This is a genomic window from Millisia brevis NBRC 105863, assembly GCF_001552615.1.
Lineage (GTDB): Bacteria > Actinomycetota > Actinomycetes > Mycobacteriales > Mycobacteriaceae > Millisia > Millisia brevis.
On sequence record NZ_BCRN01000005.1, the window covers coordinates 173,015 to 287,561 of the forward strand.

At 69.4% G+C, this 114,547-nt stretch carries 106 protein-coding genes (2 of these 106 cut by a window edge); 45 read left to right on the forward strand and 61 right to left on the reverse strand.

Going from position 1 to position 114,547, the window contains the following annotated elements; genetic code table 11:
• Both MB1_RS09080 and MB1_RS09085 read right to left on the reverse strand, forming a co-directional pair.
• Positions 1-880, reverse strand: the 5' portion of a protein-coding gene (locus MB1_RS09080) for a DNA polymerase domain-containing protein (protein WP_066905945.1). Its footprint begins 92 nt before the window's first position; the window shows 880 of its 972 coding nt (coding positions 1-880); it begins with the start codon at positions 878-880; the stop codon falls past the left edge of the window.
• Between the two features lie 9 nt (positions 881-889).
• Positions 890-1,411: a DUF6328 family protein gene (locus MB1_RS09085; RefSeq protein ID WP_066906279.1), complete on the reverse strand. Its 522-nt coding sequence runs from the start codon at positions 1,409-1,411 to the stop codon at positions 890-892.
• Between the two features lie 155 nt (positions 1,412-1,566).
• Between MB1_RS09085 and MB1_RS09090 the strand changes: the two genes are divergently transcribed.
• On the forward strand, positions 1,567-1,965 hold the full coding sequence (locus tag MB1_RS09090) for a PPOX class F420-dependent oxidoreductase (RefSeq protein ID WP_066905947.1): 399 nt from the start codon (positions 1,567-1,569) through the stop codon (positions 1,963-1,965).
• 9 nt (positions 1,966-1,974) lie between these two features.
• Here MB1_RS09090 and MB1_RS09095 read toward each other — a convergent pair whose 3' ends face one another.
• Positions 1,975-3,498, reverse strand: coding sequence for a DEAD/DEAH box helicase (locus tag MB1_RS09095; protein ID WP_245650112.1), 1,524 nt, complete (start codon positions 3,496-3,498; stop codon positions 1,975-1,977).
• A gap of 260 nt (positions 3,499-3,758) precedes the next feature.
• Between MB1_RS09095 and MB1_RS09100 the strand changes: the two genes are divergently transcribed.
• Positions 3,759-4,493, forward strand: a complete 735-nt coding sequence (locus tag MB1_RS09100) for an AAA family ATPase (RefSeq protein WP_245650113.1) — start codon at positions 3,759-3,761, stop codon at positions 4,491-4,493.
• A gap of 91 nt (positions 4,494-4,584) precedes the next feature.
• On the forward strand, positions 4,585-5,427 hold the full coding sequence (locus tag MB1_RS09105; protein ID WP_066905949.1) for an oxidoreductase: 843 nt from the start codon (positions 4,585-4,587) through the stop codon (positions 5,425-5,427).
• A gap of 37 nt (positions 5,428-5,464) precedes the next feature.
• Here MB1_RS09105 and MB1_RS09110 read toward each other — a convergent pair whose 3' ends face one another.
• The 4 genes from MB1_RS09110 to betT all read right to left on the reverse strand — a co-directional run bounded on the left by MB1_RS09110 (position 5,465) and on the right by betT (position 11,283).
• Positions 5,465-7,036 (reverse strand): AMP-binding protein, encoded by a 1,572-nt coding sequence (locus MB1_RS09110; protein WP_066905953.1) that lies wholly within the window; start codon positions 7,034-7,036, stop codon positions 5,465-5,467.
• A 16-nt stretch (positions 7,037-7,052) separates the two neighbouring features.
• Positions 7,053-8,180: a DUF5938 domain-containing protein gene (locus MB1_RS09115; protein ID WP_066905955.1), complete on the reverse strand. Its 1,128-nt coding sequence runs from the start codon at positions 8,178-8,180 to the stop codon at positions 7,053-7,055.
• 8 nt (positions 8,181-8,188) lie between these two features.
• Positions 8,189-8,992 carry an SDR family NAD(P)-dependent oxidoreductase gene (locus tag MB1_RS09120; RefSeq protein ID WP_066905957.1) on the reverse strand — a complete coding sequence of 268 codons (804 nt, stop codon included), beginning with the start codon at positions 8,990-8,992 and terminating at the stop codon, positions 8,189-8,191.
• A gap of 239 nt (positions 8,993-9,231) precedes the next feature.
• On the reverse strand, positions 9,232-11,283 hold the full coding sequence (gene betT / locus MB1_RS09125; RefSeq protein ID WP_066905959.1) for a choline BCCT transporter BetT: 2,052 nt from the start codon (positions 11,281-11,283) through the stop codon (positions 9,232-9,234).
• A 244-nt stretch (positions 11,284-11,527) separates the two neighbouring features.
• Here betT and MB1_RS09130 point away from each other — a divergent pair, with 244 nt between their 5' ends.
• Positions 11,528-13,057 carry a fused MFS/spermidine synthase gene (locus MB1_RS09130; protein WP_066905962.1) on the forward strand — a complete coding sequence of 510 codons (1,530 nt, stop codon included), beginning with the start codon at positions 11,528-11,530 and terminating at the stop codon, positions 13,055-13,057.
• A gap of 82 nt (positions 13,058-13,139) precedes the next feature.
• Here the strand turns inward: MB1_RS09130 and MB1_RS09135 are convergent, their stop codons facing one another.
• Complete coding sequence (locus tag MB1_RS09135; RefSeq protein WP_066905964.1) at positions 13,140-14,438, reverse strand: TrpB-like pyridoxal phosphate-dependent enzyme; 1,299 nt, start codon at positions 14,436-14,438, stop codon at positions 13,140-13,142.
• Between the two features lie 91 nt (positions 14,439-14,529).
• On the opposite strand from MB1_RS09135, the gene MB1_RS09140 reads away from it, so the two are divergent.
• The 4 genes from MB1_RS09140 (at position 14,530) to MB1_RS09155 (ending at position 19,044) form a co-directional block, all read left to right on the forward strand.
• Positions 14,530-15,237 carry a polysaccharide deacetylase family protein gene (locus MB1_RS09140; RefSeq protein ID WP_157083975.1) on the forward strand — a complete coding sequence of 236 codons (708 nt, stop codon included), beginning with the start codon at positions 14,530-14,532 and terminating at the stop codon, positions 15,235-15,237.
• A 91-nt stretch (positions 15,238-15,328) separates the two neighbouring features.
• Positions 15,329-16,423: a homoserine O-acetyltransferase MetX gene (gene metX, locus MB1_RS09145; RefSeq protein WP_066905966.1), complete on the forward strand. Its 1,095-nt coding sequence runs from the start codon at positions 15,329-15,331 to the stop codon at positions 16,421-16,423.
• A 162-nt stretch (positions 16,424-16,585) separates the two neighbouring features.
• Positions 16,586-17,785: an FAD-dependent oxidoreductase gene (locus tag MB1_RS09150; protein ID WP_066905967.1), complete on the forward strand. Its 1,200-nt coding sequence runs from the start codon at positions 16,586-16,588 to the stop codon at positions 17,783-17,785.
• A 68-nt stretch (positions 17,786-17,853) separates the two neighbouring features.
• Positions 17,854-19,044, forward strand: a complete 1,191-nt coding sequence (locus MB1_RS09155; RefSeq protein ID WP_066905969.1) for an aromatic ring-hydroxylating oxygenase subunit alpha — start codon at positions 17,854-17,856, stop codon at positions 19,042-19,044.
• Here MB1_RS09155 and MB1_RS09160 read toward each other — a convergent pair.
• From MB1_RS09160 to MB1_RS09185, 7 genes are all read right to left on the reverse strand, one after another.
• Positions 19,024-20,217 (reverse strand): PucR family transcriptional regulator, encoded by a 1,194-nt coding sequence (locus MB1_RS09160; RefSeq protein ID WP_066905971.1) that lies wholly within the window; start codon positions 20,215-20,217, stop codon positions 19,024-19,026. The genes MB1_RS09155 and MB1_RS09160 overlap by 21 nt on opposite strands.
• A gap of 88 nt (positions 20,218-20,305) precedes the next feature.
• Entirely contained in the window at positions 20,306-21,499 is a 1,194-nt protein-coding gene (locus MB1_RS09165) for a trans-sulfuration enzyme family protein (RefSeq protein WP_084351281.1), read from the reverse strand.
• A gap of 169 nt (positions 21,500-21,668) precedes the next feature.
• Positions 21,669-22,349 carry a hypothetical protein gene (locus MB1_RS25605; RefSeq protein WP_157083976.1) on the reverse strand — a complete coding sequence of 227 codons (681 nt, stop codon included), beginning with the start codon at positions 22,347-22,349 and terminating at the stop codon, positions 21,669-21,671.
• Between the two features lie 122 nt (positions 22,350-22,471).
• Positions 22,472-22,951 (reverse strand): hypothetical protein, encoded by a 480-nt coding sequence (locus MB1_RS09170; protein ID WP_066905973.1) that lies wholly within the window; start codon positions 22,949-22,951, stop codon positions 22,472-22,474.
• Positions 22,948-23,751: a hypothetical protein gene (locus MB1_RS09175; protein ID WP_157083977.1), complete on the reverse strand. Its 804-nt coding sequence runs from the start codon at positions 23,749-23,751 to the stop codon at positions 22,948-22,950. The genes MB1_RS09170 and MB1_RS09175 overlap by 4 nt, the downstream gene beginning before the upstream one ends.
• Complete coding sequence (locus tag MB1_RS09180; RefSeq protein WP_066905977.1) at positions 23,748-24,056, reverse strand: hypothetical protein; 309 nt, start codon at positions 24,054-24,056, stop codon at positions 23,748-23,750. The genes MB1_RS09175 and MB1_RS09180 overlap by 4 nt, the downstream gene beginning before the upstream one ends.
• 348 nt (positions 24,057-24,404) lie before the next feature.
• Positions 24,405-25,016, reverse strand: a complete 612-nt coding sequence (locus tag MB1_RS09185) for a TetR/AcrR family transcriptional regulator (protein ID WP_066905979.1) — start codon at positions 25,014-25,016, stop codon at positions 24,405-24,407.
• 247 nt (positions 25,017-25,263) lie between these two features.
• Here MB1_RS09185 and MB1_RS09190 point away from each other — a divergent pair, with 247 nt between their 5' ends.
• Complete coding sequence (locus MB1_RS09190; RefSeq protein WP_066905981.1) at positions 25,264-26,706, forward strand: MFS transporter; 1,443 nt, start codon at positions 25,264-25,266, stop codon at positions 26,704-26,706.
• Between the two features lie 32 nt (positions 26,707-26,738).
• Here the strand turns inward: MB1_RS09190 and MB1_RS09195 are convergent, their stop codons facing one another.
• Positions 26,739-27,116, reverse strand: a complete 378-nt coding sequence (locus tag MB1_RS09195) for a winged helix-turn-helix transcriptional regulator (RefSeq protein WP_066905983.1) — start codon at positions 27,114-27,116, stop codon at positions 26,739-26,741.
• Positions 27,117-27,222: 106 nt separating this feature from the next.
• Between MB1_RS09195 and MB1_RS09200 the strand changes: the two genes are divergently transcribed.
• A complete protein-coding gene (locus MB1_RS09200; protein ID WP_066905985.1) occupies positions 27,223-27,864 on the forward strand; it encodes an NAD(P)-dependent oxidoreductase in 642 nt (213 codons plus the stop codon).
• A 72-nt stretch (positions 27,865-27,936) separates the two neighbouring features.
• On the opposite strand, the gene MB1_RS09205 is transcribed toward MB1_RS09200, so the two are convergent.
• The 5 genes from MB1_RS09205 to MB1_RS09225 all read right to left on the reverse strand — a co-directional run bounded on the left by MB1_RS09205 (position 27,937) and on the right by MB1_RS09225 (position 32,788).
• Positions 27,937-28,845 carry an aldo/keto reductase gene (locus MB1_RS09205; protein WP_066905987.1) on the reverse strand — a complete coding sequence of 303 codons (909 nt, stop codon included), beginning with the start codon at positions 28,843-28,845 and terminating at the stop codon, positions 27,937-27,939.
• Between the two features lie 22 nt (positions 28,846-28,867).
• On the reverse strand, positions 28,868-29,695 hold the full coding sequence (locus tag MB1_RS09210) for a carbohydrate ABC transporter permease (protein WP_169801630.1): 828 nt from the start codon (positions 29,693-29,695) through the stop codon (positions 28,868-28,870).
• Positions 29,692-30,768, reverse strand: a complete 1,077-nt coding sequence (locus MB1_RS09215; protein WP_439646930.1) for a carbohydrate ABC transporter permease — start codon at positions 30,766-30,768, stop codon at positions 29,692-29,694. Before MB1_RS09215 ends, MB1_RS09210 begins: the two co-directional genes overlap by 4 nt.
• The gene (locus tag MB1_RS09220) at positions 30,746-32,044 is read right to left on the reverse strand and encodes an ABC transporter substrate-binding protein (protein WP_066905991.1); all 1,299 of its coding nucleotides are present in this window, start codon (positions 32,042-32,044) and stop codon (positions 30,746-30,748) included. Before MB1_RS09220 ends, MB1_RS09215 begins: the two co-directional genes overlap by 23 nt.
• Positions 32,045-32,218: 174 nt before the next feature.
• Positions 32,219-32,788 carry a nucleoside/nucleotide kinase family protein gene (locus MB1_RS09225; protein ID WP_066905992.1) on the reverse strand — a complete coding sequence of 190 codons (570 nt, stop codon included), beginning with the start codon at positions 32,786-32,788 and terminating at the stop codon, positions 32,219-32,221.
• Between the two features lie 507 nt (positions 32,789-33,295).
• Between MB1_RS09225 and MB1_RS09230 the strand changes: the two genes are divergently transcribed.
• Both MB1_RS09230 and MB1_RS09235 read left to right on the forward strand, forming a co-directional pair.
• Complete coding sequence (locus MB1_RS09230) at positions 33,296-35,578, forward strand: serine/threonine-protein kinase (RefSeq protein WP_169801631.1); 2,283 nt, start codon at positions 33,296-33,298, stop codon at positions 35,576-35,578.
• Positions 35,575-36,432, forward strand: a complete 858-nt coding sequence (locus MB1_RS09235; protein WP_066905996.1) for a PP2C family protein-serine/threonine phosphatase — start codon at positions 35,575-35,577, stop codon at positions 36,430-36,432. Before MB1_RS09230 ends, MB1_RS09235 begins: the two co-directional genes overlap by 4 nt.
• Here the strand turns inward: MB1_RS09235 and MB1_RS09240 are convergent.
• The 3 genes from MB1_RS09240 to MB1_RS09250 all read right to left on the reverse strand — a co-directional run bounded on the left by MB1_RS09240 (position 36,420) and on the right by MB1_RS09250 (position 40,168).
• Positions 36,420-37,397 (reverse strand): glutamate ABC transporter substrate-binding protein, encoded by a 978-nt coding sequence (locus tag MB1_RS09240; protein ID WP_066905998.1) that lies wholly within the window; start codon positions 37,395-37,397, stop codon positions 36,420-36,422. The genes MB1_RS09235 and MB1_RS09240 overlap by 13 nt on opposite strands.
• Positions 37,394-38,710 (reverse strand): GlnX family signal transduction membrane protein, encoded by a 1,317-nt coding sequence (locus MB1_RS09245; protein ID WP_066906000.1) that lies wholly within the window; start codon positions 38,708-38,710, stop codon positions 37,394-37,396. The genes MB1_RS09240 and MB1_RS09245 overlap by 4 nt, the downstream gene beginning before the upstream one ends.
• 144 nt (positions 38,711-38,854) lie before the next feature.
• On the reverse strand, positions 38,855-40,168 hold the full coding sequence (locus tag MB1_RS09250; protein ID WP_066906002.1) for an alpha/beta hydrolase: 1,314 nt from the start codon (positions 40,166-40,168) through the stop codon (positions 38,855-38,857).
• A 116-nt stretch (positions 40,169-40,284) separates the two neighbouring features.
• Between MB1_RS09250 and MB1_RS09255 the strand changes: the two genes are divergently transcribed.
• Entirely contained in the window at positions 40,285-41,664 is a 1,380-nt protein-coding gene (locus tag MB1_RS09255; protein WP_157083978.1) for a WS/DGAT domain-containing protein, read from the forward strand.
• 9 nt (positions 41,665-41,673) lie between these two features.
• Here the strand turns inward: MB1_RS09255 and MB1_RS09260 are convergent, their stop codons facing one another.
• The 3 genes from MB1_RS09260 to MB1_RS09270 form a co-directional block, all read right to left on the reverse strand.
• The gene (locus MB1_RS09260) at positions 41,674-43,683 is read right to left on the reverse strand and encodes an iron ABC transporter permease (RefSeq protein WP_218000215.1); all 2,010 of its coding nucleotides are present in this window, start codon (positions 43,681-43,683) and stop codon (positions 41,674-41,676) included.
• Between the two features lie 148 nt (positions 43,684-43,831).
• Positions 43,832-44,821 (reverse strand): ABC transporter substrate-binding protein, encoded by a 990-nt coding sequence (locus tag MB1_RS09265; RefSeq protein WP_066906006.1) that lies wholly within the window; start codon positions 44,819-44,821, stop codon positions 43,832-43,834.
• 68 nt (positions 44,822-44,889) lie between these two features.
• Entirely contained in the window at positions 44,890-45,726 is an 837-nt protein-coding gene (locus MB1_RS09270) for an ABC transporter ATP-binding protein (protein ID WP_066906008.1), read from the reverse strand.
• A gap of 111 nt (positions 45,727-45,837) precedes the next feature.
• Here MB1_RS09270 and MB1_RS09275 point away from each other — a divergent pair, with 111 nt between their 5' ends.
• From MB1_RS09275 to MB1_RS09285, 3 genes are all read left to right on the forward strand, one after another.
• Positions 45,838-47,109, forward strand: a complete 1,272-nt coding sequence (locus MB1_RS09275; RefSeq protein WP_066906010.1) for a glutaminase — start codon at positions 45,838-45,840, stop codon at positions 47,107-47,109.
• Position 47,110: 1 nt separating this feature from the next.
• On the forward strand, positions 47,111-49,468 hold the full coding sequence (locus MB1_RS09280) for a serine/threonine-protein kinase (protein ID WP_066906012.1): 2,358 nt from the start codon (positions 47,111-47,113) through the stop codon (positions 49,466-49,468).
• Between the two features lie 359 nt (positions 49,469-49,827).
• Positions 49,828-52,296, forward strand: a complete 2,469-nt coding sequence (locus MB1_RS09285) for a beta-propeller fold lactonase family protein (protein WP_066906014.1) — start codon at positions 49,828-49,830, stop codon at positions 52,294-52,296.
• Between the two features lie 39 nt (positions 52,297-52,335).
• Here MB1_RS09285 and MB1_RS09290 read toward each other — a convergent pair whose 3' ends face one another.
• From MB1_RS09290 to MB1_RS09305, 4 genes are all read right to left on the reverse strand, one after another.
• Complete coding sequence (locus MB1_RS09290) at positions 52,336-53,334, reverse strand: glutamate ABC transporter substrate-binding protein (protein WP_066906016.1); 999 nt, start codon at positions 53,332-53,334, stop codon at positions 52,336-52,338.
• Positions 53,331-54,644, reverse strand: coding sequence for a GlnX family signal transduction membrane protein (locus MB1_RS26015; RefSeq protein ID WP_066906018.1), 1,314 nt, complete (start codon positions 54,642-54,644; stop codon positions 53,331-53,333). The genes MB1_RS09290 and MB1_RS26015 overlap by 4 nt, the downstream gene beginning before the upstream one ends.
• Positions 54,645-54,677: 33 nt before the next feature.
• Positions 54,678-55,634, reverse strand: a complete 957-nt coding sequence (locus MB1_RS09300) for a hypothetical protein (RefSeq protein WP_157083980.1) — start codon at positions 55,632-55,634, stop codon at positions 54,678-54,680.
• A 133-nt stretch (positions 55,635-55,767) separates the two neighbouring features.
• Positions 55,768-57,762, reverse strand: coding sequence for a PTS mannitol transporter subunit IICBA (locus MB1_RS09305; RefSeq protein WP_066906022.1), 1,995 nt, complete (start codon positions 57,760-57,762; stop codon positions 55,768-55,770).
• A gap of 230 nt (positions 57,763-57,992) precedes the next feature.
• Here MB1_RS09305 and MB1_RS09310 point away from each other — a divergent pair, with 230 nt between their 5' ends.
• The 4 genes from MB1_RS09310 to MB1_RS09325 all read left to right on the forward strand — a co-directional run bounded on the left by MB1_RS09310 (position 57,993) and on the right by MB1_RS09325 (position 62,255).
• Complete coding sequence (locus MB1_RS09310) at positions 57,993-59,051, forward strand: zinc-dependent dehydrogenase (RefSeq protein ID WP_066906024.1); 1,059 nt, start codon at positions 57,993-57,995, stop codon at positions 59,049-59,051.
• Between the two features lie 432 nt (positions 59,052-59,483).
• Complete coding sequence (locus tag MB1_RS09315; RefSeq protein WP_066906026.1) at positions 59,484-60,914, forward strand: APC family permease; 1,431 nt, start codon at positions 59,484-59,486, stop codon at positions 60,912-60,914.
• A 26-nt stretch (positions 60,915-60,940) separates the two neighbouring features.
• Entirely contained in the window at positions 60,941-61,354 is a 414-nt protein-coding gene (locus MB1_RS25005) for a nitroreductase family deazaflavin-dependent oxidoreductase (protein WP_281189950.1), read from the forward strand.
• 112 nt (positions 61,355-61,466) lie between these two features.
• Positions 61,467-62,255, forward strand: coding sequence for a hypothetical protein (locus MB1_RS09325; protein WP_066906296.1), 789 nt, complete (start codon positions 61,467-61,469; stop codon positions 62,253-62,255).
• A gap of 76 nt (positions 62,256-62,331) precedes the next feature.
• Here MB1_RS09325 and ptsP read toward each other — a convergent pair whose 3' ends face one another.
• A complete protein-coding gene (ptsP, locus tag MB1_RS09330) occupies positions 62,332-64,035 on the reverse strand; it encodes a phosphoenolpyruvate--protein phosphotransferase (protein WP_066906030.1) in 1,704 nt (567 codons plus the stop codon).
• Positions 64,036-64,129: 94 nt separating this feature from the next.
• Positions 64,130-66,514, reverse strand: a complete 2,385-nt coding sequence (locus tag MB1_RS09335; protein ID WP_066906032.1) for an FdhF/YdeP family oxidoreductase — start codon at positions 66,512-66,514, stop codon at positions 64,130-64,132.
• Positions 66,515-66,900: 386 nt separating this feature from the next.
• Here MB1_RS09335 and MB1_RS09340 point away from each other — a divergent pair, with 386 nt between their 5' ends.
• The 3 genes from MB1_RS09340 to MB1_RS09350 all read left to right on the forward strand — a co-directional run bounded on the left by MB1_RS09340 (position 66,901) and on the right by MB1_RS09350 (position 69,424).
• On the forward strand, positions 66,901-67,662 hold the full coding sequence (locus tag MB1_RS09340; protein WP_066906034.1) for a DeoR/GlpR family DNA-binding transcription regulator: 762 nt from the start codon (positions 66,901-66,903) through the stop codon (positions 67,660-67,662).
• A complete protein-coding gene (locus MB1_RS09345) occupies positions 67,659-68,618 on the forward strand; it encodes a 1-phosphofructokinase family hexose kinase (RefSeq protein WP_066906036.1) in 960 nt (319 codons plus the stop codon). The genes MB1_RS09340 and MB1_RS09345 overlap by 4 nt, the downstream gene beginning before the upstream one ends.
• A 101-nt stretch (positions 68,619-68,719) precedes the next feature.
• Positions 68,720-69,424, forward strand: coding sequence for a helix-turn-helix domain-containing protein (locus tag MB1_RS09350; RefSeq protein WP_066906038.1), 705 nt, complete (start codon positions 68,720-68,722; stop codon positions 69,422-69,424).
• 174 nt (positions 69,425-69,598) lie between these two features.
• On the opposite strand, the gene MB1_RS09360 is transcribed toward MB1_RS09350, so the two are convergent.
• Genes MB1_RS09360 through MB1_RS09375 form a run of 4 tightly spaced genes read right to left on the reverse strand, consistent with a single transcriptional unit; the run spans position 69,599 to position 74,762 of the window.
• Positions 69,599-70,861, reverse strand: a complete 1,263-nt coding sequence (locus MB1_RS09360; RefSeq protein WP_084351289.1) for a Zn-dependent hydrolase — start codon at positions 70,859-70,861, stop codon at positions 69,599-69,601.
• A complete protein-coding gene (locus tag MB1_RS09365; RefSeq protein WP_066906042.1) occupies positions 70,858-72,087 on the reverse strand; it encodes a pyridoxal-phosphate-dependent aminotransferase family protein in 1,230 nt (409 codons plus the stop codon). Before MB1_RS09365 ends, MB1_RS09360 begins: the two co-directional genes overlap by 4 nt.
• A 9-nt stretch (positions 72,088-72,096) precedes the next feature.
• Positions 72,097-73,680: an AtzH-like domain-containing protein gene (locus MB1_RS09370; RefSeq protein ID WP_218000216.1), complete on the reverse strand. Its 1,584-nt coding sequence runs from the start codon at positions 73,678-73,680 to the stop codon at positions 72,097-72,099.
• Positions 73,677-74,762: an acetamidase/formamidase family protein gene (locus MB1_RS09375; protein ID WP_066906044.1), complete on the reverse strand. Its 1,086-nt coding sequence runs from the start codon at positions 74,760-74,762 to the stop codon at positions 73,677-73,679. Before MB1_RS09375 ends, MB1_RS09370 begins: the two co-directional genes overlap by 4 nt.
• Positions 74,763-75,035: 273 nt before the next feature.
• Between MB1_RS09375 and MB1_RS09380 the strand changes: the two genes are divergently transcribed.
• A complete protein-coding gene (locus MB1_RS09380; protein ID WP_245650114.1) occupies positions 75,036-75,749 on the forward strand; it encodes a YoaK family protein in 714 nt (237 codons plus the stop codon).
• Between the two features lie 46 nt (positions 75,750-75,795).
• On the opposite strand, the gene allB is transcribed toward MB1_RS09380, so the two are convergent.
• Positions 75,796-77,220: an allantoinase AllB gene (gene allB / locus MB1_RS09385; RefSeq protein WP_245650115.1), complete on the reverse strand. Its 1,425-nt coding sequence runs from the start codon at positions 77,218-77,220 to the stop codon at positions 75,796-75,798.
• A 133-nt stretch (positions 77,221-77,353) separates the two neighbouring features.
• On the opposite strand from allB, the gene uraD reads away from it, so the two are divergent.
• The 3 genes from uraD to pucL are packed head-to-tail and all read left to right on the forward strand — an operon-like array spanning position 77,354 to position 79,168.
• Positions 77,354-77,848 carry a 2-oxo-4-hydroxy-4-carboxy-5-ureidoimidazoline decarboxylase gene (uraD, locus tag MB1_RS09390; RefSeq protein ID WP_066906048.1) on the forward strand — a complete coding sequence of 165 codons (495 nt, stop codon included), beginning with the start codon at positions 77,354-77,356 and terminating at the stop codon, positions 77,846-77,848.
• Between the two features lie 52 nt (positions 77,849-77,900).
• Complete coding sequence (gene uraH / locus MB1_RS09395; RefSeq protein ID WP_066906050.1) at positions 77,901-78,233, forward strand: hydroxyisourate hydrolase; 333 nt, start codon at positions 77,901-77,903, stop codon at positions 78,231-78,233.
• Positions 78,234-78,262: 29 nt separating this feature from the next.
• Entirely contained in the window at positions 78,263-79,168 is a 906-nt protein-coding gene (pucL, locus tag MB1_RS09400; RefSeq protein ID WP_439646933.1) for a factor-independent urate hydroxylase, read from the forward strand.
• 46 nt (positions 79,169-79,214) lie between these two features.
• On the opposite strand, the gene MB1_RS09405 is transcribed toward pucL, so the two are convergent.
• The 4 genes from MB1_RS09405 to MB1_RS09420 form a co-directional block, all read right to left on the reverse strand.
• The gene (locus MB1_RS09405; RefSeq protein WP_066906054.1) at positions 79,215-80,876 is read right to left on the reverse strand and encodes an HNH endonuclease signature motif containing protein; all 1,662 of its coding nucleotides are present in this window, start codon (positions 80,874-80,876) and stop codon (positions 79,215-79,217) included.
• A 65-nt stretch (positions 80,877-80,941) separates the two neighbouring features.
• Complete coding sequence (locus tag MB1_RS09410) at positions 80,942-81,412, reverse strand: hemerythrin domain-containing protein (protein WP_066906056.1); 471 nt, start codon at positions 81,410-81,412, stop codon at positions 80,942-80,944.
• Positions 81,413-81,560: 148 nt separating this feature from the next.
• Entirely contained in the window at positions 81,561-83,294 is a 1,734-nt protein-coding gene (poxB, locus tag MB1_RS09415; RefSeq protein WP_066906058.1) for a ubiquinone-dependent pyruvate dehydrogenase, read from the reverse strand.
• Between the two features lie 14 nt (positions 83,295-83,308).
• Positions 83,309-84,163, reverse strand: a complete 855-nt coding sequence (locus MB1_RS09420; protein WP_066906060.1) for an aldo/keto reductase — start codon at positions 84,161-84,163, stop codon at positions 83,309-83,311.
• Positions 84,164-84,368: 205 nt separating this feature from the next.
• Here MB1_RS09420 and MB1_RS25610 point away from each other — a divergent pair, with 205 nt between their 5' ends.
• Positions 84,369-84,794: a hypothetical protein gene (locus MB1_RS25610; protein WP_157083981.1), complete on the forward strand. Its 426-nt coding sequence runs from the start codon at positions 84,369-84,371 to the stop codon at positions 84,792-84,794.
• A gap of 19 nt (positions 84,795-84,813) precedes the next feature.
• On the opposite strand, the gene MB1_RS09430 is transcribed toward MB1_RS25610, so the two are convergent.
• The gene (locus MB1_RS09430) at positions 84,814-85,194 is read right to left on the reverse strand and encodes an ArsR/SmtB family transcription factor (RefSeq protein WP_066906062.1); all 381 of its coding nucleotides are present in this window, start codon (positions 85,192-85,194) and stop codon (positions 84,814-84,816) included.
• Positions 85,195-85,198: 4 nt separating this feature from the next.
• Positions 85,199-85,807 carry an SRPBCC family protein gene (locus MB1_RS09435; RefSeq protein WP_066906064.1) on the reverse strand — a complete coding sequence of 203 codons (609 nt, stop codon included), beginning with the start codon at positions 85,805-85,807 and terminating at the stop codon, positions 85,199-85,201.
• A gap of 171 nt (positions 85,808-85,978) precedes the next feature.
• On the opposite strand from MB1_RS09435, the gene MB1_RS09440 reads away from it, so the two are divergent.
• The gene (locus MB1_RS09440; RefSeq protein ID WP_174531944.1) at positions 85,979-86,785 is read left to right on the forward strand and encodes a DUF2786 domain-containing protein; all 807 of its coding nucleotides are present in this window, start codon (positions 85,979-85,981) and stop codon (positions 86,783-86,785) included.
• A gap of 140 nt (positions 86,786-86,925) precedes the next feature.
• Positions 86,926-87,444, forward strand: coding sequence for a TIGR04338 family metallohydrolase (locus MB1_RS09445; protein WP_084351295.1), 519 nt, complete (start codon positions 86,926-86,928; stop codon positions 87,442-87,444).
• A gap of 61 nt (positions 87,445-87,505) precedes the next feature.
• Here MB1_RS09445 and MB1_RS09450 read toward each other — a convergent pair whose 3' ends face one another.
• Entirely contained in the window at positions 87,506-88,891 is a 1,386-nt protein-coding gene (locus tag MB1_RS09450) for a dihydrolipoyl dehydrogenase family protein (RefSeq protein ID WP_066906304.1), read from the reverse strand.
• A 68-nt stretch (positions 88,892-88,959) separates the two neighbouring features.
• Between MB1_RS09450 and MB1_RS09455 the strand changes: the two genes are divergently transcribed.
• From MB1_RS09455 to MB1_RS09465, 3 genes are all read left to right on the forward strand, one after another.
• Positions 88,960-89,532 carry a putative glycolipid-binding domain-containing protein gene (locus tag MB1_RS09455; RefSeq protein ID WP_066906066.1) on the forward strand — a complete coding sequence of 191 codons (573 nt, stop codon included), beginning with the start codon at positions 88,960-88,962 and terminating at the stop codon, positions 89,530-89,532.
• 52 nt (positions 89,533-89,584) lie between these two features.
• Positions 89,585-90,205, forward strand: a complete 621-nt coding sequence (locus tag MB1_RS09460) for a hypothetical protein (protein WP_157083982.1) — start codon at positions 89,585-89,587, stop codon at positions 90,203-90,205.
• 85 nt (positions 90,206-90,290) lie between these two features.
• The gene (locus tag MB1_RS09465; RefSeq protein ID WP_066906070.1) at positions 90,291-92,066 is read left to right on the forward strand and encodes an acyl-CoA dehydrogenase; all 1,776 of its coding nucleotides are present in this window, start codon (positions 90,291-90,293) and stop codon (positions 92,064-92,066) included.
• Between the two features lie 10 nt (positions 92,067-92,076).
• Here the strand turns inward: MB1_RS09465 and MB1_RS09470 are convergent, their stop codons facing one another.
• A complete protein-coding gene (locus MB1_RS09470; RefSeq protein WP_066906071.1) occupies positions 92,077-92,466 on the reverse strand; it encodes a PPOX class F420-dependent oxidoreductase in 390 nt (129 codons plus the stop codon).
• Positions 92,467-92,529: 63 nt separating this feature from the next.
• Between MB1_RS09470 and MB1_RS09475 the strand changes: the two genes are divergently transcribed.
• Positions 92,530-92,976 (forward strand): MarR family winged helix-turn-helix transcriptional regulator, encoded by a 447-nt coding sequence (locus MB1_RS09475; protein WP_157083983.1) that lies wholly within the window; start codon positions 92,530-92,532, stop codon positions 92,974-92,976.
• Positions 92,977-92,994: 18 nt separating this feature from the next.
• Here MB1_RS09475 and MB1_RS09480 read toward each other — a convergent pair whose 3' ends face one another.
• The 3 genes from MB1_RS09480 to MB1_RS09490 form a co-directional block, all read right to left on the reverse strand.
• The gene (locus tag MB1_RS09480) at positions 92,995-93,516 is read right to left on the reverse strand and encodes an SRPBCC family protein (protein ID WP_066906075.1); all 522 of its coding nucleotides are present in this window, start codon (positions 93,514-93,516) and stop codon (positions 92,995-92,997) included.
• A gap of 31 nt (positions 93,517-93,547) precedes the next feature.
• Complete coding sequence (locus MB1_RS09485; RefSeq protein WP_066906077.1) at positions 93,548-94,651, reverse strand: DNA alkylation repair protein; 1,104 nt, start codon at positions 94,649-94,651, stop codon at positions 93,548-93,550.
• Positions 94,652-94,719: 68 nt separating this feature from the next.
• Positions 94,720-95,439 (reverse strand): LysR family transcriptional regulator substrate-binding protein, encoded by a 720-nt coding sequence (locus tag MB1_RS09490; protein WP_066906080.1) that lies wholly within the window; start codon positions 95,437-95,439, stop codon positions 94,720-94,722.
• A 274-nt stretch (positions 95,440-95,713) separates the two neighbouring features.
• Here MB1_RS09490 and MB1_RS09495 point away from each other — a divergent pair, with 274 nt between their 5' ends.
• Entirely contained in the window at positions 95,714-97,213 is a 1,500-nt protein-coding gene (locus tag MB1_RS09495; RefSeq protein ID WP_084351299.1) for an alpha/beta hydrolase, read from the forward strand.
• Positions 97,214-97,254: 41 nt separating this feature from the next.
• Here the strand turns inward: MB1_RS09495 and MB1_RS09500 are convergent, their stop codons facing one another.
• From MB1_RS09500 to MB1_RS09510, 3 genes are read right to left on the reverse strand one after another with little or no spacing between them, the layout of a single operon-like run.
• Positions 97,255-98,577: an MFS transporter gene (locus MB1_RS09500; protein ID WP_084351301.1), complete on the reverse strand. Its 1,323-nt coding sequence runs from the start codon at positions 98,575-98,577 to the stop codon at positions 97,255-97,257.
• Positions 98,574-99,224, reverse strand: coding sequence for a GntR family transcriptional regulator (locus MB1_RS09505; RefSeq protein WP_066906082.1), 651 nt, complete (start codon positions 99,222-99,224; stop codon positions 98,574-98,576). The genes MB1_RS09500 and MB1_RS09505 overlap by 4 nt, the downstream gene beginning before the upstream one ends.
• Before the next feature lie 16 nt (positions 99,225-99,240).
• Positions 99,241-99,603, reverse strand: coding sequence for a hypothetical protein (locus MB1_RS09510; RefSeq protein ID WP_066906084.1), 363 nt, complete (start codon positions 99,601-99,603; stop codon positions 99,241-99,243).
• 84 nt (positions 99,604-99,687) lie between these two features.
• Here MB1_RS09510 and MB1_RS09520 point away from each other — a divergent pair, with 84 nt between their 5' ends.
• On the forward strand, positions 99,688-100,440 hold the full coding sequence (locus MB1_RS09520; protein WP_157083984.1) for a TetR/AcrR family transcriptional regulator: 753 nt from the start codon (positions 99,688-99,690) through the stop codon (positions 100,438-100,440).
• A 16-nt stretch (positions 100,441-100,456) separates the two neighbouring features.
• Here MB1_RS09520 and MB1_RS09525 read toward each other — a convergent pair whose 3' ends face one another.
• From MB1_RS09525 to mrf, 3 genes are read right to left on the reverse strand one after another with little or no spacing between them, the layout of a single operon-like run.
• Positions 100,457-101,671: an MFS transporter gene (locus MB1_RS09525; protein ID WP_066906091.1), complete on the reverse strand. Its 1,215-nt coding sequence runs from the start codon at positions 101,669-101,671 to the stop codon at positions 100,457-100,459.
• 10 nt (positions 101,672-101,681) lie between these two features.
• A complete protein-coding gene (locus MB1_RS09530; protein WP_066906093.1) occupies positions 101,682-101,963 on the reverse strand; it encodes a type B 50S ribosomal protein L31 in 282 nt (93 codons plus the stop codon).
• Positions 101,960-103,228 carry a ribosome hibernation factor-recruiting GTPase MRF gene (gene mrf / locus MB1_RS09535; protein WP_066906094.1) on the reverse strand — a complete coding sequence of 423 codons (1,269 nt, stop codon included), beginning with the start codon at positions 103,226-103,228 and terminating at the stop codon, positions 101,960-101,962. Before mrf ends, MB1_RS09530 begins: the two co-directional genes overlap by 4 nt.
• Before the next feature lie 66 nt (positions 103,229-103,294).
• On the opposite strand from mrf, the gene rpmB reads away from it, so the two are divergent.
• From rpmB to MB1_RS09555, 4 genes are read left to right on the forward strand one after another with little or no spacing between them, the layout of a single operon-like run.
• Positions 103,295-103,531 (forward strand): 50S ribosomal protein L28, encoded by a 237-nt coding sequence (rpmB, locus tag MB1_RS09540; protein WP_066906096.1) that lies wholly within the window; start codon positions 103,295-103,297, stop codon positions 103,529-103,531.
• Positions 103,531-103,695, forward strand: a complete 165-nt coding sequence (rpmG, locus tag MB1_RS09545) for a 50S ribosomal protein L33 (RefSeq protein WP_066906098.1) — start codon at positions 103,531-103,533, stop codon at positions 103,693-103,695. Before rpmB ends, rpmG begins: the two co-directional genes overlap by 1 nt.
• A gap of 1 nt (position 103,696) precedes the next feature.
• The gene (gene rpsR, locus MB1_RS09550; RefSeq protein ID WP_066906099.1) at positions 103,697-103,954 is read left to right on the forward strand and encodes a 30S ribosomal protein S18; all 258 of its coding nucleotides are present in this window, start codon (positions 103,697-103,699) and stop codon (positions 103,952-103,954) included.
• A gap of 46 nt (positions 103,955-104,000) precedes the next feature.
• The gene (locus MB1_RS09555; protein ID WP_066906101.1) at positions 104,001-105,245 is read left to right on the forward strand and encodes an esterase/lipase family protein; all 1,245 of its coding nucleotides are present in this window, start codon (positions 104,001-104,003) and stop codon (positions 105,243-105,245) included.
• A 19-nt stretch (positions 105,246-105,264) separates the two neighbouring features.
• Here MB1_RS09555 and MB1_RS09560 read toward each other — a convergent pair whose 3' ends face one another.
• From MB1_RS09560 to MB1_RS09575, 4 genes are read right to left on the reverse strand one after another with little or no spacing between them, the layout of a single operon-like run.
• On the reverse strand, positions 105,265-106,077 hold the full coding sequence (locus tag MB1_RS09560) for an enoyl-CoA hydratase/isomerase family protein (protein ID WP_066906103.1): 813 nt from the start codon (positions 106,075-106,077) through the stop codon (positions 105,265-105,267).
• A 4-nt stretch (positions 106,078-106,081) separates the two neighbouring features.
• Entirely contained in the window at positions 106,082-106,861 is a 780-nt protein-coding gene (locus MB1_RS09565) for an enoyl-CoA hydratase/isomerase family protein (protein WP_066906105.1), read from the reverse strand.
• Positions 106,858-108,180, reverse strand: a complete 1,323-nt coding sequence (locus tag MB1_RS09570; protein WP_066906108.1) for an MFS transporter — start codon at positions 108,178-108,180, stop codon at positions 106,858-106,860. Before MB1_RS09570 ends, MB1_RS09565 begins: the two co-directional genes overlap by 4 nt.
• Entirely contained in the window at positions 108,177-109,349 is a 1,173-nt protein-coding gene (locus tag MB1_RS09575; protein ID WP_066906110.1) for a CaiB/BaiF CoA transferase family protein, read from the reverse strand. The genes MB1_RS09570 and MB1_RS09575 overlap by 4 nt, the downstream gene beginning before the upstream one ends.
• Before the next feature lie 102 nt (positions 109,350-109,451).
• Between MB1_RS09575 and MB1_RS09580 the strand changes: the two genes are divergently transcribed.
• Entirely contained in the window at positions 109,452-110,342 is an 891-nt protein-coding gene (locus MB1_RS09580) for a LysR family transcriptional regulator (protein WP_066906112.1), read from the forward strand.
• Positions 110,343-110,346: 4 nt separating this feature from the next.
• Here MB1_RS09580 and MB1_RS09585 read toward each other — a convergent pair whose 3' ends face one another.
• Positions 110,347-111,120: a fructosamine kinase family protein gene (locus MB1_RS09585; protein ID WP_066906114.1), complete on the reverse strand. Its 774-nt coding sequence runs from the start codon at positions 111,118-111,120 to the stop codon at positions 110,347-110,349.
• Positions 111,121-111,201: 81 nt separating this feature from the next.
• Between MB1_RS09585 and MB1_RS09590 the strand changes: the two genes are divergently transcribed.
• The 3 genes from MB1_RS09590 to MB1_RS09600 all read left to right on the forward strand — a co-directional run bounded on the left by MB1_RS09590 (position 111,202) and on the right by MB1_RS09600 (position 113,640).
• On the forward strand, positions 111,202-112,020 hold the full coding sequence (locus MB1_RS09590) for a shikimate 5-dehydrogenase (RefSeq protein ID WP_066906116.1): 819 nt from the start codon (positions 111,202-111,204) through the stop codon (positions 112,018-112,020).
• 71 nt (positions 112,021-112,091) lie between these two features.
• The gene (locus MB1_RS09595; protein ID WP_066906118.1) at positions 112,092-112,451 is read left to right on the forward strand and encodes a hypothetical protein; all 360 of its coding nucleotides are present in this window, start codon (positions 112,092-112,094) and stop codon (positions 112,449-112,451) included.
• A 103-nt stretch (positions 112,452-112,554) separates the two neighbouring features.
• Positions 112,555-113,640, forward strand: a complete 1,086-nt coding sequence (locus MB1_RS09600) for a methyltransferase (RefSeq protein ID WP_066906120.1) — start codon at positions 112,555-112,557, stop codon at positions 113,638-113,640.
• A gap of 49 nt (positions 113,641-113,689) precedes the next feature.
• Here MB1_RS09600 and MB1_RS09605 read toward each other — a convergent pair whose 3' ends face one another.
• Entirely contained in the window at positions 113,690-114,346 is a 657-nt protein-coding gene (locus tag MB1_RS09605) for a TetR/AcrR family transcriptional regulator (protein WP_066906308.1), read from the reverse strand.
• Between the two features lie 66 nt (positions 114,347-114,412).
• On the opposite strand from MB1_RS09605, the gene MB1_RS09610 reads away from it, so the two are divergent.
• Positions 114,413-114,547, forward strand: partial view of an anthrone oxygenase family protein gene (locus tag MB1_RS09610; protein ID WP_084351310.1) — the 5' portion only. The gene runs 417 nt beyond the window's last position; the window shows 135 of its 552 coding nt (coding positions 1-135); it begins with the start codon at positions 114,413-114,415; its stop codon lies beyond the right edge, outside the window.

Genomic DNA, 114,547 nt, shown 5'->3' on the forward strand with positions numbered 1-114,547 from the left:
GATCATCCGGAAGTGGTTGCGGTGCAGGCATATTATCGCGCCACGGATCGGTATCCCCGAGCAGCCGTGCGGCGGTGGCAATCGTTGCCGAGCCCGGCGCGAAGGAGTCGAGGCCGTCCCAGGTCAGCGGGAAGGAGACCGGTAGACCGGGCCGCAGGCGCGGCGTATAGGCCGCGGCGATGGTGGCGCCACCGGCGCGGGTGGAGTCGATGAAGACCTTGCCCTCGCGCTCGTCCTTCACGTACGCAACGGTGGTGTGCGCGGGATCGGCCTGCGCGGCGCGATGCGCCAACGCGCGGGTGGCGGCGGCGACGTCGACGGGGTCGGCGGTATCGATCGGCACGACGATGTGGATCCCCTTCGATCCACTGGTCTTGACGGCGCCTCGCAGCCCGGAGGCATCGAGCGTCGCCCGCACGGCATGGGCGGCCGTGACCACGGCGGAGAATGCGGCACCCTCCGGCGGGTCGAGGTCGATGATCAGCCGATCCTGCCGACCGTGGATGTCGATCACCGCCGGGTGGTATTCGACGGCACGCTGATTGGCCAGCCACAGCAGCGTGCGACGGTCCCCGCAGATCGGGTACTGCACGGTGCGCCGCGACGCCGCCGCCTCCACCGCGATCCGCGGAATCCAGGCGGGCGCGTAGGCGGGCAGGTTCTTCTGCATGAACGGGTCACTGCCGGGCCGCACGCGGATCACCGACAGGGCGCGGTCGGCGAGGTTCGGCACGAGCCGATCGGCGAAGACGTCGAGGTAGTCGACCAGGTCGCGTTTGGTGATAGGTGGTGCACCCTCGGCCGTACCTCCGCCGAGCGGCTGGTCGAGATTGGTCAGTTCGACCCCGTCACGCTGTTCGACCTTCCGTTCGCGTGCCATATCCGCTCCTCACCGACCGCGCTCGACGCCGTGACGGCGCATGCGAAACGGCACGACCACCCAGACGACAAACCCGAAGACCACCAACCCGCCCGCGACGGCGAACGCGGTGGTCCGGGTGGTCAGGACGTCGACCACCAACAGCACGCCGCCGATGACGGTGATCGCCAGGAAGACCAGTCCGGCGACCGCGGCGCGGGTGCTGTACCGCACCAGGTAGTCCTTGACTCCCCGGCGGAACAGCACGCGGTGGGCGGCAACCGGTCCGGTGAAGCAGATCGCCGCGAGCGCGGCGCTGAGCAGCGTGGCCAGGTAGACGTTCATCTGAAAGGTATCGACCGTGGCGAAGCGCGCCTGGAAGGTGAGCGACAGCAGGAAGGCGAAGAGGATCTGGACGCCGGCCTGGGCGACCCGCAACTCCTGGAGCAGTTCGCCGAAATTGCGGTCGAGTCGCTGCGCCTTCGGTTCGTCGCGCAGATACCCGCCACCGGACGGCACGGGATCCGGGGCGGGTTGCTCGGCGCTTGCCATCACCACATTCTGGACCACCCGCACCGGAGCGGGGGTGCGATACCGCCGAGGACCGGACCGGCGGCGGTATTCGACGCCCTGCCGATCCGAACCATGGGCGACCGAACGAGCGTCGATTAGATTGATGCCGCAACTACTACACGCACAGGAGAAGCATGTCCGCCGTCGAGATTCCCGCCTCCCACCGCGATCTGGTCGACGCCGCCGGGGTGGCGTCGCTGAGCACGATCGGTGCCAACGGGTACCCGCAGGTCACCGCGATCTGGTACCTGGCCGAGGGCGACACCCTCGCCACCTCGCTCACACTCGGCCGGCAGAAGACCAAGAACCTGCTGCGCGATCCGCACGCCACCCTGTTCTTCATCGATCCGACCAACCCGTTCCGGACGCTCGAAATCCGCGGGGACGTGACGATCACCCACGACGACGCGGACCTGTCGTTCCTGCACAAGATCTTCGGCCACTACGGCGCGAATCCGGAAGCGGCCGGAGTGCCGCTCGCGGACCGGGTCGTCGCTCGACTGACCCCGGTCCGCGTGATCACCAACGGCTGAGCGGGACGCTCAGTTGGCCCGGCGGTTGCCCCGACCGGCGCCGGCGGAACGACCCGCCGACTGCGTCGATCCGGTGCGACCGCCGCGGCCGCCCGTGGAGCGGGCCTGGCGCTGCCCGCCGGCCTGCGGCTGACGGTTTCCGGCTGCCTGCGGCTGACGATTCCCGCCGGCCTGCGCCCGTGAACCACCGTTCGCCTGCGGCTGCCGCGACCGACCCGCCTGCTGACCACCGGAGTTCTCACCGCTTCCACCGCCGCGACGACCGCGTCCGGGACGCCGACGACGGCGACCCTCACCGGCCGCCTCGTCCTTCGGAGCCGGGTTCGCGGCGGCGGGCGGCGCCGGGACGTAGCCGCCCGGCACCAGGGTGCGCTCGCCGGGCACCAGTTCCTGCAGCACCGGATGGTCGGCGCCGGCGATGCGGGTCACCTTCGGCCGGATGCCGGCCGCCCGGGTCAACGAGTTGACGTCGCGGACCTGGTCCGGCAGGACGAGGGTCACGACGGTGCCCTCGGCACCGGCCCGCGCGGTACGCCCGGAACGGTGCAGGTAGGCCTTGTGCTCGGCCGGCGGATCGGCGTGGATGACCAGGGCGACGTCGTCGACGTGGATGCCGCGCGCGGCGACGTCGGTGGCCACCAGGGTCTGGGCCTCACCGGCGTGGAAGGCCGCGAGATTGCGGGTACGCGCGTTCTGTCCCAGGTTGCCGTGCAGCTCGACCGCGGGCACACCGGCCTTGTTGAGGCGCCGGGCGAGCGCCTTCGCGCCGTACTTGGTCCGGGTGAACACCACGGTGCGGCCGGGGCCGGCGGTCAGGTCGGCGAGGATCGCGAGGTGCTGATCCTTGGCGACGTGCAGCAGATGATGGGTCATCTGCACCGGCGTGCCCTCGACGCTGTCGGCCTCGTGGGTGGCGGGCCGATTGAGGAAGCGCCGCACCAGGGTGTCGATCGCCTTGTCGAGGGTGGCCGAGAAGAGCATCCGCTGGCCGCCGGTCGGGGTGGCCGACAGCAGCCGGGTCACGGCGGGCAGGAAGCCCAGGTCCGCCATGTGATCGGCCTCGTCGAGCACGGTGATCTCGATCGCGTCCAGGCTGACGTGGCCCTGCTTGATCAGGTCCTCGAGCCGGCCGGGGCACGCGACGACGATGTCGACACCGCCGCGCAGCGCCGAGACCTGCGGGTTCTGGCCGACGCCACCGAAGATGGTCGTCACCCGCAGCCCGGCCGCGTCGGTCATCGGGCGCAGGGTCTGCATGATCTGGGTGACCAGCTCACGGGTGGGCGCCAGGACCAGCCCGCGGGGGTGGCCCGGCCGGGCGGGGCGACCGGCCGCGAGCCGGGTGACCAGCGGAATGGAGAAGGCATAGGTCTTGCCGGAGCCGGTGCGGCCGCGACCGAGCAGGTCGCGTCCGGCCAGGGAGTCCGGGAGGGTCGCCAACTGAATCGGCGTGGGGGTGGTGATTCCCGCGTCGTCGAGGACACGGAGAATGGAGGTGGGCAGCCCAAACTGGGCAAAGCTGTCGTTCGACAAAACTGACTCGATCCTTGATTCGTCCCGCCCGTGCCGGCCCGACGGGGTGCGGGTGACATCGCCTGGAGCTGTGCATATGAGGAGCCGAGCTGCGACAGGCGGCCCGTCCGCGGCGGGTTGGCTACGTACGGATCTCCTCCACGCTAGCAGGTTCGGGCCGCAAACCGCGAAACAGTGACCCGGCGCACGACCTGCCCACCGGGGTGGTCGGTCCCACGGAACTACCGGTCGGTGTCGGGTTCTGCCGCTAGCCTGAGCCGGTGCCCCGCGACCTGCGCCGCCAACCGATCCGCGGTTTCTCGGTCCTCGCCGAATCGCTGCCCGCGGTTCCCGAAACATCCTGGCCACGAACGGTTCCCGCCGTCGAGCAGATCGTCTCCGCCGGCCTGAACCTGCCTCCCGGGGTCACGGTGCTGGTCGGCGAGAACGGCTCGGGCAAGTCGACCGTCATCGAAATGATCGCTCGCGCAGTCGGTGTGAACCCGGAGGGCGGTGGGTCGTCCGGGGCACGATTCGCCGGCCGCCCCAGCGAGCCGACCGGACTGGAATTGCAGGCGCATCGCAGCCCCGGCGCGCCGCGGTGGGCGTACTTCCTGCGCGACGAGACGCTGCACGGTCTCTACACCTACCTGGAGAACAACCCGGGCGGCGGCGACCCGGCCTATCACGAACTCTCGCACGGCGAGGGCCTCATGCGGATCCTGCAGAACAAGCTGTCGTCGCGCGGCTTCTTTCTGCTGGACGAGCCCGACGCGGCATTGTCGTTTCAGGCGAGCCTGGCCCTGATCGCGATATTGGTCGATCTGGCCGCGGCCGGCTCGCAGGTCGTGCTGGCCACCCATTCACCGCTGCTGGCCGCGATTCCCGGTGCGCACCTGCTCGAATTCGGCCCATGGGGCATTCGGGAGGAAAGGTGGGATTCGTTGAGCCTCACCGCAAATTGGCGCCGCTTCCTCGACAATCCGGACGGATACCTCAGGTACCTGCGGGGCTGAGGGCATCGCCGCCTCCGCGCGCTCGAACGGTCCTACACTCGAAGCCGGGATGCAGTCGCACCACACACCGACGTGATCGACGGGGGACGTTATGGCGCAGCAGGTGGCCCTGGTGACCGGGGCATCGTCGGGTATCGGCGAACAGACCGCGCGGACGCTGCAGAAGCACGGATTCAGCGTCTACGGCGCCGCCCGACGCGTCGACCGCATGCAGGCTCTGGCCGACAGCGGCATTCGCGTGCTGGCGCTCGACGTCACCGATCAGGACTCCTGCCGGGCGGCGGTCGACACGATCGTCACCGAGACCGGGCGCATCGACGTGTTGGTCAACAACGCCGGCTACGGCTCCTACGGTGCGATCGAGGACGTGCCGCCGCAGGAGGCGCAGGCCCAATTCGACGTCAACGTCTTCGGCGCGATGCAGTTGGTGCAGGCGGTGCTGCCGCATATGCGGGCTCAGCGGTCGGGCACGATCGTCAACGTCAGCTCGATGGGCGGCAAGATCTACACCCCCTTCGGCGGCTGGTACCACGCCACCAAGTTCGCGCTCGAGGCGCTCAGCGACTGTCTGCGGGTGGAGGTCAATCCCTTCGGTATCCGGGTGGTCGTGATCGAACCGGGTGGCATCCGCACCGAGTGGGGCGGCATCGCGGCCGAGAACCTGCGCAAGACCTCGGGGACCGGCCCCTACGCGGGCGCCGCGACCCGGCTGGCAAATGTGCTCGGCCGGGAGACCCGACTGGCCTCCCCGCCGTCGGTGGTCGCCAATGCCATCGCCAAGGCGGTCACCGCGAAGCGCCCGCGCACCCGCTATGCGATCGGCGCGGGCGCGAAGCCGGCCGTGATCGCCCGTCGGCTGCTGCCGGATCGCTTCTTCGACGCGGTGATCGGACTGGCTCTGCGCGAACGGAGCGGATCAGCCGCCGCCGGCTGATCCGCTCCGCCCTTCGCTCACCGGTTGCCCGGCGAGGTCAGACCCCGCCCAGCACCGACTCCCGAATGTCGCGCTTGAGCACCTTGCCGACCTTGGAGCGCGGCAGATCGCTCCACAGGAAGTACTCCTTCGGCGCCTTGACCCCGCCGACGCGGGCACGCACGAAGGTGTGCAACTCGGCGGTGTCGATCGTGGCACCGGCCCGCGGTTGGACCACCGCGGTGACCCGTTCACCCCACTTCTCATCGGGGACACCGAAGACCGCACAATCCTGGACGTCGGGGTGCTCCATCACCGCCTGCTCGACCTCGGTCGAATAGACGTTGAACCCGCCGGTGATGATCATGTCCTTGGCGCGGTCGACGATGAACAGGAAGCCGTCCTCGTCGAGGTACCCGATGTCACCGGTGTGGTGCCACCCGAAGGCCGACGCCTCCGCGGTCGCCGCAGGATTGTTGTGATAGCCCTCCATCACCAGGGAACTGCGCAGCACGATCTCCCCGCGTTCCCCCGAAGGTTGCTGTCGCCCTTCGTCGTCCATGATCGCCAGCGTCACCACCGGGGCCGCTCGGCCGGCGCTGGCCAGCCGCTCGGTCGCGATCGATCCGTCCGGCCGGTAATGGTCGGCCGGACCCATCGTGGTGGCGACCATCGGCGCCTCGGTCTGCCCGAAGTACTGGGCCATCACCGGGCCGAATCGCACCAGCGCCTGCTCGAGCTTCGCGGCGGACATCGGCGCCGATCCGTACCAGAAGCATTGCAGCGACGAGGTATCGACCGTGTCAATGTCCGGGTGAGCCAACGCCATGTACAGCAACGTCGGCGGCAGCATCGTATGGGTGACCCGATGCTCCTCGATCAGATGCAGGAACTCCCCGATGTCGGGATGCGCCATGATGACGATCTCGCCGCCGAGCGTCAGCACCGGGAAGGCGAGCACCCCGGCGGCGTGGGTGAGCGGGGCGAGCGCCAGGTAGACCGGCCGGCCGTGCCCGAAGGGGAACGGATAGCACATCAGGACGATCGAGCTCATCGTCTCCAGGTTGCGGCCGGACAGCCGCACCCCCTTCGGCACACCCGTTGTCCCGCCGGTGCCGACGATCATCGCGACGTCGTCGACCGGGTCGACCGTCACCCACCCACCGTCGGTGCGTTGCGCGGCCGGGGCGTCGGCCGTCCAGCGAGCGAAGTCGAGCGCCCCGGCCGGTGGATCGCCGTCGGCGTCGAGGCAGACCACCACCGTCAACTCCGGCAGGTCGGGCAGGATCTGCGCGACCAGGTCGGCGTACGCCCGCTGGAAGAGCAGCGCCCGGCAGCCCATCAATTCGAGCAGTTGCCGATTCTCCCGCGCCTCGTTGCGCGGATTGATCGGACACCACACCCCGCCGGCCCGCGAGATGCCGAAGACACAGGAGAAGGCCACCGGGTCGTTGGAGGACAGGATCGCCACCGAATCGCCCGGAGCGATCCCGCTACCGATCAGCGCCCGGGCGACCTCGTCCGAGAGCTGTTGTACCTGGCGGTAACTCATGACTCGATCGCCGGCCCGTAGGCACGCCGCGTCCGGGCCCAGACTCGCACCCTTGTCGAGGTAATCGACCAGTCTCATCGACGCGTGCCCCCGATCAGGCCTGCACGGTCAGCACCGGATCGGCCACCAGCCCGAAGGCCCGCAGCTGTCCGAGCAGTTCTCGATGCCCGAAGGCCTGACAGCCGGACGCGAATCCGGTGCGCAGCGGCGGCTGCTGGATCAGCCACTGGGCGGCGAAGGCCTGCAGCAGGCCGGTCTGCTTGTAGTTCTGGTTGCCGTGGATCACGCAATGTGCCCGCCCGAGCGGCCCGGAGGCGTGCACGGAATCGAGCGACTTGTTGATCCGGGCGTTCTCGCGCGGTGGCATGGTGTTCATCACCTGCGCCGCGGTCTGCTCGAGCGCGGCATCGCGATCCGCCTCGTTCATATCCTTGGTCGCCTCCAGGGCGCCGGCGACGATCTGCGGAACACCGTTCATCAGAGCGGCATTGAAGACGCCGCCCTGGGCCTTCACATTCGCCACCCGGGGATCGCGCTTGAACCACACCGGATGGCTGGTGCCGCCCCAGGGCAACGACTGCGCGAGCTCGTGCTGACCGGGGACCACCAGGGGAACGAGCCCCTGGGCGGGGTCGAACTCGACGTAGCGGTTCTGCTCGAGGTAGTGCGCCCGCGAGGTGGCGGCGTTGACCAGGATCGTCTGGGTCGAGGCGATCGTCGGGCTGCCGCCCCAGAAGACCGCAATGTCCAGGGTGTCCAAACCCGGTGTTTCCAAACAGATCTGAGCGGCGATCTCGCCGGTGGTGTACATCTGCGCGAGGCCGGGCGAGAGCAGCAGTCCCTTGGCGGCGAAGTCCGCGCCGTACTGTTCGTCGCAGGTGATCAACCAGTCCTGCTCGCCGGTGGTGTCGGTGTAGTGCACCCCGGAGGCCAGCGCCGCTTCGACGACGACCGGGCCCCACTTGCTGAACGGGCCGACGGTGTTGAGCACCACCGAAGCGCCGCTGAACAATTCGGTCAGCGAGTCGAGGGAGTGCTCGACCTCGTGGATGTCGAAATCGGCGGTCTCGACGCCGGCGACGTGCCGTTCGAGGGCCTCGGTGAGCTTGTCCTTGCTGCGTCCGGCGGCGATGAACGGGACGTTGTACTCGCGCAGGTATTCGCAGATCAGCCGGCCGGTATAGCCGGAGGCGCCGTAGACGATGACGGGCTTGGTGGTCACGGGTTTCCTCACATTCCCATTCCGCCGTCGACCGAAAGGCCGGCGCCGGTCATGAATCGGGCGGCATCGCTCGCCAGGAAGGCGACGACATCGGCGATGTCGTCGGGTTCGCCGAGACGGCCGAGCGGGGTCTGGTCGACCACCGCGGCAACCGCGTCCTCGGGGGAGGGGAACAGGCCCAATGCGGCTTCTTCGACGGCCAGCTTCTGCCCCATCGCGGTCGCGACCAGGCCGGGGTAGACACAATTGACCCGCACGCCGTAGCCGAGCTTGCCCGATTCCATCGCCGCCACCCGGGTGATCCGGTCGACGGCGGACTTCGTGCCCGAGTAGCCGGCGATGCCCGGGAAGGCGATCGTCGCGGCGACCGAGGCGATGTTGACGATCGATCCGCCGTTCCCGGCGGCGCCGCCGGGGCGCATGGCGCGCAGGCCGTGCTTGAGGCCGAGCATCGTGCCGACGATGTTGATGTCGAGCATCGTGCGCAGTTCCGCGACAGCGATGTCGACCAGCAACGCGGTCACCTCGACGCCGGCGTTGTTGACCAATATGTCCAAACGTCCGGTATCCCGGACGATCTCGTCGACCGCGCTTTCCCAGTGCGATTCGTCGGTGACGTCCAGATGGACGAATCGGGTCTGCGCGCCGGTGTCCGCGAGTTGCTTCGCGGCGGTGCGGCCCTTGTCCTCGGCAACGTCTCCGATCACGACGGTCGCGCCTGCCCGCGCCAGGGATTCGGCCATCGCCAGTCCCAGTCCGCGAGCGCCTCCGGTGACCAGCGCCGTGCGGCCGGTCAGATCATGTACAGACATGGAGCTCCTCATTGAGCGTCGCATTTGTGTGGTCCCGATCACATCTCTTCCGGGACGTCTCCACCGTGGCACCACTCTTGACAGTCGTCAAGAGATCCTTGGACACTTGTCAAGACGACGGCGAAAACCCTTCCCGCCGGGCCCCCACCTGCGCCGATGCGGACAAACGTCCCCGAAACGGCACGAACCCCCGACACCGGTCGGGGGTTCGTGGGAGTGGCGCCTCGGCAGGCGGTGAATCAGCTCAGCCGGAGGAACTCCAGGTGCCGCTCGTACTGGTCGAGGACGTCGTTGATGATCTGCGACGAGCTGTAGCCCATGATGTCGTAGCCCTGACCGCCGGTGCTCAGGTAGACCTCGAGCCGTCCGTAGTAGTCGTCGCCGCGCCGGGCGCGACCGGCATACGTCGGCATGGCCACGGCGGTGCGGTGCACCTGGTACTGGAAGGCCGGCACGTTCGGATCGTCGTCGGAGCCGATGGTCAGCGTCACGCAGGGCGCGCCGTCCTCCGGGTCGGATCCCTCGACCACCGAAACCGTCTCCGGCGCGTCCTCGACGTTGCCGGCCATCACCTCCGCGGCGACCTCCTCGAGGGAGCTCCGCACGGTCCCGTTCAGGTACTCGTCGGCCTGCGTCAACGTCGGGTACGCCAGCGCCCGACTCAACCGAGCCCGCCAGGTGCCGGGGGTGAGCGTCTCGCTGCGGCTGGACATCGTCGAGTGGATCGCCTGGGCGGCGCCGTCGCTGCGGGTGCCCTCCCGACGCAGGGAGCGCAGCAGTCCGAACATCACCGCGACCATGACGAAGGCGAACGGCAGACCCATGATCACCGTCGCGCTCTGCAACGCCGGGATGCCGCCGACACCCAGCACCGCGGCGGTGAGCACACCGGTGGCGATCGCCCAGAAGATGCGCGGGAAGGACGCGGCGTCCTGGCGGGGGTCCTTCAGTCGCGACGTCAGATTCGCCATCACCAGCGCCGCGGAGTCGGCCGAGGTGACGTAGAACAGCAGCGCGGTCACCGTCGCGAGGATCGCGATCAGGGTGAACGCCGGGTACTGCTCGAGCAGCGCGTAGAAGCCGCGTTCGGGGGCGTCCATCGTGTTGAGCCCGAATTCGGCGTCGCCGCTGCGAATGACGTCGAGGGCGGCGTTTCCGTAGATCGAGATCCACATCAGGATGTAGGTGAACGGGATGATCAGCACGCCGAGCGTGAATTCCCGCAGGGTCCGCCCCCGGGAGATGCGCGCGAGGAACATGCCGACAAACGACGCCCAGGCGATCCACCACGCCCAGAAGAAGAGCGTCCAGTCGCTCATCCAGGTGCCGGTGTCCTCGTAGGGGAACGTCTGCAACATCATGTCGGGGAACAGCCGCAGGAAGTCACCGATATTGGTGACCAGACCGTTCAGTAGGTATTCGGTCTTGCCGGCGATCAGGACCCAGATCGACAGCAGCACCGCCAGAACGACGTTCAACTCCGACAGCAGCTTGATGCCGCGATCGACACCGGAGACCGCGGAGACGGTCGCCACCCCGACGCCGAGCACGATCATCGCGATCTGCGCCGGCAACCCCTCATCGATGCCGAGGGTCACCTCGAGGCCGACGTTGATCATCACCACGCCGATGCCCAGGGACGTCGCGACACCGAAGATCGTGCCGAGCACCGCCGCGAGATCGACCGCGTCACCGATCGGCCCGTCGACCCGCTTGCCCAGCAACGGATACAGCGCCGACCGGATCGCCAACGGCAGTTTGAGTCGATAGGCGAAGTAGCCCAACGCCATTCCCATGAGGGCGTACATCGCCCAGCCGCTGATGCCGTAATGGAAGAGCGTCCACGCGACGGATTCGCGTGCCGCGTCGACCGTCTCGGGATCACCGCTCGGCGGCGCCAGGTACTGGGTCACCGGTTCGGCGACCGCGAAGAACATCAGGTCGGTGCCGATACCGGCAGCGAAGAGCATCGACGCCCAGGACAGCGTGCTGAATTCCGGTCGCGCATGGTCGGGTCCGATCCGGATGCGGCCGTATCGGGAGAGCGCGATGTAGACGACGAAGACCAGGATCGCCCAGGCCAACAGGACGTAGAACCAGCCGAACCACTCCGAGGTCCAGCCGACGACCGCACCCAGCACCGTGGAGGCATTGTCGGGAAAGACGATCGCCCACAGCGCCACCAGGACTGTACCGATGGCCGAACCGGCGAAGACCACCACGTTCAACTGGGGTTTTTCCGGCTCCGCCACCGCAAAATCGGAGACGGGCTCGTTGCGCGGTTGGGTCATCGATCCGACCTTCCTTCATCGGGAACACCGCCTCGCGGCGCTGCACACTCCGCCGCCGCACGGCACCGGAACAGACCGCTGCGTTGCGGGCGACATCCCCACGCCGCACCCCGTCGACGGGAACGCCGCGGCGCGGGCGATAATGGCGCAAATGATATAGCGAGGATGAAGTCCCGTCGCGCCGAACGGAAAACGTTCGTCCACTATCGACGGAGCGTGTTCGTCCCTCATCGGGAGGCTTTCTGTGAGCGTCGAACCAACCGATTCCGCCGATGCGCAGGCACCGACGCTCGGAGCGCGTTCGGCGGTCGTGCTGGTCTTCCTGTCCTCCGCAGCGGTTCTGGTCATCGAGTTGGTGGCGCTGCGCCTGCTCGCCCCCTACCTCGGGCTGACCCTGGAAACCAATACGTTGGTGATCGGTATCGCCCTCGCGGCGATCGCGCTCGGTTCGTGGGCGGGTGGCCGCATCGCCGACCGCACCGATCCGCGACGGCTGATCGGACCGGCGTTGGCGATCTCCGGGGCGGCGGCAGCGGCCACCCCGTTCCTGGTGCGCGCGGCGGGCGCGGCCGCCGACGGCGCGCTGCTGCTACCGGCCGCGGCGGCGAGCATCATCGTGCCCGGCGCCCTGCTGTCCGCGGTGACCCCGATGGTGACCAAGCTGCGGCTGACCGACCTGGCGGAGACCGGGACGGTCGTCGGTCGACTCTCGGGTATCGGCACCGTCGGATCGATCGTCGGCACGGTGATCACCGGCTTCGTGCTGATCTCCCGGGTGCCGGTCAGCGGCATTCTGGTCGGGCTCGGAGCGGCGCTGGTGATCGGGTCGATCATCGTGGAGATCATGTTGCGGCGGCCGGCGGGCATCGTCGCGCCGGTGCTGGCGGTGGTCGCGGGCGGCGTCGCGGCGGCGGTGGCACCGGGCGGATGCGACGCGGAGACGACGTACCACTGCGCGTCGGTGCAGACCGATCCCGATCGGGAGAACGGCCGCATCCTGATGCTCGACGGGCTGCGGCACTCCTACGTCGACCTCGCCGATCCGACCTATCTGCAGTTCGCCTACGTCACGGCGATGGCGTCGGTCATCGACACCGCGTTTCCGGAGGGCGCGCCGATCGACGCGTATCACCTGGGCGGGGGCGGGATGACGCTGCCGCGCTACCTCGAGCAGGTGCGTCCCGGCACCACCAGTCTGGTCTCCGAGATCGACGGTGGGGTGGTGCGGATCGACCGGGAACGGCTCGGGCTGGTCACGGGCGACGACCTGGAGGTGCGCGTCGAGGACGGGCGACTCGGCCTCGGGCGGCTGGCCTCGGACAGCCGTCATCTGGTGGTCGGCGACGCCTTCGGCGGGGTGAGCGTGCCCTGGCATCTGACCACCCGCGAGGCGTTGACCGAGGTCCACCGGGTGCTCGATGAGGACGGGATCTACGTGGCCAATCTGATCGACCACGGCCGCCAACAGTTCGCCCGGGCGGAGACCGCGACGATCGGGGAGGTCTTCGAACACGTCGCGGTGCTGGGTCCGCCCAACGATCTGGGCATCGGCGACGTCCCGGCGGACGGCGGCAATCTGGTGGTGGTCGCCTCGGATCGGCCGATCGACCTCGACGCGGTGCGCGCGTCGCTGACCGCGCGCGACTCGGACTGGGCGGTGATCTCCGACGACGCGCTCACCGAATGGATCGGCGACGCGATCGTGTTGACCGACAACTACGCGCCGGTCGACCAGATCCTCGAGCCCTACCCCGCCACCAGCCGATCGCGCTGACCCGGCCACAGCCATCCCCGCGGGGAGTTCTGCATCCTCGGCACGGATGCAGAACTCCCCAAACAGCCGGGTGCGGTGCGGACTACTGCTGCCGCTCGAGGTACTCGGCGTAGGCGGGCAGGTCCAACTGGCCGTGGCCGGACAGACCGATGACCACCACCTTGGGCTCGTCCGCCTCGGCGACCCATTGCATGGCGGCGGCGATCGCATGGGTGGACTCCGGCGCCGGCACGATGCCCTGGCTGCGGGCGAAGGTGACGCCGGCGGCGAACGCGGTGTCCTGATCGATCGCGGTGCCCTGGACGTAGCCCAGCTCGACCGTGTGGCTGAGCGCCGGCGACATGCCGTGATAGCGCAGCCCGCCCGCATGGATCGGGTCGGGCACGAAGTCCTTGCCGAGGGTGTGCATCTTGAGCAGCGGGGTCAGCCCGGCGACGTCGCCGTGGTCGTAGCGGTACTCGCCCTTGGTGATCGACGGGCAGGCCGTCGGCTCCGCGGCGACGATCAGCGGGTCGGAGCGGCCCTCGATCTTCTCGCGGATGAACGGGAAGGCCAGCCCGGCGAGGTTGGAACCGCCACCGGCGCAGCCGAAGACCGCGTCCGCTCCGCCGTCCTCGACCAGTGCAAGCTGCTCGACCGCTTCCTGGCCGATCACCGTCTGGTGCAGTACGACGTGGTTGAGCACGCTGCCGAGGGCGTAGCGGGCCTCCGGGTCGACCACCGCGGCCTCGACGGCTTCGCTGACGGCCATGCCGAGGCTGCCGGTGGTGTCCGGGGTCTCGGCGAGGATCTTGCGGCCGGCCTCGGTCAGGGTGGACGGGCTCGAGTGGATCGTGCCGCCGTAGGTGCGAATCAGGTAGCCGCGGTAGGGCTTCGACTCGTAGGAGGCGCGCACCTGCCAGACCTCGACGTCGATGCCGAACTGGGCGCCGGCGAAGGCCAGCGCGCTGCCCCACTGTCCGGCGCCGGTTTCGGTGGTCAGCTTGGTGACCCCGTCGAGGTGGTTGTAGTAGGCCTGGGCCACGGCGGAGTTGGTCTTGTGACTGCCGACCGGGCTGACACCCTCGTACTTCGCGTAGATGCGCGAGGTGGTGCCGATCGCCTTCTCGAACGCCTTGAGCCGGATCAGCGGCGACGGACGCCACCGCGCGTAGATCTCGCGGACCGGCTCGGGGATCTCGACGTACCGCTCGGTGGTGACTTCCTGGGCGATCAGGCCGGACGGGAACAGCGGCGCCAGATCGTCCGGTCCGACCGGCTCTCCGGTCCCCGGGTGCAGGTGCGGCGGAATCGGCTCCGGAAGGTCGGCCGCCAGGTTGTACCAGTGGGTGGGTACGGCGACGGTCGTGATATCGGGCGAAAGGTCGGCAGACGTGCTCACGCGGAAAGGGTAGTCGACGTGCGCCGACTCGACACATCCGAATGGCCCGTGAGCAGGCGCGCACCGGTGTTCGGGCCGTAGGGTGACCCGGATGCGACGACTCCCGATCGTGCTGCTGGCCGCCGTGCTGGTCGTTGCCGCATCGGCCGGCGCCGCGTGGAAAGTGTCCGGCTCCCGCACGATTCAGTTCTTCGGCGAGCATGTCGATCGGGTCGCGACCACCGAGAAGGTGATCGCGCTGACCTTCGACGACGGGCCGGACGAAGCGACCGACGAGATCCTGGCCCTGCTCGCCGAGCGGGACGTGGCCGCGACGTTCTACCTCAACGGCGCCGGTATGGCCGACCACCCGGAGTCGGGCCCGAAGATCGTGGCGGCCGGCCACGAGCTCGGCAATCACACCTGGTCCCACCGCCGGATGCTGCTGGTGTCGCCGTCCGCGGTGGCCGATCAGATCGAGCCGACCGACGAGCGGATCCGCGCGGCCGGGTGGGACGGCCCGATCACCTTCCGCCCGCCCTACGGCAAGAAGCTCTTCGTCCTGCCCTGGTACCTGGCCCGCCACGACCGCCTCACCGTGATGTGGGACGTATCGGTCGAGACCTTCGGCGATACCCCGCAGTCGGCCGCCGAGATCGCGGACGCCACCGTCGCGGCGGCTGAGCCGGGGTCGATCGTGCTGCTGCATCCCTGGAACGACCGCCGGCACGTGCGCGAGGCGACCGGAGTGGTCATCGATCGGCTGCGCGCCGACGGATACCGCTTCGTCACGGTGTCGGACCTGCTGTCCGGGACGTGACCCGTCCGGCTACCGCCGTGGCGCGGCCGACCGCAAGCGTCGTACACGGTGTCGGTTGCCGCGGGCGGTCGCCGCTTCGATACTGCCGACCATGGCCGCGCACCGCATCGATCCGACCTACGTCAGCGGCGCGTGGCGAGTCGGTGATCCGGTCGGCCGGCGGCGCTTCGTCGATGTGGGGCGGGTGCGCGACGTCCCGGTGACCGTCGCCTACGAGACATACGGCCGGCTCGCCCCCGCGCGGGACAATGCCGTGCTCATCCAGCACGCCTTCACCAGCGACAGCCACGTCGCCGGGGCCGCCGAACCCGGGCATCCGACACCGGGCTGGTGGGGCGACTTCGTCGGTCCCGGATCGGTCGTCGACACCGATACCTACTTCGTGATCTGCCCGAACGTCTTCGGCGGTTGTCAGGGCACCACCGGTCCCGCGTCCGAGCATCCCGACGGCGGTCGCTGGGGGTCACGGTTCCCGGAGATCACCGCCGCCGACCAGGCGGAGGTCGAACGTCGTCTCATCGATGCCCTCGGCATCACCCGACTGGCCGGTGCGATCGGACTGTCGATGGGCGGGCACCGCACCCTCGAATGGATGCGGCTGTATCCCGATGCGCTCGCCTCGGCGCTGCTCGTGGCCTGTTCGGCCCGCTCGACCGCCCTGCAGATCGCCTCCCGATCGGCGCAGATCGAGGCGATCACCGCCGACCCGAAGTGGCACGGCGGCGACTACTACGACGCCGGCGGCCCCGCGGGCGGGCTGGCGCTGGCCCGCCGCATCGCCTTTCTGAGCTACCGCAGCGAGGTCGGCCTCGACGACAAGTTCCCCGACACGGTGTCGGGTGGGCGCGGCTTCGTGGGCAGCTGGCTCGACCATCAGGCCGACACCCTGCTGCCGCGTTTCGACGCCGGCACCTATGTCACGTTGACCCGGGCGATGAGCAGCTACAACCGCGGGCGAAGCCGCGCCCGGATCGATGAGCTGCTCGGCGGGCTCGACGTCCCCGCCACGGTGATCGGTTTCAGTTCGGACCCGTTGTACCCCATTCGTTTACAACACGAGATCGCCGACCGGCTGCCGAACTGCGAGCCGGCGCGGATCGCGGATTCCCCGCACGGACACGACGGCTTCTTCATCGAACGCGAGGTGATGTTCGACGCGGTGCGCACCGCCCTCGCCCGCGGATAGCGGTCCCCGGGTCACGGGCCGGTCACGCACCGTATCCGACTCGACGGCGACCAACTCCGACACTCTGACGGATGAAAGCCGACCCGGCCCACGTGGACGATCGATAGGGAGCGGTACGACAGCCACGTGCCCCACGGTGCGACCACATCAGGAGTGAGCACTATGCCCGAAATCGCCGGACGGTTCCGCCACATCGTGCTCGGGGCAGGAGGTATCGGAAGTGCCACCGCCTATTGGCTTTCCGACAAGGGCGCCCAATCGGTGCTCTGCCTCGAACAGTACGACCTCGGCCACGAACTCGGTGCGTCGATGGACTTCTCCCGGATCATTCGCCACGCGTATCACAGCTCGTTCTACACGAACCTGACGCAGGCGTCGTACGACACCTGGTCGCTGATCGAGGAGCGCACCGGCCTTCCACTGGTCACCAAGACCGGTGGCGTCGACGTCGGCCGGCCGAAGCACGTCGAGCCGTACGCGCCGGCGCTCACCGAAGCGGGACACGAGTTCGAGATGATGGACTCCGCCGAGCTGATGCGCCGCTGGCCGCAGTGGCACGTCAAGGACGACGATATCGCCGTCTACCAGAAGGATTCGGGAATCCTCGACATCCGCAAGGCCTCCTACGGCCATCTGGCGCTCGGCCGCGCGAACGGGGTCACCTACGTCGACCGCACCCCGGTCACCGCGATCACCGAATACCCCGATCGGGTGGAGGTCACCACCGACGCCGGGATCTTCGTCGGTGAAACCCTCAGCGTCTGTTCGGGTTCGTGGTCGCCGATGCTGCTGGAGAGCATGGGACTGCGCAATCCGATCGTCGTCTCCCACGAACAGGTCTGCTACTGGGCGACGCAGAATCTGCTCGAATTCGCGCCGGACCGCTTCGGTATCTGGATCTACCACGACGAGGTCGAAAATTACTACGGCTTCCCGGTATTCGGTCTGCCCGCCACCAAGGCCGGGCGCGATCGGCCGCACGATCTGATCGACCCCGCCAACCGGTCCTGGGATGTTCGGGAGGACAACCTCAAGCAGGTCGAGGACTTCATGGCGCTGCGGCTGCCCGATGCACTCGGCCCGCGCATGTTCTCCCGCGCCTGCTGCTACGACCTGACCCCGGATCGGCACTTCCTGGTCGACCACGTCGCCGGCAGCTCGCGCATCGCGATGTTCTGCGGCGCCGGGCACGCCGCCAAATTCGCGAGCCTGATGGGCCGGATCATGGCGGATCTGGCCCTCGACGGCGGCACCGAGTACCCGATCGAACCGTTCGCGTGGAACCGACCGGCGATCGTCGATCCCGACTTCGTACCCACCCTGGCGATCGCCGAAGGCTCGCTCACCCCGCACGGCATGTAGCCGATTACCCACCTGCACTGCATCGTCGCAGCTGCGCCCGCCGCATCGAGCACCGAACAGGACCCGTCATGACCACACAGCTGCCGCGGCCGGCGTCGAACGCCGACCCCGCCGAATCTCTGATCCCCACCCTGCCCGGCCGCTTCTACACCAGCGAGGAGATCTTCGCGCAGGAGCAGCGACGGATCTTCGCGACCCAGTGGAATCTGGTCGGCCGCACCGAACAGATGCCGAACATCGGCGACTTCCTGCGCGTCGAGATCGCCGGCACCGCGGTGATCGTCGTACGCGCCCGCAAGGGTCTGCGCGCCTACCTGAACGTCTGCCGCCACCGCGGCTCCCAGCTCTGTCTGACCGACAACGGCAACACCGGCAAGTCGATCAGCTGCCCGTATCACGCCTGGCAGTACTCCCTGGACGACGGCGCGCTGCGCAATGCGCCCAACTGGCGGGCGATGACCGACGTCGACAAGTCCGGTCTGAGCCTGGCGACCGTGGCGGTCGACGAATGGAAGGGCCTGATCTGGGTCAACCTCGCCGGCAGCGACGGCGGCACCGTCGAGGAGCAGATCGGGGCGCAACTGCGCTACCGGCTCGACGGCGACCTGTCCCGCGTCGACCGCTTCGGCCTGGAGAACCTGGTGGTCGGTGGCATGTACACCTACGAGTGCGAGGCGAACTGGAAGATCATTTTCGAGAACTTCCAGGAGTGCTACCACTGCGGCACCATTCACCCGGAGCTGGTCGAACAGATCCCGACCTTCGCGTCCTTCGAGGAATTGGGCACCGGCGGATACCACACCGACGGTTACAGTTTCGCACCCGGGAAGGAGGGATTCACGATCAGCGGCAAGCGCGCCCTGCCGATGCTGCCCGGCCTGCTCCCCACCGATGATGCGAAGTACTTCGGAATGATCTTGCGGCCCAACGCCTTCCTGTCACTGCTCCCCGATCACGCGATCCTGCACCGATTCGAACCGATCTCGGCCACGCATACCCGCCTGACCTGCGAGTGGCTCTTCGACCCGGCTGTCGTCGACAACCCGGACTACGACCTGAGCGATTCGATCGAGCTGTTCCACCTGGTCAACAAGCAGGATCTGGACGCATCGGCGTGGTGCCAGCCGAATATGAGCTCACCGCTCTACGAGCGCGGCGGCGTGTTGGTTCCGACCGAGTCGGAGATCATCGGCCACTGGTTCTACCCGTGGTACCGCGCGGCGATGGGCATCCCCGACTCAGCCGTCGGGGGAGAGTGAGTCGGGGGCGTCGAGGCGCCACAGTTTGATGGCCAGGTGCAGCAGCAGGCGATCGTTGCCGTCGTCGAGGTTCAGACCGGTGATCGTCGCGATCCGGTCGAGCCGGTAGTACATCGTCGACCGATGGATACTCAGGCGTTGCGACGCCTGCTGCTTGTCACCGCCACAATCGAGGAACATCTCGGCGGTGCTGACCAATTGGCCCGCATCATTGGACCGCAACAACCGGAAAACACCCCGTGGCAGTAGGGGATTGGTCACCAAGCTGGTCGGCAGCTGGCCGATCAGCCGGTAGGGCCCCAGCTCGTCCCAGAACCCCAGCGCACGAATTCCGCTGCGCCGCTCGGTGACCGCGACCGCGATCTCGGCCTGCCGGTGACAGGTCGCCGCGTCGGCCAGGCTCTGCCGGGTACTGCTCACCCCGATGCCGAAGTCGTGCCCACCGGCGCCGAACGATGTGCACAGCGCATCGGCCACCGACCGCGCCTCGTCGGTGGGTGGGCGTCGGCGCGCGACGATCACCGTCGCCTCGCGGGTGGTGGAACGCGCGATCCAGGTGCGCGGTGGGAGCCGTCGACAGGCGTTCTGCACGGCCGCGGGGATCAGCGACCGGTCGTCGACCGGCTCCGGGAAGCGTGCGGTCACCACGACGATGAAGGAGTCGTCCTCGAGGTACTCCTGCCCGAGGATGTCCGCCGCAGCGGCGGAGCGGGCCGGGGCGTCGCCGTGGATCACCCGCTCGACCAGGTGGGAGACCTGCGCGTCGTCGGCGTCGCGGGCGACGAGGCGTCGGTGCAGCAACTCCCCGACGCGCCGGGCGACGGTGACGCTGTCGTCGACCTCCGGGTCGGTGAGCGTGCCGTCGCGATCGATCAGCCAGACGAAGCCGAGCAGCATCCCCTCGTAGCGGATCGGGATCGCGAGGCGGGCGTAGAACGCCAATTCGTCGTTGCCCTCGACCGCCGTCGGGCCGGTCGCGAGGCGCAGCCGCGCGTAATAGACGTCGTCGGGGCGACTCCTGCGGCTGAGCAGCGACGCCACCCGGGCGGAGTCGGCGTCCCCGTAGTCCTTGGAGAAGGCCACCAGGTGCAGGGTGTGGTCCTCGACGACCACGCTGCGCGTCAGCCGTTCCGCCAGGGCGTCGACCAGATCCTGCATCGGCCCGAACGTCATAATCGCCAGAATAGGCAGGTCGCGGCGGTAATTCTCGCCGGCGGGACGATTGCCCGCCGAACCGGACGGATCGCCGGACCCCGGCGACCTAACCCAGCGCCAACGCCAGGTCGTCGATCAGTTCGTCGGCGGATTCCAGGCCGATCGACAACCGCAGCAGCGAAGCCGGAATGTTGGCGTCCGGGCCGGTGGTGCAGTGCGTCATGAAGTGCGGATGCTCGACAAGCGACTCGACGCCGCCGAGCGACACCGCCAGGGTGAACAGCTCGAACCGGGTACACACCCGGGCGGCCTCGTCGGCGTCGGTGTCGAGTTCGACCGAAACGATGCCGCCGAACCCGGACATCTGCCGGGCGGCGACGTCGTGGCCGGGGTGGCTCGGCAGGCCCGGGTAGTAGACGCGGCGCACCCGCGGATGCTGTTCGAGGTACTCCGCGATCCGCTGCGCGGACTCACAGATCTGACGCATGCGCACGGTGAGGGTCTTGACCCCGCGCAGCACCTGCCACGCGTCGAAGGGCGACTCGATGCTGCCGAGGACGCGCGCGGTCTCCCGCAGGCGCACCGCCATCTCCGGATCGGCCGCGATCGCCGCGCCGCCGATCACATCGGAGTGGCCGCCGAGATACTTCGTGGTCGACTGCACCACGATGTCCGCGCCGAATTCGATCGGCCGCTGCAGGACCGGGGAGGCGAAGGTCGAATCGATCGCCAGCACCGCGTCGTGTCGGTGGGCGATCTGCGCGACCGCGGCCAGGTCGATCACCTTCTGCAGCGGGTTGGACGGGGTCTCGCCGTAGACCATCGCGGTGGTCGGACGCATCGCGGCGGCCAACGCGTCCGGATCGGTCAGGTCGACCAGGCCGACCTCGACACCCCAGCGGTCGAGCAGTCCGCTGAACAGGTCCCAGGTGCCGCCGTAGACGTTGTCGGAGAGCACCACGTGCGAGCCCGCCTCGCAGACCGCCATCGCGACCAGCGAGATCGCGCCCATGCCGGAGCTGGTGGCGACAGCGTCGATGCCGCCCTCGAGGTCGGCGAGGCACGACTCGAGCGCGCTGCGCGTCGGGTTCGCCACCCGCGAGTAGTCCCACCGCTCCGCCAACTGCACCGAGCGCTGGAACGTCGAAGTCAGGAAGATCGGCATCGCCACCGAACCGGCGTAGTCGGTCGCCGCCTCCGGGGGATGGATCGCCCGACTGTCGAAGGACCTCCGGCTGGAGGTACCCGTGGATGCGGGGGCCTGCGTCGACGGCGGCTGGGGATTCGCGTCCGTGGTCACCCGCTCGAGTGTGAGGCCGGGAGCCTAGTTTCGCATCAGACACGGAGTCGGGAGTTGACGTCATCCGGGTCGACGTTGTGATGTTCCCGGCCGCACGGCAGGCGGATACCTTCTCGGGGAGCCGGACGGCTCCGATCGGAATCCACGCGGGCGCCGGTGCGCTATCCGGTCACCCGGGCGCTTCGGGCCACCCCGGATAGGGAGGTAGCGCTGCTGCAGCTTCCGGTCCGTACTGAGGCTCATCGGTCAACGGCCAGTTCCACGGCGTATCCGGAGCCTGTCCAATGCAGTCGTTGGCGAGGAAGGTCCCGGGCGCGAAACTCTCGGTATTGATGCTGAGCACCTTCCAGCTACCGAAGACGTTGGAACTCGGGGCTCCTTGGTCCCCTTTCTGATTCGATGGGGGCAGCACCAACAAACCGTCGTCGCCGGGACTTCTGCTGTATTCCACGCGCCAAGCCGACCGGGTGGTGCCGCCATTGCCAATCACGTAGGCTGCATCGTCACTTTTCGGGTCAATTACCTTGTATCCAAGATGGTTTGTGTACTCGCAATACCAAGCTTCGACCACACCATCCGCGACTTCCTGACCTCGGACGACCTTCACATACGAGGTACCCAGGAGTGGGGGACCGTCCGGATCGGGCGGCGGGGTGACAGCGCCCGCCATTGCTTCGCCGAATCCCGGGTAGACGGCATCGGGCGCACCGGATGTCGCATGCCTACAGGACTCGATCACGGCGCGAAGGAAGGTTCCGTCCGAGGACATCAGATCGAGCGTGCTCGCGTCACTCCACCGGAAGGACAACGAATTCTCCTGCTCCGCATGGGGAAAGGGAGCAGTCTCCATCGGCTCGAGTTGAGATGACGCCCCTCCGCCTCGGTTGCCACTGTCCCACCCACATCCTGCGGGGATCGCCGCCAACACCGACAGGATAGCTGCGCAAGAGAGCATACGTTGTGTACGCACGGCTACTCCGACCATCCGTAGCCAGACGCACCCATGAGATGCAGACGGAAATCTGCGAACGGAATGCCCGCCTCTCTCATCCATTTGTCAAGTGCGGCAAGGTCTGTCACGCCGAGGCCATTGCGGTCGGGACCGATCCCCTGGATATCGACAGGCAAAGGCGCCGCATCGACCAGTTCCGGCCGCGATTCAACCACCCCCTCGAGCACACTGCGGTACAGGCGCTCATCCGTCAGCATCCGATCGATCAGACGCCGCTGGGCATCATCACCTTCGGCCAGATACGGATTCGGGGTCGGATTCTCCATGTAGTTGTAGTACGAGTCGGCAAGACCGGCCCACGCGCCGCCCACAACGGGAACCGCCGAAACCAACGCTGTGAGATTCCCGCTACCGAATGCCTTGTCCTCATAAACGCCGATGGCTCGAGCGTGGTCCTCCGCCCGCACGCCCTCATCGTGCTGAAATGCGGCCGCCGTCATCGACTCGGTGAGCCGCCCGCCGTAGAAGCCCCACTGCGTGGCGGTCTCGCTTGTGTCTCGCCCGAACTGCTGCGCGAAATCCCCGTACAGCTCGATACCTCTCGTATTGATCGCGGATAATCGAACTGTCCCTGCGGCAGATCGATGCGTTCACCGCGCGCGAGCCGCTCCCACTGCGAGGCCGTCAGTTCGGTCGCCGCGTCGATGCGTGCCCGCATCTCCGGATTGATACTGCCGTCGGCCATTGCCCGCGCGTCGGCGGCGCCGGCATCCCCGCCGATCGACAGCCGTTCCGGCACGATCCCGGTGAGCCCCGACAGCAGCGGTTCCACCACTTCGGCGGCTCGCGCGTCGGCATCGCCCGCGGCGCGCACCAGGTCGACCAACGATGCCGACAGGGCCTCCGCCTCCACGACCAATTCCGCCGGCGGGTCGGGAAGTACGACGGTCACGGCCCAGTCGTTGTCCACGCGAATGTACGGGGATGTGGTGTCGAGCAGCGTACGGATCCGGGCCACCGGGTAGTCGATTGCACGGAACGCTCCGCCGACCGCCTCGCCGGCCTGGTCGAGTCGAGTGGCCATCGAGTCGAACGCCTCGCGATCGGCTTCCGCCCGCGCGGCGGCGGCCTTCTGACCGTCCCCCGTCCAGGTTCGTTCGTCCGCCGGACGGTGGACCGCCCGAACCATCTCATCGGTACGCTCTTGCAGCTCGCGCGCTGCCGTCTGCAGTTCGTCGGCCACGGTTCGGAGAGCGTCGGGCCGCCAGCCGAGCAGTTGCGCTTTGCTGGGAAGACTCACGGGAGGTCACCCATCGCGGTGAAACCGGTACCGATCTCCGAGTCGGTGGCCTGGTAGTCATCACCGGCTCCGCGCACCAGGAAGCCCATCTGCCCGACCCGCTTCGCGCAGTTCGACAGCGCCTGCCAGGTTTCGTCGCGGGAGTCCGCGCAGGCTCGTCCGATGTCCGAGCCGGGCATCGCCGACGCCAGTTCGTCGAGACCTCGGGGATCGATGCCCTCGATCACCTCGGAGATGCGCCCGAGATCGGTGGCCAGACCCCGCAGGACCTGCGGATCGACCCACAACTCCTCCGGCACCGTCACCCCCTGAACGCTCGCGGTCCCCAACCGCGAGTTCGGTCCGGGTCATTATGCCCGCCATGTCGTGATCCAGGTTGGCCGGTGACCCATGTGCCACCTGATGGGTGCGAGTCCGACTGGAAGCGACTGGAAGCGGACGACGCGTACTCGACTGACGAGTCCTCACCGGCAACCTCTCGAATTGCCCCACAAACAGCAAGACCCCCTGATCCACAGGAGTGGAGGGGTCCGCATTCGGAATGCTAAGCGGGATCCGACGAGGCCCGCAAGTGAACTGATCCATGGCGGAACGCCTCGAGCGCGCATCGGGCCGAGGCACCCCCGGTCTCGCAGATGTGCCGACTCACGGCCTCAATCCCGGGCAGACGAGCCGGTCGGCTCGACATCTCGGCACGCCTGCGCGTCGAGGAGCGGGGCGGCCATCAGCCGGACGTAGTGGGCGATCTCGTCGACGTCGGCGGCGGCGAGGGCCGGGCTTCCGATGCGGTATCGCATCATGGCGACTCCGGCGACGAGGGCGTTGATCAGTTCGGCGCGCAGGCCCGCGTCGGGGCCGTCCAGGCGGGCGCCGAGGGTCTCGGTGAAGACGTTCTCGATGGTCGACCGCACGATCGCGCGCACCGTATCGCTGTCGACGGGACCGCCGAGCAGGCCGGCGACGCCCGAACCGGAGCCGCGGGTCGCGAGCACGATGCCCAGGACCTGCTCCGGGACCTCCTCGAGCGGCTCGGCGGTGACGACCTCGACCACCTCGGACATGCCGGGGCGAACCGCCTCGACGAAGAGGTTCTCCTTGGAGCCGAAGTAGCGGTTGATCAGCGCCTGGTTGACGCCCACCCGCGCGGCGATGTCGCGCGTGGTGACGGTGCCGGCCTGCTCCGCGAGGAGCGCGCGCGTCGCCTCGAGCAGCGCCTCGCGGGTGGCGACGGCGTTGCGGCGACGAGGTTCGGGCAACTCGGACATGGCCTACCTTCCGCTACGACCGGCTCGGACCAGCACCCGAACCGAAGGGACGCCAGGACCGGGGTGACGTCGCCCACAGCGTTGTCATCGCTTGTTGACTTAGCGTTCGGAGCGCTCCTAGCATAGCCAAGTCTTCAAGCGTTTACTTATTGGCCTCGAGGCTCAGCCCCCGATCGACGCCGCTCGGAATCACCGCCGGTACGAGGTCGCTTCCCCTCTCGTCACTCCCGAAGGGAGTCGCATCCACATGGACTCACCCCGCTCCGGCACGCGTTCGACCAGTGCGATCGCCACCCTGGCGGCCGCCGGTACGACCGCGGCGATCATGCAGACCCTGGTCACCCCGCTGCTGCCGACTCTGCCCAGCATCCTCAACACGACAGCGTCCAACTCGAACTGGGTCATCACCGTCACCCTGCTCGCGGCCGCGGTCTGCGTGCCGGTCACCGGACGACTCGGCGACATCCTCGGCAAGAAGCGCGTCCTGCTGGCCTGCGCCGTACCGCTGGCCGTCGGCTCGGTGATCTGCGCGCTCGCGACGTCGGTCGGTCCGATGATCGTCGGGCGCGGATTGCAGGGCCTCGGCATGGGCATGGTCCCGCTGGGCATCGCCCTGCTGCGCGATATCGTGCCGCAGGGCGAGCTGAGCTCGTCGATTGCGCTGGTCAGCGCGTCCATGGGGATCGGCGGCGGCCTCGGTCTGCCGCTGGCCGCGGCGGTCGCCCAGTACGCGGACTGGCAGGTTCTGTTCTGGGGATCCGCGGTCCTGGCCGTCGTGATCGGTCTGCTGATCTGGAAGCTGATCCCCGATGTGCCGCCCGCCGCGCGCGGTCAACGATTCGACGTGCAGGGCGCGATCCTTCTCGCGATCGGCCTGGTCTGCCTACTGCTCGCGGTCTCCAAGGGCGCCACCTGGGGGTGGACGTCCGGCACGATCCTCGGCCTGTTCGCCGGCGCCGTGGTCGCGCTGCTGGTGTGGGGCTTCTGGGAACTGCGCACCCTCGATCCACTGATCGACCTGCGGACCACCGCCCGACCGCGGGTGCTGACCACCAATATCGCGTCGATCTTCGTCGGCACCGGCATGTACGCCAGCATGCTGGTCTTCCCGCAGCTGCTGCAGCTGCCGGAGGCCACCGGATACGGCCTGGGCCAGTCGATGCTCGCGGCCGGTCTGTGGATGCTGCCGGGCGGATTGACGATGATGCTGGTCTCGCCGATCGGCGGGAAGCTCACCGATACGCGCGGCCCGAAGTTCACCCTCGTCAGCGGGATCGCGGTCCTGATCGCGGGATACGTTCTCTCCCAACTGCTGTTCGGCAGCGCCTGGGGAGTCATGGTGTCGCTCATGGTGATCAACGGCGGGGTGGCCCTGGCCTACGGTGCGATGCCGGCGTTGATCATGAGTTCGGTGCCGCTGACGGAAACCGCTGCCGCCAATGGCTTCAATACCCTGATGCGCTCGCTGGGAACGTCGGTGGGCGCCGCGGTGGTCGGTGCGGTTCTGGCGCAGATGACGATCACCATGGGCGGGCACGTCATGGCCTCCGAAGCAGGCTTCCGCATCAGCCTGCTGATCGGCGCCGGGGTCTCGCTGGCCGCCCTGATGCTCGCGACCCTGATTCCGCGGTCGACCACCGGCAGGCCGGAGGTTGTGGTGTCGACCGCTCCGGCCGCCTCCCGGGTCTGAACCCGTCGTCGGGCCCGGCCGCCGCCGGATCCTCACGCGTCGGCGTACCGCTCCCGGGCAGCCAGAACCCCCGGCAGATGCTGAATCGACCAGTCCTCCAAGGCCTTGAGCGGCCCGCGCAGAGTCGAGCCGGCGTCGGTCAGGGTGTACTCGACGCGCGGCGGGACCTCCGGATAGACGGTGCGGGTCACCAGACCGTCGCGTTCCATCTCGCGCAGCGTCTGGGTCAGCATCTTCTGGGAGATCCCGTCGACGCGGCGCCGCAGCTCCGAGAACCGCAGGGTGCCGTCGCCGAGCGCGCCCACGATCAGGACCGTCCACCGGTCACCGATCCGGTCGAGGATATGCCTGGTGGGACAGCCCTGCTGGTAGGGATCCGGATCGAGGCCGGGAGGCCGCCCCTCCGCCATGGTTACCACAAAGTGCCTACTTCCCGATCGGTACCTGGTCTCCTACGGTAACTATAAGGGCTCGACCGAGCCGAGGGATCGTGAACGAGCAGGGAGGCACCTTCACATGACCACCATCGCCATCATCGGCGGCACCGGATTTGCCGGAGCGGCCATCGCCGCCGAGGCCGCTCGGCGCGGAAACACCGTGACCGCGCTGAGCCGCTCGACCCCGGAGAAGCCGATCGACGGCGTCACCTACGTGCAGGGCGACGTGCAGACCGCCGGTGCGTCCGCCATCGCGGGTGCCGACGTCGTCATCGGCGCGCTGTCGCCGCGGGCCGGTTCCGAGGGCACGCTGGTCGACACCTACGCGGAGCTGGCGAAGCAGGCGGCGGCAAACAACGCCCGGCTGATCGTGATCGGCGGCTTCGGGTCGCTGCGCCCGGCTCCCGGCGCGCCCCGGTTCGCCGAGGGCGACGCGCTGCCCCCCGAGATCGCTCCCGAGGCGCGCGAGATGAACGCGGTGCGCGAGTACCTCTCGCAGACAACGGAATCGGTGAACTGGACGTTCGTCAGCCCGGCCGGCGAATTCGGCGGCTACCTTCCGGTGACCGAGCCGCGCGGCACGTACCGCACCGGCGGTGAGGTGGCGCTGTTCGATGCCGACGGAAAGTCCGCGATCGGCGGCGCCGACTTCGCGACGGCCGTCATCGACGAGGTCGAGGCCGCGGCGCATCCGCGCGAGCACATCAGCTTCGCGTACTGAGCCGTCGCCCATCTACCCGAACGCCACGAAGGCCCTCACCCGCCGCGGTGGGGGCCTTCGTCGTGCGACCGATCAGCCGTCGAGCGCGGCCAACTCGTCGTCGTCGAGCACCAGGGTGAACGATTCGACCAGCGGCGCCACCTGGGCGGCGGTCCGTGCGCCGGCGATCGGCGCCGCGACGGTCGGCTGACTGCGCAGCCACGCCAACGCGACCGCCGCGACCGAGACGTCGTGCGCGGCGGCGATCCGATCGAGGGTGTCGAGCAACGCGAGGTTCTTCGGGTCGTCGAGCAGGGCGGTGACCCCCTGGGCGCGCGGGGAGTCGACGGTGGTCTCCGGCCGATACTTGCCGGTCAGGAAGCCGCTCGCCAGGCTGTAGAAGGGGATCTCCACCAGGCCGAGCTCGGCGACGGTCGGTGCCAGGGCGGTGGCGTACCCGCGGTCGACGAGGTTGAACTTGTCCTGCGCGACGACGAAGGGCGCGGCGTTGGTGGCCCGGGAGATCTCGACGATCGAGCGCAGCCGGTCCGCGGAAAAGTTCGACACCCCGAGCCGGCGGACCTTGCCCGCCCGGACGAGTTCGTCGAAGACACCGACGACGTCCTCCTGCGGTACGGAGTCGTCGTCCTTGTGGGCGAGGTAGAAGTCGAAGTAATCGGTCTGCAGTCGCTTCAGCGAATCATCGACGGCGGCGCGGATGTTGTCCGGGGACAGGCCGGGGCGGCCCGCCCACATGCCGACCTTGCCGATGATCTGCACCCGATCGCGATTGCCCCGTTCGGCGGTCCATTCGCCGATCAGCGTTTCCGATTCACCGCCGGTATTGCCCGGAACCCAGCTGGAGTACAGGTCGGAGGTGTCGATCGTCGTCCCGCCGGCCTCGACGAACGCGTCCAGCACACCGAAGGTGTCCTCGCGGTTCGACGTCCAGCCGAACGAGTTGCCACCCAGAACGATGGGTCCGAGATCGAGATCGGCCATGCTTGTGCTCCTTCGCGGAAGACTATTTGACGCCGCCTGCGGTCAGGCCGGAGATGATGCGGCGCTGGAAGACCAACACCAACACAACCAACGGGATCACCACAATGGTTCCGGCCGCCATGATCGAGGCGTAGGGAACCACCGACGGATCGGCGCCGGAGAAGCGGGCGATCGCGACGGTCACCGGCTCGGTGCGCTGATTGGACAGCAAGCTGGCCAACAGGAATTCGTTGACCGTGGCGATGAACGCGAGGATCGCCGTGGTGAACACCGCCGGCGCCGCCAGGGGCAGCATGATCATCCGGAATGCCTGCGCCCGCGAGGCGCCGTCCATCCGGGCGGCCTCCTCGAGCTCCCACGGCAGATCCCGGAAGAACGACACCAGGGTGTAGATCGTCAGCGGCAGCACGAACGAGATATTCGGGATGATCATCGCCCAGTAGCTGCCCAACCACCCGATCGAGTTGAACAGTTGGTAAAGCGGGGTGGCCAGGGCGACCACCGGGAACATCGACGCACCCAGGATCAGGCCCACCACAAGGTATTTGAACCGGAACTGCGATCGGGCGAGAGCGTACGCCGCCAGCACCCCGAACAGCAGCGCGATCGCGGTGGTCGCGCCTCCGACGATGAGACTGTTGACCACCGCGCGGGAGAAGTCGTTGCCCGCATTGGTCGACAATGCCTGCCGGAAGTTGTCGAGGGTGATGTGCGTCGGCCACGGGGTGGTGTCGAAGGTGTACCGGGCATCGCGGAAGGCGGTGACCACCATCCAGTAGAACGGCGCGAGCCCCCACACCAGGATGATCAGCGCGCCGACGTAGACCCGCGAATTGCGCAGGGCGGTCATGTGCGGGCCTCCACCTTCGCCGGTTCGTCCTGCGCCTTCGCCTTGCCGGGCTTGTCGTCGCCGGTGTCGATCATCTGGGCGCCGAGCATCTTGATCAGCAGGAATGCGATCGCGAAGATCATCAGGAAGGTGATCGTCGAGAGGGCGGCGGCGCTGTTGACCTCGCCCTGACGGATCTGGTCGACCACCAGGATCGACACCGTGCGCGTCGATTCGGTGTTGCCGGTGACCAGGATGCGCGGCAGGTCGTACATGCGCAGCGCGTCCATCACCCGGAACAGGATCGCCACCATCAACGCCGGTTTGATCAGCGGCAGGGTGATGCGGACGAACCGTTGCCAGGCGTTCGCGCCGTCCATGCGCGCCGCCTCGTAGACGTCGTTCGGGATCATCTGCAGCCCCGCGAGGATCAGCAGGGCCATGAACGGCGTCGTTTTCCATACGTCGGAGACGATCACCGCGAATCTCGACGGCCAGCCGCCCGCGGTCCACAGGATCGTGGTGCCGAACATGCTGTTGACGATGCCGTCCGGGGCGAACATGAAGTACCAGAGCTTGGCGGTCACCGCGGTGGGGATCGCCCAGGGGATCAGCACCGCGGCGCGCAGCAGCGAACGCCCCCAGAAGGTCTTGCCCATGATCACGGCCATCCACAGGCCGATCACGATCTCGAGCACGACGGTGATGACGGTGAGCAGCAGGGTGTTCGAGACCGCGCCCCAGAACTGCGACTCCGGCAGTCCCGGCGGGCAGCTGACCAGGCCGTCGCGGCCCGGGCAGCGCTGGGTCAACCAGGTGACGTAGTTCTGGACACCGTTCCAGCCGCCCTGCACGAATTTTCCGGTGGTCGGGTCGAGGCTGCGGTCGCGTTGCAGCGACATCTGCACCGCCCGCAGCACCGGGTAGATGATGACGACGGCCAGCACCACCAGGCCGGGGATGACCAGCAGCCAGCCGTGGTGCTCGAAGTTCAGGCGGTTGCCGGCGGCGCGCACGCCACGACGGCCGGAGCGGGGTGCTCCGGCCGTCGCGGGTGTGGACCGATCGGACCTACCGGGATCCGGCCGACTCAATTCCGGCCTGCATATCGGTGATCGCGGCGTCGATCGTCTTGCTTCCGGAGATGACGCCGGCGACGTTCTCCTGGATGACCGCGGAGACCGCCGGGTAGAACGGGGTGACCGGGCGCGGCACGGCGTTCTCGATCGAGGTCAGCAGCGTCGGCAGGTACGGGTACTGCTCGACGAGCGCCGGGTCGTTGTAGAGATCGGCGCGGACCGGCGGGAACGCACCCTCGGCGACGATTCGCTGCGCCTCGGGGCTCTGCATGAACTCGATGAAGTCGTGCGCGGTGAGCTTGTTGTTCGAGAACGCGGAGATCGCCAGGTTGTAGCCACCGAGCGTCGAGGCGCCGGGACCGGTCGGGCCGGGCAGCGGGGCGACGCCGTAGTTGCCGATGATCTGCGAGCCCTCCTCGGCGGCGGTGCCGTAGACGTACGGCCAGTTGCGCAGGTAGAGCGCGCCGCCGTCCTGGAAGGCCTGCTGGCTCTCGGTCTCCTTGTAGGTGGTGGCCACCTGCGGGATGACGCCGGACTCGAAGGCCTGCTGGATCTGCTCGAGGCCCGCGCGGGTGCCGGGGGTGTCGACGGCGGGGGTGAGGCCGTCCTCGGCGACGAAGGAGCCGCCGTTGGCGTTGATGATCTCCGAGGCGTTGACCGTCAGGCCCTCGTACTGGGAGAACTGGCCGAGGTAGCAGTTGATGTTGTTCTCGGCGGCGATCGTGCAGCTGTCGAGCAGCTCGCCCCAGGTGCTCGGCGGGGTGGGCACCAGGTCGGTGCGGTAGAACAGCAGGCCGCCGTTGGTGTTCTTCGGCGCGGCGTACTGGGTGCCGTTGTAGGTGGCGCTCGCGACGGTGGCCGGGATGATGCCGGTGTTGTCGACGGCGTACTCGCCCTCGAGCGGCACGATCCAGTCGTTCGCGGCGAACTCGGCGGTCCAGATCACGTCCAGGCCGAGGACGTCGTAGTCGGACTGACCGGCCTGCAACTGCTGGACGTAGTTGTCGTGGGTGGTGTCCGCGTCGTTGGGCTGCTCCTGGAAGGTGACCTGCTCATCCGGGTTCTGCTGATTCCACAGCTCGATGATCTGCTGGATGTGCTGGTTCTCCGAGGTATCGCGGCCCTCGACATAGGTGATCGGACCGCGGCCGTCGCCGTCATCGGCAGCGGCCGTGGTCTCGTCCGCTCCGGTGGTGGTGTCGGAGGTGGTGGTGTCGGACGAGCAGGCGCTGATCACGAGCATCGACAGCGCGGTGGCCGCGATCGCGGATCGTCTGAAGTAGGACGCCATTGGCTACTCCTCATGGTGCGGTGACTGTGGTGGTGCCTTGGAAACCTACTGCACGATAGGTCGGCCTCTGAGACCCCGGTCACTCCGGACAATTGTGAGGACCCCGGAAACCGGCGCGACGGTGCGACGCTCCGGATGGCATCGACACCCGACGCGCGCCCGTGTCGGGTGGGTTCAGCGGGCGTCCGTCGCCGTCCCGTCCAGGACGATCGCCGCCCGTTCCCATACCGGATCGTCGGTGAACAGCAGCTCCTCCTGGTCGCGCCAGCGGTCCCAGTTGGCGGCGAACATCTCCCCGTCGCGGGCGAGGGCGCGCTGCTTGCGCACCTGCGCGGGGGCGTCGATCCAGACCGGCACATCGACGAATGCTGCGGTGGGCCGCGCGCCGGAGCCGACACCCTCGATCACCAGCGTCGCCGGCGGCGGGATCTCGCGGACCGCGCCCGGGGCAGCCGCGGCCCAGTCCCAGCGGCGGAATCGGGCGGGCCGTCCGGCCGCGATCGGTTCGAGGATGTCCGCGACCAGGATCGGGATCGACGCGGCCAGCCCGTCCCAGCCCGGGTAGATGTCGTCCATGTGCACAATCGGGCAGTCACCGAGGGCGCGGGCGACCGCCGCCGCGATCGTCGTCTTGCCCGACCCGGCCCGACCGTCGATCCCGACGATCACGGTGCGCCGAGCCCCGGTGGTTGCCGCCGCGGCGCGAACGAGAGAGACGACATCGTCGATCCCCGAGGCGCCCATAGTCGGGCAACGGTACGGCGCCCGAGGTCGGTGCGGCGGCCCCGGTGCGGCCGGCCGGGCCCGGCGAGCACGCCGGGACACTGCGAGGCCGCCGCGCCGGCCGATGTCGACGCCTGCGAGTGATGCCTGCGATTCGCGGACAACCGCGGGGGGATGATCGGCCGGACGACATACCGACACCCGGGTACAGTGCCGGCCAGACGCGCACACTGGATGCACGATCCGGCGAGGGATCAGGGGGTCTGGATGACAGCGCATCGGTGTTCGCGCGACGGCTGCCCGGGCTACGTCCGGGACGGCGTCTGCGAGGTATGCGACGAGGCCACCACCGTCGTGCGGCGCCGCCCGATCTCGCCGAGCGGCCCGACCCCTCCGCAAGGCCCTACCCCTCCGCACGGGCCGATGGGCGGTCCCGATGACCGGACCGCCGCGATCCCGCGCCCCGTCGACCGGACTCCACCCACCGAGATCATTCCCCGCGGTCGCCCCGCCGGTCCTCGATCGCCCGTGACGCCGCCGCGAGCGCCGTCGCCGCTCGATGCCGAGACCAGCCTCATCGCGCGCAGCGAACCCGATACTGCCCGCGTCACCGATCCGGCCGGCCGCCGGCCCGACACCGCCGACACCGACACCGCCCCCGAGGTGGGCGAGCCCGTCACCGACACCGACGACGCCGCCGCGGAGACCGACGTGGACAGTCGTCCGGTCACCCAACGCAGCTATACCCGCGTCACCGACCGCAACTACCGGCCGCGGCGGGTGATCGTCGGCGAGGGCATCGACGACGACCTCGAGGGGGTCGACGCGGTGGCACCGCGGGACCCGGCCGAGATGCTGCTGGTCGATCCGCAGGTCCGCGAGAGCCTGCGGTTCTGCGCGTCCTGTTCGCGGCCGGTCGGTCGGGGGCCGGGCGGCACCCCGGGCCCGCCGATCGGCACCTGCTCGCGCTGCGGGACGCCCTACTCGTTCGTGCCGCCACTGCGGGTCGGCGACCTGGTCGGCGGCCAGTACGAGGTCCTCGGTGCCCTGGCCCACGGCGGCAACGGGTGGATCTATCTGGCGGTCGACCGCCGCGTCGACGACCGGTTGGTCGTGTTGAAGGGGCTGATCGACAGCACCGACGACCACGCGCGCGCCGCGGCGCTGGCCGAGCGGCGCTTCCTGGCGCAGCTCAACGATCCGCGCATCGTGAAGATTCACAACTTCGTGGAGGAGCATTCCGACGACGGCTCGTCGTCCGACTACATCGTGATGGAGTACGTCGACGGCAAGACCCTTCGGCAACTGCTCGAGGAGCACCGCGCCCCCGGCGCGGACATCAGGCCGATGCCGACGGCGGTCGCGATCGAGTACGCCCGCAAGATCCTGCCCGCCTTCGGGTACCTGCACCGCATGGGGCTGGCGTACTGCGACTTCAAGCCCGACAACGTGATGCAGCACGGCCGCAAGCTCGCTCTGATCGATCTGGGCGCGGTCATCCGGATGGACGACGAGATCAGCAACCTCTACGGCACCGTCGGCTATCAGGCGCCGGAGATCGGCACCCACGGCCCCTCGGTCCAGTCCGATCTGTACACCGTGGGGCGCACGCTGGCCGTCCTGGCGCTCGGCATGCCGCCGGTGCGCGACGGGAAGCCGTCACCGCTGCCCGCCGAACATCCGCTGCTCGATGCGAACGAGTCGCTGCATCGGTTGTTGCGGCGCGCGACCCACGCCGACCCGCAGGAGCGGTTCGTCAGCGCCGCGGAGATGCGCGACCAGCTCGACCGGGTCAAGCTCGAGGTCGACGCCCGCACACTCGGCAAGACGCAGGTCCCGAAGCTGTCTCTGGTCTTCGAGGCGTCCCGGCAGACCTTTGCCGCCGACCTGCTGCTCGACGGCGATCGGGTCGGGCGGCCCGATCCGGCGGTCGTCGCGGACAATCTGCCGCTGCCGGTGGTCGACCACACCGATCCGGGCGCGGCGCTGCTGGCCAATACGAGCACCGAGGCGGCGCCGGACGAGATCGACGAGCTGATCGCGATCCTCGAATTCTCGACCCCTGAGTTGGTGCTGGCCCTGGTGCGCGCGCATCTGCACGCCCGCCAGTGGGGTCGGGCCCGCACCGCGCTGGCCGCCGCGAAGCAGCGCGACCATCTCGACTGGCAACCGACCTGGCATCGGGGCCTGCTCGATCTGGTCGGTGGGGACCCGGCGGCCGCCATGGCACATTTCGACCGGTGCTTCGACCGGTTGCCCGGGGAGACCGCCGTCAAGCTCGCCCTCGGCGCCGCCGCGGAATGTGCGGGCGAGGATTCGACGGCGGAGCGGTACTACCAGATGGTCAATATGGTCGATTCCGGCCAGGCGGATGCCGCTTTCGGATTGGCCCGGGTACGGTTGCGCAGCGGTGAATCCGATCGCGCGGTGGTGGCACTCGACTCGGTCCCCGAGTCGTCGAGCTTGCGGCAGGCCGCGCAGTTGGCGGCCATCCACGCACGGCTGGCAGGTGTCGCGGGTACCGACGAGGCGGGACTGCGGAAGGCTGCCGTACGTGTGGAGCGTCTGGCGGTCGACACGGCCACCGACGCGCGGGTGCGCATCGACCTCTTCGCCGCGGCGGTCGACCTGGTCACCGACGGCCGTTCCGGCGACGGACCGGCGTTGCTGGGCACACCATGGACGGAACGAGACCTGCGCTCGGCCCTGGAAAGCGAGTTGAAGAAATTGGCACGCATGACAACCGACCCGTACGAGCGCGTCGCGCTGGTCGACCGGGCCAACCGTGAACGCCCGCGGACCTGGCTGTGAGCATCGAGGAGGCGGGGTACGACCCCGACCACATGCGCCTCGATCTCGGTGACGCGGCCGCGGTCAGCGACCGGGGACAGCGGCATCGCACCAACGAGGACGCGGTCGCGCTGGCCCGCTCGGAATCGTCGGTGGGTCCGATCCACGTCGCGGTGGTCTGCGACGGGGTCTCCAGCGCACCCGGTTCCAAGGACGCCTCGCGCCTGGCCGCCGATGTGGCCGCCGAGGTGTTGACCCGCGGTATCGCCGCGGGCGAGTTCCCCGGCGACGCGGGACGTACCCGGGAGGCGGTGATCGCAGCGATCGCGGCCGGTTCGGACGCGGTCGGTGAGTTGGCCGCCGCCAATGCCAACGCCCCGGCGACGACCATGGTCGTCGCGGTGGTCGAGCCGATCGCCGGCGGCGTGCGGGTACACCTCGGCTGGTTGGGCGACAGCCGTGCCTATTGGTTGCCGGCCGCCGACAATCCGGCGGGCAACCGGCCGCGGGTGCTGACCCGCGATCACACCGTGGCGGCCGAGTTCGCGGCCGCCGCGTCCATCCCGGCCGATCGGGTCGACTCGCTGCCGGGCGCGCATGTGATCACCCGGTGGCTCGGCGCCGACGCCCGGGCGAGCGATCCCGAACTCGACACGGTCGACCTGTCGGGTCCCGGCCTGTTGGTGGTGTGCACGGACGGTCTGTGGAACTACTTCGCCGCGCCGGAGGATCTCGCCGCGGCCGCCGGTCCCGCCGGGATCGACGAGGCTCCACTGGAGATCGCCGAGCAGTTGACCCATCTGGCCAACCGCGCCGGCGGCCACGACAACATCACCGTCGCGATCATCCCGGTCGGGGCGGCTCAGTCCCGGTAGACGGCGGCGCCCGGCTCCGGGATGGGCCCGTAGTCGCCGAACCAGCGGGTGTAGATCGCCTGCAGCTGCCCGTTCGCCCGTTCGCGTTCGAGGATGCCGTTGACGAAACGGACCAGGTCGGGTGACTGCTTGGCGACGCCGATCCCGAAATCGGTGGCGGCCATCGGTTCGCCGACGACCACCAGCTGCGGGTCGAGGGCGGTCATCCCGGCGAGGATGACGTCGTCGCTGGACACCGCGTCCACCCGGTTGCTCATCAGCTCGACGACGCAGTCGGACACGATCGGCCAGGTCTCGACCTCGACGGCGGTGGCCTGCCGGCGGAGGATCTCCTCGTTGACCGAGGCGGCCGAGGTGCACGCCCGTCGACCGGCCAGGTCGGTGATCGACCGGATATCGCTGCCCGCCTCCACCAGCAGGCGCTGCGCCGCCCGCATGTAGACGGTCGAGAATTCGACGACCCGCTGGCGGGCGCAGGTGATCGAGTAGGCGCTGATCACCATGTCGACCCGACCGGATTCGATCGCGCCCTCCCGGTCGGCGACGTCGAGGGCCACAAATTCGACGCGGTCCGGGGAGCCGAAGATCGCCGCGGTGATCGTGCGGGCCAGATCGACCTCGGCGCCCCGGAACTCGCGGGTCTGCGGGTCCCGGAAGCCGAGCAGATAGTTGCCTTGGTTGACCCCGACGATCAGCCGCCCGCGCGCGACGATCGTCGCCATGGTCGACCCGGCGGGCATCGCACCGGGGACCGGCGCGGCCGGATCGGGTCGCAGGCTGCCCACCACGTCGGTGCAGGTGTCGGCGGCCGGTTGGTCGGCGGATGCGTCGGAGTCGGCGGCCGGTTCCTCCGGTGTGGTCACGCCATCTGCCGGCACCCGCATCGCCACCAGGGCGACGGCGGCGAGGATCGCGGCGATGACCAGGTAGATCAGCGGCCGCCGTACGTTGATCTCCGGGTTCATCGGTACTCCCCGATCCGGCGCCCGAGACCGGCGGCGACGGCGGCCGCCGCGAGGATCGCCAACAGCGCCGGACCGACGACGATGCCGGTCAGCGCCCGATCGGCCGAGTGCAGGGCGGAGGCGAACGCCTCGCGTTGCCGTTCCGAGATGGCGCCGAGCACGTCGTCGACCACGGCGAAGGCCACGCCGGAGCCCTGCGGGTCGATCCCGGTCGCCGAGTCGACCGCCCCGCGGAAGTCGCCGGCGTCGTCGAGGGCGCGCAGCCGTTCGTGGGCGTCCTGCCATTCGAGGACCGCGCTGCGCAGTTCGGCGATGCGTTCCGCGGGCACCTGCGACGCCGCGTCGGCGAGCAGGCCCGAGGTGTCGTCCGGGCCGACCACCGCCCGGATCTGATCGCCGAAGTCGGTGTCGAAGGGGGCGCCGCTACCGGCGACCAGCACCAGGCTCTCGTTGCTGCGGGCCAGGGAGACCGCGGCCCGCACGTCGTCCAGGGCCGCCGTGGAGGTCCCGAGCCGCTCGGCTCGTTCCAGGTGGCCGTTGGCGATCAGACCCGCGACCAGCCACCACAGGCAGGCCAGCGCCATCAGCACGCCGCCGGCGAGCAGCGACGGTTCGATCCGCCGGTTGGTGCGCCGCATCTCCTGGCGGCCGATGTCGAGCATCGCGATCAGGACGGCGACGCCGATCAGGACCACCGCCAGGGGGAAGCCGCCACCGCGCCGGTAGTCGACGTCCATCGCGGCCGCCTGCAGATCCCGCAGTTCCTGAGCGGCGGGCAGCATCGTGTATTGCATCAGCCGGGAGGCGTTGTTGAGGTACGACTGTCCGAGGGGCAGCCCGAGCCGGTTGTAGGTCTGGGCCGATTCGACCAGGGCGGTATAGCGCGGCAAGGCCACCGATATCCGGGCGAGCGCCGCGAGCGCCGGGTCGGATTCCGGCAGCCGGCCGGCGGCCTGCGCCAGCCCGTCGGAGACCCGCTCGATCTCGCGGTCGTAGCCGGCGCGCGCCTGCACCGACCACTCGCCGCCCGCGACGAAGTCACTGGTGGCCAGGACGTCGGCGTTGGCCAACCCCCGGTACAGCCCGGTGGCGTCGGCGTCGAGTGCGACCAATCGGCCGCTGGCGTCCGACACCGCGGCCGAGCGCACCGATCCGGTGATCAGGCTGACGACCGCGAACATCAGGCAGCCGGCCAAGATCACCACCACGACGCGCCGCAGCAGCCGCGGTGTGCTGCCGGGCGGCAGTGCATCGACCCGCGACCGACCGCGGCGCCGAGTTGGCGTCGCATCGTTCACGGTATCGGTACTCATCGGTCCCCCTGCCGGTTCGGACGATCGTACAAACCGGGCCGGCCGATCCGCTCGACAAGAAGGAACCGCCCGGACGGAACCGCACGATGACGACGGAACCGTAGGGTGACGACGACGGTCGCCGCCGACCGAGCGCCGGGATGCTCAGGACGCGGGGGTGCTGCGGCCGCCGAATCGTGGCAGGCCGAGCCGCGGCAGGCGGGGGTGCAGGACACGGTCGCCCAGGTAGTCGCCGACCAGGGCGGTCTCGACGGCCAACGAGATCCACCGGTTCGGGCCGGCGCCGGGCGACATCGCGTCGATCATCGGCCCCTCGTCGGCCAATTCGGCGGTGCGCCCGGCCTGCAGGCGGTCGATGACGTGCAGCGCCGCGGCGTGGTGGGTGTCCAGGGCGCTGTGCCCGTTGTCGATCGACACCAGGGTCGCGTCCGGGATCAGGGAGGCGGCCAGCTCGGCGATTGGTGGGGGTGTGCGCAGATCGCGGCGGCCGGCGATGATCGCTGTCGGCCAGGTGAAGCGCGGCAACTCGATCGACAGGTCGAACGGTTCGCCGGAGAAGGGTGAGAAGTGGCTCGCCGAGTCCGCGAAGGCGGCGGACGAATCGAACGGTCCGCCATCCGGTTCCGGCGCGAAATTGAGTTCCCGAAAGGCGATCTCGCCGACCGGATCGACCTCCATCGTGTACGGGACCCGACTGTCGATCGCCATCTCGGCGCCGACCGTCCGGCTCAGCGCGTTCCACGTGAAACGGTCGGTACCGGCGAGGTGCCGGCGCAGCATGGTCAGCAGGAGCCCGGTTCCGCCGAATTCGTAGAGGATTTCGGCGATCCCGCAGGCCTCGACGAGGTCGGCCCCGGACTCGACCACCTCGCGCAGGGCCGCGGCGACCTCGGCGGTATGCGGATCGTCGCCGTCCCAGAGCAGGCGCCGCGAATGTGCGCGCTGCACCAGGTGATCCTGCGCCGAGAGCAGGGTCGAGTCGAGGATCATCCCGGCGACCCGCTCGGGATGCCGCACCCCGACACCCTCGGCGAGGTAGGTGCCGTACGACGACCCGTAGATGTGGGCGCGGTCGACACCCTCGTGGTCGAGGACCGCGGCAATATCGTCGACCACCTCGGTCACCCGCATCGCCGAGCGGGGCAGATCGGTGCCCGACGCACCGGTGCGGGAGAGCCCGACACCGCGATGCTCGACCATGATGACGTCGTGTCCGGCCCGCGCCGCACGACTGCGGATCCGCCGGTAGGGAATCGCCGACGCCAGGCCCGGGCCGCCGGGGATGATCACCAACGGCGTCGCGCCCCGCGGCCCGGTGCGCAGATAGGCCAGATCGAAGGCGGGGGTGGTGTCGGTCGCCGGGCGTCGGACGCGCCGCAACCCATCGGACCGTTCGGCGGTCGCCCGTAGCGCGCGTTCCTTGCCGCTGCCGCGCCGGATCCAGTCGGTCCGTACCACCCCGCGACACCTCCGCATCGAATTCGGCCGGCGTCGTCACCGACTCGGGACCCGATAGCCGGCGATCCGACCGGGTCGACACTAACGCCCGGGCCCCGGTGACCGACGATACGTGTATGACCCGTAGGTCCCATCTGTCCGCGATCGACGCCTCGAGCATCTACTCGCGCATCCCCGGCCAGCATATGGACGCGACCGGCGGCTACGTCTTCGCCTGTCCGGACGACGCCGCACCCACCCGCGAGCAGATCGCGCGGTTCCTGGCGCAGCGGTCGCCGGACGTCGCGGGGGCCTGCCTGCGGGTCGCGGAGGTGCCGGGCGGCCTCGACCACCCGTATGTGCTGGCCGATCCGCTGCCGCTGGCGCAGCGGACCGTCTTCGCCGACGGCGGCCCGACGACGTGGACGCGGGTGCTCGAGGCGGCGACGCGGCGGGCCGCCGAACCGATCGACGTCTCGGTCGCCACCAAGGACCTGCTGGTCTTCGACGACGTGCGCGAGGTGCCGGGGCTGCCCGGTCGGGCGATCGTCGTGCTCACCCGCGACTGCCATTCGGTCAACAATTACGAGCACGACCTGGAGTTCGCGAATTCCCTGTTCGGTGGGGCCGGACCGGTCGACCTGCCGGCGCTGCGGCCCGCGGCCCGGCGGGCGCCCGCGCGGCCGATCGCGGCGCTGCGCGGGGCGTGGGCCTTCGTCGGTTCGGTGGCCCGCTTCCCGCGGGTGCGGCGAGCGCTCGAGGCCGAAGCCGCCGACGCACCGGTCCAGGAGCCGCCGCGGATTCGCCCGGCGACGTCGTTGACGGCGGTGATCGGACCGGATCGATCCCTTGCGGTGGTGCCGATCCCGCCCGGCGGCCTGCGTCGGGAGGGGGTGACGGCGACCGCGGTGGCGGCGACGATCGTCTCGCGGGCGACGCAGCGGTACCTCGAAGCGATCGGCGAGCTCTGCCCGGACGATCTGGCGCTGAGTATCCCGACGCCGACCGATCGGCCGCGGGAGTGGTCGATGAACCGTTTTGTGCTGTCGGTGGTCGACCTGCACCCGACGATCGAGGATCCGATCGAGCGGGCCGCGGCGATCAACGACGATCTGCGCACCGCGATCGCCGACAACGACGGCCCGCACGTGCTGCGCACCTTCCGGCTGGTCACCGCACTGCCTGCACCGCACTATCGCCGGCTGGTGCGCGCGGGTGTCGAGGCGGAGTCGCTGTCGGTCGAGGCGGGCACGACCTCGGCGCACGTCGGCCTGAGCAGCATGAACTTCCCGGACAGCGACCGGTGGGAGTGCGCCGGGACGCCGGTGGCGTTCAGCTTCAAGTTCGCCCCGGTCAGCACGAGCGTCGGGCTCAACCACGTCGTGTCGAGCACCGCGAACGGCGCCTCGGTGATCACCGCGATGGCCGCCCCGGAGTCGGTGCCGCGCTTCGACCGGTACGTCGAGTGTCTGACCGCCGCCGTCGACGAGGTCTGCGCGGCTCTGCCGGCCCGGTAGCGACCGGTCTCAGCGTTCGGAGCGCATCCGGCGCAGCAGCCACAGGAAGTAGGGCGTACCGATCAGCGCGACCACCAGACCCGCCGGGATCTGGGACGGCGCGAGCACCGCGCGGCCGAGCAGGTCGCCCGCGACCACCAGGATCGCGCCGAAGACGGCGGCCAGGGGCAGCAGCGTGGCGTGCCGCTTGCCGATCAGCAGGCGCGCGGCGTGCGGGGCGACCAGGCCGACGAAGGCGATCACCCCGATCGTCGCGGTGGCGACGGCGGTCAGGGCGACCGCCAGGCCGATGTGCAGCAGCCGTTGCCGGCCGACCGCGACCCCGAGGACACGGGGGGTGATCTCGTCGAATTGCAGCAGATCGAGATCGCGGACCGCGCGGGAGACGACGACCGCCGCGACGATCACGACCACCAGCATCGGCAGCAGCGCGCCGGCGGTGGTGCCATAGGTCGAGCCGCCGAGCCAGGTGATCGCCTTGGTCTGATTCCACGGATCGGTGCCGATGATCAGCAGGGTGGTCAACGCGGAGGCCGCGGCGCCGATGCCGACACCGACCAGCACCATCCGCAGCTGGTCGGCCCGCCCGATCACCGCGAGCAGCAGCGCCGCGATCGCCGCTCCGACCAGCGCCGCGGCGAAGACCGCCCGGTCGGAGGGCACGTCGGCGATCGTGATGACCGCGATCGCTCCGAAGCCGGCCGAGGCGGAGATGCCCAGGATGCCCGGGTCGGCAAGCGGGTTGCGGGTGACCGCCTGGAGCAGGGCGCCGGCCAGCGCCAGGCAGATCCCGGCGAGCAGCGCGCCGATCACGCGCGGCACCCGGGAGCCCAGGATGATCTCGACGCGCGGGGCGGCGGCGCCGCGCACCCAGTTCCATACGTCGCCCAGCAGCACCAGCCGATCGCCGATCAGCACCCCGGCGATCGTCACTCCGATGAGGACGGCGACGGCCAGGCCGATCAGCAGGATCGGATGGGCGCGGCCGAAGGCGGTGCCGGCGTGCATGGTGATCAGCGCTTCGCCGGCCCCGCCGGAGCGCACCCGGCGGGCCAGGAGGATCAGGAACAGCGCGCCGATCAGGCTGGTCAGGACGCCGGTCGGCATCGTCACCCCGGCGACGCCGCCGAACAATATCCGCAGCAGCACATCGGCGGTCAGCACCAGCGCAACGCCGGCGATCGCGCTGAGCACCACGAAGGTGCGCTGGCGGCGCAGCGGGGGCGCCCACGGGCGCAGCAATCCGATGATCGCCGGGGCGACCAGTCCGACGAATCCGATCGGCCCGGCGACGGTGACCGAGCAGGCGGCGAGCACGACCGCGCAGACGATGACGGCGCGGCGGGTCGCCGCGACCGGGACCCCGAGCGAGGCGGCGGTGTCCTCACCCAACTGCAGCAGGTCGAGCCGGCGCCCGTAGAGCAGCAGCACCACCAGCGCGATCGCCAGGAACGGCAGCACCGTCAGCACCGCGCGCGGACCGTTCTGGGACAGCGAGCCGGCTCCCCAGACGAACAGTCCCTGGGTCTGCCAGGGGAAGACCAACAGCAGGACGCTGGTGATCGAGCCGAGGCCGAGGGTCAGCGCCGAACCGGCCAACACCAGCCGCATCGGTGACAGGGTGCCGCCGGAGGCCAGGCCGATCACCGCGGCGGCCGCCGCGACGCCGCCGACGAAGGCGATCGCCAGGCCGCCGATCGGCCCGGGGCTCAGGCCAACCACCGCGGCGACGGTCAGTGCGAGGAATGCGCCGGCGGCGACGCCGGTGGTGTCGGGAGAGGCCAGCGGGTTGCGGGAGACCGACTGCATCGCAGCTCCGGACGCCCCGAGGGCCGCGCCGACGACCAGCGCGGCCAGCAGCCGCGGCAGTCGCGAGTCGATCAGCACCGCAGCGGCCTGCGGGATCTCCGCCCCGGTGATCACCCGCCACACCGTCGCGGCGTCGTAGTCCGCGGTGCCCTGGGTGAGGTGCACGATCGCCGCGATGATCAGCCACCCCAGCGTCGCCGCTACCACCACCGGCAACGCCACAAGCGAGCGGCCGGCGGGCCGATCGGCGCCCGGTCGATCGGCGCCGGTTCGATCCCCGTCGGGTCGCGTGCGATCCCCCGGGGACCTCTCGGTGGTCACACCCTGCCGGGGCGCCGCGGAGTCGGACACGGGAGGGTCAGGCGCCGAGCTTGTCGGCGACGTCGCCGCTGAATGCACCCAGGGACGCCGGTCCGCCGTAGACCCAGATGCCCTCGGCCGCCGGCTCCACCCGGTTGCCCTGAACGAACGGCAGGCTCTGCCAGACGGCGTTCGGCTCGAGGTAGGTGGTGATCGGGTTGTCCTCGTCGGCGTTGGCCCAGTAGAGGAACCAGGAGTCGGCGGGCAGCGCGGTCAGCCCTTCGATGTCGGTATAGGACAGTCCGTACGCCTCGTCGCCGGCGTCGGGCCACGCCGGGGCCAGCCCGATCGCCGACATGACCGCCTGCGGCGCGGAGCCGGGGCCGTGCATGCGGATCGACACATTGCCGCCGTCCTCGTAGGGGGAGGCGAAGACCGCTTCGGTCCCGGTGAGTCCGGCGGCGTCGATGCGGGCCTTGTTCGCGTCGAGGGTGGCGGTGAAGTCGTCGAGCAGCGCGGCCCCCTCGTCCTGCTTGCCGACGGTGGTCGCCAGGGTGGTGACGCTGTCGGTGACCGCGCCGAGGGGATCGGCGGCGTTGGCGTTCTCGAGCAGCAGCACGGGGGCGATCTGTTCCATCTGGGAGCGCACCGCATCGGGGATCGAGCGGGCGACGCCGACGATCAGGTCCGGTTCGAGGTCGGCGATCGTCTCGACGCTCGGCTCGGTGCGCTGGCCGACATCGGTGGGGTCACCGGTCAGGGGGACCGCCGCACCGACCCAGCTGGTGTAGCCGGCGACATCGGAGACGCCGACCAGGTCGATCCCGAGACTGGTCATGATCTCGGCCTGCGCCCACTCCAACGCGACCACCCGCTGGGCGGGGCCGTCCGCGAGGGTGACGTCGTTGCCCTCGCTGTCGGTGACCGTGATCGGCTCGCCGGTCGCGGTGGTGGTCTCGTCGGTGGCCGGGCTGGTCGTGCCGCAGGCGGCGAGCACGGTCAGCGCGGCGATCGAGCCGAGCGCCAGGGCGGATCGACGCAACTTCACTTCGGGGGTTCCTTTCGTCGGACGGGTGGAGACGCGGGGGATACGGCCGCGGCCGGGTCGCGCGGCGGCTACGCCGACCGTTCGGCGGGCAGGTCGGCGCGGTGGGACCGGCCGGCGGAGCGGCGGGCCCGGATGTCGAGGACATCGGTGTCGGGGTCGCGGGTGACGGTGATCGGGATGCCGTAGACCGCGCCGAGCAGGTCGGCGTCGAGGGCCTGCGCGGGCGGACCGTCGGCGACGATGCGTCCGGCCTCGAGCACCAGGACGCGGTCGGCGACGTCGGCCGCATGGTTGAGGTCGTGCAGGACCACCCCGACGGTCACGCCGTGGCGGACCGCGAGTTCGTTGATCAGATCGAGAATCTCGACCTGATAGCGCAGGTCGAGATGATTGGTCGGTTCGTCGAGGAACAGCACTCCGGTGTCCTGGGCGAGCGCCCCGGCGAACCAGGCGCGTTGCAGCTGACCGCCGGAGAGCGTCTCCAGGGAGGTCTCGGCGAGGTCGGTCAAGCCGGTCAGGTGCAGGGCGCGGTCGATCGCGGCGGCGCCGTCGGGGTCGACGCCGCGCCAGCCGGATCGGTGCGGGTGGCGGCCGAATTCGACGATGTCGCGCACGGTGATCCCGGCCGGGGTGGGCCGCTGCTGGGCGAGCAGTCCCACCCGGGTGGCGAAGTCGCGGGCGGACAGCGCCCGGGTGTCGGGGACGTCGGTCAACGCGACCGAGCCGGCCGCCGGGGTGAGCAGCCGGCACAGCGCGCGCAGCAGGGTCGACTTGCCGGATCCGTTCGGGCCGACGAAGGCCGTCACCGTGCCGGGCTCCAGGTCGAACGATGCGTCGGTCACGATGTCGGCGTCGTCGAACCGCACCGAGATGCCCGAGGCACGCAAAGACCAGTCGCCACTCATTCGCTTTAACTTAGCCTGTCCTCACTCAGAGTGGTTCGAGTCGGGCTGGAATCGGTCGGGTTCGCCGCCGACGTGACAGGATGTGGTCAACCGGCCAGGAGGGTCACGGGTATGCGGCTACCGATAGTGGACTACCTCGACGAGGTGCTCGCCGGCATCGGAACCGACAACCCCGGTGCCACCGCCGACTACATCCCCGAACTGGCCGACGCCGACCCGAGCTTTCTCGGGGTATGCGTCGCGACGATCGACGGCACGATCTACGGCGCGGGCGATATCGATGTGCCGTTTTCGATCCAATCGATCTCGAAGCCCTTCGCCTACGCGTTGGCGCTGGCCGAACACGGTCTCGAGCACGTCCTGGAACGGGTCGGGGTCGAACCGAGCGGTGAGGCGTTCAACGAGTTGTCCCTGGAGGAGGGCTCGGGGCGACCGCTCAACCCGATGATCAACGCCGGAGCGCTGACGACGCATGCCCTGCTCGGCGGGCCGCAGGCCGATGCCAATGAGCGTTTCGAGATCGTGCGCCGCGGCATGTCGGCGTTTGCCGGTCGCGAACTGGATGTCGACGAGAACGTCTACAAGTCGGAACGCGAAACCGCCTATCGCAATACGGCGATCGCCAATATGTTGCGCAGTTACGGCACGATCACCGGGGACCCGAATGGCGTGGTCGACGGCTATACCCGGCAGTGTTCGGTACTGGTGACGCTGCGCGATCTGGCCCATATGGCGGCGACGCTCGCCAACGCCGGCCGGCGGCCCGATACCGGTGAGCAGATCGTGCCGCGGTCGGTGGTCCGGCAGGTGCTGTCGGTGATGATGACCTGCGGGATGTACGACGCGGCCGGGGACTGGATGTCGACGATCGGCTTTCCCGCCAAGAGCGGTGTCGCGGGCGGCATCCTCGGCGCGCTGCCCGGTCAGGTGGGTATCGCGACGTTCTCCCCGCGGCTGGACCAGCACGGCAACAGCGTGCGCGGTATCCGGATCTGCGATCGCATGTCGAAGGACATGGGTATGCACATCATGGAGGGTGCCGAACCGGCCCGATCGGTGATCCGGCGCGATCGGGTGTTGACGCTGCCGGGCAACCATCGGGTGCGGGTATGCAGTCTGCAGGGCACCATCGGATTCAGCGGCGCGGAGCGGGTGCTGCGCACGCTCGCCGAGAATCCGGACAACGCCGGTCGGGTGGTGATCGACCTGCGGCGCGCCTACGCGGTCAACGACGTCGCCCGCCGGATGATCGCGGAGGCCGCGCGGCGGTTGCAGCTCGACGGGCTGTCGGTGTCGCTGCTCGATCCCGATCGGGTGCTGGCGGATTCGGATGCGGGGGAGGCCGAGGTGATCTCCTCGCTGGACAAGTACCGCCCATACTGACATGCCCACCGACCCGGAACCCGAACCTACCGCCACCGCACGGTCCGAATCGACCTCTGCCACCGCGGGTCCCGAGCCCGAACCGACCGCCGCCGCACGGCCCGAGCCGGAGCCGACGGCTGCCGCCCGCTGGGTGCCCGAGTTCACCGCCCCGTCGCCGCGGACCACCGCAACTCCACAGACGACCGCCTCACCCCCGACCGCCGCCTCGCCGCAAACCGCCGCCTCGTCACACACGGCGGCCGCTCCACAGACGTCCGGGAGCCCGCCGACCACCGGCTCGCCGACGACCGCGGGGTCTTCCGGCCGGACCCGCTCCTCGCGGCGCGGCCGCACCACCCGCACCGTGCGCGGCATCGGCGCCGGTCTGGTCGAGGTCCCCGAGGTACCGGTCGGCAACCCGGCCGGGGCGCTGCTCACCGACCCGAAAGTGCCCGAGCGCAACCGTTTCTGTACCGCTTGCGGCGCGAAGGTGGGCCGCTCGACCGATGGCCACCCCGGCGCCACCGAGGGCGACTGTCCACGCTGCGGCGTCCGCTTCTCGTTCGTCCCGGCGCTGCCACCGGGCACCCTCGTCGCCGGCCAGTACGACGTCCAGGGCGCCCTGGCGCACGGCGGAAACGGGTGGATCTACCTGGCGATCGACCGGAACGTCGAGAACCGCTGGGTGGTACTGAAAGGGTTGATCCACACCAACAATCCGGAGGCGCGGGCGGCGGCCATCGCCGAGCGGCGCTTCCTGGCCCGTCTGGATCACCCGAATATCGTCAACATCCACAACTTCGTGGAACATCCGGGGAGCGACTGCGTCTCCGCCGGATACATAGTGATGGAGTACGTCGGCGGCCGCTCCCTGCACCAGTTGCTCGACGATCGACGCCGGCCGGACCGCACGATCGATCCGCTCCCCGTCGACCGCACGATCGCCCTGGGGCTCGAGATCCTGCCGGCCTTCGCCTATCTGCATTCTCAGGGGCTTGCCTACTGTGATTTCAAGCCCGACAACGCTATCCAGTATGGTCGACGTCTCAAGTTGATCGACCTCGGCGCGGTGATCCGGATGGACGACCGGCACAGTCCGCTGTTCGGCACCGTGGGCTATCAGGATCCCGAGATCGCCGAGCGCGGACCGTCCGTCGAATCGGATATCTTCACCGTCGGAAGGACATTGGCGGTCCTCGCGCTCGGGATGCGCCCGAACAATGGCGGCGAACTCGCCCCGATCCCGGAGGATCACCCGGTCCTGCTCGCCCACCCATCGTTCGCTCGGGTGCTGCGCCGGGCGACCGCCCCGAATCCGTTCCGGCGCTTCGCATCGGCCGACGAGATGGGCGATCAGCTCGAGCACGTCCTGCGCGAAACCCTCGCGTTGTCCAGCGGTACCCCGCAGCCCCGTCCGTCGATCGTCTTCGGTCCCGGTCGCGGCTGGTTCGCCACCGACCTGCCTTTCGACGGGACGGCGACCGCCCGACCGGACCCGGTACGGATCGCCCGAACGTTGCCGATCCCCCTGGTCGACCTGTCCGATCAGGGTGCGGCGCTGTTGGCGACGGCGGTGGGCGCGACCGCCGACGATGTGGCGGAGATGATCGCCACGGTGGGGCGGATGACCCCGGAGTTGGGGTTCGCCCGGGCGCGGGCGCTGCTGACCGCCGGCGATCCGGCCGCGGCGGACGCGGTACTCGACGAGATGGCCGCGGATGACCCCGATGACTGGCGGGTGCCCTGGCATCGCGGCCTGGTGGCACTGTCGTCCGGCGACGCGGTGACGGCGGTGAGCGCCTTCGACGAGTGCTATACGGCGCTGCCGGGCGAGAGCGTCGTGAAGTTGGCGCTGGCCGCGGCGGCCGAGTGCGCCGAGACCGACCGCTCCGCCGGGCGCTACTACGCGATCGTGGCGCAGACCGATCCGGCGGCGGCGGACGCCGCCTTCGGGTGGGCCCGCACGTTGCTGCGTTCCGGTGACCGGGAGGGCGCGATCCGTGCCCTCGACCTGGTCCCGGGGTCGTCGAGTCAGCATGTCGCCGCCCAACTCGGCGCGATTCGCACCGAGCTCGCCGATCCCGATTCCCGCGACCGCGCCACCCTCGACCGGGCCGCGGGCCGGGCGGCCGTCCTGCCACTGGATCCGGCCACCGACCAGCAGGTGCGCGCCGAACTGCTCGAGGCGGCGATCGCCCTGGCGGATGCACCGACCCCCTCCGGCAATGCGTTTGTCGGAGTGCCCTGGACGTCCCGCGATCTACGCTTCGCCCTGGAACATTCGTTACGCGCGTCCGCACGGTTGACCACGGATCCCGACAGCCGCTACGCGCTGGTCGACCGGGCCAACGACATCCGACCCCGCACCTGGACCTGAACGCCATCGCCAAGGCGGCTCATCGACCATTTTCCCGGCATGCTTTCGGTCCGCTGATCCACACCTCGATGCGAACGGCGACAAGATGCCAAGAGGAACCGTCTCGTCATTAACGACAACGATCCATTTCGTCCGTACGCCGCGAATCCCACCGGCTAGGAATGTGCAGACGAGACGTAAGAGTACGCCATACTTTTGGCCGGAAACTGGGGTACTGTCAGGCCATTGATTAACCGAAGACCGCCAATGCGGGGAAATATCTTCCGCCAATCGTGCAGCTTTCGACCCTGAGGCGCCGTCCGTACGTACTCCCTGCTCCACGCCCGGTGTTGCCGCAGGGAATCCCGAAACGAGAAACAATGACCGATCCGCGCACCAATCGATTCCGTGTCCTTGTTCTCGCCGCCGGTATCGGCGCGGGTGTGTTGTTGACCGATCCCGCCATCGCGACAGCTGTGCCCGATGGCAGCGAGTCGAGTACCACCGACCGCGATGCCGAATCCCGTGATCCGGACACCGGCCACGACGCGGATACCGACACGGACAACTCGCACGTCGGGACCTCGAACTCGGGGACCACCCCGACCGGCACCACGTCGGCAGGCGAGACCACCGACCCGGAGGTCACAGATACTCCCGAACCCGCGGCATCCGCACCCGGGACGTCCGAACCTGCGGCATCCGAACCTGTGGCATCCGAAGCGACCGATCCCACGGAATCCGATTCGACCACCACAGATGCCGACACCGGGGGCTCGGCTGATTCCTCGGGTGCCTCGGAGTCGAGTGCCGCGCCGAGCACCACCCCGGCACAGGACCCCGCACCCGCTATCGCGCCCACCGGCCACCAGGCGCCCGCCACCGAACCCGACACCGGCGGTGCTTCCGGCGTCGAAGCTGCGACGAGGATCCCGGAAACCACCCCGACCGAGCCCACCGATCCGGCCGACCCGGATCCCGACGCAACGGACCCGGACGAGACGCCCACAACGTTTGCATCGTTCACCGCGTTCGGGACCGCCACACCGGACACGACACCCGATCCCGCCCTCGCACCGGCGCCGACAAGCACACCGTTCACCACCACACCATTCGGCACGACCGCCACCACACCGGCACCCGCAGCGACGTCTGCCATCACCGCAGCCGCGCTTCCGGCATCGGTGGTCGATGTGCCGGCGGTGCTGACCTCCGCCCTGACCGGATGGTTACTGGTCGGGGCGCTACCCACCCAACCCCTCGCACCACCCCCACCGCCGGCATGGTTGCTGTGGTGGACCACCCGTGTCCGCACGAGCTTGTTCAACCAGACACCCGTCACCGGAACTGCGACGTCCTTGTACGACACCGCATCCGGCACGGTGACGGGTGATATCGGAATCACCGACCCCGATAACGACCCGCTCACCTACACCGTGACCACGGCCCCCGCACACGGCACCATCGTGATCAACCCCGACGGCAGCTACACCTACACCCCGAACCCCGACGCCCCCACCACCGGCTACACCGAAGCCATCGTCGTGACCGCCTCCGACGACACGACCGACCACATCCACAGCCTCGACGGACTCATCGCCGCGATCACCGGACAACCCCAGGCGCACACCACCACCCAAGCGCTGACCTTCACCGTCCCACCCACGAACGCCGCTCCCACCCTGACCGTCACTGCCCCGGCCACGCTGCCCAACGGCACCCACACCGCGACCATCACCACCACAACCACCGACCCCGACGGCGACCCGGTCATCGTCACCGTGACCGGCACCCAACACGGCACCATCACCGACAACAACGACGGCACCTACACCTACACCCCCGACGACACCTACCGCCGCGCACAGGAATACACCGAAACCCTCACCATCACCGCCGCCGACGACCAAGGCGCCACGACCACCGAAACCATCACCCTCACCATCGAACAACGTCAACCCCTCATCACCACGATCCCCACCACCGCCGGGGAGAACCTGTTCATAGCCGTCTCCCCGGATGGCAGCCGTGTCTACGTCGCCAACCCGGGTTCCGACACCGTCAGGGTTATCGACACCAGCACCAACACCGTCATCGCCACCATCCCCACCAGCAGCTTGCCGCTGGGGGTGGCGGTCTCTCCGGACGGCGACTACCTCTACGTCACCAACTTCGGCTCCGACACCGTGACAGTCATCGACACCGCCACCAACACCGTCATCACCACCATCCCCACCGGCGAGTACCCGTTCGGGGTGGCGGTCTCCCCGGACGGCACCCGCGCCTACGCCGCCAACCGCGTCTCCAACACCGTCACGGTCATCGACACCACCACCAACACCGTCATCACCGACATCCCCACCGGCGACTTCCCGTTCGGGGTGGCGGTCTCCCCGGACGGCACCCGCGCCTACGTCACCGTCCGCAACTCCGACACCGTCAGGGTTATCAACACCACCACCAACACCGTCATCACCGACATCCCCACCGACGACGCCCCGACCGTGGTGGCTCTCTCCCCGGACGGCACCCGCGCCTACGTCACCAACTACGGCTCCAACACCGTGACCGTCATCGACACCACCACCAACACCGTCATCACCGACATCCCGACAGACAACGCCCCGTTCGGTGTGGCGGTTTCCCCGGACGGCACCCGCGCCTACGTCGCCAACCGCAACTCCGACACGGTCACGGTCATCGACACTGCCACCAACACCGTCATCCGCACCATCCCCACCGGCAACTTGCCGCTGGGGGTGGCGGTCTCCCCGGACGGCAACTACCTCTACGTGACCCGCGACGACGGTGGCGTCGATGTCTACGACGTCACCTACTGGAACACCTGACAATCACCGCAACGCCCCATTGATCGCGCTGCGCGGCAATCAGTCCCGATAGGTCACCGCCGGTGGCAGCGGTACCGGCGACAGGTGATCGGCAAACCAGAACCGGTCGCTGGCGGCGAGCATGCCGTCGGCCCGTGCGGAGGCGAGGACGGCGTTGACGAAACGCACGAGATCCGTTGTCTGCTTGCTGATTCCGATCGCATAGTCGGTATTGTCCAGCGCCCGCCCCACCACCTCGGTCTGCGGATCCTGCGCCGCCATCCCGGCGAGGATCACGTCGTCGCTGGAGACCGCTTCGACGCGGCCGGCCAGCAATTCGACCACACAACCGGAGACACCGGGCCGGGTGATCACCTGCAGCCCCACCGGCAGATCGAGCAGGATCTGTTCGGTGGTCGATCCGGCGGAGGTGCACACCCGCTGCCCGGCGAGGTCCTCCACCTCCCGAATGCCGCTGCCGGTCGGCACCAACAGTCGTTGCGAAACTTGAAGATACGGAGCCGAGAACTCCACGGACCGCTGTCGCTCGCAGGTGACCGAGTAGCTGTTGATCACCATGTCGACGGTGGTGGATGCCGAGGCGCCGTCCGGTCCGCCGCCGAGCACCGCCTGCCGGTCGGCCACCGCGACGGCCACGAACCGCACCCGATCCGCCGTGCCGAAGAGCGCTTCGGAAACCCTTCGGGCGATGTCGATTTCGGCTCCTTCGAGGGTGCCGGTGGCGGGGTTGCGGAAGCCGAGCAGATAGTTGCCCTGTTCGACGCCCACCGTGACGTGCCCGCGGGCGACGATCGCGGCCATCGTCGATCCGGCGGGCATCACACCGGGTTCGGGCAGCGGGCCGTCGGGACGCAGGCTCGCCACGATGGTGTCGCAGGCCTCGGACACCCCGGCGCTGCCCTCGGCCATGGTCTGTCCGCTCGGCTCGGGGACGGCGATCTCCGGCCGAAAGATCGGCACCGCCAGGGCGATCGTCGCGAGCACGGCGGCGACGGCGACCAGTATCGCCGGGCGCCGGACGTTGACCCGCCCGCTCATCGGAACTCCCCGACGCGGCGGGCGACCGCCAGTCCGGCGGCCACCGCGGCGATCAGCGCCAATACCGTGGGGACCACCGCAAATCCGGTCAGCGAGCGCTGCGCCGCGGAGAGCTCGCCGACGAACTGGGCCCGTTGCTGTTCGGCGGCGTCGACCAGCAACGCGTCGACCCGTTCGAAGGCGGGCCCCGATCCGTTCGAGTCCACCCCGATCGACGAATCGACCGCGGCGCGGTAGTCGCCGCGGTCGTCGCGCGCCCGCAATTGGCGGTGCGCGGTATCCCATTGGATGATCGCCGCCCGCAGGTCGGCCACCTCGTCGTCCGGCATCTGCGTGGCCGCGGTATCCAGCAGTCCGCCGTCGTTGAGCACCCGGACCAGGCGCACACCGAAATCGGTATCGGAGGCGCTGCCGCTGCGCGCGACGAGCACGAGGCTCTCGATGCTGCGGGCCTGGGACAGTTCGGTGCGCATATCGTCGAGCGCGCCGATCGCGGTGCTGTGATCGCGAGCGCGATCGAGGTGCCCGGCCGATACGTAACCGGCGACCATCCACCACAGGACGGCCAGGCCCATCGCCGCCGCCCCGATCATCAGGGCCGGACTCAGCCGGCGGTTGGTCCGGCGCAGCTCCTGGCGCGCGACGTCACCCATCGCCAGCAGCACCGCGAGCCCGATCAACACCACCGCGAAGGGGAAGCCGCCACCGGCGACGAAGTCCTTCTCGAGGGCGACGGTCTGCAGGTCGCGGACCCGCTCGGCCGCCGGCAGCATCGTGTCGCGCATCAGCGACGAGGCGTTGTCCAGATAGGACTGTCCGAGCGGGAGCTCCTGCCGGTTGTAGGTGCGCGCCGAGTCCATCAGGGCGGTGTAGACCGGCAGGTTGGTCGCGATCACCGTCAACTGGTCGAGGGCCGGATCGCCGACCTCGAGCCGGGCCGACGCCGAGACGAGCACCCGCGAGATGCGCAGGATGTCGTCGTCGAAGCGGGCTCGCAGGTGTGCCGGTTCCTGACCTCCCGCCACAAAGGCGCTGGTCGCGGCGGCGTCGGCGCCGGCCAGGGAGCGGTAGAGGTCGGCGACGTCCGCGTCGAGGGCGGCCAGCCGGTCACCGGCGTCCGCCACCGCGGCGCTCCGAGTCGAACCCGACACCAGACCGACCAGCGCGAATACCAGGCAGCCGACCACCAACACCAGGCCGGTCAGGCGCAACCGATTCGGAGTCGCGGACCCCGACAGCATCGCGCGCAGCGGCGGGCGCCGATCCGCCGGCCGTTGGGTCTGCCCGGTTTGCGTCGTCGATGTGGTCATCGGCCCCCCGCCCACGGGATTGTTCCCCGGATCCTACGACGGCTGGGTGACCGGATATCGCAACACCGGAACCTCACCGGCGCGGACCGGTTTCACCGCCACCTCGCCATCGGCGAACGCGACCGACAGCCCGGGTGCGGCCGGAGCGGTGTCGAAGACGGCGACGGCGAACAGCGGATCGGCGCTCAGTTGCGGCGCGACCTGCGCCAGCGCGGCCAGCAGGGACTCGTCGTCGGCGTCGACGGGGTCGCCGCTGTCGTCGTCCCATACCCGGAACGGGCGATGTACCGGACGCGCCCCGGTATCGCGGCGCAGGGCGGGCACCAGGTAGACCTCGCTGCGGGCCGGCAGCAGTCCGTCGTCGGTCCGATCGACCACCAGCACCGCCGCCCGATCCGCGACCCGGGAGTTCGGCGCCTCGGTCCGATCGGCGACAACTCCGGTGTCGTGGACGCCGTCGACGATCACCGGTGCGTCCCGCATCGGGGCGTCGGCGGTCACCACCCGCACGTCACCGCTATTGCGCGGCGCGACGTAGGCACCGGACAAGGGGAGAAAGACGCCGAACGCCGCCTCGGAACCGAGCAGCACCGGATGCCAATCGGTGCCGTAACTCACCGACCCGGACTGCTCCACCCGCGCCTCGACGATCCGCACGACGTTGAGGTGGCCGCTGATCGTGTTCTCCAGGAAGACCACCGTCGGCCGTTCCTCGAGGCTCCCGGCGAACAACACGCAGGTCCGCTGCGCCACCGGCCGCGAACCGTCGAGGTTGCCGTTGCTCTCCGAATCGGACGGATCCGTCACGGCCGACCATGCGGTCTCGATGAGATCCGAGTCGTCGAGCGCATCGCCGAGGGAGTAGGCGAAGATGCCGCCGCACGGCTCGGGCTCGGAGGGGCCGGAGTCGATCAGCCGCATCCCACCGGCGCCGAGCAGCACGCCGACCACTCCCGCTGCCGCCGCGATCCCGATGCGCCCTTTTCGCATGGCGACCATCGTGCCGTATCGGCCGGCCGAATCCGTGCCTGTTGCCGTTATGGGGTGACGTGCCGGTTCGCGGCTCGCGAAGACACCGAGAGCCCGAGCGAACGTCGCTCGGGCTCTCGGATGTTCGGAGGTATCAGACGCTCACACCGTCGAGTACCTGCAGCACATCGTCGACGGAGTTGGCCTGCTCGAGTTCGCCGATCTTGGCCTTGTCGGCGAAGACCGTGGCGAGCTTGCGCAGCAGCACCAGATGGTCGTCGCCGGCCCCGGCGATACCGACCACAAATCGCGCCGGCTTGCCGTTCCAGTCGATCGGTTCGTCGTAGCGGATGAACGACATCGCCGAGTGGTCGATCGACCCCTTCGCCTCGTTGGTGCCGTGCGGGATCGCCAGGCCGTTGCCCATGAAGGTCGACACCGACGCCTCTCGTTCGTGCATCGCGTCGACATAGGATGGGGCGACCGCACCGGCCGCCACCAACAGCCGACCGGCCTCGGTGATCGCGTCGTCGCGCGTGCGCGCCGTGCCGTGCAGCGTGATCGAGTCGCGGGAGAGCACGTCCGAGGTCGCCGCCGCGTCGGCCGGCTCCTCGACAGGGGCCGCGCCATTGCCGTTGCCGTTGGCATGCCCGCCGCCACCGTTGGTGGTCTGCAACAGTTCGACGATCTCGTCGTACTTGGGGCTCGACATGAAGTTGTCGACGGAGACGTGCACGGCCGAACCGGTGGTGCGGGCCGCTCGATCGGCGAGATCGCGGTGGGTGACCACCAGGTCGTACGTATCGGTGAGGTTCGCGATCGCCTTGTTGACCACGGTCACGTCGCCGAAGCCCGCGTCCTTGATCTTCTTTCGCAACACCGACGCCCCCATCGCCGAGGAGCCCATGCCGGCATCGCAGGCGAAGACGATGTTGTGAATCTCCTTGCCGGGCGCGGCCTCTCCGGCCAGCGCGGAGGAGGCGATCGACTTCTTGCCCTTCATCCCCTCCATCTTCTCGGTGGCTGCGGCCAGATCGTCGTCACCACTGCTCTTGTCCGTCTTGAGCAGCAGGCTCGCCACCGCGAACGACACCGCCGTCGCACCGATGACCGACAGGATCACGCCGACGTAACTGTCGCTGGCGGTCTGCGCCAGGATCGCGATGATCGAACCGGGCGCCGCGGGAGCGCGAAGACCGGAATTGAACAGCACGTTGATGAACACACCGGTCATGCCGCCGGCGATCGCAGCCAGGATCAGCTTCGGCTTCATCAGCACATACGGGAAGTAGATCTCGTGGATGCCACCGAAGAAGTGGATGATCGCGGCGCCGGGGGCGGTCGCACGAGCGATCCCGGTGCCGAAGACGCTGTAGGCGAGCAGGATTCCCAGGCCGGGGCCGGGATTGGCCTCCAGCAGGAACATGATCGACTTGCCGTTCTGAGCCGCCTCGGAAATACCGAGCGGGGTCAGGACGCCGTGGTTGATCGCATTGTTGAGGAAGAAGACCTTGGCCGGCTCGATCAGGATCGATACCAACGGCAGCGCCCCGGTGGAGATCAGCCAGTTCACCGCGATCGACGCGCCGTCCATGATCGCGTTGACCACGCGGGCGACGACGAAGAAGCCGAACATCGCCACCACGAAGGCGGTGATGCCGGCGGAGAACATGTTGACCAACATCTCGAAGCCGGGGCGGATCTTGCCGTCCCACAGGGCGTCGAGCTTCTTCATCACCCAGGCGCCGAGCGGGCCGAGGATCATCGCTCCGATGAACATGTGGACCTGGCCGAGTTGCGCCTCGTCGGGGGCGAGGGTCGCGTTGAACTGATCGATCAGGTAGTCGGAGCCGGCGATCGCGCCCATGACCGAGAAGGCGCCGACCACGGCGCCGCGGTCGCCGTAGACCATGCGGCCACCGGTCGCGGCGATCAGGATCGGCAGCAGGTAATGGATGGTCGGGCCGACCAGGGTCGCGATGCCCGCATTCGGCGTCCAGCCTGCGGGGATGAAGAAGGCGGTGAGAATGCCCCAGGCGATCAACGCGGGGATATTCGGCATGATCATGTTGGACAGGAAGGTGCCGAACTTCTGCACCCGGACACGCATCCCGGCCGACTGCTCCGGCGGCGTTGCGGTGGTGACCATCTACAGTTCCTCTCGGATACAACTACGTGACGCGGGTCACTGTGTTGCGTCAGAGATTACGCTCAACCGGACACGTTGCCAAGCGTTCGGACACAGTTCCACGTGAGTACATGTGGCTTTTGTGGGACCGGTGGCGTAGTTTCGGAACCAAGATGTGGGACGGAAACCACACCTCCCACCCAGCTACCAGGGCGGCGACGGCGCCGCCTCGACGTGAAGCGGAGGCACCGATGAAGGCGCTGCGGTTCTACGCCCCGGAGGACGTTCGGCTCGAGGACGTCCCGGAGCCCGAGTGCGGACCCAACGAGATCAAGCTGCGGGTTCGCAACTGTTCCACCTGCGGAACCGACGTGAAGATCCTGCACAACGGCCACCAGAACCTCACCCCACCGCGGACGATCGGCCACGAGATCGCGGGCGAGATCGTCGAGGTCGGCGCGGATGTCAACGCCACCTACGGCTCCGACTGGAAGAACGGCGACCGGGTTCAGGTCATCGCCGCCGTCCCGTGCGGTGAGTGTTACGAGTGCAAGAAGGGCTGGATGGCGGTCTGCGAGAACCAGACCTCCGTCGGCTACCAGTACGACGGCGGCTTCGCCGAGTACATGATCGTCCCGCACCAGGTCCTCAAGGTCGACGGTCTCAACCGCATCCCGGACAACGTCGGCTTCGACGAGGCGTCCGCCGCCGAGCCGTTCGCCTGCGCGATCAACGCCCAGGAGCTGCTGGGTATCGAGGAGGGCGACACCGTCGTCGTCTTCGGCGCCGGCCCGATCGGCTGCATGCACATCCGCATCGCGCGCGGTGTGCACAAGGCCGGAAAGATCTTCCTGATCGACGTCAACGCCGAGCGGCTGAAGATGTCCGCCGACGCGGTGTCGCCCGACGAGGTCATCAACGGCGCCGAGGTCGACGTGGTCGAAAAGGTGCGCGAGCTGACCGGTGGGCGCGGCGCGGATGTCGTCATCACCGCCACCGCCGCCAACATCGCGCAGGAGCAGGCGATCGCGATGGCCGCCCGCAACGGCCGCATCTCCTTCTTCGGTGGGCTGCCCAAGACCAACCCCACCATCACCTGCGATTCCAACATCGTGCACTACCGCCAGCTGCACATCCACGGCGCCAACGGCTCGGCCCCCGAGCACAACAAGCGCGCGCTCGAGTACATCTCCACCGGTCAGGTGCCGGTGAAGGACCTGATCACCCGCCACATCCCGCTTTCGGACGTCCTCGACGCGTTCAAGATCGTCGAGAAGGGCGAAGCGATCAAGGTGACCGTCGAGCCCTGATCGGACTCCTCCGCAATACCGACCACGCCGACCGGCGGGTGGCACCGCCACCCGCCGGTCGGCGTTCGGCGTGTTTCCCGCTCCACGGCTTTATCCACAGGCACAGATGCCCGATCCCCGGGTGCCATCGCTCCCCGCGATCACAGCTTCACGCACGCTACCTGCGGAGATAGAACCAAACTCGGACCGAGACGTCCCGCACTCACCACGAACTACTCACAGGTTGTCCACACGCCCCCGGGCGCCCCGTGCAGCTGTCCACATGGACGGGGGTCGACCTCCAGATGGACGGGACATAACGCCCAACCACCCCATACGGGATGCGCCTCATCTCCACTCGCTCTAGATTGAGCGAGTTAAGACGAGGACGACCATCTCCGGGCGCCTGCCAGCAATGATCAGGACTCCCACCTCACAGATCGGGGGTTTGCGGTGAGCGATTCGCAACCGGCGCAATTGACGCGTGTCATGGGTAAGACCGACGTGATCGCACTCGCCTTCGGCGCCATGATCGGCTTCGGCTGGATCGTGCTGACGGGCGACTTCCTCAGCAGCGCGGGCACATTGGGGTCCGCTCTCGCTTTTGTTATCGGCGGCTTCATTATCATGCTCGTCGGTTTGACCTACGCGGAACTGGTCGCCGCCATGCCCCACGTCGGCGGTGAGCACAACTACGTGCTGCGCGCGATGGGCTCGTGGCCGGCGTTCTTCACCTCCTGGATGCTTGTGCTCGGCTACGTCAGCGTCGTCGCCTTCGAGGCGGTGGCCCTGCCGCACTCGATGTCCTTCCTGGTGCCCGACCTGATGACCGGTTACCTGTGGACCATCGCGGGCTACGACGTCTACGCCGTCTGGGTGGCGGTCGGCGTGCTCGGCTCGGTCCTGATCACCGTGCTCAACGTCATCGGCGTACGCCCCGCGGCGGTCTTCCAGACCATCGCGGTGGTCTTCCTGCTCGCCGTCGGCGCGACGATGATCTTCGGCTCCTTCGTGGGTGGCTCGCTGGAGAATATGGAGCCGCTGTTCACCGGCGGCATGGCCGGCCTGATCGCCGTGCTGGTGGCCACGCCGTTCCTGTTCGTTGGATTCGACGTCATCCCGCAGTCGGCCGAGGAGATCAACCTGCCCAAGAAGCGGATCGGCCAGTTGCTGATCGCCTCGGTAATCATGGCGGTCGTCTGGTACGTCATGGTGATGCTCACCGTCGGATCGTCGCTGCCGGCGGCCGAACTCGCCGCGTCGGATCTGGCAGCCGCCGACGGCGTCAGCGCCCTGTGGAATAGCGAGTTGATGGGCCAGATCCTGGTGATCGGTGGCATCGCCGGCATCCTGACCTCGTGGAACGGCTTCATGGTGGGAGCGAGCCGCCTGGTCTTCGCGATGGCCCGCTCCGGAATGCTGCCCGCCTGGTTCGGTCGCCTGCACCCGAAGTTCCGCACGCCCGCCAATGCGGTGGTGTTCATCGGCGGCCTGTCGGTGCTCGCCCCGTTCTTCGGACGGCCCGCGCTGGTGTGGTTCGTCGATGCGGGCGGCCTGTCGATCATCACGGCCTTCCTGATGGTGTCGCTGACCTTCCTGGTGCTGCGCAAGCGCGAGCCGAATATGGAGCGGCCGTTCCGCACTCCGGCGGGCCCGCTCGTCGGCGGCGCCGCGGTGGTCTTGTCCGCCGGCCTGGGTCTGCTCTACCTGCCCGGCATGCCGGCCGCCCTGGTGTGGCCCGCGGAATGGCTGATCGTCGGCACCTGGGTCCTCCTCGGCATCATCTTCATGGTGCGCATCCCTCGCATCTCCTACGGCCCGAATGCCGAGCACGAACTGATGGTCGCGGCCGGCAAGAATCCCGACGAGTTGCTGACCTCCTGATCCGCCCGCCCCGATCGGGGGCGACCATCCCACCGCTCGGGCGTTGCGGCGGGCTCAGCCCGGTGGGACCGACGCGTGTGTTGACCGTGCCGGGACGGCGTACCGGGGAACCGCGATCCACCCCCGTCACGCCGATCACCGTCGACGGCGCCAGGTACGTGATCGCCGCCCTTCCGAACGCCGACTGGGCCCGCAACATCCGGGCCGCCGGTCACGGCGAACTCGCGCAGGGCCGACGGCGGGTCGCTTACACGATCCGCGAGGTGGCCGACCTCGACGTATGCCGATCGGTGTTGCGCGCCTTCCCCGTTCAAGCGCGCGGCGGGGTGCCGTTCTACGTGCGGCTCGGATTGGTCGACGGCCCCGACCCAGACCAGTTCGCCGCCGTCGCCGACAAGGTCGCGGTCTTCGAACTCATCGATCCCCGCCGGCCCGCCTGAGCGCGAAGCGGCGGGCGGCGTCGGCGAGGCCACGACAAGGGGATGCGCCGGAACCTCCGATAATGCGTCGGGACAAGCGGTGCTCCCGCGCGATCCGGCTACGATCTGGACGATGACGTGGCTGACCCACTGGTGGGACACCGAGGTGGTGCACGGGTTCAAAGGCCCACTGCTGCTGGCGTTCGTGGCCTTTGTAATCACCTTCGTGACCACCCGCACGATCACCCGATTGATTCGCGCGGGCAAGGGCCCCTTCCACAACCTGAGCGCCGGCGGTACGCATCTGCACCACTCGACGCCGGGGACGATCCTGCTCGTCGCCGGGGCCTTCGGATCGGTCGGCGCGGACGGGCGGGTGCCGTGGACTTATATCGCGGCGGCCGGCGTGGGCATCGGCGCGTCGCTGGTGCTCGACGAGTTCGCGATGATCTTCCACCTGGAGAACGTCTACTGGTCGCAGGAGGGGCAGCTCTCGGTCAACGTGGTGACCTTGTCGGCGGCCTGTGTGGGCCTTCCGCTGGTGGGGATTTCGCCGGTCAGCAGCGCGGGAATCAACAGCACCGCCTTGTGGATTCGTGGCGGTTTGACCGTCGCGCTCGCCATCCATCTGCTGCTGGTGGCGACGACCGCTCTGAAGGGGAAGTACCCGGCCGCGTTGATCAGCCTGTTCGTGTTCCCGATGGCGTGGATCACCGCCGTGCGGATGGCGCGCCCGCATTCGCCGTGGGCGCGGTGGTTCTACTCCGAGCGCCGCGACCAGGAGGCGGCCAAGCGGGCCGCGCGCTTCGACAAGCGCTGGGGTCCGGTGCGGCAGCGCTGGGACGATTTCATCGGCGGCTCACCGTCCCAACCGAACCCGGCCGCATCGTCCACCCCGACGAGCTCGACCCCCACTTCGTAGCACCCGCAGCTCACCGGCCGGCCGGTTGATTCGTTCCCGACCGGCCGGGAGGTCTGCGGACCCCCGCGTGACGGGGTCAGTCGATGAGCACGGCCCGCGCGGCTTCGCGCGCATTGGCCGGGCTGATCATGTCGACGGTCACCTCGGCCGCCTTCACACACTGGTCGAAGGTTACCCGCGACAGCTGCGCACCGACGGCCTTGACCGAGGCGGCGGCCATCGACAGCGACGTGATGCCCATGCCGACCAGCACGCACGCCAGCAACGGATCGGCCGCGGCCTCACCGCAGACGCCGACCGGCTTGTCGGCGCGCTTGCCGGCGGCGGCGGTCATCGCGACCAACTGCAGGACGGCGGGCTGCCACGGGTCGGTCAGGTGCGCCAGATCGGTGGCCATCCGATCGGCGGCCATCGTGTACTGGGTCAGGTCATTGGTGCCGATCGACAGGAAGTCGACCTGCTCGACGATGCGGTCGGCCAGCAGTGCGGCGCTGGGGATCTCGATCATCACACCGGCCTTCAGGCCGCGGTCGTGCGCCTTCTTGGCGAAGTCGCGCGCCTCGTCCGGGGTGGCGATCATCGGGGCCATCACCCACGGTTGGATGCCGACCCGCTCGCCGGCGATCTTCAGCGCGTCGAGCTGATGGTCGAGCAGGCCGGGCTTGTCGTAGGTCAGCCGGTAGCCGCGGACGCCGAGCGCCGGGTTCTCCTCGCCCTCGATGGTGGCGTAGGCGATCGGCTTGTCCGAGCCGGCGTCGAGGGTGCGGGTGACCACGTGGAAGGCGCCCGCCTCCACGAACGGTCGCAGCACCCCCTCGTAGAGGTCGGCCTGCTCGGCGACGCTGGGCTCCTCGGTGCTCTTGAGGAAGGCCAACTCGGTGCGGAAGAGCCCGACTCCCTCGACCGGGGTCTTGGCGGCCTTCTCCGCCGAGGCGGGGTCGGCGACATTGGCCAGCAGCTTGACCGGGGCGCCGTCGGCGGTGGTCGCCGGGCCGGTCCACTTCTCCTGGGCTTCGCGCTCGGCGATCGAGGCGGCGACCTTGCGCTCGGCATCCTGCGGCTCGGCTGCCGGATCGATGATCCCCGCCGCGCCGTCGACCAGGACCCGTTGTCCGGCGGGCAATCCCAGCGCGCCGGCGACACCGACGATGCAGGGGATCGCGAGCTGTCGGGCGATGATGGCGGTGTGGCTGGTCGCGCCGCCCTTCTCCATCACCAGCGCAGCGACCAGCTCGGGCCGCAGGCCTGCGGAGTCCGCGGGGGCGAGGTCTTCGGCCACCAGCACCGACGGCACCTCGGGCACCGGGATGCCCGGCTCGGAGACCCCGATCAGGTGGGCGATGATCCGCTTGCGAATGTCGTGCAGGTCGGTGACCCGCTCGGCCATCAGGCCGCCCATCTTGGCGAACATCTCCGCGAAGTGCCCGACGGCGGCGTCGATCGCCTCGAGCAGCGAGTGCCCGTCCGCGATGTTCTTGCGCACCATGGTGCGCAGGCCGCGGTCGCGGGTGAGCTTGCCGCTGGCGGCCAGCACCTCGGCGGCGGAGCCGTGGGCGGCCTCGGATCGGGCCAGGAAGCCGGCCGCGACCTTGTCGACGGCGGCGTCGTAGGCGGCGATCGCGTCGTCGCCCTCGGGCTGCGGACCCGCGGCGAAGGCCGCGACGGCGGCGGGATCGAGATCGGTGCGGACCACCTGGACGGGCCCGTAGACGACCCCGGCAACAACCGGTGTGCCGCGTAACAAGCCGGTGGCGGACTGCGGCGCGTTATCGGTGACCATAGTCACAAGTTTGCGCCTTTCACCCCGGTCAAGTCAACACATTCGGGCACAAATCAACTAGAACCCAATGACTCGGATCACATGGCCTCCGGGGTCAGGCGGACTTCGCGATCGTCACCACCACATTCTTCATCAGCGGCTGGTCGCTCTGGGTGCTGTAGTCCGCCTTGCCGATCAGCACGTTCATCTCCGGCATGTACCCGGCCGCGCAGCCGGACGGGATGTTGTAGGCGAGGGCCACGTATTCGCGCAGTTCCCGAACACTCCCGTCGCGCGAGTAGGCGGTGATGTCGACACGGTCCCCCTCGACGAGGCCGCGGGTACGCATATCGTCGCCGTTCATGAACACCAGCGTGCGCAGGTTCTTCACCCCGCGGTAGCGGTCGTCGTCGGAGTAGATCGTGGTGTTCCACTGATCGTGCGAGCGCATCGTCTGCAGGGTGAGCCGGTCGGCGACCGGAACCACATCGGGTAGCGCCGCGTCCCGGAACCCCGCCTTGCCGGACGGCGTCAGGAAGATCAGTTCGCGTGCGGGCTGCTTGATGCGGAAGCCCGCCGGCAGGCGCACCCGACGGTTGAAGTCCTCGAAACCGAAGATGACCTTGGCCATCACGTCGCGGATGTGGTCGTAGTCCGCGACGAACCAGTCCCACGGGGTCGAGCTGTCGGGCAGGGCGGCGCGGGCGATGCCGGCGATGATCGCCGGTTCGGAGAGCAGATGCGGCGAGGCGGGGCGGCGCTTGCCGACCGACAGGTGCACCATGCTCATCGCGTCCTCGACCGAGACCGATTGTGGCCCGGCGACCTGCATGTCCTTCTCGGTGCGCCCCAGGCAGGGCAGGATGACCGCGGCCCGGCCGTGCACCAGGTGGCTGCGGTTGAGCTTGGTCGACACCTGGACGGTCAGGTCACATTTGCGCAGGCCGGCGTGGGTATACGCGGTATCCGGGGCGGCCATGGCGAAGTTGCCGCCCATCCCGACGAAGACCCGCATGTCGCCGCTGTGCATCGCGGCGATCGTGCCGACGGTGTCGAGGCCGTTCTCGCGCGGCGGGTCGATCCCGCAGACCTCGCCGAGGCGGTCGAGGAACTCCGGCTTGGGACGGTGATCGATACCGCAGGTCCGATTGCCCTGCACATTGCTGTGCCCGCGCACCGGCGACGGGCCGGCGCCCTCGCGTCCGAGGTTGCCGCGCAGCAGCAGCACGTTGACGAATTCGCGGACGGTGTCGACGCCGTGTTCGTGCTGGGTCACGCCCAGACACCAGCTGATCAGCGAGCGGTCGGCGGCACAGTAGATGTCGGCGACCCGGATGATCTGGGCCTTGTTCAGCCCGCTCTGCCGTTCCAGTTCGGTCCACGAGGTGTTCTCGCAGAGCGCCCGGTACGAGTCGAACCCGTCGGTATAGCGGTCGACAAATTCCTTGTCGATCACCCGCGGGTCGGTCGCGTACTGCTCGAAGAGCGACTTCGCGACGCCGCGGAAGAGGGCCATATCGCCGCCGGGCCGCACCTGGAGGTTCAGCGTGCTGGTCGGGGTCGACTGGAAGGTCGCCATCGCCAGGATCTCGTGCGGGATGATCGTGCGCGTCGCACCCGCCTCGACCAGCGGGTTGATGTGCACGACCTGCGCCCCGCGCCGGTAGGCCTCCGCCAGGGAGGTCAGCATGCGCGGCGCGTTCGAGGCCGCGTTGACGCCGATGACGAAGAGCGCATCCGCGTGTTCCCAGTCCGACAGGTCGGCGGTGCCCTTGCCGGTGCCGAGAGCGGCCTGCAGCGCGCGGCCGGACGCCTCGTGGCACATATTGGAGCAGTCGGGCAGGTTGTTGGTCCCCAGCTCACGGGCGAGCAGCTGGTAGAGGAATGTCGCCTCGTTGCTCAGCCGACCGGAGGTGTAGTACGCGGCCTGGTTGGGGTTGTCCAACTCGCGCAGGTGCTTGCCGACCAGCTCGAAGGCGGCGTCCCAGGAGATCGGCTCGTAGTGGTCGGTCTCGGCGTCGTAGACCATCGGCTCGGTCAGCCGTCCGACATCCTCGAGCTGGAAGTCGGTCCACTCCTCGAGTTCGGAGACGGTATGCGCCGCGAAGAACTCCCGGCCGGCGCGCTTGCTCGTCATCTCCCAACTGACGTGCTTGATGCCGTTCTCGCAGATGTCGAGTTTGAGACCGGGGGTATCGGGCCAGGCGCAGCCGGGGCAGTCGAAGCCGCCGTCCTCCTGGTTCATCGTCAGCGTGGCGCGCGCTCCGCGCAGCACCTCGCGCTCGGTGATCAGGACCTTTGCCACCGACATCGCCGCGCCCCAGCCGGCGGCCGGGTGGTGGTAGTTGCGCTGCTTCCAGGCGGCGTCGGTCGGCTTGCCGTAACCGCCGTCGTTGAGCGAGACGGTCGTATCGATCGGACCTCGGGCCGGTGGCGGCGCTCCGTCGATATCGGCGCCGCCGGTTCGCGTGTCGTCGGTGTCGTGCCTGTTCTCGGTCATGACCCCCCCGGGTGCCGGAATACCCCGATGGGCTGCGGGGCATTCGGTGTGATTCGAAAGCTGGGGCGTGATGCGAAACCTGGATATGGCGAGCTCGGGGTGCGAGAGTGCGAGGGTTCGCCCCCGAAGTTCGACCATCCGAGCGTACGACCGGCGGATCGCCCCGTCGACCCTTCGAGGGCACCGACACGAGCGGTGTCGGCCGGAACAAACGATCGTGTGGAGCCCTACAATTTCGGACAACAGCCGCCGCCACGCGCGAGTGAGCCCGATCACATTTTGATCGCCTCGATATCTTGACAACCCAACAGATTCGGGCGTAAAACAAATGAAAACCAACAATTGTTGTCCCGTATCTCTTGTCCCTGCGTGTCGGAGGTGTCCGCGTGTACGCCGAAGAACGCCAGCAGGCCATCGCCGACCTGCTGCGCAGTAGCGGACGGGTATCCGTCACGGAGCTCGCCGCGCTCTACGAGGTGACCACGGAGACCGTCCGACGCGACCTGTCCGCCCTCGAACGGGTGGGGATGGCCCGGCGGGTCCACGGGGGTGCGGTGCCGGTGTCCTCGGTGATCGAACGGCGCCTCAGCGAGCGCGACGAGTCGAATCCCGAGGAGAAGGAACGGATCGGGAAGGCCGCCGGCGCGCTGGTTCCGCCGTTGGACGCGACGATCATTCTCGACGCCGGCAGCACCGTCGGTCGACTCGCCGGGCACCTGCCCCGCGATCGCCGGCTGGTCGTGTTCACCCATTCCTTCCCCGTCGCGACGCGACTGCTGACCCAGTCCAACGTCGAATTGCACCTGCTGCCCGGCAGGTTGCGCGCCACCACCCAGGCCGCGGTGGGCACCGACACCGTCGAGTACCTGCGCAGACTGCACGCCGACGTCGCCTACGTCGGCACGAACGGTCTGTCCTTCGACCGCGGATTGTCCACCCCGGACACCGACGAGGCCGCCACCAAACGCGCGATCGTCGCAGCCGCGGCCCGCGTGGTTCTGACCGCCGACGCCGACAAGATCGGACAGGAGCACACCGTGCAATTCGCCGAGCTCGAGCAGATCGACACCGTGGTCACCGACGACCGCATCAGCGATCGGGTCGTCCAGCGACTCGAACGCTGCGGCATCGAGGTCGTGGTCGCATGATCATCACGGTCACCCCGAATCCGAGCATCGACCGCACCGCCGTGCTCGACACCCCGCTCGTGCGCGGCGCGGTCCACCGGATCGCCTCGATCGGCACCCAGGCGGCGGGCAAGGGCGTCAACATCAGCCGCGCCGCCGTGGCTGCCGGCGTGGACACCGTCGCGGTCCTGCCGGCCGACGCGGACGACCCGTATACCCGCGAGTTGCGGGACGCCGGGCTGACCGTGCGCCCGGTGCACCCGGCCGGCTCCGTGCGCATCAACCTGTCGATCACCGAACCGGACGGCACCACCACCAAGCTCAACAGCCCCGGCGATACGGTCGCCGCGGCCGACCTCGACCGGCTGGCCGAGGCGATCGTCGCCGAGGCCGCGACGCGCACCGCCGAGGATTGGGTGGTCCTGGCCGGCTCGGTCCCGCCCGGGACCCCCGCCCAGTGGTACGCCGAACTGGTCGCCACCCTCGCGGCCACCCCGCCGCGGGTTGCCGTCGACACCAGCGACGCGCCCCTCGCCGCGCTGATCGAGCGATTGGCCATCGGCGCCCCGCACCTGATCAAGCCGAACAGCGACGAGCTCGCCTCGCTGACCGGCGGTGATCCGGAAGCGATCGAGGCCGATCCCGCGGCCGCCGCCAAGGCCGCCGCCGGACTGGTCGCCGACGGTATCGAAGCGGTGCTCGCGACCCTCGGCGCCAACGGCGCGGTGCTGGTGACCGCCGACGGCGCGTGGCGCGCGACGCCGCCGCCTATCGAGGTGGTCAGCACGGTCGGGGCGGGCGATTCGAGCCTCTTCGGCTACCTGCTCGGGCACGAGCGCGGGCTGCCGCCGGCCGAACGCCTCGCCCTCGCGGTCGCCTACGGCAGCGCGGCGGCGGGGCTGCCGGGCACCACGGTTCCGACACCGGACCAGGTCCGACCCGACCTCGTCCAGGTGCGGACGCTGTCGGAGGTCTGAACCCGCCGGCCCGAGGCAGCCGCCCCGAAGCAATGGGGTCCGAGGCGGCGGTCCGAAGCCGCCGGGGCGAATTCCGTACCGCTGACAGCTATCCTCGAGAGATGACCGACCCCCGCGCTGCGACGACCGTCGACGCGGACGACGATCCTTCCGCCGACGCGGTATCCGGCGACGCATCCGGTGACCGGGCCCGCATTCTGGGTTCACGCCTGCGGTCGCTGCGCGAGGCGAAGGGCATGTCGCTGCGGGGATTGGCCCGCCAACTGGGGATTTCGCCGAGCGCCGTCTCTCAGATCGAGCGTGGTCTGATCACCCCGTCGGTGATGCGGCTGATCGGCATGGTCGAAGCCCTGGGCGCGCCGCTGTGTGTCGTGCTCGACGACGAACCACTGCACGACAGCACCGCGGTCGGTTTCCACGCCGGCTTCTCGGTGCGGCGAGCCCCCGGCGCGCCGGTCGACCTGACCGGTGGGGTGACCTACCGCCGACTGTCACCGCCGTTGCCCGGCACCGATTTCTTCGAGTCGATCTATCCGCCGGGCTCGTCGTCGGGACCCCCGGACGAATACCTCGAGCACGCCGGAATCGACGCCGGCACCGTCACCGCCGGGCGCGTGATCGTCGAATCCCCGCGCGAGCGCGTCGAGTTGCAGACGGGCGATTCGATCGCCTTCGACGCGTCGACCCCGCACCGCATCACCAATCCGGACGACGACAAGCCCGCGATTCTCACCTGGTTGACGCTGCACGCGCCGAACCATCGACACAACCGCCTCGACGGACACGGGGAACAGCAGGCTAACTGAACGGATTCTGAAAGTCGGAGAGCCCGCGCCACAATCCGGCGATACCCCGACCGAGCCAGGATCCGATCACACCGACGCCGTGGAACGCCGACTCCGAGCCCGATCGGACGAACTCTCCGACCGCTCGCCACGCTTCCCGGCCGCGGCCACCGCCCGCCGTCAAACCGCCCTCCGTCACGCCAGGGACTGTACGGCGTGGGCGAGCGCCGCGATGCCGGCGCCGAGGTCGTCCGGGGAGACGTACTCGGCCGGATGATGGCTGATGCCATCGGGATTGCGCATGAAGATCATGCCGACCTCGGTGATCGCGTCGATCGCCATCGCGTCGTGACCGGCCGGGCTGAACAACTCCGGCGGCGTCTCGTCCTGGACGTCGGCGATGCCGGCGCGCACCGCCTCCTTCAACCGGTCCGCGCAGTACACCGCGGGCGCCTCGTGCAACTGTTTCATCGTCGCGCGCAGACCGCGGCGATCGGCGACCTCGGTGACCAGTTCGCGGAACTGTTCGATGATGTCGTCACGCTGATGGTCGTGATGGGCGCGCAGGTCGACGCTGAAGACCGCGCGACCCGGAATCACGTTCACCGCACCGGGTTCGACCTCCATGCGGCCGACGGTACCGATGACCGAGTGCTCGATGCTGAAGCGTTCCACCGCCAGGACCGCCTCGGCGGCGCCCAGCAGCGCGTCGTGCCGCTCGTCGAACGGGGTACCACCGGAATGCCGTGGCTCACCGATGATTTCGATCTCGAAGCGGCGGGCCGAGGCGATCGACGAGACCACGCCGAGGGGGATACGGGCCCGGTCGAGGCTCGGCCCCTGCTCGATGTGCACCTCGAGGTAGCCGACGACGTTCTTCGCCGCATAGGACGCATCACCGACGCGCTCGGGGTCGAGACCGAATTCGGCGAACGCCCGGTCGAGGCTGATCCCGTTCTCGTCCTCGAGGCCCCACCAGCGGTCGTCCCAGGTCCCGGCGACCGCGCGGCTGCCGAGCAGAGCGGTGCCGAAGCGGGTGCCCTCCTCGTCGCCGAAGCCGATCACCTCGACGTCGAAGGGGAAGTTCGCCGCCCATTCGCCACCGGCGACCTCGATGCCGGCCATCACCCCGGCGATGCCGTCGAAGCGGCCGGCGTCCGGCACGGTGTCCAGGTGCGAGCCGATCAGCAGCCGGGGGCGGCGACTGTCGCGTTGTCCGGTGGAGCCGTGCACATTTCCCGCTTCGTCGAGCCAGGTGTGCAGGCCGGATTCCTTCATCCAGCGCGCGGTCAGGTCGTTGGCGGCGCGGTGTTCGGGGGTCAGGTAGAAGCGGTCGATCTGGCCGGGGACGGCGGTCAGCCCGGCGAGGCGGGCGCAACGGTCCCAGGCGCGGCGGCCGCGCCGCTCACCGGGCTCGCGTCGATTGCGTCGTTCCCCCTGCTGCTGTGACGTGGTCATGCCCGCTCCTGATAGATCGCGAACGCGGCGTCGACCCCGGCGCCGGGATCGAGCTTGCGGAAGCCGCCGATGCGCAGCACCTGCTCGAGCGCGGCCAGGGTCTGCAGCACCGCGTCGCGGCGAGCGTTGACGCCCATGGTGCCGACGCGCCAGACCCGCCCGGCCAGCGGGCCGAAGGAGGTGCCGATCTCGATCCCGAAGTCGGCGAGCATCGAGGCGCGGATCGCTTCGCCCTCAACCTCTTCGGGGATCTCGACGGCGACGACGTTGGCCATCTTGTGTTCCTGGTCGCCGTAGAGCGGCAGCCCCATCGCCGCGAGGCCGGCGGCCATCGCATCACCGGCGGTCTTGTGCCGGTCGATGACGTTCTGCCGCCCCTCCTCGAGGATCACCCGGGCGCATTCGCGGGCGGCGTAGAGCATCGAGGTGGCCTCGGTGTGGTGGTTGAGCCGCTTCGGGCCCCAGTAGTCCATGATCATGCCGAGGTCGAAGTAGTTCGACGCGATCCGCCGGGTCGACTCGGTGTCGCCGTCCCCGCGCAGCCCCGCCTCGATACTGCGCCGACCGTTGATGACGTCGACAGCCTTGTCCGACAGGCTGATCGGTGCCGATCCGGGCGGGCCGGAGAGACACTTCTGCAGACCGGCGGTCGCGACGTCGATGCCCCAGGCGTCCATGTCGAAGGGGTTTCCGCCGAGGGTCGCGGTGGCGTCGACGTAGAAGAGCGCACCGTTGGCGGCGGCGATCTCGCCGAGTTCGGCGAGCGGCTGGGCGATCGTGGTGGCGGTATCGCCGTGCACGCTGGCGAGCACCTTGGGCTTGACGGTCTCGACGACCTCACGAATCTTGCTCGCGGGCACCGCCGTTCCCCATTCGGCGTCGACGGCGTGGACCTCGGCCCCGCAGCGCCCGGCGATCTCGACCAGCAGGTGGCCGAACCGTCCGAAGACCGGAACGACCACACTGTCGCCCGGCTCGATCAACGATACGAGAGCCGCCTCGATGCCGGCGCGGGACGTTCCGTCGACCAGCATCGTCCACTCGTTGTCGGTGGCGAAGACGTCGCGGTAGAGACCCATGGTCTCGGTCATCGTGTCGGTCATCCACGGGTCGTACTGGCCGACAAGAGGTGTGGCCAGGGCGCGCAGGACCCGGGGGTCGGCGTTGACCGGGCCGGGGCCCATCAGCAGTCGGGCCGGTGGATCGACGGGGAGGATCGGGGTCATGGTGCTCCTTTACCGGTCGGACTGTGGGTGCGCGGCACCCGGGGCGGTGACGGCCTTGGCCGCGGTGGGCGCCCAGGAGGCGGCGAGATCGATCAGCGTCAGGTCGTCGTCGACCGCTCCGATCACCCCGAGCCCGACGGGCAGACCGTCGACCTCGAGTAGGGGCGCGCTGATCGCCGGCAGGCCGCCGACGCTCGCGATGGTGGTCAACGCCAGGGTCGACGTGCGGGTCTGCGGGCCGACATCCGCCGGTCGAGGCGCAGGTCCGGGGCAGCTCGGCAACACCAACGGCGCTCCGGCGGCCAGGTCGCGCAGCAGCGGCCGCAGCCGGTCGAGGTCGTTGCCCGCCACTTCGATCGCGGCGACGGAGAGGTCCTGCGCGGCGGCGAACCGTTCCGCGACATCCGCGCCCAGGGCGCCGGGGTGCTCGGCGATCCACTCGCCGTAGCGCTCCCACGCCTGACCGCCCTGGACGACCCGGAAGGTCTCCCGGATCAGGTCGGGGTCCGGGATCTCGACGGTGCGCACGTCGTCGAGCAGCCCGTCGGTGCGCAGGCTCTCGAGCAGGGCGTCGAAGGCGATGAGCGTACCCGGCTCCAGCAGGCGGGAAAGCCCGTCGGGGACCGCGACGACCCGCGGTAGCGGCCGGGCGGTCGGGTCCGGCAGATACGCCGCGGTGACCAGCCGCAGGATCTGGGGGGTGCGGGTGATCCAGCCGACGACGTCGAAGGCAGGGGCCAAGGGCACCAGCCCGCCGCGATCCACCGCGCCGAAGGTGGTGCGCAGGCCCCAGAGTCCCTGGTAGGAGGCGGGCACTCGAATGCTGCCCGCCGTGTCGGTCGCCAGGCCGATGTCCGCCTGACCGAGCCCGACCGCGGAGGCCGGGCCGCTGGACGAGCCACCGGGCAACCGACCGGGGGCAGCGGTGTTCGGCGGCGTTCCGTAGTGCGGATTGGTGCCGGCGATGCTGTACGCGAACTCGTCGGTGGCCGCGATCCCGACGATCGACGCACCGGCGGCGCGCAGCGTCTCCACGGCCGCCGCGTCGGTGAGCGCGGCGGGCGCCTCGGCGGCGACGGCGGGTACCCCGCAGCCGGTGGGGAAGCCGGTCACCGCGAACAGATCCTTGACCGCGACGGTCAGGCCGGCGAGGGGACCCTCGCCGGTGGGGCGCACCAGCGGGTCGCCCACCGACCGCCAGACCCGGGTGTCGAGCGCCTTGGGGCGAGGGGTGACGTGGGCGGCGGCGATGCGCCAGCGGTCGTCGTCGTACCGCCAGATCTGGGTCTGGTAGCCGCGTCCACCGCCGTCGAAGGCGGATTCGCTGACGATCAGGACCGTATCGTCGGACAGCCGACGCAACTCGACATGGGAGATCGTGCGGGTCGCGATACCGCCGCGGGCGCTGCGGAATCGGGCGATCTGCTCGGCGCCGACCAGGATGCCGGAGCCGTCGGCGCGGATGACGTCGGACCCGGATTCGAAGGCGTCGGCCAGCGCATCACCGTCGTCGGCCGCCAGGGCCGCCTCGTAGCCGTCGAAGGCCTCGCGCAGCCCGGCGGGCCAGATACCGCGTATCGCAGACTCTTTCACCGGCTCGCCTCGGGCCCGGCGAAGTCGGCGCGCGGGATGGCGGCGTGGGCGCCGCAGACCTGGTCGACGACCTGGGAAACGTTGACGTTGACCGCGGCGGACAGGTACGCGAGCGCCAGGTGCGGCTCCATGCCGTAACGGGCGCCGAGGAAGTCGATCGCCTCGCGCACGCACATGCGCACGGCGGCGTCGAGGTCCGGGTCCAGACCGGTGGGGACAAAGGCGTCCGCGGTCTCGACGAACGGGATCTTCCGATCGCCGTATTCGAGCAGGGCCTGCTCGCGCGGCACCACCTCGGCGCGCACGGTCACCCGCAGCGACGCCTCGAGCGCGGTGAGCGCGACCTCGCCGTCGCCCTGCGCGAAGTGCGGGTCGCCAACGTAGAAGTTCGCCCCGGGCACCTGCACGGGCAGCAGGATGCTGGCACCGGCGGTCAGCATGCGGATGTCGATATTGCCGCCGTGCGGGCCGGGCGGGACCGAGTGCAGCCGGCCCCCCTCGGCGGGGGTGACGCCGATGAGACCGAGGAAGGGGTTGATCGGGAAGCGGACCACCCGGTCGCCGCCCTCGACCAGCGGCATCGACGCCAGACCGTCCGCCTCGACCGGGGTGAAGACGCTGACGTTGTGGTCGCCGCGGGGGAACTCGCCGGGCAGCGCGCCGCGGCCGTGCCGATTGGACACCACACCGTAGGGCACCCGCGGCAGCGCCTCGACCAGCGTCAATCGCAGCAGGTCGCCGGGGCGGGCGCCCTCGACGGCGATCGGATGGGAGACGACGTGCGGGCCGTCGGCGTCCGTGCGGCCGACCTCGGCGGTGATGGCGACCGCGTCGTCGAGGATGTTCTCGCGCGCGACACCCTTGCTGCCGAAGTACTCGACCGGATTCGATCCCTGGTCGGGGAGCAGTCCCTCGTGGCTGACGGTGTCGATGGTGATCTCGGCGCCGTCGGCGATCGTGACGATCGGGGCGTCGTCGGCACCCGGGAGCCGGCCCCACAGGACGGCATCCGGCTCCGAGCGCAGGTAGTGGCTGCTCCGCAGGGGACCACTCTTCGGCTGGAGGATCGATGCTGTCGTCACGCTCTGCGGCCTTCCTGGGCAGGTCGTGACGACACGGGCGTCGCCACGACGGTGACCGCACGGCAATGCGCCGTTACGGTCGACGGTCCGGCGACGGTGCCGGGATGACGCGATACGCGGCCGCGCGCCGCGAAAGTTCCACAACGCGCCGCAGGGTGCACCTCAATGATCAACCCTACGATCATCCGAGGCGACCCACAGGCCAAGTGTTAAGTCATATATGTACAGTCTAGCAACGTTCGGGCGTTCGGGCGGCTCAGCGAAGGAGATCGGATGGCAGGGCTGATGGCTCGCGCGGCGGAATGGGAACGCGGCCGCGTCGAACTGACCATGATGTTGGCGTTGACGTTCACCACCGGCATCATCGACGCGATCGGCTTCCTCGGCCTCGATCGTGTCTTCACCGCCAACATGACCGGCAATGTCGTGATCATGGGCATGGGCCTGGTCGGCTCCACCGATCTGCCGGTTCTCGGGCCCGCGCTCGCCTTCGTCGGCTTCGTCCTCGGCGCGGGTATCGCCGCCGCGGTCCAGCGCAAGGCCCGCGCCGGTTGGAGCGGCATCACCACCACCGTGCTGACCATCTGCGCCCTGATCCCGCTGGCGATGGGCGTGCTCGCCGAGATCGAGGGCCACGTCGTGGCGCATACCCCGACCGCCCTGACGATCACCGGCATGCTCGGTCTGGCGATGGGCGCGCAGGCGGCGACCGCCCGCCGCATCGGCGTCAAGGACGTCACCACGGTCGTGATCACCTCGACGATCACCGGCATGGCCGCCGATTCGCGGCTCGCGGGCGGCAACGGCTCGGGTACCGGTCGGCGGGTCTGGGCGATCGCGTTGATGTTCCTCGGCGCCCTGGTCGGAGCGCTGCTGCTGCTGACCAGTCTGGGGATCGCCCTGCTGGTCGCGGGCGGGTTGATGCTGCTGGTCATCTGGGTCGGGCACGCGATCCGGCCGCGACGCGACGCCGAAGCCACCGCCTGACCCAGCCGCCACTTGATCCTGCCGACGAGACTCAGGCGGCGGGGACTCAGGCCGCCGGGGTGCGGACGACCGGGGTGATCAGCCGGCCGGGATGGGCCCCGGTGAACGGGTCGGCGCCGGCGGTGTCGTAGACGACCTCGCCGCGCACCATCGTGCGGTGCACCACCCCGTACAGATCCTCGCCGTTGTAAGCGGTCAGCGGGTTGCGGTGTTCGAGGCGTGCCGCGTCGACCCGGTGGACCTCGTCGGGCGCGAACTCGATGAGGTTGGCCAGCGCACCGGCGCGGATCTCGCCGACATCGACGACTCCGGCCAGGTCGGCCGGCCCGGTGGTGTGGCGCGGCAGCAGCGTTTCGAGGCTGATCCCCCGGCCGCGGGCGGCGGTCCAGGACGCGGAGAAGGCGAGCTGCAGCGAAGCGATGCCGCCCCAGGCCAGGCCGAAGTCCCCGTCGCCGCGGTCCTTGAGTTCACGGGTGCTCGGCGAATGGTCGGACACGATCGCCATGATGTCGCCGGAGACCACCGCCTCCCAGAGGTGGTCGCGGTCGTCGCCGCCGCGGATCGGCGGGCAGCACTTGAAGACGGTCGCCGAGTCCGGGATATCGGCCGGATCGAAGAACAGGTAGTGCGGGCAGGTTTCCGCGGTGATCCGCACCCCGTCGGCCCGGGCGGCACGGATCATGTCGACCGCGTCACCGCTGGAGACGTGCAGGACGTGGGCGCGAGCCCCGGTTCGCCGCGCCTCGGCGATCACCCGGGCGACCGCGGAGGTCTCCGCAACCGGGGGCCGTGAGTTCAGGAACGGCCGGTAGTGGTGGCCGAGGGGCCGATCACCGCCGGTGAGCAGCTCGGGGTCCTCGGCGTGCACGATCGCGAGCAGGTCGAGCCGCGCGCACTCGGTCATCATCGCGGCGAACTGGTCGGGGTCGAGGGCGGGGAATTCGTCGACACCCGACGGGGACAGGAACGACTTGACGCCGAAGACGCCGTTGTCGCGCAGGGCGTCGAGCTTGCCGAGGCTCGACGGGATCGCGCCGCCCCAGAAGCCGACATCGATCAGCGGAACCCCGACCGCCGCCCGCTTGAGCTCCAGGGCCTCCGGGGTGGTCGTCGGCGGGATGCTGTTGAGCGGCATGTCGACGATCGTGGTGACCCCGCCCGCGGCGGCGGCGCGCAGCGCGGTCGGGAAGCCTTCCCAGTCCGTGCGGCCGGGGTCGTTGACGTGTACATGCGAGTCGACCAGGCCGGGTAGGACCACCAGATCCGGGCCGACGACGTGCTCCGCAGTCCCGTCGCCGGGGGTGTCGACGGGCAGCACGCCGGCGATCCGATCGCCGCGCACCAGGATCGCCGCCGGGCCGATCCGACCGTCCACCAGGGCTCGACTCGCCCGGATCAACAGGCCGGCGCCGGGTGCGGTCGAAGCCGGTTCGGTGGACGCGGTGGGTGCACTATCGGCGCTGGTGGACACCGCACCACTATGGGGCACCGGCGGCGGCGATGCCGGCAGGAGCGGCATTTAACCGCGGTCTAACCCCGCGGAAACCGCCCGCGGACGGTTAACTCATAACTTAACGCCCAAGCGCCGCCCGAGAAGGAGCCCGATGACGATCGACGAGTTCAACGCCCTCGACCCCGAGGCCGCCGTCGCCCTCGTGCTCACCACCGCGCGCGTCTCGTCCTGGGCCGACGCCGTCGTCGCCGCTCGGCCGTACGCGTCGGCCGAGGCGCTGATCGCCGCCGCCCGCGATCTCGGCCGCAGCTGGGGCGCCGCCGAGGTCGACGAGGCGATGGCCGCGCACCCGCGGATCGGCGAGGCACCCACCGGACAGGGTGTCGACGCCGACCACTCCCGCAAGGAGCAGTCGTCGATGGCGGGCGCCGATCCCGCGGTCGCCGCCGGGATCGCCGACGGCAACATCGCCTACGAGCGGACCTTCGGACGCGTCTTCCTCATCCGTGCAGCGGGGCGGACGCCGGAGGAAATCCTCGGCGCTCTGCGGCTGCGGTTGCGCAATGACCCGGAGACCGAAACGCTGGTGGTCGCCGGAGAGCTTCTCAATATCGCCGAACTGCGACTCCAGCAGGCCCTCGCCTGATCGAGTCGATCGACCACCGGACCCACTCGACCCGCTCGACGGAAGGACGGCCGTGACGCGCAGCCACGTCACCACCCACGTTCTCGACACCACCAGCGGCAAACCCGCCGACGGGGTCGAGGTCGAATTGCTCGGGCCCGATGGGCCGATCGCCGAGGGTGTCACCGACGCCGACGGGCGGGTCGCCTCGCTCGGCCCGGACGTCCTGCCCGCCGGAACGTACGAACTGCGCCTGGCCACCGGCGCCTGGTTCGAACGGCACGGCGTCGAAGCCTTCCACCCGGTCATCTCGATCAGTTTCCGCGTCGGACCGGACCCGTCCGTGCACTGGCATATCCCGGTGCTGCTGAGCCCGTTCGCCTTCACCACCTACCGAGGGAGCTGACGATGTCCGAGTCCGACAAGTCCGACGAGGTGGGCGTGGTGCTCGGCGCCAACCGTTACGGCAAGGCGGAGAACCGCGTCGTGCGGATCACCCGCGATACGCCCGTGCACACGATCGAGGACCTCAGCGTGACCAGCCAACTGCTGGGCGACTTCACCGCCGCCCACCAGGTCGGCGACAACGCCCTGGTGGTGCCGACCGATACGCAGAAGAACACCGTCTTCGCGTTCGCCAAGAAATACGGCGTCGGCAGCCCGGAGGACTTCCTGCTCACCCTCGGCCGCCACTTCGTCGACGATTTCGACTGGATCACCGGTGGCTGCTGGCAGGCCGAGCAGTACACCTGGGACCGCATCGTCGTCGACGGGAAACCACACGATCACTCGTTCGTGCGTTCCGGACGTGAGACGCGCACCGCCGTGGTGCAGATCGACGGTGATCGGACGCACGTGCTCGGCGGCGTGACCGATGTGGTGGTGCTCAAGTCGACGGGCAGCGAGTTCACCGGCTTCCCGATCGACCAGTACACCACCCTGCAGGAGGCCACCGATCGCATCCTCGCGACCTCGGTGACCGGCCGCTGGCGGTTCCTGCCCGAGGCGGTGGCCGAGGGCCTCGACTACAACGCGCTCTACGCCTCGATCACCGAGATCCTGCTCGCGACGTTCGCCTCGACGCACTCGCTCGCGTTGCAGCAGACCCTCTTCGCGATGGGCAAGGCGATCATCGAGGCGCACCCCGCCGTCGCCGAGGTGAAGTTCTCAACGCCGAACAAACACCACTTCGTCGTCGACCTCGCCCCCTTCGGCCTGGAGAACCCCAACGAGGTCTTCTACGCCGCCGACCGCCCCTACGGTCTAATCGAAGGCACCATCCTGCGCGCCGGCGTCGAACCCGCCCCAGGCGCCTGGAGTGGCATCCCCGGCTTCGCCTGATGCCACTCGGCTTCGTTTCCGATCACACCGCCGATCACACCGCCGGTCAGAACGGCGGTGGATGGGCGGCGTCGTAGCGTTCGCGGGCCCGATGGTGGGCACGAGAGCGAACCGCGCGCAGGTTGATGACCTTGGTGTGTGCGGGCGTGATGTCGCGTGCGCGTGGTGGGCGTAGTTCGGTGAACAGGTCGCGGCCGGTGAAGGCGTTGCCGAGGAAGGTGTGTCCGGTCGGGGTGGTGAAGAAGATGTGGCCGAGCGGGGTTTGGTAGTCGCGCCAGCCGGGGGTGAAGGTCTTGATGCGGTGGTGGGGGCGGCAGAGGGGTTTGAGGTTGGTGGGGGTGGTGGCACCGCCGGTGGCGTACGGGGTGGTGTGGTCGAGGTCGGTGCGGTGGACCGGTGTGGTGCATCCGGGGAAGGTGCAGCACAGTTCGGCGGCGGTGGCCAGGGCGCGCACGGAGCGGCTGGGAACGTACCTGTCGCTGCCGGGAGCGGGTGTGGCCGGCGGTTCGGGAGTGCCCGGGTGGAGGGCGCCGGGTGGTGAGCCGGGTGGCAGGGCCGGTGTGTGGGGTGTGTGGATGTAGCTGCGGGTGGCTTCGGCGATCAGTTCGCGGGCGACGGCGGGGTCGATGACGCCGTGGCCGTCGAGGTAGGCGGGGGAGTTGTTCGCGCCGAGCAGGGTGGCGAGCGAGACGATGATGTGGAAGGTCGGCTTCGGGGCTGTCGGCGACGCGGGGCGCGGGGTGGAGGACCGCCCGTCAGCAGTGCTCCGCCCCTCGGCGCAGTCGGCAGGGCCGGACCGGGAGGTGGGCCTCTCGGCAGCCGAGGGCGCGGCGGTTGACGGAGTGCAGTCGGGGCATTGGCAGGTCAGGGCCGGTTCGTCGTGGGCCAGGGCGATCAACGCGTCCGCGCGGCGTTGGGCGAGAGTTCGGCCGTCGTCGCGGTGGACGGCGGTAGCCATGGCGTCGATGCGGGCGTTGAGTGCGGCGGCGCGGTCGGCGGGCAGGGTGCCGGTGATGCGGGATTGGCCGGGGATCGAGCGGTCGGGGCGGATCACGACATGCCGGTCGCGATCCCCGCGCTCGCGGTGCAACCGGGCCGCGTCCCGGTCGACCCGGACGATGAGGGTGTCGACCAGGTCTCGAAACCGGCGGATCGACATCGGGGCCCGCGTACCGAGTTCGACCGCCAGTTCCGCGTCGAGAGCTTCGAACAGGTCCGGCTGCACCAGGGCGGTGCGATCGATGATCAGCAGCATCCGGGTCAGATCGATCCGCCCGCAAGCGAGCAGGGTGCCGGTGCGGGGAAGTTGGGTGCACATCACGGTGCCGGCGATGATCAACCGACGCGCCCGCGCTGCGGGCACGGTCAACGCGGCGCCGATCAGGGCAATCGCCTGCTCGAGTCCGTCGGGGCCGAACCGGTCACGGATCTGCGCACCGGTCAACGTCCGCGCGGCGAGTTCCTCGATCGAGGCGACCGGCCCGCATCCCAAGGCCTCGTCGACGGTCGCCATGTAGGTGTGGTCGAGGTCTTCGTAGATCGCCGCCGCCGCTTGCAGATTCCGGTAATCCGCGCACGCGGTGATCGCGGCATTGTGGGTCAGGATCTCCACCAACTCGGCGGTCGAATGCGCCCGGTCCGCGGCGAGTTGCAACGCCAACCGAGCGGCACCGGTGTCGGTGTCGATCAGGGAAGCCGCCGCGGTCATACGTAGAACATACGTTCGAACAGTACGAAACGCAATACGTTGATTCCGGCACCCTGAAGCCCGCTCTACAACGGCCCGAGGACGCTGTCGGGATCCGCGTCGAGGGCCAGGGTGTCCAGGACCGTGAGCAGCGCCCGCTCCTCGTAGCGGAAATGGCTCTCCATGATCGCGGCGATCCCCTCGAGGTGTCGGTCGATCTCCTGCGCCGACGCCGCGTCGTCCAACGCCCTCTGCAGGGCCCGGATCAGGTAGTCGATCATCGAATGGTCCTGCCGCAGCGCACGCAGCGTGTCCGCCAACTCCGGATGCGCAGCGGCGATCGCCGGGAACAGTTCGCGATCCTCGCCCTCGTGGTGGGCGGTCAGCGCGGTGCAGAATCCGTGACAGAACAGCAGCAGATCACCGTGAATCACCATCGACGCCGCTTCGGCATCGAATTCGGCTCGGGTCACCGCCAAGGCCTCGCGCAGCCGTCCGTGCATTCTGCGCAGTTCATTACCCCAGGCCACCAGCCTGGCCTTTTCGCCCTCAGTCACGCGAGGGCGAAGGGTGCGACGTCATCATCGCCGAACTCCTTCGAATCCCACGCCTCCATGCCTGACACGGTCTGCCACCGGCACGCGACGCTCCCGCCAGCCTAACACCGGATCGGTGCCAGGCCGGCGGGCGAGAGATCCCGCGGTATCAATCCAACAGGCGCCGAACCAGATTCGTCTTGGCGAGGTCCAGCAGTTCGTCGCCGCGACCCGACATGACCGTGCGCAGTGCGTAGAGCGTGAAGCCCTTGGCCTGCGCGGCGGTGATCGCCGGGGGAATCGACAACTCCTGCCGAGCGGTCACCACGTCCACCAGGGCCGGCCCGTCGTAGGCGAAGGCATCCTCGAGCGCCCGCTTCAGGTCGCCGGGCTGCTCCACCCGCTCGGCGTGCATCCCGACCGCGCGGGCGATGTCGGCGAAGCTGGGGTTGTCCAGATCGGTGCCGAAGGTGACGATGCCCGCCGCCTTCATCTCCAACTCGACGAAGTTCAACGACGAGTTGTTGAACACGATGATCTTGACCGGCAACCGATTCTGCCGAAGGGTCAGCAGTTCGCCGAGCAGCATCGCCGCACCGCCGTCGCCCGCGAGGGCGATCACCTGACGGCCGGGGTAGGCCGACTGGGCACCGACGGCCTGGGAGATGGCGTTGGCCATCGTGCCGTGCGCGAAGGAGCCGATCAGCCGCCGTCGACCGTTCATCCGCAGATACCGCGCGGCCCAGACCACGGGCGAGCCGACGTCCGGAATGTACACCGCGTCATCGGAACTCAGGTCACTGACGAGCTTGGCCAGGTACTGCGGGTGAATCGGGTTGCGACCGTCGTCGACGGCCAGGTCGTCGAGCGCCTCACGGGTCTTGGTGTAGTGGGCCAGCGCGTCATCGAGATGCTCACTGCTTCGTTCGACCGTCAGCAGCGGCAGCAGCGCGGGAATCGTGTCGGCGACCGACCCGACCAGGCCCAGGTCGATCGGCGCCCGCCGGCCCAATTGTTCACCCCGAATGTCCAATTGGATGATCGTGGCATCCTCGGGAATGAACTGTTGGTAGGGGAAGTCGGTGCCGAGCATCAGCAGCGTGTCGCACTTCTCCATGGCCCGGTAGCCGGAGGCGAAGCCCAACAGCCCGGTCATCCCCACATCGAAGGGGTTGTCGTATTCGACAAATTCCTTGCCCCGCAACGCATGTACGATCGGCGCCTGCAGTCGCCGGGCCAGCTCGATCAGCTGGGGGTGCGCGCCCTGGGTTCCCGCACCCGCCAGGATGGTGATCCGTTCGCCCGCGTCGAGCAGGCGGGCGGCCTCGGCCAGGTCGGCGTCGGCGGGCCGGCTGACGGTGCGCGCGGCGCGGATCGGTGCGGCCGGCAGCCGTCCGACGTTCTTGTGCAGGAAGATCTCACCGGGGACGACGATCACGGCCACGCCGCGGCGTTCCACGGCGGTGCGCATCGCGATCTCGAGGACCCGGGGCAATTGCTCCGGGGTGCTGATCTGCTCGCAGTAGACGCTGCACTCCTCGAACAGCGACTGTGGGTGCGTCTCCTGGAAGTAGTTGCTGCCGATCTCGGAGGCGGGGATCTGCGCCGCGATCGCGAGAACCGGTACGCGACTGCGGTTCGCGTCGTAGAGACCGTTGATCAGATGCAGGTTGCCCGGGCCGCAGCTGCCCGCGCAGACGGCGAGTTCACCGGTGAGGCCCGCTTCGGCGGCCGCCGCGAAGGCCGCCGCCTCCTCGTGTCGAACATGTTGCCAGGCGATCGTTCCCGCGCGCCGGAGCGCGTCGGTGAAGCCGTTGAGCGAGTCACCGGGGATGCCGTAGACCCGCTTCACCCCGGACTGTTCCAGGATGTCCACCATGACGTCGGCCACCGAATCGGCCATATCTCGAGTCCTTTCTAGAATTCTTCGTAGGTGGCCGGATCCTGGCCGGCCAGTCGGCCGTCCGGGCGTCCGAGCGCGGTGATGGCGTCGACTTCCGCGGCATCGAGGTCCAGTTCGACGGCTGCCAGGTTCTCCAGTTGGCGCTTGTGGCTGCTCGCCTTGGGCAGCGGGATCGCACCGAGGGCGCGGTGCCAGGCGAGCACCACCGATCCGGGCCCGACACCACGGGTGCGGGCGATCTCGACCACCGCCGGGTCGTCGAGGATGCCGTGGCCACGCCCGAGCGGGCTCCACGCCTCGGTCGCGATGCCGTGCGCACGGTGATAGGCCAGCGCGTCGAGCTGCGGGAAGTGCGGGTGCATCTCGATCTGGTTGACCACCGGCAACTCTCCGGTTTCCGCGGCCAGTCGATCGAGGTGTTCGGGTAGGAAATTCGAGACGCCGATCCAGCGGATCAGCCCGGCGTCGCGGGCGTCGATCAGGGCGCGCCACGCCTCGACGTAGCGGTCCTGCTTCGGGTTTGGCCAGTGGATCAGATACATGTCGAGCCGGTCGAGGCCCGTTCGGTAGAGGCTCTCCTCGATCGTGCTGCGAGCCTGGTCGTACGCGTGGTGGCGGCCGGGCAGTTTGCTCGAGATCAGCAGCTGGTCACGGGGTACGGCGGCGCGGGCGACGCTGCGGCCGACGGCGCCCTCGTTCTCGTAATTGAAAGCGGTGTCGATCAACCGGTAGCCGGTATCGATCGCCTCGGTGATCGTCTGCGCCCCCGCCCGACCGTTCAGTTGGTACGTTCCGAATCCGATAGGGGGTAGCGCCAGGTCCACTCCATCCGCATCCTGCACACGAACGGTGGTCCGGTTTGTGGTCATGCGGTCTGTCCTTCCACTCGAATGCCGAGACGGACACGTCCGCTAACCGGTCTACCACTCGCCCGCCCGATACGGTCGATGTGGCGGGTTATCGAGGTGAGAGGGAATCGTCGAATCCCCGCGAGGTCCGGCACCCCGATCCCCGGTATCGTTCCTCGCAGAGGAAGGTTCGACCGGCCTACCCTGCGCGAAGGGAGTGCACACGATGGCCGACCGTAGGTCCGCATATCGCGACGCCGCTCAGGACATCATGGAAACCACAGCCGAGCACGCGGCGAAGATCGCCACGATCGTCAGCGGTGCGGTGGTCGGCGTCGCTCGCGAGGTCGGCGATCTGGTGACCGACGGACGTGAGATTCGCGACGCGATGCGCCAGGCGCGGCTCGACGAGGAGTCGGGCACGGCCACGGTGATCGACGCCGAGACGGCGGAGCCCACCCCGGCCGCGCTGGACGAGGCGAAGCCGGTGACGCCGGCCGCCGAGCCGGCACGGTCGGAAGCCGCCGAGCCGGTCACGGCAGAGGTCGCCGAGCCGGTCACGGCAGAGGTCGCCGAGCCGGTCACGGCGGAAGCCGTTGAGCCGGCACCCGCGGAGCCGGAAGCCGAGCCGGCGGACGATCCGCGCTCCTGACCCGAGCGCGTTCGCAGGGTCACCCCGTTCGCGGGTGAGTCGCGCGGTCGTCGGTGGGAGGCTCCTGCGCCCGGCGCTGCGCGCGTCGCGCGCCGCGGGCCAGTTCGGTCTCCAAGGCGTCGAGACGCTGCTCCCACAGCCCGCGGAAGGGCGCCAGCCACTCGTCGACCGCGCGCAGCGCCTGCCGGTCGAGCGCATACCAGCGGCGGGGCCCGTCGATACGCACGGTGACAAAACCGTTGTCCCGCAAAGTCTTCAGATGCTGCGATACAGCCGGCTGCGAGATGCCCGTCTCGGTACGAATCAGGTCGGCGATCGCTCCGGCGGTGACTTCGCCGCCGACGAGGACCTCGACGATGCGCCGCCGCACCGGATCGCCGAGGACATCGAGGGCGTGCACGGACTTATCCGCCGGTATAGAAGGCGACCGTCTTGTCGCGGCGCGCCTCGGCGTTGTCCTCCGTCTCGCCGGACGCCACCTCGGCCACGTACCAGGCCTGCCCGCTCTCGCGGATGAACGCGAAGACCTCGGGCCCCGGCTCCTCCTGAGCGATCGGCTCACCGGTGCGCAGGTACTCGCCGAGCCCGAAGAGCGACAGATCCCAGCCGATACCGCCCGCGCCGGCACCGTAGATGCGCCAATGCTCGGTGACGGGAGCCAGGTGCTCGAGCCGCAGGTCGGTCTCGGCGCCCGCGGCGGTGAGCGCGACGTTCACCCAGCTGACTCCACCACCGAATTCCCATGTGAGCGAGAAGTATTCGGGCGGGGTGCAGGTGGTGATGGTACCGGAGGCGTTGCCCTCGATCGCGTACCGGCCGCCTTCGTGCAGGTCACCGGAGACCGGCGCGAACCAACGGGGCAGCCGCTCGGGATTGGTCACCGCATCCCACAGATCATCGATCGGGTACGGGAACCGCCGCTCGACGACCACGGTGGTGGTCGGGGTGCCGTCGTCGTCGCTGCCGGTCAGAACGGTGCGCTGGGCCGCGCCCACGATGTCCACAGGATTCATGAGGCCAATATATCGACGCTCACTTATTTAAGTCAAGACTAAATTAGTGACCGCGAGGCGATACGGGCGGGTGTCAAGAGCCGAGCCGGTTGTCCACAGGAAGCCGGACGTTCATCCACAGCGATCGCAACAGGCTCGGCCCTGTCGCCCCGATCGTGAACAATGGTCGAAGTGACCAGCGACAAGATGCTCACCCGCATCGGCGGGCTGCTCCGGCAAGCCGAGTCGACCGATAACCCGCACGAGGCCGAGGCGTTCATGACCGCCGCCCAGCGGCTGGCGACGGCCATGTCGATCGATCTGACCGTGGCGCGCGCCCATACCGCCGACCGGGAACGCCGTCCGGCCCCGACGCAGCGAGTGATCGAGATCGGCGAACCCGGCCGCAAGGGTCTGCGCACCTACGTCGAGTTGTTCGTCTGGATCGCCAGGGCCAACGATGTGACCTGCGACGTCACCCGCACCTCCACCCAGGTCTTCGCCTACGGCTTCGACACCGATATCGACACCTGCCAAGCGCTCTACACCTCGCTGGTCGTCCAGATGGTCCGCGCCTGCGATCTCTATCTGTCCGAGGGGGGACATCGGGGGGCGGTCGCGCAGCGGGTGGTCACCCGCACGGTGCGCGGTCGACGCGTCCGCCGACTCGAGGACCGACCGCTGGCGACGATCACCGCCCGGCTGGAGTTCCAGTCCGCCTTCGCCGAGCGCATCGGTGCCCGGCTGCTCGAGGCGCGGCAGGAGACGATCGCCGAACGCGAACGCGAGGATTCGGCCGGCACCGCACTGGCGCTGCGCGACAAGGATCTCGAGCTGACCGACTACTACCGTTCGCAGTCGCGGGCCCGCGGCACCTGGCGCAACCAGACGGCGTCGTACTCCGCCGATGCGCGGGCGGCCGGAGACCGGGCGGGACGGCAGGCTCGGCTCGGCGGTTCGGCGGAGTTGCCCGGCGCCCGGGCGCGGTTGCCCCGGTAGGCGACGGTGCGATCGGGAAGACCGCTACCGGCAAGGCAGGGACGGGCGAGGCTGGGACGGGCAAGGCTGGGACCGGCCAGACTGCGACCGGGAAGACTGGGACCGGCAGGACACGGAATCCGGCCGACCGGAGGCCGCCGGTGAGCGGTGGTGGCCGGCGGGACGAGCAACGGCAGCGGGTGTACGACGCCGAGAGCCTCGTCCAGCGGATGTTCGATCGGGCCGACGGCGGGACCGGACGCCAGGTGCAGCTGCACGGTTCGACGATCACCCTGCCGGTGGAGCGCCGCTTCGGGTCGGTCGACTCGGCCGAAGACTATCTGCGCAGGGTCCTCGACCTCGCCGGGGTGCGCGCAGCGTTTCCGCGGTCGAGCGCGCCGGTCGCGGTGCGCACCCGTCGGGGAGCGACCGCCGCGCACTACGAACACGGCACCGCGACGATCGCGATCCCGGACGGGCGGGATGGCCGGTGGGCGCTGCGAGAACTGGTTGTCCTGCACGAATTGGCGCATCACCTGGGGGATCCGGACGCCGAGGAGGCCGCACACGGCGGCGACTTCGTCGCCCGAACGCTCGAGCTGGTGGAGATCGTGATGGGACCGGAGGCGGCCTTCGTGCTGCGCGTCGCCTACGCGGGGACCGGCGCCCGCGCCGGCTGAGTCCGCCTCACGCCCCGGACCCGGCGGGGTCGCCCGCCCGGGAGGTCGGGGCCCGCCGGGGTCAGCGGTCGAGCAGTTGTTGGACGGCGAACAGGACGTCGCGGTGGAAGGTGGGGAAGGCGTAATGCATGCCGGCCAGCGTGGTCAGCGGGATGCGGGTGTGCACGGCGAGGGTCAGCATCGAGAGCACCTCGCCGCCCATCGGACCGACCACCGTCGCGCCGACCAGGACGCTCGCCGCGGGATCGGTCGCGCCCGGTAGGTCCGCGGCCACCAGTTTGACCACGCCGTCCCCGCCGGGGCCGTGCAACCAGCCACGGGTCGAGGCGGGCACCGAGACCGTCGCGACCCGCACATCGAGGCCCTGCTCGCGTGCCTGCTGTTCGGTCAACCCGACCGACCCCACCTCCGGATCGGTGAACGTCACCCGTCCGACCGCGTGATACTCGGCGTTCGGACCGGCATCGGGAGTCAGCAGGTCGGCGACGGCGATATCGGCCTGGTAGACCGACACGTGGGTGAACGCCCCGTGCCCGACGACGTCGCCGAGCACCCACACCCCATCGGCGGCCCGCATCCGGTCGTCGACGGCGACCGTGCCGTGCGTCACCGTCGCCCCGACGCTCTCGAGGCCCAGGCCGTCGAGGTTCGGCGACCGGCCGGCGGCGACCAGGATCTCGCGGGCGTGCACCACCCCGTCGGCCAGGGTGACCGTCACCCCGTCGGCCACCCGGTCGACGTGGTCGATCCGAACGGCCGCTCGCGCGTCGATACCCTCGCGGGCGAAGACCTCCGCGATCACCGCCGACGCCTCGGGTTCCTCCCGGCTCAGCAGCCGCGGACCGACCTCGAGCACGGTGACCGCGGTGCCGAAACGGGCGAAGACCTCCGCCAGCTCGCAACCGATCGGACCGCCGCCGATCACGATCAGACTCGCCGGCGCATCCGACAGCCGCACAATGTCACGGTTGGTCAGCGGCTTCGTCTCGCGCAGACCGGGGATCGACAGGTCGGCCGGCGCGGTGCCCGGGTCGAGGATCACCCCGCGCCGCGCGAGGAAGATGTCGTCGCCGACCACCACCCGACCGGGCCCGTCGAGACGCCCGCGACCGCGCACCACCCGGACCCCGGCATCCTCGAGGGCGGCGGTGGGCCGGGCGTCGTCCCAGTTACGTGCGGCCTCGGCGACCCGCGGCGCGACCACCGACCAGTCGGCCCGCACGTCGACCTCACCCGCGAGATCCCCCGCGCGACGCGCCTCGGCCAGCGCATTGGACGCGCGCACCATCGCCTTCGTCGGAATGCATCCGTAGTAGGGGCATTCGCCGCCGACCAGGTGCATCTCGACGCCGACGACCTCGAGGCCGGCGCGGGCCAGGGCGGCCGCCGCCCGTTCCCCTCCCGGACCGAGACCGACGACCACCACATCCACCTCGACCTGCGTCATCACCACAGGGTGGCAGCCCCGGCCGTTTCGGGGGAGCGGGACCCGGAAAACGCCTATCGTGCATCGGTATGGAAACGCTCGTGCGGTGGATCGGCGAGGACGACCCGACGCGCCTGGACAGTGCCGCGGTGACGATCACGGACGGTCGGCTGTCGGCGCACGGCGCCCAGTCCTGCGCCGAATGGTCGCTGGCGTGGACGCTGGTCTGCGACGACGACTGGATCACCCGGCGGATGCGGGTCACCGCCATGGGGCCGGGGTGGTCGCGCGCCCTCGACCTGATCCACGACGACGGCTGGCACGCCACGGTTTCCGCGAACGGTGGGTTATGGCGTCCGGCACCGAATTTCGATGCCGACGCGTTGGCCGAAGCGCTCGACTGCGATCTGGGTCTGTGCCCGTTGACCAATACGATGCCGATCCGGCGGCTCGATCTGATGGGCGGTGATCGGCCGGAGACCCTGCTGACTATGGCGTGGATCGAGGTGCCGTCGCTACGGGTGATCGCGACTCCGCAACGGTATTCCTCGGTCGGCGGGGCGGTGCGCTACGAATCCGAACGCCGCAATTTCCACGCCTTCCTCACGGTGGACGAGGACGGCATCGTCATCGACTACCCGCATCTCGCCCGTCGCATCTGACCGAACGGCACGGCGACGGCGCCGCGGCGAGGCGCCGGCGGATAATGGCGGCGTGGCGGGAGAACACGGGGTGGCCCGAGCCGGAGCGGTTGTCGCCGTGTCGCTCGCGGCCGCCTGCGGGTTGATCCACGCCGGGTTCAACGTCTACCTCGCCGCATCGCTCGGCTCCGCCGATGCCACCTCCGACGAGTACGGGTTGTGGAGCACCGACCGCGCTCGACCCCTGCTCGCCGCGATGGCGATCATGGCGTTCCTGGTGGCGATCATTCCGATCCCCACCGTGCTGACCCGGTCGCCGAGCGTGCTGTTCTGGCGGGCGGTCTGTTGGCTCGGCGGCGGCTTTCTGGTGCTGTACGGCACGGCGAATCTGCTGCTGTCCCGCCTGACGTCCTCCGGGGTGGCGATCGTTCCCAGCAATCCGGGCTCCAGTCGGTGGGCCGAGGGATCCGAGAGTTTCGGCCCGTTGATCCTGACCGGACACGCCACCGGCTGGGATGTGCTGTTCGTGGTGTGGGGGTTGTCGCTGCTGGTGGCGCTGTTCCTCACCCGCACCCACGGGCTGCGCCCCGGCCACGCCCCCGCGCGGTCCCGCGCACGCACCGCCCGCTCCCGCGACTCCGCCGCGGACGGCAAGCTGTTCGGGATCGATCCGCCGTGGAACTGGTGGCGCTGAGCCGTCGAGGCCGAACGATAGGATGACCCGGCCGCAGGGTCGCGCCACACCTCGACCGTCCCCGGGCGGCGCGAGTGGAGGAAAAATGGCAGCGCAATCGTTGATCCTGTCCCGCCGCGACCTCGAGTTCCTGCTGCACGAATGGCTCGATGTCACCGCCCTGACCGAGCGGGAGCGCTTCGCCGAGCATTCGCGGGAGACCTTCGACGCCGTCCTCGACCTCGCCGAGCAGTTGGCGACCGAGTACCTCGCCCCGCACAACCGTGCCTCGGATCTCAACGAACCGACCGTCGGGCCGGACGGAACGGTTCGCATCATCCCCGAGGTCGGCCGGGCGCTCGAGGCGCTGCGCGCGTCGGGTCTGGTAGCCGGAGGTTTCGACGAACAGGTCGGCGGCATGCAACTGCCGTCGGTGGTCGGCCGAGCGGTGCTGACCTGGCTGCTCGCCGGGAACGTCGCGACCGCCGCCTACCCGCTGCTGTCGATGGCCAATGCCAATCTTGTTGTCACCCACGGAACACCGGAGCAGATCGAACGCTTCGCCCTGCCGGTCATCGAGGGTCGCTGGTTCGGCACGATGTGCCTGTCCGAGCCGGACGCCGGTTCGTCGCTGGCCGATGTCACCACCAAGGCCACGCCGATGCCGGACGGCACCTACCGGATCACCGGTTCGAAGATGTGGATCTCCGGCGGCGACCACGAATTGTCCGAGAACATCGTGCATCTCGTGCTCGCACGCATCGAGGGAGCCCCGGCCGGGGTCAAGGGGATCTCGCTGTTCATCGTCCCGCGCAAACATGTCGCCGAGGACGGGACGGTCGGCGAGCGCAATGCCGTCACCCTGGTGGGCCTCAATCACAAGATGGGCTACCGCGGCACGGTCAACACCCTGCTCGCCTTCGAGGGGGCGACCGGCTACCTGGTGGGTGAGCCGAATCGTGGTCTGTCACTGATGTTCACGATGATGAATGACGCCCGCATCGGCGTCGGGCTCGGGGCGACCGCGCTCGGCTACACCGGCTACCTGCACGCCGTCGAGTACGCGCGCACCCGCACCCAGGGCCGCTCGGTCCTCGACAAGGATCCGACCAAGCCGCAGATCCCGATCATCGATCATCCGGACGTGCGCCGCATGCTGCTGGCACAAAAGTCGTACGTCGAGGGCGGTCTGGCCCTGGGTCTGTACTGCGCCAAGCTGATCGACGAGGAGCGCACCGCCGCGACCCCCGAACTGCGGGCGCAGGCGGCGATGCTGCTCGACACCCTCACCCCGATCGCGAAGGCCTGGCCGTCGCGCTGGTGTCTGACCGCGAACGACCTGGCGATCCAGGTGCACGGCGGCTACGGCTACACCCGCGAGTACCCGGTCGAGCAGTTCTACCGGGACAACCGACTCAACCCGATCCACGAGGGCACCAACGGTATCCAGGGCCAGGATCTGTTGGGGCGCAAGGTGCTCGCCGGTGGGGGCGCCGGCCTGACCATCGTCCTGGACGCGATCGACGCCACGCGCAAGCGGGCCGGTGTGCTCGGCGGGGTCCTCGCCGAGCACGCCGACCAGCTGGGCAGCGCGTCCGCGCACCTCGCGAAGACGACCACCGCGGTGTTGATCACGGGCAACCCGGAGCTGGTGGTCGCGAACGCGACGTCGTATCTGGACGGCTTCGGGCACATCGTGCTCGCGTGGATCTGGCTCGAGCAGGAGATCGCCGCGCACGGCAAGTCGGAGAAGGTGCACGCCGGCAAGGCCGCGGCCGCCGACTACTTCTACCGGTACGAGCTGCCGCAGGTGTACACCTGGCTCGACCTGGTCGGCACCCTCGACCGCACCACGCTCGACCTCGACCCCTCGGTGCTCTAGAAGCACAGGGTCACTGCTTGCTGATCGCGGTGGGCCGCATCCGGATCACCACCCGATCGGCGGCGTCCGCGACCGGCGGGTCGTACGGCAGACCGTACCGGCGGGCGAGGGTGTCGAAGAACGCGCCCGTAGGGTCCGGATCGATGCCGGCGACCACGCCGCGCACCTCGAGGTACCGGTAGGGCTGGTCGGGATCGTTGATCGATACCGACAGGTGCGGGTCCTGCTCGAGGTTGCGGTACTTGCGTCGCGTCGAGGTGGTGGTGAACGACAGGTCGGTGCCGTCGTAGCTGAACCACATCGGCGTGACCTGCAGGGACCCGTCGTCCCGGCGCGTGGCGAGGTGCCCGCAGAGCGGTCGGGTGAGCAGGTCGAGATGCGAATCGGGGATGAGCGACATCCGTCTCTCCTATGTTCGGGACCTTATATATAACATCAGGGACCTTACATGTGGATGGGGATCATGCTGACACCACCGATATCCGAACGCCTCGGAATCGTCATCGCCGACGCATATGCCGCGCTGATCGACGCGAAGACGGCGGCGCTCGCCCCACACGATCTGACGGTCGCGCGCTACGCGGTCCTCGGGACGCTGTACACCGCCGACGGCTCGTCGGGTGCCGCCCTGGCCCGGGCCTGCGGCGTCACGCCCCAGACCATCTCCGAACTTCTTGTCTCGCTGGAAGCCGAGGGCCTGATCGAACGTCGGGCGCCGACCACCGGCCGGGCGATCACCACCCATCTCACGGAGTTGGGCCGGGCGCGGGTAGTGACCGCGGACCGCGACGCCGGCGCGATCGAGGTGGCCCTCGCCGACACCTTCACCCCCGACGAGCGCGCACAGCTTCGCGACCTGCTCACCCGGGCGACGCGTGCGCTCGAGAATCCGGCCGCCGGAAAGAGTTGAGCACCAAACGGTGTACGACTACCCGCCGTGCGGAAGGGCCGCGGCCAGATCCTCGTAGTAGCCCTTCTGCGCCGGGTAGTAGTCGTCCCAGTCGACGGCGTCCGGGTCCGTTCCGGCGAGGACGGCGCCCAGACGATCGAGGTAGTACTCCCAGCCCGGCCCGGTGTCCGGCACCGCGGCGGGGTCGCCGATGACGTGGCTGAACTCGACCGTCGTGACACCGTCGGACTCGGTGAGGTCGGCGATCAGCTGCCAGCTGCCGGAGCCGTCGGTGGTGCGCACCTCGAGCCGGTGTGGGGCGGTGCAGTCGAGGATCTCCGCGCGTTCCGACGTCTGGTTCTCCTCGCCCTCGGCGTTCATCGTGAAGTCGACGTGGCCGGCGGCGGGGTCGCCGGTGAAGAAGCCGATCCACAGCGCCAGCCGATCGGACTGCGCGAACGCCGACCAGACCTCGTCGATCGGTGCGGGGAAGTCGCGGCGGATCACCAACGCGTCCGTGTCGCCGTAGGGACGGATGATGCCATTGGGTGTGGGGCTCATGGGAATTCCCTCGCAGGTCAGGTATCGCGGGTCAGGTATCGGTGGTCAGCAGGAAGGGGGCGCCGCCGTGCCGGCGGCCGTTGACCTGGATCTCCAGGCGCTGTTCCCCCGGGTAGTAGCGGCGGGTGGTGATCGGGCGGATCGGGAAAGCCTTGCGGAAGGTGCGGGTCTCACCCGGCGCGAGCGATGCGGTGGACAGTTTGAAGACCTTGGGGGCGGTGGCGCCGTTCGCCTTCCGGAGATGCAGGACGAAGTCGACCACCACCGTCACCGCGTCGTCGGCGGTATTGGTGACGGTCGCCTCGAAGCCGAGGCTGTCGCCGAGCGCGATCTCGGTGGTGTCGAGGACCGGTCCGGTGACGGTGAGGTCATCGGGGGTGCCGAAGCCGAGCACCCGCAGCGCGCCGGGGTCCCCCTTCTTCACCAGGGTGCGCAGGGCATGCCGGACCAGCGGGGCGGTGGTGTCGTCGGGGTCGTCGAGCCAGCGGCTCGCGGTCGCGACCACCACCTCGGGGTGGCGGCGGCTGATGTCGTTGAGGTGGTTGGCCACCGACCGGCGCACCGATTCCGACGGGTCGCGGTAGAGCCGGTCGAGGACCGGCACGGTGCGGCCGGGATCGGCGCTGATGGCGGGAATCGCCTTCGCCCAGGGCAAGTGGGGCCGGGTGCCCTCGGAGGCGAGGCGCCGCACGTGCTCGTCGGGGTCGTCCGCCCACCGGGTCACGGCGGCCATCGCGCGTTCCGGATCGGCGATCAACAGGTGGCGGATCGAGAACTCCGCGGTCAACCGCGGGGTGAGCGCCGCCATCAGGTCGAGCCCGATATCGATCGCCTCGGGCGAGCCGTCCGCGGTCGCCAGTTCGGCCACCGCCTCGGTCATCGGCCAGATCATCCAGCCGCGAAACTCGTCGGAACCCAACGCCGACTCCACGATCGGCGCGAGCGCGGCCAGGCTGCCGGCCGCGGCGGCGACCGTCGTTCCCACCAGCCGCGCCCGTTCACCGAGCGCGAGGTCGCCCAGGGCGTCGGCATGGTCGGCGACGGCATCCCAGCGGCGTTCCGGGGCGACGGCGGTCAGGATGCGCGCCAACGCGGCGACCTGCTCGGCGCCGAGCAGTTCGTCGGCAAATGGCATGGCGGCCTCCTCTCATCGAGCAGCGTACGTGCCGCCGCCGACATCGCGATCGGCCCGATTCGGACCAGCTACGACCCGTCGGCGTCCGGGGTTCGGCCGAGCACCAGGGCATCGAACGATCGGCCGAGTTCCCCCTCCATATCGGCATCCGCGGCGGCCACCACCAGCGCCTCGGCCACGATCGATGCGGGCTCCCGATCGAGCACGAGCAGGCCGATCGACGGGTCCGGCTCGAGTTGCACCATCGGGCGGACGGCGTATCCCGCGGGGACGCCGAAGGCGTGCAGCCAGGGGTGCGCGACGATCGAGCCGATCGCCATCATCGCCATATGCGCGTAGAGGCCGCCGACCGTATCGGATTCGATGATCGGGCGGAAGTCGATACCGTCGGCGGTCATGCGCGCGTCGATGATTCGCCGATTGCGCATCGCGACGGTCAACGCGCAGAGCGGTAGTTCGGCCGCCTCGGCCCAGCCGACCACCGGTTGGCGCATCACCTCGAGATCCAGGGGCGCCACCAACGCGTAGCGCTCGTGGTACAGCTCGATCCGGCGGGTACCCGGCGGCGTCTCGGCGTCGAGATACGTTAGCCCAGAGGCTATTTCGAATTCTGCCAGCCGCCCGGCGATATCCCGCGAGGACAGCGACTCCACCCGCACGGTCGCGGCGGGGTTGGCGGCCAGGAAGGCGCGGGTCAGCAACGGAGCGGCGGACAGCGACGTCGGGATGGCTCCGATCCGCGCGGTCGCCGACAGACCCGCGCGCACCCGCCGCACATCCGCGAGCATCTCGTCGCGCTCCGCGAGGATGCGGTGCGCCCAGGCGACGACCCGCAGGCCCTCCTCGGTGAAGCCCTCGGATCGCTGTCCCAGTTGCCGAAGGGGCCCGCGACCAGGCTCTCGAGCAGTCGCGACGCAGGGAAGATCCCGAGAGTTGGCGCAAACGGGACGCCGAGCCCGAGCAGCGTCGCGGCGGCCACCGCCGGTAACCGTATTCCGAGCAAGTTCACAGCAAACGCGAAGCAACGCCGACCAGGATCGTTGCGTGACGCCGTGGACGCCGATGCGTGTGGCCGCTCTGCTTGCCGATGCCCTCGCTCAGGCACCGCAGCACTACCAGCGCGGCATTTCACTCCTGCAGGGCTGGCTGCCGTTCACCATTCAGATCGTCGCAGCGGTCCTATTGGTCGTGGCGATCGGCGGGCGGTCCCGACGCTGGCGAAGGATCGGAGTGCCGGTGGCGCTGGTTATCGGAGCGGCTGTCGCTGCCCGGGCGTATTGGTACATCACATCCGAGGGGCTGGCGGACGATCCGGCACCGTCGGCGGTCTGGGTATGGATCGGCCTGAGCGGGACGGCGCTGGCGGTGCTCGTCCTGGGATTCCGCTCGGCACGCTGGTGGCGTCGCGGCGTGTCGGTGCTGGCTGTCGCGGCGTGTTTGTTGAGCACGTCGGTGGCGCTGAACACCTGGGTCGGATACTTCCGCACCGTCCAGTCGGCATGGGGGCAATTGACCGCGGGACCTCTTCCCGACGAGACGGATATGGCATCGGTCCAGGCGCTCGCGGCGAGCGGTGTCGTACCGCCACACGGCGAGGTGGTGCCGGTGGATATTCCGGATACCGCATCGGGGTTCCATCATCGAACCGAACTGGTGTACCTGCCACCGGCATGGTTCACCAGCAGCCCGCCACCCAAGCTGCCGGTGGTGATGATGATCGCGGGCGAATTCAATACCCCCGAGGACTGGCTGCGCACCGGAAACGTCGCGCAGACCGCCGACAACTTCGCGGCGGACCACGGGGGTAACACCCCGGTTCTGGTGTTCGTCGACTCGGGCGGTTCGTTCAACAACGACACCGAATGCGTCAACGGATCGCGTGGGAACTCCGCGGACCATCTGACCGGCGATGTCGTACCGTTCGTCACCTCGACCTTCGGCACCAGCTCCGACCCCGCCAATTGGGGCATTGTCGGCTGGTCGATGGGAGGTACCTGCGCCGTCGACCTGACGGTGACGCACCCGGACCTGTTCAGTTCGTTCGTCGACATAGCCGGTGACCTCGGGCCGATCGTCGGCACGAAGGATCAGACGATCCAGCGGCTCTTCGGGGGCAATGCCGACCGATGGGCGGACTTCGATCCAACCACCGTGATCGACCGGCACGGTCCGTATACCGGTGTCTCCGGGTGGTTCGCCGTGTCGACCACGCCGGCGAATCAACAACACGGCGGATTCCGGCCGAACAACAACCAGAACCAACAGAACGCCGACGCCACGGGACTGGGCGGTCGGGATGCCGGCGGCAATCCGGACGACCAGTCGGAAGCGGCGAGTTCGCTATGTGGTCTCGGCCGCACCGAAGGTATCGACTGCGCCATCGTCGCGTCCCCCGGCAAGCACGACTGGCCCTTTGCCGCCGATACCTTCACCGACTCGTTGCCCTGGCTGGCCGGGGCGATCGGCACTCCCGACGTTCCTCGTATTCCGTTGCCTTCGGACTCCTCCAGCCCGGACACGACGACCGACGCCTCGCAGGCCGCAGCGACCGACGGCGGCTGATGGATGGACCGCCGGCGGATCGATCGGGGGTGTCGGGTCGGTCAGACCGTGTCGGATCGGTCGGGGGTGTCGGATCGGTCGGGGGTGTCGGATCGGTCGGGGGTGTCGGACAGGCCCGGCGCGGGGACGAGCCGGTGGCGACGGTGCCCGACCACCACGACGACCAGGCAGATCAGAGCGGCGACCATGCCGAAGACGAACATGTCGGCATAGGTGACGCGGATCCAGGTCTGCGCGATCCAGGCGAGGATCGCCGGCACCGCGAAGCCCAGATAGGACAGCCCGTAGAAGACCGCCGTCAGACCGGCCAGGTCGTCGGGTCCGGCGATGCGCTGCACCTCGAGCAACCCGGAGATCAGCGCGAGACCGTAGGCGCAGCCCAGCACGGTCGCGGCGATCAGCGCCATCCACACGGTCAACAGATCGGCGGCCACCGCCGCCAGGCCCATGCCCACCACCAGCATCAACAACGCGACCGCCACGCCGCGCACCCCGTGCGGGGAATCGATACGGCGGCCGACGGTCTGGATGATCAGCCCGGCGGATAGCGCCAGCAGGCAGCAGAGGGCGGCGAAGGCGATCGGGGCGGCGCCGGTCTGCGTCGACATCAACGCCGGGATGATCGCGTAGGCCGAGGCGGCGGCGCCGAAGACCCAGGGGGCGACCGGGGCGACGACCGTCAGGAATCGGCGATGGCTCGCGGCGGGGATCTTCAGATCGTCGAGCAACCGACCCGGATTCCTTTCGCGGGCCCGGGTCTCGGGCACCCCGGACAGCAGGACGGTCGCGACCAGCGCCATCGCGATGTTGACCAGGTAGGGCAGCACCTGCGGCCACGGACCCCACTGGGCGAGGACCCCGGCCACCCCGGCGCCGAGGCCGAAGCCGGCGGTCAGGCTCATCGCCGCGCGGCGGGCTCCGACGCCCGGGCCGGCGCCGTCGCGGTCGCTGAGCTCCTTGATCCAGCTGCCGCCGACGGCCATCGCCAGGCCGAGCGCGATACCGCTGAAGATGCGGCCGACCGCCAGCATCGGCACCGATCCACCGCCGATGGCGATCAGGGCCGAACCGAGCGCGGCGAACAGCGGCGCCGGCACCATCAGCGGTCGGCGGCCGAGGCGGTCGGAGAGCGGTCCGCCGATCAGCAGCGCGGGCACGATGCCGAGCACGTAGGTGAACAGCAGCGCGTCGACGACCACCGCGGACAGGTCGTCCATCTGCCGGTACATCACCAGCAGCGGGGTGAACTCGTTGCCGCCCCAGGCGGTCGCGAAGACGCCGAGCGCGACGGCCGACCAGCCGAAGCGGCCGATCCGACCCGTGGAGCGGTCGCGCGAGGGTGTGTTGGTGGTCGTGGCGGTCATCGCCGGTCTCCGGTCAGGTTGTGAACCTCGGTGAGGTGGCGGTCGAGCAGGGAGTCGAAGAGGTCGACATCGGCGGCGGCGATCGCCCCGAGCAAGCCGTCGTGGTCGGTGAAGATGCGCTCGGGCATTCCGGGGTTCCGGTTGACCGAGACGGTGGTCATGCGTCGATGTCGCTCGCCGAGGGTGACGAAGAAGTCCGCGAGCAGCGGGTTGTCACCGGCGGCGGCGATCAGCTGGTGGAACTGCACGTCGAGCCGGGCGAACTCGGCGAGATCGGACGGGTCGGCCGCGCGATGGGCGGCCAGGTTCTCGCGCAGCCGCTCGACCAGCAGCGCCGATGCGTCCGGCTGCCGCGCGACCGAACGGACCGCGTGCCCCTCGAGGAGTTTGCGGGCGTCGATGACGTCGGCGGCCTCCCGCTCGCCGATCGGCACGACCAGCGCGCCGCGCTTGGGGTACAGCCGCATCCATCCCTCGGTCTCGAGCCGCAGGAACGCCTCGCGCACCGGAGTGCGACTGACCGCACAGCGCGTGGCGATCTCGCCCTCGCTGATCAGCTCGCCGCCGGCGATCCCGTTGGTCAGGATCAGCTCCTTGACCTCGCCGTATACCCGCTCGGCCGCCGACGTCGGCGATGGATTCAACATAGACACAAGTTGTATCTTAAGCCGATCGATCGCGTTCCTGCACCGTGACGTACACCTCCCGGGCCAGAACGACCGTGCCTACCGCCGCCATCAGGGCGCCGAGGACCGTCATCACCGGGAAACGGCCGTCGATCAGCCAGGTCGCGACGGCGGTCGTCAACACCCCGAAGGCCATCGCATAGCCGACGAGCAGCACCGCGCGCGCCGCTCGCCACTCCGGCAGCAGCGCGCCGCCCACCAGCACGGCCGCGAAGATCAGGTCCGGGACAAGGAAGGCGTTGTCCGCACGCCACTGCCCGCTCAGCGGTATCCAGGCCACGGTTCCGACGGCGAGCACGACGGCGACGATGCGAACGAAGGTGGGGCCGATGCCGGTCATGTCTACAGCGTAGACACAGGTTTCTTGCCTGTCTACGGCGTAGACAACGTAGGGTCTACGCCGTAGATCTCGAGGGGAGGTGTCGTGTCGAAGAGCACCGGCGGGTCCGAGGACGCGTCAGCACCGGGCCCGGGCTCGCCGTCGGCGGCCCCCGGCACTCCTGCTTCGCCCTCGGCCGACCCCGGTTCGGCCCGGAGCACGCCCGCGTCGGCGAGGGGAACGCTGAACGCGGAGCACATCGCCCAAGCGACGCTGGCCCTCGGCGATCGGGACGGCGCCGCCGCGATGTCGATGCGGCGGATCGCCGCGGATCTCGGCTGCGACCCGATGGCCCTGTACCGGCACTTCCCGAACCGCACGGCGCTGCTCGACGCGGTCGCCGACCTGGTGCTCGCCGAGGTCGACCTGCCGGACCCGGCGGCCAGGTGGGATCGCCGCGTCGCGGTGCTGTTGACCCGGATGCGCGCGGCGGCGGTGCGGCATCCGGGGATCACCGCGCACATCGCTTCCCGACCGCCGCTGGGCGCCAACGGGCTGCGCGCCGGCGCCGTGCTGATCGGGGCGTTCACCGACGCGGGTCTGACCCCGCGCGATGTCGTGCGGGCGACCCAGTTGATGGTCGCCTATCTGAGCAACGCCCTCGCGATGGCCGCCGCCACCGGCGGCGCCCCCGACGCCCGCTGGCAGCAGGTCGCCGACGCCCTGGCCACCCCCATCCCCACGGGCACCGACCTCCCCACCGCCGACCTCCCCCCGACCGGCTCCCTCGAGCAGTTCACCTACGGCCTCGAAGTCCTCCTCACCGGCCTCGATCCCTCGACGATCCGGGAGGGTTAACCGCGCCGAGCGCGGGTCAGCTTCCACTTTCGACGACGCGGGGGAGCCAGGTCAGGGCCAGGAGGGCGGCTAGGGCGGTCATGGCGAGGACGCCGATGACCAGGCCGGGCCAGGCGGCGGAGGTGTAGGCGAAGCCGAGGGCCCAGCCGAAGAGGCTCGACCCGGCGTAATAGCCCAGGTAGTAGAGCGAGGCGGCCTGGGAGCGGGCCGCGGGATCGGCGATGACCGGCGCCCACCCGGAGGCGACCGAGTGGGCGGCGAAAAAGCCGGCCGTCAGCACCAGCAGCCCGACCATCACCGCCCAGAGCGCGTCGATCAGGGTCAGCGCCAGGCCGGCGGCCATGATCGCGACCGAGCCGAGCAGCACCACCCGCCGGCCGTGTTCGGAGGCGAGGCGTCCGGCGCGCGGGGAGGCGACCGTGCCGGCGAGGTAGGCCAGGAAGAGCAGGCTCACCGCCCACAGCGGCAGCAGGAACGGCGGCGCGAGCAGCCGAAAGCCCAGGTAGTTGTAGATCGCGACGAAGCCGCCCATCAGCAGGAAGCCCTGGGCGTAGAGGGCGAGTTGGCGACGATCGCGCAGGTTGCGGGCCAGTTTGGTCCACAGCGGCAGGCCGGTGTGCGGGCGATCGCGGCCGGGGGTGAAGCCGCGGGCGCGGGGGATCAGGGCGATGAACAGCGCCGCCGAGATCAGGCAGAGCACGGCGACGGCGAAGACGCCCCAGCGCCACTGCCCCCAATCTCCGAAGGGGCCCGCGACCAGGCGGCCGAGCAATCCGCCGACCGTGGTACCGGCGATATAGCTGCCCGCCGCCGAGGCGGTATGCCGACCGTCGATCTCCTCGGCGAGATAGGCCAGCGCGATCGCGGGCACCGCACCCAGGGCGACGCCCTCGAGCAGCCGCGACGCCAGGAAGATCCCGAGGGTCGGCGCGAACGGGGCGCCGAGCCCGAGCAGCGTCGCGGCGATCACCCCGATCCCCATCGCGGGCACCCGGCCGATGCGGTCGGCCACCGAGGACCAGGCGATCACCGCGATCGCCAAACCCCCGGTGGCAACCGAGACGCTCAGTGCGGCGGTCGCCGGGGTGACCCCGTAGCCATCGGCGATGAACGGCAGAACCGCCTGGGTGGAGTAGAGCTGGGCGAAGGTCGCGATGCCGGCGCAGAAGAGCGCGATCAGGATGCGCCGGTAGGCGGTGCTCCCCGGTAGATGCCCCGTGAATTCGCCCATCCCCCGGACGCTAGTCGCTGGGAGCGGACGCCTTCCTCGGTGCCCCGGTCCGCCGGCCGTAGCGGCGTTCGAACTTCTCGACACGGCCCTCGGTGTCCATCACGCGGCGCTCGCCGGTCCAGAACGGGTGCGAGGCGGCGGTGACGTCGACGGTGATCAGCGGATAGACATTGCCGTCGGTCCACTCGATGGTGCGGTCGGACGTCGCGGTGGAGCGGGTGAGGAAACGCGTGCCGACGGCGGCGTCCTCGAAGACTACCGGGTGGTAGTCGGGGTGGATATGGGGCCTCATCGGTGTCCCTCCTCGGGGAAGCCGGCGACCCGAAGGTCGTCGGCATCGGTCGCTTGGGTCTCGCTCAGTTCGTCGCAGGGGTCGTGGTGGGCGAACTCGAAGGGGTCCTCCCAGTCCTGACGGGACTCGTCGACCAGCTCGTCGTCGGTGAGCAGGGCCCAACGCAAAGCCGCCCGGATATGGTCGGGGTCGGCATCGACGGCCAGCGCGACCAGCGCGCTGTGCCGGTCGCCGGTCTCCGGTAGCCAGCGCAACGCGGCTCCCGCCAGCCGGGACAGCTCGAGGTCGCTGCGATCGTCCTCGGGAACGGCTGCCACCCACGTGTCGACAGACGCGATCTGCAGCCCGCCGCCTGCGGATTCCAGCCACAGCACGTGGTCGGGTTGAGTGGCGAGCCAGAGCCGGCCGCGGGCCGTGACCACCCCGTCGAGCAGGACGTCCAACGCCTGGTGCAGCCGCTCGGGGTGGAACGGGCGGATCGCCTCGAACTCGACCAGGGTCACCCCGGCGTCGGGTTCGGTGGGTGGCCCGCCGGCCAGAAGCGAGGCGTGGGGGTCGAATACCGGCGACGGACGATTGGTCAGTGGCGTGCCGGTCAATCGGACCGCGGCCTGTGCGGGGGATCGATCGATGGGAGCGTTCGGCGCAAGTCGGGTCAGCACCGCGCGCAGACGGCCGTGGTCGTCGTCGGATTCGCCGACCACCAGCAGCGCATCCGCCGCCTGAACACCGGCGACCGCGATCTGGGCGAGGGTGCGATCGTCCTCGATGCCCCAGCGTTGGTCGACGGTGTCCTCACCCAGCGCCTCGGTCAGCCAGGTCGCCGCGTCGACCGCCGTGACCACGGCGTCGACCCGCACATCGCGTCCGGCGGGTGCCTCGATGCGTCCGACGATGCCGCCGACGATCACCTCGTCGATCGCGCGTTCGACCTCGGCCGGCTCCAGCAGCGGGTCGAGCGCCACGACGATGCGGGCGACCCCGCTGCGCTGCGAGAGTGTCCGCAGCAGGGGCAGCAGGTCGTGCCGCAGGGTGCAGGACACGCAGCCGTGCACCGGCTCGAGCAGGGCCAACCATTCGCTGGCGCCGCGCCGAATCGTTCGGGTGATCAGCCCCTCGCGCAGCAGGCTCAGGTCGTGGGCCACCACGACGGTGCCCGGCTGCCGCAACAGGTCGGCCAGTCCGGTCACCCCGTCGCGGGCGCCCGCGAGGATCACCACCGGAGTCCTGGTGTCCACCACATCCCTTTCGACAATGATTTTCATTAATGCCGTCGCGAGCGTACTCTCGATCACAGCAGTTGTCGAAAACGATTATCAATAAGGGGAGACATGTCCGCGCACTGCCAGGTCACCGGGCGACAGCCGGGCTTCGGTAAGGCGGTGTCGCATTCGCACCGCCGCACAAACCGTCGCTGGAATCCGAACGTTCAACGCAAGACCTACTGGGTGCCCAGCCTCGGGCGGCGGGTCACGCTGACCGTGTCCGCCAAGGGCATCAAGACCATCGACCGCGACGGCATCGAGACCGTCGTCGCCCGCATCCGCGCGCGGGGGGAGAAGCTCTGATGGCCCGCAATGAGATCCGCCCGATCGTGAAGCTGAAGTCCACGGCCGGAACCGGTTACACCTACGTCACCCGCAAGAACCGGCGCAACGATCCCGATCGGATGGTGCTGCGCAAGTACGACCCGAGGATCCGCCGGCACGTCGACTTCCGAGAGGAGCGCTGAGATGGCCGCCCGACGATCCCGCACCGGTGGGCCCGCGAAGCCCGAGAAGCCCCGCAAGCTTCGGCGCAATCCGCTGCGCGCCGCCGGGCTCGAGACCGTGCACTACACCGACGTCGCGTTCCTGCGGACGTTCATTTCCGATCGCGGCAAGATCCGCAGTCGCCGCGTCTCCGGCCTGACTCCGCAGGAGCAGCGGCAGGTCGCGATCGCGATCAAGAACGCCCGGGAGATGGCGCTGCTTCCCTATCCGGGGCGGTAATCCGGAGACCGACCGCCGGTCGGTGCGCCTCCGTAGACTCGGCGTCGTGAGGGGCACCGGGGATCGCCGTCGCGCCGAGATCGAGGCATTGGCCGACCTCGCGACCGACGAGTTCGCGGGAGCCGTCGCCGGCATTCACGACGTCCACCGGGCGATCACCGACCGCATCTTCCGTTCGGCCGGTCGGGGCATCGGCCGCGCCGTCACCCCCGTCCGCGCCCTGCACGACGGCATCACCGACGGCGTTTACGCCACGATCGACGCGGTCGCCCGCACGGTGGGTGGAGCGGTGGCGGCGAATCCGGATTGGCCGGGGGATCGGCCCCCGTCGGAGACCGTGCGGGGTGCGTCGGTCATCGGGGCGGCGCTCGGTCTGATCGGCGATCACCTCGAGGCCGACGGCTCCCCGCTGGCGGATCACCCGGTCACGGTGCGGGTGGACGGCTCGATCGTGTCGTTCGACGAGCCGGGCGACGAGCTCGACGCCCGTGAGGTCTTCGAGGGTGCCGGTGGCCACGTCGTCGTGCTGTTGCACGGCCTCTGCGAGTCCGAATTTGCCTGGGGATCAGGCGGTATCGACGCAGATGACTACGGCGTCCGGCTCGCGGCCGACCTCGGGTCCACCCCGATCTACGTGCGGTACAACAGCGGCCGACACATCAGCAGCAATGGTTCGGACCTGGCGGGTCTGCTCGAACGGTTGGTCACCGGGTGGCCGGTGCCGGTGACCCGACTCGACCTGATCGGGCATTCGATGGGCGGCCTGGTGGCCCGCGCCGCGGCCCACCGGGCGGAGGCCGACGGGATGACCTGGCCGACAGTGGTATCCGCCACCGTCAGCCTCGGCACCCCGCATCTCGGGGCTCCGCTGGAGGAGGCCGCCCACTACGGCAGCGCCGCCCTCGCCGCGATCCCCGAGACCGCCGCGCTGAGTCGACTACTGCGGCGGCGCAGTGCGGGTATCCGCGATCTGCGCGGCGGTTCGATCGTCGACGAGGACTGGGACGGTCGCGACGCCGATGCCCTCGGACGGGCTGTCGCCGCCGAGGTTCCCCTGCTGCCCAACGCCACCCACTACTTCGTGACCGCCACGATCACCCGCGACAGCCGCCACCCGCTCGGCCGATTGCTCGGTGACGGACTCGTGCTCACCCCGAGCGGGTCGGGCCGCCGGCGGGCCCGCCGCATCGGGTTCGCCGAGGACGCCGGGTTGCACGTCGGCGGTACCCACCACCTTGCCCTGCTCCGGTCGGACGCGGTCTACGACCAGCTGCGGGAGTGGCTCCGCTAGCTGTACAGCCAGCGAGCAGTCAGCGGGCCGTCCACCGCGTTTCCCGACGCTCGCGCCAGGCTCGAATCCCCTCCAGCCGATCGGCACTCGCGTAAGGATCGGGGCCCACACCCAGCCGCACGGCGGTCGACACCGGCAGGTTCTGCGCCTCGGTGTTCAACGCCTTGATCTTGCGCTGCGTCAGGGGAGCATTGGCGACCAGCCGACCGACCAGGTCCGCGACCGCCGCGTCGAACTCGTCGGCGGCGACCACCCGATTGACCAGGCCCCATTGCAGCGCGGTCTCCGCGGTGGTCGGTTCCCCGAGGTAGAGCATCTCGTAGGCCAACGCCCGCGGCACGATTCGCGGCAGGACCACTGCGGCGAACACCGCGCCCATACCCCGTTTCGCCTCGGGGAGCGCCAGCTGAGTACCGGCGACCGCGATACGCAGGTCGCAGGCCAGTGCCATCTCGAGTCCACCGCCGACGGCCGTCCCGTTGATGGCGGCGACGGTGGGCTTGGGCCACTGCAGGATCGCCTCGTGCAGGGAGCGGTGCCGACCGCTGCTGAGCATGGTCGCGATCCGGGCGGAGACCTCGGGGCGGGCGGCGTCGTGCAGGTCGAGGCCGGAGGAGAAGTACCGGCCGGTGCCGGTAATCACCAGCGCCCGGACGTCGTCGTCATCGGCGAGCGCGTCGAGACGTTCTGCGAGTTCCTCGGTCGCCGAGATGGTGACGGCGTTGGCGCGGTCCTCGCGGGTCAGCCTGACGGTGGCCACCCGATCCTCGACCGTCAGGGTGAACCTCGGATCGTCGGTGTCCACGGCGGGGGTGGATTCGGTGCTGGTCATGTGGTTATCTCCCCTCGAAGACGGGTTCGCGCCGTTCGCGTGCGGCGGCGATACCCTCGGCCCAGTCGGCGGTTGCCACCAGGCGCTGTTGTTCGGTCAGTTCGCGCGGCAGCACGGCCCGCACGGCCGCAACAAGATCCGCACGGGTCGTGGCCCGCACGGATCGCACGGCCAGGGGCGCCGCCACGGCCCAGGCGCGGGCCCGCCGGTGTGCGGCCGCACGCACCCCAGTGGCGTCGATCACCTCGTCGACCAGGCCCCACTGCTCGGCCTGCGCGGCGCGCACCTCGCATCCGGTGCCCAGGAGGACGGCGGCGCGGCGGCGGCCGATCGCATCGGCCAGGGTGACGCTCAGGCCGAAGCCGGGGTGGAAACCCAGGCGGGTGAAGTTCGGTGACAACCGCACATCGTCGGCGGCCACCCGTTCGTCGGCGACCATCGCCAGGCCGAGACCGCCGCCGATGGCCGCCCCGTGCAGGGCCGCGACGATCGGCAGTTCGGTGTCGAACAAATCGGCCGCGATCTCGTAGAGATGCCGCCCGGTCGCCGGGTGCTGCAGGGTGAGTGGGCTCGAAAAGTCTGCTCCGGCACAGAAGTTACGCCCGGAGGCGCACAACACCACCGCTCGGGTCAGGCCGTCGTCGGCCAGAGCCCGCAAGGTCCGTTCGAGATCGGCCAATAGGACCGCGTCGAAGTAGTTGTGCGGGGGTCGGACGATCTCGATCTGCGCCACGGTCCCGTCGCGGGTGATCCGCAGGTCCGTGGCGGCCTGCCCGGCGCTCACGGCAGCGGCTTTCGGGCCGTTTCCCGCAGGGTCAGCACGGTCAGGAAGCTGACCAGCGAGACCACCGAAACGTACCAGCCGAAGACGTTCACCCATCCGATGCTCTGCAGACTGGTGGCCAACAACGGTGCGGTGCCGCCGAATACGGCGACTGCGATCGAGTACGGCAGCGCGATGCCGCTGACTCGGATGCGAGCCGGGAAGAGTTCCGCCATCAGCGATCCGGACACCGCGGTCGCACCGCTGAGCATCACCAGCGCCAGCCCCTGCACGATCACCAGATTCAGGAAGGTGCCGTCGATCGCCGACAGCAGGAACGGCCCGCCGACCACAAAGCTCAGCGCGGAGATCCCGATAACCGGCTTGCGCCCCCAGCGATCCGACAGCGCGCCCGCGATCGGTTGGGCGATCAGGAAGAGGATCAGGGTGATCATGATCGCGCGGAGCGAGTCACCCTTGTCCAATCCGTGGTCGGTAACCGCGAGCGTCGGCAGGTAGGCGGTCAGGGTGTAGGTGACCACCGCAGGCCCCACGGTGAACCCGATCAACGTCAGGGTGGCCCGAGGGTATTGCCGCAGGCTGTCGAATACACCGGGGCGGCTGCGCTTTTCGTTCGTATCCAGCACAATGTCCGCTGTCTCGATGGCATTGCGCCGGATATACCAACCGGCCAGGGCCAGAACGGCGCCGAGGAAGAACAGAATCCGCCAGCCGTAGGACTCCATCCCGTCGTTGCCGATCATGCCCAGCAGCAACGCGCCCAATACCGACAGCAGAACCTTGCCGGCATTGGAGCCGACGTACAGCAGCGAGCCGTACAGCCCGCGCCGCGCGTCCGGCGCCGATTCGGAGATGAAGCTGGCCGCCGCACCCCATTCGCCGCCGGTCGAGATGCCCTGTACGAGCCGAGCCACGGTGAGCAGCAGCGGCGCCAGTAGGCCGATCTGGTCGTAGGTGGGCATGACCGCGATCGCGAGGCTGCCGAGCCCCATCATCGAGATCGACAGGGTCAGCGCGGCCCGTCGACCGTGGCGGTCTCCGTACGCGCCCAGAATCATTCCGCCGAAGGGTCGGGCGAGGAAGCCGATGGCGAAGACGCCGAAGGTGCCGATCAGCGGTAGCAGGTCGGAACCGGTGTCGTCGGGGAAGAAGGCGTGGGCGAAGAAGATCGCCAGGTAGCTGTAGACCGCCCAGTCGAACCATTCGACCATGTGCCCGAAGACGCCGGCGACGATCTGCTTGCGTCGGTGGCGAACGAGGTCGCGCTCGTCGGCCGCGCGGTTCGAGTGCTCGGCGTCGGGCGTGTCGAGGTCGCTCATCGACGGCGCTCCCGTCCGGGGGCTCCCTGTGTGGCGCCGAGTACCTCGTCGGTGTGCTCACCGATGTTCGGGGCGTGCCGCCGCAGCGGCAGCGGGGCGCCGTCGAACCGCGCCGCCGGCCCGACGGTGCGGTAGGGCCCCTCGGTCGGATGGATCCGCTCGCACACCACATCTCCGGATCGGATGTAGTCGCTGTCGAGGGCGGATTCGAGGCTTTCGACAGGATAGGCGGGGATGCTGAGCTCGTCGCATCGCCGCTGCAGCTCGGCGGTGGTGAACGCGCCGGTCAACGTTCCGAGGATGCGGTAGAGGTCGTCGGCGTTGGCGACTCGGGTTGGCATGGTGGCGAAGCGCGGGTCCGCAGCCAGATCGGGGCGGCCGACGATGCCGAAGAAGTCGCGCCAGTTGCGGTCGGAATAGGGCAGCACACACATCGATCCGTCCGCGGTGCGGCAGGCTCGACGTTGCCCACTCAGCACACGGTTGTAGCCGAACCGCGGCTCCTCCGGTGGTTCGAAGACCGCACCGATGAGGTGTTCGACCAGGGTGAACTCGAGCATCGACTCCACCATCGGCACCTCGATATGGGGGGCATGCCCGGTGTGATCGCGCTGCAGCAGACCGGCGAGCACCGACTGCGCCAGCATCAGGCCGCAGACCTTGTCCGCCAGGATCGTTGGCAGATACTGCGGTTCGCCGGTGACCTGCTCGTTGAGCCAGACGATGCCGGACGCGGCCTGCACCAGGTCGTCATAGGCGGCGGCATTGGCCCGCTCGGAATTGCCGCGAAAGCCGGCGGCGCGCGCGTGGATCAGCCGCGGGTATCGCTCGCGCAGATCCGCCGACGACAATCCGAGCCGTTCGAGCGCCGCCGGGCGCATCGTGGTGACCAGGACGTCGGCATCCCCCAGCAGCTCGTGGAAGCGGGCCATGTCGACCTCGGACTTGAGATCCAGGCGGATGCTGCGCTTGTTGCGGTGCAGGTTCAGCGTGACCCCGGACATGCCGGGATGGCGCTGCGGTGAGAGGGACCGGATCTGATCGCGGACACCATCCTCTACCTTGACGACGTCGGCTCCGAGGTCCGCGAGCTGCCGGCAGGCGTAGGGCCCCATGATCACCGTCGCAAGTTCGATGACCCGCACTCCGTCGAGCGGTGGAGGTGTCATGCCTCCCCCTTCCTAGCGTGTTGTGACTCGTATCACGATTAGAAGGGACGGATGCAGTCAATATCCAATATCAAATGGCCGGTGTTACATATCCTCGAGCATATGGAGATCACGCAGCGAGCCCTGGAGCAGTTTGTTGTCCTCGCCGAGGAACTCCACGTCGGCCGGGCGGCCGAACGACTGTCGATGACCCAGCCGCCGCTGAGCCAGTCGCTGCACCGGCTGGAACGAGCCGTCGGAGTGCCCCTGTTCGAACGTGGCCCGCGGGGGCTGACCCTCACCGCCGCCGGTCGTACCTTCCTGAACGACACACGTCAGCAGCTTCTGTTGCAACGCAATGCCATTCATCGCGCCCGCCGGGCGGCCGGCGGCGAGGACGGCGAGATCCACCTCGGCTTCGTCGGCGGTACCGCCTACCGGCTCCTGCCGGACCTCCTGCGCCGGGCGCGCGCGGTGCTGCCGGGACTGACGATCCACCTGCATCAGGCGCCGACACCTCAGCTGATCGATGTGGTGCGTTCCGGGGTCGTCGACCTGGCTTTGGTGCGCACGCCCGCGCCGGCGCCGCACGGGCTCGAGTTGGTCGACCTGCCCACGGAGCGCCTGGCGGTCGCGATGGGAACCGATCACCCACTGGCGCAACGTGAGCGGTTGCACCTGTCCGAGTTGGCCGAGCACCTGTGGGTGTTGCCTTCGGTGATCGGCATGGGCGCGTTGGCCGCCCGCGCGGTTCAGGCCTGTCATCTGGCCGGCTTCACACCGAAGGACATCGCCGTTGCCGACAGCCTCTCCGGGCTGCTCACCCACGTCGCATCGGCAGGGACGGTCACCCTGGCACCCGAGTCGGTGGCCGATGTGCCGCCGCGCGGGGTCATCGTCGCGCCGTTGCTCGATCCGGACCCGATCCTGATGTTGCCGCTCTGCGCGATCTCGCGGGTGGAGCGCGCCGACCCCGCGCTGGAGCGACTGCGATCGCTGCTGCCGCGGGCGTGACCGGCTACCAGGCGGCGACGCGGCGGGCGGCGGAGACGAGCGCGGTGCCGTAGCCGCGACCGTGGCGCACGGAATGGGTTGCCAGCGGGTGCATCTGGTGCAGCACCAATGCCTCGTGCCACCCGTCGACCAAGCCGGCGGACTCGGCGTAGGCGTTCAGAATCGTCTCGAGGTGCGGCGCGCCGAAGAGGGCCAACATCGCCGGATCGGTCAGCCGGTGGCCACCGTGCGCGGCGGGATCGATCAGCACGCCACCGCGGTCGGTGAAGATGAGGTTGCCGGTCCACAGGTCGCCGTGAATGCGGGCAGGTCGCGGCGGCTCGGGTAGGCCCATCCGGTCGAATTCGCCGGCGGCGATCCGCTCGCAGACGCGCAGGACCAGGTCGGACTCGGTGACCGTGAGGTTGCCGTTGTCGACCGCCCGCGGCAGGAACACGGCGATGCGCTGCTCGGCGAAGAAGGGGCCCCACGTCGGGGTCGGGCGCGCCGGCTGCGACTGGACGCCGATCCAGATGTCACCGGTCCACCCGTCGGGTGGGCTGCCGAAGGCCGGTGCGCCGGCGGCGTGCAGGTCGGACAGGTGCCGGCCGAAGGTCTCCGCGGCCTCCGGCGTCGGGCGCACCGAGCGCAGCCGTTCGAGTTCGAGGGCGTCGTCGTCGACGGCCAGGACCCGCACCACCGGCGCGGCGTCGGCAGCCGCCAACCACCGCAACCCCGCCGCCTCGCACAGCAGCGAACCGTGATCGCCGCTGCCGCGCCTCTTGATGTGGACATCCACCCCACCACCGTACGAGCCGCGTCCTAGCCTGGGGGAGCCGGTCGATGCGACCGGCCGCGAACGTCGAGAGGGGAGCCGGACATGCCGACGCTCAACAAGGACACCACGCTGTGCATCTCGTTGGCGGCCCGCCCGTCGAACCTCGGCACCCGGTTCCACAACTTCCTCTACGACGAGTTGGGGTTGAACTTCGCCTACAAGGCGTTCACCACCACCGACATCGAGGCGGCGATCCAGGGGGTGCGCGGCCTCGGCATCCGCGGCTGCTCGGTGTCGATGCCGTTCAAGGAGGCGGTCATCCCGCTGGTCGACGAGATCGAACCGTCGGCCGCGGCGATCGAGTCGGTCAACACCATCGTCAACAACGACGGCCGGCTCACCGCCGCCAATACCGACTACGAGGCGATCGCAGAATTGCTGCGCGAGTTCGACGTCGACACCTCGTCGCGGGTGGTCGTGCGCGGGTCCGGCGGCATGGCCAAGGCGGTGGTCGCCGCGCTGCGCGACCACGGGGTCACCGGCGTCACGGTGCTCGCCCGCAACCCGGCGACCGGCGCGGCGATCGCCGACCAGTACGGATTCGCCTATACCGGCGCCGAACCGACCCCGGGCGAGTTCGACACCGTCGTCAACGTGACGCCGATGGGGATGACCGGACCCGATGCGGACACGCTGTCGTTTCCCGAGGATGTGGTCGCGGCTGCGTCCGTGGTCTTCGACGTCGTCGCCTTTCCTGCGGAGACGCCGCTGGTGCGGCTCGGCGAGAAACTCGGGGCGACAGTGATTTCCGGGGCTCGCGTACATGCGAGCCAGGCGGCCCGCCAGTTCGAGCGCTATACCGGGGTGGCGATCACCCCGGAGCAGGTCGCCCGGGCCGCCGCCTTCTCGCGCGCCGAATAGCGCGAATCGGACAGCGGAATTAGGACAGCCTGAATTCCTTTGCCCCTCAACCATCCCGATACGGTCGGCCCATGACCGTCGTGCAGCACCTGGTTGTTGTTGTCCATCTGCTCGGTATGGCCGCATTGGTGGGCGGCTGGCTCGCCCTGCGCCTGGATCCGGAGTCCAACCGGCTGCTGGCGCTCCTGGTGTGGGGCGCTCGGCTGCAGGTGATCACCGGCATCATTCTGGTCGGCCTGATCATGGCGGCGGACGATCCGATCAACCACATGAAGGTCGGCATCAAGTTCCTGATCGCGCTCGCCGCCGCGGCGTGCGCGGAGATCGCGGGCGGCCGGGCACGGCGCGGACAGCCGAATATTCAGGCCCTGCGCGACGGTGCGGGCCTGGCGGGTGTGCTCAACGTCCTCGTCGCCGTGCTGTGGACCTGATCGCTGTGCAAGCATTCGCATGAGCGGGGCGGCGAGGAGATAGTGTCCTCGACACCCCGCTCCTGCAGATCCACGCACACGCCACGGGGGAGAACCGGCCACGATGAGCACCGACGCGACCCGCTGGCACGACAACCCGACCGATCCCGTGCGCGTGCGCCGGCGCGAGGCCGGGAAACTGCTCGGCGCCGACCTCGATCGGCTCGGCGGCTACACCCCGGCGCTCGGCCAACTGCTGCTCGACGGTGACCCGGTCGCCGCGGCGACCCTCGGCGGGGCACTGCGGCCGGAGACGATCGCGGCGGCGGTCGCGGCGGACCTGTTCGACGAGTTCGAGGCCGACAACGTCACCTACGTGCGGTGCACCGCGACGATCGCGCCGACCACCGTCTCCGAGGACACCGGCTGGATCGCCTTCGACCCCGAGTGGGACGACCGCGACGATCGGGTGCCCGGGCCGGGGAATGCCTCGGACACCCTGCTCGGCGCGCTGGCGGTCGACGAGGCGCGGACCGCCGCGGACATCGGCACCGGCTGCGGCTACGTCGCGCTGCACCTGTCCGCGATCGCGCCGCGGGTGATCGCGACCGACATCAACCCGCGCGCGCTCGCCTACGCCGAGCTGACCGCGGCGCTCAACGGGCAGGAGTGGGATCTGCGGCTGGGCAGCTACCTCGAGCCGCTCCACGGCGCGGACGTCGAGCTGATCGTTGCCAATCCGGCCTTCGTGGTGGGCAATCCCGATGCGCCCTCCACCTTCCGGGACGGCGACGCCGATCTGTCGGCGCGGCTGGTCGCGGCGATGGTCGAGGTGCTGCCGCCCGGTGGGGTCGGGCAGTTCCTCGGCAACTGGCTCTACCGGCACGACACCGATCGGCCGGCGGAGGCGGCGGCGGCCGCCGCCGGGGAGAACGACTGCCTGGTCGTCGAGCGGGCGATCGTCGAACCGGCCCGCTACGTCGAGCTGTGGGTCGATCCGGACGATCCGGTCTTCGCCCGCTGGGTGGACGCCCTGGCCCGGGTGCCGGTGGTGGCGATCGGTACCGGCATCGTCACCGTGTTCCGGGGCGGTGGAACGCCGCGACGCGGGGTCGCCCGCCTGCTGGACGCGGACGATGAGGCGCTCGGTCCGGCGATCGCCGAGTGGATCGACGACGCCGCCTCCGACCCGGCAACCCCAGCCGACTGACCCCGATCGAGCCCGGCTCCGGTCGGCCTCGGTCCCGACCGATCCCCGGTCAGCGGGCCCCCACCAGCGCCCAGAACCGCTCGACCGCCGCGGCGGCCCGCGTGGCGATCACCTCCGGCCCCGGCGCCGGCTCACCCAGCAGCACCCGGATCTGGTCGTCGGCGATCACCAGTCCGTAGAGCAGTCGGAAGTAGTCGTCGGTGTCGCCGTCGCGCAGCAGGCCCGTGTCGATCAGGCGCCGCAGATAGCGGCCGACCAGCGGCCCGACGGTATGCCGCCCACCGTCCAGCAGCAGCTCCGCCAGCCGTGGTGAGGTCATCGCGGCGCGGTTGAGGTTGACCGACTCGGTGCCGGTCAGCAGCGTGAGTTGCCCCACCGCATAGCGCTCGAGGACCCCACGTGCCGCCGCTTCGGTGGGCAGCTCGTCGTCGGCGAGCACCGCGGTGACCCGTTCGGCCACCCGGTCGGCATTGCGCGCGATCAGGGCCGCAAGCAGGTCCTCCCGGGTGCCGAACCAGGCGTAGAGGGTCTGCTTGGAGGCGTGCGCCCGGTCGGCGACGTCCTGCATGGTCAGCGCTTCGTAGCCGACCTCGTCGAGGGTGCGCGCGGCGACCGCGAGGATCTCCGCCTCCCGCCGATGTCGTTCGGCCGCCGGTAGCCGACCGCGCTTGGCCGGTCCGCCGGCCGCTTCCGCACTCCTGGACACCTCCCGAATAGTACCGTAGCGTTCCATTAGTAATAGAACTCATCAGTTCACTTAAAGGAGATAGCCGTGACCGTTCCCTCCACCGCTCCCGCACCGCCCGCCACGACCGATCGCGGAGGCGCCGCACGCTGGGCCGGCGTCGCCGCCGTGCTGTTCACCGGCGCGATCTTCGGCTTCTTCTATGCATGGGTCTGCTCGACG

Bases quoted from the DNA above. Each gene is read 5' to 3' on its own strand.
- MB1_RS09085 (WP_066906279.1), bottom strand. From the start codon at position 1,411: ATGGCAAGCGCCGAGCAACCCGCCCCGGATCCCGTGCCGTCCGGTGGC.
- MB1_RS09090 (WP_066905947.1), top strand. From the start codon at position 1,567: ATGTCCGCCGTCGAGATTCCCGCCTCCCACCGCGATCTGGTCGACGCC.
- MB1_RS09105 (WP_066905949.1), top strand. From the start codon at position 4,585: ATGGCGCAGCAGGTGGCCCTGGTGACCGGGGCATCGTCGGGTATCGGC.
- MB1_RS09110 (WP_066905953.1), bottom strand. From the start codon at position 7,036: ATGAGACTGGTCGATTACCTCGACAAGGGTGCGAGTCTGGGCCCGGAC.
- MB1_RS09120 (WP_066905957.1), bottom strand. From the start codon at position 8,992: ATGTCTGTACATGATCTGACCGGCCGCACGGCGCTGGTCACCGGAGGC.
- betT (WP_066905959.1), bottom strand. From the start codon at position 11,283: ATGACCCAACCGCGCAACGAGCCCGTCTCCGATTTTGCGGTGGCGGAG.
- MB1_RS09140 (WP_157083975.1), top strand. From the start codon at position 14,530: ATGCGACGACTCCCGATCGTGCTGCTGGCCGCCGTGCTGGTCGTTGCC.
- metX (WP_066905966.1), top strand. From the start codon at position 15,329: ATGGCCGCGCACCGCATCGATCCGACCTACGTCAGCGGCGCGTGGCGA.
- MB1_RS09150 (WP_066905967.1), top strand. From the start codon at position 16,586: ATGCCCGAAATCGCCGGACGGTTCCGCCACATCGTGCTCGGGGCAGGA.
- MB1_RS09155 (WP_066905969.1), top strand. From the start codon at position 17,854: ATGACCACACAGCTGCCGCGGCCGGCGTCGAACGCCGACCCCGCCGAA.
- MB1_RS09160 (WP_066905971.1), bottom strand. From the start codon at position 20,217: ATGACGTTCGGGCCGATGCAGGATCTGGTCGACGCCCTGGCGGAACGG.
- MB1_RS25605 (WP_157083976.1), bottom strand. From the start codon at position 22,349: ATGGAGACTGCTCCCTTTCCCCATGCGGAGCAGGAGAATTCGTTGTCC.
- MB1_RS09170 (WP_066905973.1), bottom strand. From the start codon at position 22,951: ATGACGGCGGCCGCATTTCAGCACGATGAGGGCGTGCGGGCGGAGGAC.
- MB1_RS09185 (WP_066905979.1), bottom strand. From the start codon at position 25,016: ATGTCCGAGTTGCCCGAACCTCGTCGCCGCAACGCCGTCGCCACCCGC.
- MB1_RS09190 (WP_066905981.1), top strand. From the start codon at position 25,264: ATGGACTCACCCCGCTCCGGCACGCGTTCGACCAGTGCGATCGCCACC.
- MB1_RS09195 (WP_066905983.1), bottom strand. From the start codon at position 27,116: ATGGCGGAGGGGCGGCCTCCCGGCCTCGATCCGGATCCCTACCAGCAG.
- MB1_RS09200 (WP_066905985.1), top strand. From the start codon at position 27,223: ATGACCACCATCGCCATCATCGGCGGCACCGGATTTGCCGGAGCGGCC.
- MB1_RS09205 (WP_066905987.1), bottom strand. From the start codon at position 28,845: ATGGCCGATCTCGATCTCGGACCCATCGTTCTGGGTGGCAACTCGTTC.
- MB1_RS09210 (WP_169801630.1), bottom strand. From the start codon at position 29,695: ATGACCGCCCTGCGCAATTCGCGGGTCTACGTCGGCGCGCTGATCATC.
- MB1_RS09220 (WP_066905991.1), bottom strand. From the start codon at position 32,044: ATGGCGTCCTACTTCAGACGATCCGCGATCGCGGCCACCGCGCTGTCG.
- MB1_RS09225 (WP_066905992.1), bottom strand. From the start codon at position 32,788: ATGGGCGCCTCGGGGATCGACGATGTCGTCTCTCTCGTTCGCGCCGCG.
- MB1_RS09240 (WP_066905998.1), bottom strand. From the start codon at position 37,397: ATGAACCCGGAGATCAACGTACGGCGGCCGCTGATCTACCTGGTCATC.
- MB1_RS09245 (WP_066906000.1), bottom strand. From the start codon at position 38,710: ATGAGTACCGATACCGTGAACGATGCGACGCCAACTCGGCGCCGCGGT.
- MB1_RS09255 (WP_157083978.1), top strand. From the start codon at position 40,285: ATGACCCGTAGGTCCCATCTGTCCGCGATCGACGCCTCGAGCATCTAC.
- MB1_RS09270 (WP_066906008.1), bottom strand. From the start codon at position 45,726: ATGAGTGGCGACTGGTCTTTGCGTGCCTCGGGCATCTCGGTGCGGTTC.
- MB1_RS09275 (WP_066906010.1), top strand. From the start codon at position 45,838: ATGCGGCTACCGATAGTGGACTACCTCGACGAGGTGCTCGCCGGCATC.
- MB1_RS09280 (WP_066906012.1), top strand. From the start codon at position 47,111: ATGCCCACCGACCCGGAACCCGAACCTACCGCCACCGCACGGTCCGAA.
- MB1_RS09285 (WP_066906014.1), top strand. From the start codon at position 49,828: ATGACCGATCCGCGCACCAATCGATTCCGTGTCCTTGTTCTCGCCGCC.
- MB1_RS09290 (WP_066906016.1), bottom strand. From the start codon at position 53,334: ATGAGCGGGCGGGTCAACGTCCGGCGCCCGGCGATACTGGTCGCCGTC.
- MB1_RS26015 (WP_066906018.1), bottom strand. From the start codon at position 54,644: ATGACCACATCGACGACGCAAACCGGGCAGACCCAACGGCCGGCGGAT.
- MB1_RS09300 (WP_157083980.1), bottom strand. From the start codon at position 55,634: ATGCGAAAAGGGCGCATCGGGATCGCGGCGGCAGCGGGAGTGGTCGGC.
- MB1_RS09305 (WP_066906022.1), bottom strand. From the start codon at position 57,762: ATGGTCACCACCGCAACGCCGCCGGAGCAGTCGGCCGGGATGCGTGTC.
- MB1_RS09310 (WP_066906024.1), top strand. From the start codon at position 57,993: ATGAAGGCGCTGCGGTTCTACGCCCCGGAGGACGTTCGGCTCGAGGAC.
- MB1_RS09325 (WP_066906296.1), top strand. From the start codon at position 61,467: ATGACGTGGCTGACCCACTGGTGGGACACCGAGGTGGTGCACGGGTTC.
- ptsP (WP_066906030.1), bottom strand. From the start codon at position 64,035: ATGGTCACCGATAACGCGCCGCAGTCCGCCACCGGCTTGTTACGCGGC.
- MB1_RS09335 (WP_066906032.1), bottom strand. From the start codon at position 66,514: ATGACCGAGAACAGGCACGACACCGACGACACGCGAACCGGCGGCGCC.
- MB1_RS09345 (WP_066906036.1), top strand. From the start codon at position 67,659: ATGATCATCACGGTCACCCCGAATCCGAGCATCGACCGCACCGCCGTG.
- MB1_RS09350 (WP_066906038.1), top strand. From the start codon at position 68,720: ATGACCGACCCCCGCGCTGCGACGACCGTCGACGCGGACGACGATCCT.
- MB1_RS09360 (WP_084351289.1), bottom strand. From the start codon at position 70,861: ATGACCACGTCACAGCAGCAGGGGGAACGACGCAATCGACGCGAGCCC.
- MB1_RS09365 (WP_066906042.1), bottom strand. From the start codon at position 72,087: ATGACCCCGATCCTCCCCGTCGATCCACCGGCCCGACTGCTGATGGGC.
- MB1_RS09380 (WP_245650114.1), top strand. From the start codon at position 75,036: ATGGCAGGGCTGATGGCTCGCGCGGCGGAATGGGAACGCGGCCGCGTC.
- uraD (WP_066906048.1), top strand. From the start codon at position 77,354: ATGACGATCGACGAGTTCAACGCCCTCGACCCCGAGGCCGCCGTCGCC.
- MB1_RS09405 (WP_066906054.1), bottom strand. From the start codon at position 80,876: ATGACCGCGGCGGCTTCCCTGATCGACACCGACACCGGTGCCGCTCGG.
- poxB (WP_066906058.1), bottom strand. From the start codon at position 83,294: ATGGCCGATTCGGTGGCCGACGTCATGGTGGACATCCTGGAACAGTCC.
- MB1_RS09420 (WP_066906060.1), bottom strand. From the start codon at position 84,163: ATGACCACAAACCGGACCACCGTTCGTGTGCAGGATGCGGATGGAGTG.
- MB1_RS25610 (WP_157083981.1), top strand. From the start codon at position 84,369: ATGGCCGACCGTAGGTCCGCATATCGCGACGCCGCTCAGGACATCATG.
- MB1_RS09435 (WP_066906064.1), bottom strand. From the start codon at position 85,807: ATGAATCCTGTGGACATCGTGGGCGCGGCCCAGCGCACCGTTCTGACC.
- MB1_RS09450 (WP_066906304.1), bottom strand. From the start codon at position 88,891: ATGACGCAGGTCGAGGTGGATGTGGTGGTCGTCGGTCTCGGTCCGGGA.
- MB1_RS09455 (WP_066906066.1), top strand. From the start codon at position 88,960: ATGGAAACGCTCGTGCGGTGGATCGGCGAGGACGACCCGACGCGCCTG.
- MB1_RS09465 (WP_066906070.1), top strand. From the start codon at position 90,291: ATGGCAGCGCAATCGTTGATCCTGTCCCGCCGCGACCTCGAGTTCCTG.
- MB1_RS09470 (WP_066906071.1), bottom strand. From the start codon at position 92,466: ATGTCGCTCATCCCCGATTCGCATCTCGACCTGCTCACCCGACCGCTC.
- MB1_RS09475 (WP_157083983.1), top strand. From the start codon at position 92,530: ATGCTGACACCACCGATATCCGAACGCCTCGGAATCGTCATCGCCGAC.
- MB1_RS09480 (WP_066906075.1), bottom strand. From the start codon at position 93,516: ATGAGCCCCACACCCAATGGCATCATCCGTCCCTACGGCGACACGGAC.
- MB1_RS09485 (WP_066906077.1), bottom strand. From the start codon at position 94,651: ATGCCATTTGCCGACGAACTGCTCGGCGCCGAGCAGGTCGCCGCGTTG.
- MB1_RS09490 (WP_066906080.1), bottom strand. From the start codon at position 95,439: ATGCTCGCGGATGTGCGGCGGGTGCGCGCGGGTCTGTCGGCGACCGCG.
- MB1_RS09495 (WP_084351299.1), top strand. From the start codon at position 95,714: ATGCGTGTGGCCGCTCTGCTTGCCGATGCCCTCGCTCAGGCACCGCAG.
- MB1_RS09500 (WP_084351301.1), bottom strand. From the start codon at position 98,577: ATGACCGCCACGACCACCAACACACCCTCGCGCGACCGCTCCACGGGT.
- MB1_RS09505 (WP_066906082.1), bottom strand. From the start codon at position 99,224: ATGTTGAATCCATCGCCGACGTCGGCGGCCGAGCGGGTATACGGCGAG.
- MB1_RS09510 (WP_066906084.1), bottom strand. From the start codon at position 99,603: ATGACCGGCATCGGCCCCACCTTCGTTCGCATCGTCGCCGTCGTGCTC.
- MB1_RS09525 (WP_066906091.1), bottom strand. From the start codon at position 101,671: ATGGGCGAATTCACGGGGCATCTACCGGGGAGCACCGCCTACCGGCGC.
- MB1_RS09530 (WP_066906093.1), bottom strand. From the start codon at position 101,963: ATGAGGCCCCATATCCACCCCGACTACCACCCGGTAGTCTTCGAGGAC.
- mrf (WP_066906094.1), bottom strand. From the start codon at position 103,228: ATGAAAATCATTGTCGAAAGGGATGTGGTGGACACCAGGACTCCGGTG.
- rpmB (WP_066906096.1), top strand. From the start codon at position 103,295: ATGTCCGCGCACTGCCAGGTCACCGGGCGACAGCCGGGCTTCGGTAAG.
- rpmG (WP_066906098.1), top strand. From the start codon at position 103,531: ATGGCCCGCAATGAGATCCGCCCGATCGTGAAGCTGAAGTCCACGGCC.
- rpsR (WP_066906099.1), top strand. From the start codon at position 103,697: ATGGCCGCCCGACGATCCCGCACCGGTGGGCCCGCGAAGCCCGAGAAG.
- MB1_RS09560 (WP_066906103.1), bottom strand. From the start codon at position 106,077: ATGACCAGCACCGAATCCACCCCCGCCGTGGACACCGACGATCCGAGG.
- MB1_RS09570 (WP_066906108.1), bottom strand. From the start codon at position 108,180: ATGAGCGACCTCGACACGCCCGACGCCGAGCACTCGAACCGCGCGGCC.
- MB1_RS09575 (WP_066906110.1), bottom strand. From the start codon at position 109,349: ATGACACCTCCACCGCTCGACGGAGTGCGGGTCATCGAACTTGCGACG.
- MB1_RS09580 (WP_066906112.1), top strand. From the start codon at position 109,452: ATGGAGATCACGCAGCGAGCCCTGGAGCAGTTTGTTGTCCTCGCCGAG.
- MB1_RS09590 (WP_066906116.1), top strand. From the start codon at position 111,202: ATGCCGACGCTCAACAAGGACACCACGCTGTGCATCTCGTTGGCGGCC.
- MB1_RS09595 (WP_066906118.1), top strand. From the start codon at position 112,092: ATGACCGTCGTGCAGCACCTGGTTGTTGTTGTCCATCTGCTCGGTATG.
- MB1_RS09600 (WP_066906120.1), top strand. From the start codon at position 112,555: ATGAGCACCGACGCGACCCGCTGGCACGACAACCCGACCGATCCCGTG.